The following is a 115,343-nucleotide window of genomic DNA, read 5'->3' as shown; positions in this document are numbered from 1 at the left end:
CTTAACACCGGAATTATCTGCGATATTTTTAAATATTTCTGCACCTTCATCATCCAATTGTCTTGGAAGAAGTCTAGGGAAGAATTCAACTACGGATATATTTAAGCCAGCGACCTTCATCTCCCAGGCTGCTTCAAGTCCAAGAAGACCGCCGCCTATTACCACGGCGTTCTTAGCTGATTTAATAGCAGCTTTTATTAAGTCTGCATCAGATTTAAATTTTAGAGTATATACACCTTTTAAATCTGATCCTTTTACATCTGGTATGAAGTTGTAGCTTCCGCATGCAAGAATTAATTTATCATAGGATAAGCTTTCACCATCCTCAAAAATTAATTTTTTGTTTTCGGCATCAGTTTTTATAGCTTTTTTTCCTAGCAAAAGTTCTATATTATTATCTTCATACCAAGATTTTGGAGATATATAAAATTTGTTGGTTTCCAAATCTTCAGAGATATATTCAGAAAGCTGAGGTCTGTAATAAGATAGATCATTTTCAGCAGATACTATCTTTATAATAGCAGCTTTGTTATTTTTTCTTATAGTAGCCGCTGAATAATAACCAGCTGCTCCATTACCAACAATCACATAAGTTTCGTCTTTAGAAATTTCTTTCACAGCTGTATCTTCAGTGACCTCTATAAATTCCTCTTTGCCTGCTCCACACACTGGACAAGGTACAGGAGGAAATTCACCTTCGAATATCTCTCCGCACACTACGCATTTCCACTTTCTTTTTTTACCAGTACTATTCTGAGTAGTTTCTACTTCGCTATTTAGCACTTTTTTTTTTCGTCGGTATAAACCTCAAGAGAATCTGGGGATAACTTTCCAAGTTTTACAAGAACTCTTTTTCCAAATTCTTCTCCGAACTCAAAAGTTTGCTTAAGATCCTCTTCAGAAGGCTTAAAACAGATTTTCAAACCTGGCTGAATTTTCATTCTAAGCTGCTTTAATCTTTGTTCTATATTTGGAACAGCTTCTCCGCTCCAACCATAGGAACCGAATCCAGCAGCTACTTTTCCGCCGTGAACTAGAGGGTTAAGTTTTGTAAGAATTTCGCTTATAGGCTCTAAAAGATCACTGTTTATTGTAGGTGATCCGAATAATACACCATCAGCGGCATCTATATCTTCAAGGATTTTTTTCATATCACTATGAATTACATTGTATAATGTAATATCGAAATCGCCGGTGGACTTTATGCCTTCAGCAATCTTATTTGCAAGTATTTCTGTGTATCCATAAGCAGATACATAAGGAATTACAACCTTAGCCTTATCTGTTTGTTTAGCAGCAGGAGTACTCCATTCTTTGTATAGATTTACTATCTTCCAAGGATCCTGTCTTAAAATTGGACCATGTCCGTTACAAATCATTTCTATATCTAAATCTTTAATTTTATCTACTGCCTTAAGCACATAGGGCTTAAATGGTCCCATTATGCAATCGAAATAGTATCTTAATGCTTCCATGTAATTCTCTTGATTTTCATTAAGATCATCGTATATCTTATCATTGCAGTAGTGGCATCCAAAGGAGTCGCAAGTAAATAATATTTTATCTTCTTCTAAATAAGTGTATATTGAATCTGGCCAATGAAGGAATGGAGCTTCAATAAATTTAAGAGTTTTATTTCCAAGATCTAAACTGCTTCCGCCCTTAGCAATTATAGAATCAAAATCACAATTTGCAATTTTTTTAACAAATCTTAAAGCAGCTGGAGATCCAACAACTTTTGCATTTGGAGATAATTTTAGAAGCTTTGCTACTGAACCAGCATGGTCAGGTTCTGTATGGTCTACTACTATATAATCAATTTTTGTGACATCAACATCTAGAGAATTAAGTCTTTCCAGATATTGATCAAAAAATTGTTCCTTTACAGTTTCTATTACAGCAACCTTTTCGCTGCCTCTCACAACATATGAATTATAAGTTGTACCATAAGGTGTATACATTATGATATCAAATATTCTTAAGCCCGGATCAAGAGCACCAACCCAATAAATATCTTTTTTGATTTCTAGTGATTTCATTTTCAATCCCATCCTTTCAAAGCAAATAATAAACTATAAATTTGTTAAACAATTAACTTTTAGCCGCATGTAGTAATATATATTAGTTATGTACTAAAAAAACAATAATATAACTGCAATTACATGCATATATGAGCTTTTAATCTCTGTCAATTACAAATCAATTTATATTATAACATTTTTTAAACATTTATTCACCTCTAGAGCATTAATTAGCTTTTAAATAGTATTTAAAAAAAGACGTGACCCCTGTTAGAAGTCACGTCCCATAGGGAGTTAGAGGCGGATAATGTCATGAATAGTAATATTCATGCTTCACACTATATGGAAGTATTGTAGATAATAATCATTATCTGTTAATAATTATAATCTAAAAATAAAAATAAATCAATAGGCAATTTAAAATAGATTTCGACAATATTATTTATGCAAAAGGTATATACTGGATATTTGGATTATTAAGGGTGGAATATTATGAAATCTCATATTGGAACATGTCAATATTTATATTAAAGTTTTTTTTTACATAACTATAAACTGACAATAATATGATTTTAGTAGTGATAGTATATATTTATAGTTTTATTCTGGGAACATAATTTATTGCCGGTATATGTAAATTTATATTTAAGGGGAGATTCGAAGGTGAAAATAGTTGAAAGTTTAAACAAAACTCTAACTCTAGGCGAAACTACGTATAATTACTATTATAGGCTGATAAGAAGTGATGCTGTAATTAGGAACGGTAAAAAATTAAATTTGCAAACATACGGGATAGAAGTAGAACGTCAGGATTACTCGGACAATAATATTATTAATATCGAGAGGGATAATATTTTATTTATAAGCCCTCAAAGGCATAAAGTACATAACTTGTTAAAGCTAGCTTATGAAAATGAGGTATCTCCTTTGCATTTAGTGGAGGTATTGGGAGAATATGTGGACGAATACATTGTAGATTTTGATGATGCTGCGTTGGACAAGGTTCAGTACAATTAATGTAATTACATTTCCGGAAATTTAAATATATAGTTTTATGTCACAAAATATAGTTGATAAAGTTTGATGCTTTATCAACTTTTTTTTGTGACTTAAAGGGTTCAATTGGGGATCGTTTGTATATTAATACGTTAAATGGGAAAATGTGTATCATCATATTTCATCAACCACGTTTTGTGACATTTAGCTATATTAAAAATTCTAAATTCCAATATGCAAATATATCTATTGTTGTGATAGAATTAACTTAAAAATTATTTTGAGGTGGAATAATGATTCTTGGAATAGGTTCGGATATTATTGAGGTTGAAAGGATAAAAAAAGCTATGGAGAGCAGCAGCTTTGTAAAAAAGGTTTTTTGTGAGTCAGAAATAGCTTATATGGGGGATAAGGAATCTAGATTTCAGCATGGGGCAGGAATGTATGCGGCAAAAGAAGCTGTTTCGAAAGCATTAGGAAGCGGCTTTAGGGGTTTTACCTTTACGGATATTGAAATCCAGCGAGATAAATTGGGGAAACCCTTTGCGATTTTAAAGAAGGGCGCCTTGGAAAAAGTTGAAGCATATAAAAATTGGAATATAAATATTACCATATCCCATGTTAAAGAAAATGCCATAGCTTTTGCCATAATTGAAGACAGCAAAGCTTCAGAGGATAAAATAATTGCTTCAGATATAGAGTTTCTAAAAAAGCATATACCGTTAAGAAAGCAAGAAGGGCATAAAGGTACTTTTGGCAGAACTATTATAGTTGGAGGCACTGATGGATATTATGGAGCTCCATTTTTAGCTGCCAGAGCAGCAGCTAGAAGCGGAAGTGGTCTTGTTACAATAGCGTCTAAGAATGAAGTGATAAAGATGCTCATTCCTTCACTAAGGGAAGTTATGGCTGTTTTCTATGAAGAGGATCGCTTTGATAATATTATAAGTAATGCGGATTCTATAGGAATAGGACCGGGAATGGGAACTGATGATACTGCTAAAAATATATTGCTTAAGGTGACTAAAGCAGCTAAATGTCCTATGGTGGTAGATGCAGATGCCTTGAATATATTATCTAAAGACAAAAATGCAGCAGCGCAGATATATTCTAAGAATGTAATAATTACTCCACACCCTGGTGAGATGGCAAGGCTTACGGGAGAAAGTGTTGAATTTATAAATAAAAACAGAGTGGAGACAGCTGAAAAATTTGCCCTTGAAAATGGAATAGTGGTGCTGCTTAAAGGGCATAACACTGTAATAACCAACGGTAAGGATACATATATAAACCCTACTGGCAGTAGTGCTATGGCCTCAGGTGGAATGGGAGACTGCCTTACTGGAATAATATCATCATTTATTGCTCAAGGGATGGATATATTTACAGCAGGAGTATGCGGAGCTTTTGTTCATGGATATGCCGGTGACGAGCTGTCTAAGAAGATGCACAGCGTTTTAGCCATGGATGTGGCAGAAGAAATCCCATTTATACTTAAAAAGTTGTTGTATTAGTGCAGATTTATATAGAATATTATAATGCCTGTCAGAATAATAGTATTATTGATAAGGATATTTTGGGAGGCTTTCATGAGTAAAATCAAAAATTTTTTGCCTTTGCTGCTAGGAATTGCTGTGGTATTAGCATTTATGTTTGGCTTTGTAATTGCAGGAGGCCAGAGGAATGGACAAAAGAGCGATGAAGATTTGCTATATTATTTTAAAAATTTAAGCAAATATAATTGTAAGGTAAGTATTACTACCATTAATGACAAACAAAAACTATCTTATGACTGCAAACTTTACTATCTTAAAGATAATGGGAGCAGATTAGAAATAGGAAAGGATAGAGTACTTATATATAAGGGTGATAAAATATACATATCTGATCTTGTAACAAAGAATAAATATACTGTGGATGAGGATCAGGGGGAACTATATGCCATGAGTTTTATTCAGCAGTATGTAAAGCTTATGTATGTAAGTGATGATACAAAATATTATGAAAAGCAAGATAAAAGTACAAAGCTTCAATTGGTTGATTTTTCGTTGCCTTTTGGAAATAGTGATATGACTAGGGCTGTTTTAAGTATTGATATAACTAGCCGAGCACCTCAAAAGATAACGATTTATGATAGTGAAGGTAAAGAAAAAGCTGAAATTAAATATAGTGATTTTGATACAAAAGGAAAAATAGACTCATCACTTTTTTCAGTTGCATAAAATGTGCCACCTTACTTTTAATATTTGCATTGCATGGTACTTTTTTTATTGACTGTATATTATAAAATTATAATTGTAATATGCACTTATTTATTTTATAAGGTGTACAATTATATAATTTACTAGTGAAGGTGATTTTTAATGGATGATAAATTGAGACCAGTATGGGCTGAAGTTAATTTAGACAATGCTGCACATAATATGAAAGAAATAAGAAGAATCAGTTCTTCAAAGGATATAATTGCTGTAATAAAAGCAGATGCTTACGGTCATGGTGCCATAGAAATGGCTCAAGTTTTTGTTGAAAATGGAGCTACAAGGCTAGCGGTAGCAGTTATAACTGAGGCTATAGAGCTAAGAAAAGCTGGTATAACTGCTCCTATTATGATTCTAGGCTTTACTCCAGCTTATTATGCAGAAGAATTAATAAAATATGACATAGAGGTCACTGCATTTTCATATGATTATGTAGAAGAACTTTCAAAAGAAGCTGAAAAGTTTAATGAAACAGTAAAAATTCATATAGCCTTAGACACTGGAATGGGAAGAATAGGATTTTTAATTGAAGATAAAAGCGTAGAGGATGTATATAAAATAACTCAATTGACCAATATAACTATTGAGGGAATATTTTCTCATTTTTCTACTGCGGATGAATTGGATAAAGAATACACTTACTTACAATTTAAAAAGTTTGATTTATTTCTGAATAAGTTGGAACAATTAGGCATAAAAATAAAGATAAAACATATTTCTAATAGCGGAGCAATAATTGATTTACAGGATTATAATTTAGATGCTGTAAGACCAGGAATAATACTCTATGGTTATTATCCTTCCGATGAAGTGAAAAGAGAAAATATTTCATTAAAACCAGTGATGACAGTGAAAGCAAAAATAATTAACATTAAAAAGCTTCCCGCACATGAATATATAAGTTACGGAAGAAAGTATATCACATCCAAAGAAACAATTGTGGCAACTTTACCTATAGGATATGCAGATGGATACACTAGACTTTTATTTGGTAAGGCAAAGGTTATAATCAACGGAAAATTTGCACCTGTTATAGGAAGAATATGCATGGATATGTGCATGATAGATGTTACTGATATACCAGGAGCTAAAGTTGGGGATGAAGTTATCATACTAGGAGAAGAAAATGGCATTAAGTATGATGCAGATGATATAGCTAAAGACTTAGGAACGATAAATTATGAAGTTATCTGCGCTGTGAGCAAGAGAGTGCCAAGAGTGTTCATTAAAGAAGGAAAAACTATTGAAGTAAGAAATTATATATAATTTCTTTGACATAACTTATGGCATTGGGATATAATTGTTGTGGATTATTCTTATTTGATTTACATAGTTAAACTAGAAATTGCGTAATTATTTTGAAGCTTTTTTTGTTTTTTCATAGTTATTTTCATTATGCATTTTCTTTAATAATATCTGCTCATGAAGAAATTAGGAGGTAATTTTATATTATGTCGATTTCAAAAAAGTTAGTGGTTAACCTCTCGGAAACACTTAATGGAGATTTGCAAGAAAAACTAGTTAAAAAAACCCCAAAAAGTAGTCAATTAATTGAGCGTCAATTAATATTATATATAGAGAAGCAAAGAAAAAGAGAATTCATAGAGAATATGAAAAAGGGTTACAAGGAAATGACAGCTATAAATGTTGAAATGGCTGAGATGGGATGTATAGACGATTTCAAGAGCTTGCAAGAATATGAGGCATGGCTTACGGAGAGTGATTTACCCGATGACTATGATAGTGAAAAGAGGAGATATATTTTATGCTGATTTAAGTCCTGTAGTGGGCTCAGAGCAAGGCGGAATAAGACCAGTCATAATAATTCAAAATGATGTGGGAAATAAATATAGTCCAACTATAATAGTGGCAGCTATAACTTCACAAATAAATAAAGCAAAACTTCCGACCCACGTTGAGATATCTTCAGAAGAATATGGTCTTAACAAGGACTCAGTAGTTTTGCTGGAGCAGATAAGGACTTTAGATAAACGTAGATTAAAAGAAAAAATAGGACATATGAAAGATGAAGACATGAAGCTTGTTAACGAAGCACTTTTAATCAGTTTAGGACTTGATTGATATAAAGATGATATTTATCTACCATATTACATTTTAGAACTATTCTAAATTATTAGAATAGTTCTATTTGCATGCATATAAATTTGATATGCATAATCAAAAATACAGATGTATAAGATTTATATAAGAGGAATAAATTTGTTTACATTAAAAAACTATGATAATATAATAATGTTATTATAGTTTCATCTGTAGGAGGTAATGATGAGTAAGAAAGGCGTAAAGGGGTTAGTTTTTGTTTCAATAATTTATTTATTAATATTGGCAGGGATGTCTGCTTTTTTTATAGTTTCGGGGAGAACTAATTATTTAGGATTTAAAAAAGAGGTTGATAAAGCCAGAAGCGAAGTAAAAACAAGCGGCAGTTTGGATACAACTGATTCTTCAAATTCAAGTAGTGCGGCAGCATCAACTACAGTAAATAATAATACTACAAATGCTAATACTAATACTAATACTGATAATAGTAATAGTTCAGGTAGTGCAACTGCTTCTAGCAATGAAAAAAGTTCTCCCGCATCTTCCAGCAGTACAGATAGTACGAATAATACATATGCAAATGTTAAATTCTCAAGAACTATCAGCATTAACGCTCAAGGTGATGATGTTAAGAGAGTTCAATATTTGTTAAAGAGTAAAAATCTTTACTTAGGAAATATAACAGGAACCTATGATGCGAATACACAAGAAGCTGTAAAAGCTTTTCAAAAGTCGATGAGCATTGGCCAGGACGGAGTTATTGGACCTTCCACTTGGGCTAAGCTTAATCAATAAAGATTTATAAATTTATCTATGGACGTGATCTTATGAAAAATTATAAAAAGGTGAAAGAATATTTACTTATAACATTAGGCGTATTACTTGTAAGCGTAAGCATTCAATTTTTCTTATCGCCTAATAATTTGGCAGCTGGAGGTACATCGGGTATAGCTATCATAATAAAGCATTTTTTACCTCAGATACCTTTATCTATAATGCTGTTTATGATGGATTTTATTTTATATATTATAGCATTTATTTTTCTAGGCAATAAATTTGGAGGAAAAACCATATATGCTAGTGCTTCTATGTATGTGATATTATGGATATTTGATTCAGTATTGAAGTTAAATATTGCTGCTACCAAAGATTTAATGCTCGCAGCTGTTTTTGGAACATTGATATCAGGACTTGGCATGGCTATAGTTTTTAATCAAAATGCATCCACAGGTGGAACTGACATAGTAGCTAAAATACTTAATAAATTTTTTCATGTTAATATAGGAAAATCTTTATTAGCTGTAGATTTTTTAGTTACTATTTCAGCTGCTATTACTTTTGGAATAAGCAAGGGTTTATATGCTCTGTTAGCTGTTATAATGAGTGGATTCATTATAGATTATGCTATTGATGGATTTAATGTTTGTAAGCAAGTGATAATCATAACAAGTAAATGCGATGAGATTTCAAAATTTATTATAAAAGATCTTGATAGGAGCTTTACTCTGCTTTATGGTAAAGGCGGATACCAAGATGTAGAAAGACAGATTATATATACTATTTTAAGCAGAAGTGAATATATAAATCTAAAAAAGTTTATCAGAGAAGTTGATAGGAAGGCATTTGTAGCTGTAAATGATTCTCACGAAGTTCTTGGAGAAGGCTTTAAAGATTTAGTTGAAGAGTAACAATTTTCATATAGGCTGCCGACTTTTGGCGGCCTTTTACGTATAATTAAATGTAATGTTACTAATTGTTTAAAATTAGAAATGAAATAACTTGTCATGTTATGATATAATAGGTTTATTAAAAGGCAATAAGTTGTTCATGCAAAAAGAAAGGGTTGAAAAAATGATTGAATTTATTAACGTTAGCAAAACATATGATAACAAACACTATGCCTTGAATAATGTCAATGTAAAAATTGATAACGGTGAGTTTGTTTTCTTGGTAGGTCCAAGCGGTGCGGGAAAATCTACTTTTATAAAAATGCTTTTAAAAGAGGTTGAGCCTTCTGAAGGGACTATACTGCTTGACGATATAGAAGTTAATAAGCTTAAAATGAAACATGTACCTGCTTACAGAAGAAAGATAGGTATGGTTTTTCAGGATTTTAGGTTAATACCTACTTTGAATGTTTATGAAAATGTTGCTTTTGCCATGAGAGTTATAGAGGCTTCACCTAGAGAAATAAGAAAAAAGGTTCCTATGGTGCTTGCTATGGTTGGATTATCAGATAAATTTAAGCATTTCCCTAATGAGTTGTCCGGTGGAGAACAGCAGAGAATATCTCTTGCTAGAGCTCTTGTAAATAGTCCATCTATTCTTATAGCTGACGAGCCTACAGGTAATCTTGATCCTGAGACGGCTAATGGGATAATGAGCACTTTAAATGATATAAATAAGGCTGGTACTACTGTACTTATGGCTACACATGCTAAGGAAATTGTGGACAACATGAAAAAGAGAGTTATAGCTGTTGAAAATGGCGTAATAGTAAGAGACGAAAAGAGGGGGAAATACGAATATGAAGATTAGCAGTATAAAGTACTTTTGCGTAGATGCCATTAGAAGCTTAAGAAGAAACTTTACTTTAAGTTTAGCTTCTGTAGCTACTGTTGCTGCTAGCTTATTTGTTTTAGGAATATTTCTTTTAACTATACAAAACGCAAATAAACTAGTGGGAAACCTTCAAAATAGTGTTGAAGTACAGGTGTATCTTAAAGACGATATAAATACTATGCAGCAAAAGAATATTGAAAACTCACTTAAGGAAGATAATCAGATACAGGATGTTAAATATGTAAGTAAGGATCAGGCACTTAGTGATTTTAAGAATCAGCTTAAGGATTCTGATGCGCTTAGCGGTTATGATAATAGTCACAATCCTCTTCCAGCATCTTTTACATTAAAGCTTAAAGCTCCAGAGTATGCAGATTCTGTTACCAGCAAAGCTGAAAAACTTGATGGAGTAGAATCAGTAAAAAATCAAAGACAAATTGTAAGCGGTATAATAGCAATTTCTAAAGCTGTTAGATATATGGGGATAGCAATGTTCATACTTTTAACTATAGTTTCATTTTTCTTGATAGGTAATACTATTAGACTTGCTGTTTATTCAAGAAGAAGAGAGATCGGTATCATGAAGTTTGTGGGAGCAACTGACTGGTTTATAAGATGGCCGTTTATTATAGAAGGATTAATTATAGGGGTTATAGGTTCTGTAATATCTAACACTTTGTTATACATAACTTATAAGGCTGTATTTAATGGACTTACTAGTTTCTCATTTAAGATAACTTTAATAAATCCATCTTATGCCATGGGATCTTTAGTTTGGGAGTTCTTATTTGGTGGGGCGATAATAGGAGCTTTAGCTAGTATAGTAGCTTTAAGAAGATTTCTTAAGGTGTAACATAGAGCAAAATCAAAATTATTTAAATGGCTAGATTATTTTAAACTATAGTGTTAAAATTGAATTAGTTTTCATAGTAAAAGGCTGACTGAATGTCTGCCTTTTATTTTAATAAAAATATTATGAATGTATTTATTTTCATAAAAATGGCATACAATATAAAGGCTATATGAAAGTTAAAATATTTTCAATGGAGATACTGTTTTAGGTAAGGGGAGAATAGCATAATGGATGAAAATAACAATAAAAAGACGGTGAATAAGAAAATTGTTGCTATAGTTGTTGTATTATTTTTGGCTACCAATATAATATCTTTATATTTAGGATCGTTTATAGCGCTTTATTCTGGTAATAAATATGCCATAAGCAAGAAAGATTATAATGATTATAAAGATATAAAGAATGTAGCTACCCGCGATGAAATTGTGGAGTTTGCAAAATTATTTGATATTAATAGGCAGCTCAATAAATATTATTATGAAAAAATAGACGAAAATGCTTTGGTGGATAGTGCAACAAAGGGCTTAGCTTCAGGGCTTAATGATCCGTATACTGTTTTTATGAATAAGGAGGACTTTACTAATTTTACTAATAGTATGAATTCGGCTTATGTAGGAATAGGTATAAGTTATGCTGCAGAAAATGGTAAGATTATAATAAAAACTGTGTTTGAAAATTCACCTGCTCAAAAAGCGGGATTACATAATGGAGATGCCATAACAAAAGTTAATGCAACTCCTGTAAGTGCTAGCAATCTGGATAATGCGGTATCCATGATGAAGGGCAAAGAAGGAGAAGAAGTAAATTTAACTATACTTAGAGATGACAAATCTTTTGATGTGAAAGTTAAGAGAGCAAAAGTCACAATGAATACTGTAAAGAGTGAAATGCTAAGTAATAACATAGGATATATACAGCTTTCTGCCTTTGATACTAATTCAGCTAATGAATTTGAGGCTGCTGCTAAAAGCTTGAAAAATAAAGGTATGAAAGGTCTTGTTGTGGATCTTAGAGAAAATGGAGGCGGAGAACTTGATGTATGCGTAGACATATGCTCACAGTTTGTTGATTCCAATAAAGTGATAGTAACTCAGAAGTATAAGGATGGCTCAAGCCAAGTTACAAAGTCCATAAGCAATAAGCAGTTATTAAAGAATATACCTTTGGTGGTTTTAGTAAATGGTGACACTGCAAGTGCTTCGGAAGTATTTTCTGGAGTAATAAAAGATTATAAACTGGGTACATTAGTTGGTAGCAAGACTTTTGGAAAAGGAATTGTTCAGCAAATTATACCAGATAAAAATGATGGAACTGCTCTTAAAGTCACAGTTTCTAAATATTATACTCCTAATGGAGAAAATATACATAAAACTGGCTTTACTCCTGATGTTACTGTTAACTACGATTATGAGAAGGCGTTAGAATCTAACACCTATAACAAAGCTTCAGATGCTCAATTAAACAAAGCATTGGAGCTAATTAACGATAGAATGAAATAAGATGATTAACGAGGGGGATTCTTTTCAATGGATTTAGCGATTTATACTCTTAGGGCATTGACTTATGCAATAGTTGATCCATCTTTAGCGAGTATTTTAATTATTTTGGCATTTGTATTATTTTTTCAAAATAGAAAAGTGTCTATGATGCAAAAAATGGTTATTGGTGAAACCATAAGTTCACCATTAGAACTTACATTGTCTCAGGTAGTAATGGGCATATTTGCAGGGATATTAGGAAGCATTATGCTAACTTATGCAGGAGTAATGTTTAATCAGAATTCTGGCATTGAAATAATTTTTATTATTTCAATAATTCTTATGCTTATAAAACCTAAATATATATGTTTTTCATATTCAGGAGCAGTACTTGCATTTGCCAGTATACTCACAAATGATGTGTATAAATATTTTACTGGTTCGCCTATGCACGGATTCAATATTAATATTGATGTTACAGCACTTATGACCTTAGTTGGAATATTGCATATAATAGAGGGTATACTTGTTGTTATTGATGGACGAAGAGGTGCAATTCCGGTTTTTACAAATAGTGATGGTAAAATCGCTGGCGGTTTTGCATATAAAAGATATTGGCCAATCCCTATTTTAATAATATTTTTAATATCTTCTTCAGCTACAAGTGCAAGTGATGTTGTAGAAGCTGTCAAGACTCCAAATTGGTGGCCTATTATTTCCAATAATTATTCAGCCTCTTTTCTTAAGAGTGCTGTTATGGCAGCATTGCCCTTATATGCGATTTTAGGATATAACACAGTAACTTTTACTAAAACTAAGGTACAAAAAACTTTAATTTCTGGTATATCTATTTTAATTTATGGTATATTACTAACTTTAGTTGCACAGTTGGCTCACATTAATTTTGCAACTAAGGTTTTCGTAATAATTTTTGCTCCGTTAGCTCACGAATTAATGTTAAAAATTCAAAGTAAATTTGAGAAGAGCAGCAAATATAAATTTGTAAGTGATGGAGACGGTATAATGGTTTTGGATGTAACTCCAAAATCTTCTGCACATTTTATGGGAATAAAGAGCGGCGACACTTTATTAGAAATAAATGATGTGCAAATTGAAAAAGAGACTGATGTAATTGAAGGTATAAAATGTTCTTACAACGGAATAATGAAAATTAAATTAAAAAGGTCGTATGGAAGAGAAGAAATTTTAAATAATGATAAATATGATTCAACTAGAAAATTGGGTGTTGTATTTGTTCCAAAGTCTGTTCCCAAAAAAAGTATGGTCATAGGATATGAAGATATGAAATTTTCGGATTTTTTAAGTAACATAGTTAATAAGAAAAACAAAGAAGATGATGATAAAGATGAAAATAATGATGAAGACAAAAAACAATAATATTTAAATACATAACCTGTATCAAGATTTATATAGATTCTTAAATTGATACAGGTTTTTTTGTCATTATTTTTTAGAAAAATAAATTATGGTAAAGGCTCATAATTTTACTATAATTGCACCCTAGTATTGCACCTTTAAATTACATGTAGTTAAGTCACAAAAAATAGTAGTTATAGCTTATGAGATATAATTAAGAACATACAAGATATTTCATAAATTAAATATTTGAAAGAATAATAATTGTAAGAACAAAAATATTATTTTTACGTTTAATAAAAACAATTCTGAATTAAAAAGTTTATTTGCAATCTAATAATTAGTTTATGCTGCATATGAATTTAAAATTGCGTATTTTAATATTGCTTCCATAGAGAATAATATCATACAATGTGCTTTTTATAATTTGTAACAGAGTTTTTCTAGAGTTTATAAAATTCCACTTATTCCATGTAATATAAAAATCCATGTATTTTGTAGCTACTCCTCTAAAACTGTAAATTAAATTATGAAGTGCGCTTTCAAAGCTTCTTACCTTGGATAAATTAAATTTTGAAAGTGGATTAAAGGATATTCTAGCGATTTTGTGTATTTCTAATTTATGTATTTTGGCAAAGCTTTCATATTTATAATGATTCTTGGTACAAAGTACAGAATTCTTAGGAATTTTATTTGAAAGCAATGAATTTATAATAGAATAATTTGGAGAGTTTAAACAAGCTGTTTTAGAAAATATAATACCATTCTCATCAACACAAGACAGAACACAAACTTTATTTCTTGGTTTGCCGCAATTTAATATATTATACAGATTATATTTGCTGCAATTAGATTTAAGATTTTCATCAAAATAAGTTTCATCTATTTCTATTAAACCATTTAATTTAACTGGAAGTAGTGATGAAAGAGAATGCAAAATCTTATGTCGCCAATAAAAAGAAGTATTTTTATGAATACCAACTTCTTTAGCACTTTTTCTAATAGTAAAACAATTATTCATGCAATTTAAATAATTAATCCAATAAGCTAAAGGTTTTTTGCTGTGGTATAAGGGAGAGCCTGTAGATGAGCAAAATATTTTCCCGCAATTCTTACACTTATATCGTTGCTTTAATAGTCTATTTTTACCGTTTTTAATAATAGAGTTTGAGTTACAATGAGGACAGCATGATAAAGCATTAGGAGTATTTTTAATAGAATTTATTATGGAAGCTACATCATGGTTTGTAAGAAATTCATTTTTCCAGTTAGCCGATTTTAATATAGGATTTTTATATGTACTTTCAATATTATCTAAGGGATTATTCATATCTAATTTATTCATTTTTAAACTCCAATCTTCAAAATTATATATTCTTTATTAATCGAACTGATGTTCTAATTTAATTATTGACGCAATAAATTTTTTTAATCATTTAAATCAAAATATTATATGAAATTTTGCGCGCTTAATTTTATAAATGATTAATAACTATTAATTAAGAGATAATAAATAGTAAAGGTTAGAATTAAGTTTATAAATTCATCTACTACATTTTGTGACTAAGAGCTATAAATCCTACAGTAGCAATTAAACATTTCTTATCTACTACATTTTGTGACATAAATAGATGGATAAATTTTAGCAACAAACATACCTCATTTGTATGTTGACATACAAATACCAAAAGTATAAAATATTAATATCGAACAAATATTCGTAAATGTTTTACATTTAATATAGACCTTAATATTAGCAATGGAGGCTGTACAATGGGAGAGTTTAAGATAAAATCTAAATATAAACCTACGGGAGACCAACCTAAAGCCATAGATAAAATTGTGGAATCACTTCAGCAAGGTCATAGAGGTCAGACACTTCTGGGAGTAACTGGGTCGGGAAAGACTTTCACCATGGCAAATGTAATTGAAAGGGTGCAAAAGCCGGCATTGGTGCTTGCCCACAATAAAACATTAGCAGCTCAGCTTTGTTCAGAGTTTAGAGAATTCTTCCCGGACAGTTCTGTAGAATACTTTGTTTCCTACTATGACTATTATCAGCCAGAAGCTTACGTTCCGCAGACAGATACATATATAGAAAAAGATGCTTCAATAAACGATGAGATAGAAAGGCTCAGACACTCAGCTACATCCGCACTATTTGAAAGAAGCGATGTTATAATTGTAGCCTCTGTATCATGTATATACGGACTTGGTAATCCAGAAGAGTATAAAAAACTTTCTTTATCTTTAAGAGAAGGTATGAACAAAGAAAGAGATGAAGTTATCAAAAAACTTGTAGAAATGCAGTATGAGAGAAACGAAATAGATTTCCACAGATCTACCTTTAGGGTAAAGGGAGATGTGCTTGACATAGTTCCTGCCTCAACAAACCAAAAAGGAATAAGAATTGAATTCTTTGGTGATGAAATAGAAAGAATTAGAGAATTTGATATCCTAACTGGTGAAATACTACATGATTTAAAACATACCCAGATTTTCCCGGCATCGCATTTTGCAACATCTCAGGAAAAATTAGAGGTAGCTATTAAAAAGATAGAAGACGAATTAGAAGATAGGCTTAAGGAACTTACCTCTCAGGATAAATTATTGGAAGCGCAAAGATTAAAGCAGAGAACAAACTTTGATATTGAAATGATGAGGGAAGTTGGATATTGTACCGGCATAGAAAACTATTCTAGAATTCTTGATGGAAGAGATTCAGGAACTCCTCCTCAAACATTAATAGATTATTTCCCTGATGATTTTCTATTGTTTATTGATGAGAGTCATGTAACTCTTCCGCAAGTTAGAGCCATGTTCGCAGGAGATAGATCTAGAAAAAATACACTTGTGGATTATGGTTTTAGACTTCCATCTGCATTTGATAATAGGCCACTTCAATTCAACGAATTTGAAGGAAAAATAAATCAGGTTATTTTCGTAAGTGCCACCCCAGCAGCTTATGAACTTAACAATTCTTCTATAGTGGCAGAGCAGATAATAAGACCTACAGGACTGCTGGATCCAGAGATAATTGTAAAACCTGTGACAGGACAGATAGATGATTTGTATACTCAGATTCAAGAAACTGTGGCTAAGGGCTTCAGAGTGTTGGTAACCACACTTACTAAAAGAATGTCTGAAGATCTTACAAGGTATTTAAAAGAACTCAATGTAAAAACTACCTATCTTCATTCTGGCATAGATACTATAGAGAGAATGAAGATAATAAGAGATTTAAGAAAAGGCGAATTTGATGTTCTAGTAGGTATCAATTTGTTAAGAGAAGGATTGGACATACCGGAAGTTGCATTGGTAGCAATATTAGACGCGGATAAGGAAGGATTTTTACGTTCAGAGACATCGCTGATCCAGACTATAGGAAGAGCAGCAAGAAATAGTGAGAGTAAGGTAATAATGTATGCGGATAGAATCACGGATTCGATGGGAAAGGCCATAGGAGAAACAAATAGAAGAAGAAAGCTTCAGATTGAATACAATGAAAAAAATGGAATAGTTCCAACCACTGTTATGAAGGATATTAGGGATGTTATAGAAGTATCCAAGGTATCCGAGGAAGGTGTGGAATATGGCTCTATGGAAGAAGCTTTAGAAGGAACTAAGGAAAACTTAGAGAAGACTATGGAAAAGGTTGAGGCTGAAATGAGAATAGCCGCAAAGGAATTGCAGTTTGAAAGAGCTGCACAGCTCAGAGATAAGCTTATGGAGTTAAAGAAAAAGTTGAATAAAATAAATAAAGGTTGAGGTGTGAGATGGGAAATACTATAAAGATAAAAGGTGCAAGGGTAAACAACTTGAAGAATGTAAGCTTGGAAATTCCGAGAGATAAGCTAGTAGTATTTACTGGTCTATCAGGTTCGGGAAAGTCATCCCTGGCATTTGACACATTGTATGCAGAAGGACAGAGAAGGTATGTAGAATCATTATCATCCTATGCAAGACAGTTTTTAGGACAAATGGATAAACCCGATGTAGATTACATAGAGGGATTGTCTCCAGCTATATCAATAGATCAGAAGACTACCAGCAGAAATCCACGTTCTACTGTAGGTACAGTTACGGAAATATATGATTATTTAAGACTTTTGTATGCTAGAATAGGAGTGCCTCATTGTCCTAAATGCGGTAAAGTAATAAGCCAGCAAACTGTGGATGTTATGGTAGATAAGGTGCTTTCTTTGGAAGAGAGAACCAAAATACAGGTTATAGCACCTATAATCAGAGGAAGAAAAGGCGAACATGAAAAAGTTCTTGAAAATATAAAGAAAAACGGCTTTGTAAGAGCAAGAATAGATGGAATTATGTATGACCTTACAGAAGATGATGTTAAGCTTGAAAAAAATATTAAACACACTGTAGAAGCAGTCATAGATAGATTGGTGGCAAAACCAGATATAAGAAGTCGTTTAGCAGATTCTATAGAAACAGCATTAAAAATAGCTGATGGGCTTGTAATAATAAACATTATAGATGGAGAAGACATTTTATTCAGTGAAAAATTTGCCTGCCCAGACTGCGGTATAAGCATTGATGACCTAGAACCAAGATTATTTTCCTTTAACTCACCTTTTGGAAAATGTGATAAATGCGATGGGCTTGGAACTTTAATGGAGATAGACCCAGATTTAATTATTCCTGATAAGAGCAAGAGTATCATGGAAGGAGCTATTGCAGCTTGGGGAGAAGGAAGATTGAAGGAAGATTCCTGGACTTTTGCTGTGCTCACGGCTTTAACCAAGAAATATAAATTTTCTTTAGATACACCTGTTGAAAAGCTTTCAGATAAAATTGTGGATATACTTCTTTATGGTACAAAAGGTGAAAAGCTTGTAGTTAAATATGATAAGGAATTTTCTCAGGGGGAATTCAATCATAATTATGAAGGCATAATAAACAGCATGAGAAGAAGGTATATGGAAACCAACTCAGACTACATAAAGAACGAAATAGAACAATTTATGAGTGATAATCCATGTCCTAAATGTAAAGGGGACAGATTAAAGCCAGAGGCTCTTTCTGTAAAAATAGCAGATAAGAATATAAGTCAATTCTGCAAGCTTCCAATAAGAGATGAGCTTGAATTTGTAAATGGGTTAGAGCTTTCTGAAAAGAATAAGATGATAAGTGCTCAGATAGTAAAAGAGATTAAAAGCAGACTGCAGTTTTTAATAGATGTAGGACTTGATTATTTAAATCTGGCAAGAAATGCAGGAACACTTTCAGGAGGAGAAGCTCAAAGAATACGACTTGCTACTCAGATTGGTTCCAGCCTTATGGGGGTATTATATATACTTGATGAACCAAGCATAGGCTTGCATCAGAGAGATAATGATAAGCTTATTGCAACTCTTAAGCACTTGAGAGATATAGGAAATACTCTAGTAGTGGTAGAGCATGATGAAGATACAATAAAAGAAGCAGATTTTATTGTAGATATAGGACCTGGAGCAGGAGAACACGGCGGAGAGGTAATAGTTGCCGGATCTCTTGAGGAAGTTAAAAAATGCAGTGAGTCCATAACAGGTCAATATCTTACAGGAGAAAAAAAGGTAGAAGTGCCTGTAGAAAGAAGAAAAGGCAATGGAAACTTTATAAAGATAAAGGGAGCAAAAGAAAATAACTTAAAGAATATAAATGTACAAATTCCTTTAGGAGTATTAACTGCTGTAACTGGAGTGTCAGGATCAGGGAAAAGTACTCTTGTAAATGAAATACTATATAAAGGACTAAATAAAATTATAAATAAATCAAAGGTATTTCCAGGAGCACATAAGGAAATAACAGGATATGAAAATATTGATAAAATAATAGATATAGATCAAAGCCCTATAGGCAGAACACCTAGGTCCAATCCAGCAACCTATACTGGTGTGTTCGATATAATAAGAGATGTATTTTCTAGCACCTCAGAATCAAAAATGAGAGGCTATAAGCCGGGAAGATTCAGTTTTAATGTAAAAGGCGGAAGATGTGAAGCTTGTTCTGGTGATGGAATAATTAAAATAGAGATGCAATTCTTATCTGATGTTTATGTTCCTTGTGAAGTCTGCAAGGGTAAGAGGTATAACAGAGAGACTCTTGAGGTAAAATATAAAGGCAAGAATATTGATGAAGTGCTCAATATGACAGTGGAGGAAGCACTGGATTTCTTTGAGAATATGCCTAGAATAAAAAATAAAATCCAGACCCTTTATGATGTAGGTCTGGGATATATAAGATTAGGTCAGCCTTCCACTCAGCTTTCCGGTGGAGAAGCTCAAAGAATAAAGCTAGCTTACGAGCTTTCTAAGAGAGGTACAGGAAAGACCTTGTATATTTTGGATGAGCCTACTACAGGTCTTCATATTGATGATGTAAATAGATTGGTAAAGATACTTCAAAGGCTAGTAGATGTAGGAAATACAGTAGTGGTAATTGAGCATAATTTAGATGTTATAAAATGCGCAGATCATATAATAGATTTAGGACCAGAAGGCGGAGATAAAGGAGGAACCGTAATTTGCAGCGGAACTCCTGAAGAAATATGCAAGAATAAAATCTCCTATACAGGACAATATCTCAAAAAAATGTTATAATAAATTTTAGACTAGCATAAAAATATGCTAGTCTTTAAATTAATTGAGGTGGTGTAGTTATGGTGGATTATGCTAAATTGCTTAGACCTATTTTTATAGCGGTATTTATATCCATAATATTCATAATAATTTTCATGTCCTTAAGGATAATGTACAAGGATGTAAACAATAGTGATAAAAAGAAAATATTAAGAAAATCTCTAGGACTTGAAGTGGAATACGTAAGTGAAAACTCCAATTTGAAAAGAGGAAGTATAGTTCCGGTAGGTGCTGGATTAACTATAGGAAGAAAAGAAGAGAATAACGTGATAATAAATGATCCTTATGCTTCGGGACATCACGCCAGAATCTATGTTAAAAATAATGATTTTATACTAGAGGATCTTGGAAGCACTAATGGCACCAAACTTAATGGTGGTAACATAACAGATAAAGTTACTGTAGAAGTAGGAGACGAAATAAAGATAGGGAATACTGTCTTTAGAGTGATTGGATAGGATTCGGGGTGATTGGATGAAAAGTAGAAGAGGTGAAATTGGGCTGCTATTTATGACATACCTGCTGACATTTGCTATATTTGGCAACCTTTTTATTCTTAAACAGCCTTTTGATAAAGGTGCACTGATAATTGCAGGAATAGTATGCTTATTAGTAACTTATGCGTATATAGTAATAAGAAAGTTTTTTCCTGATGGTGATAAGTACATATTACAGTTCACAGCTATACTGTCAGTTATAGGTATAGCCATGATATATAGAATAAGCTCTGGAGAAGCCATAAAGCAGATAGTATGGTTTGTGCTGGGAATGTCCATGTTTATACTTATTGTAGTAATACTTCCCGATATTAGGAATTACTCTAAGTATCAGATGATTTATTTGGTAGGAACTTTAATATTCATGGCAATGGCTGAGTTCATAGGTACTACTAAATACGGATCTAAAAACTGGGTATATGTAGGAGGCTTTGGGTTTCAGCCTTCTGAAATAGGAAAAATATTTCTTGTGCTTTACTTAGCTAGTGCTCTCAGCAAGTATAAAACTTTTTTGGATTTAATTCAGCCAGCTTTAGTAGTTATGGCTACCTTGGGATTTATGGTACTTCAAAAAGACTTGGGATCGGCATTGATATTCTTTTGTATTTCTGTAACTATGCTTTACATATCAACCTCTAAAGGCAAATACGTACTTGTAGGTTTTATATTATTTGCCATAGGAGCATATATAAGTTATAGATTATTTGCTCATGTAAGATTAAGAGTTGATATTTGGAGAAATCCATGGGCTGATCCTACAGATAAAGGGTATCAGCTTGTACAATCACTTATTGCTATAGCTTCTGGAGGATTTTTAGGCAGCGGCTTGGGCATGGGGTATCCAGGATACATACCTGTGGCAGATAGTGACTTTATATTTGCAGCTATCTGTGAGGAATTTGGGACATTCATAGGATTCGGCATAATACTCATATATTTTTTGCTATTCTATAGATGTCTTAGAGTTTCCTTTTATATAGAAGATAGATTTACTCAGTTAGTAGCAGCCGGATACAGTGTAATGATTGCAAGCCAAGTATTAGTCATAATAGGAGGAGTTGTAGGTGCAATACCTCTTACAGGTATAACATTGCCACTTTTAAGCTATGGAGGAACATCTATGCTGACAATTTTCTTTGCACTTGGCATATTACAGAAAATTTCAGAAGATGCTTAGAGAGGAGGCTAGAATATGGACGATATATCTAAAAATATAAAAAAGGTGCTTATAATATTCTTTTTACTGTTTTGTCTTTTAATATCTTATTTCTCTTATTTCATAGTAGTTAAAGGACCATCAGTAGCTAAAAACACGAATAATAAAAGACTTTGGGCAAAGAGAAATGAGGTGCTCAGAGGAACAATATATGATAGGAATATGACCGCACTCACTAAAAGCGAGAAGATAAATACATTAACACAGAAGAGGGAATATACAGGAGGTGCACTATTTGCTCATGCTCTTGGATATGTAAACCAGAAATATGGAATCACTGGTCTTGAAAGCACCTATGATGATGATCTTATGGCCGATAACGAACTTTCTTTCTGGGATCTTTGGAAGAATAAAGGCGTTGATAAGGAAAAAGTAGGTCATAGCATAGAAACTACTTTGGATTCTAATGTTCAAAAGGCTGCTTATGATTTATTAGGAGACAGAAAAGGTGCAGTTGTTGCATTAAATCCTAAAACAGGAGAAATATTGGCTATGGTATCTAAGCCTTCCTTTGATCCTAACAATTTAGATACTATATGGAGCAGCATAAATAGTGATAAAAACAGGCCTTTGCTGAATAGGGCAGTTTCTGGCTTATATCCCCCTGGATCTTCTTTTAAGGTAGTTACTACAACTTCTGCTCTTCAGAATTTGCCAGGGATAGATAATGAAATATTTCATGATACAGGAAAACTGTATTTTAACTCAAAATACTCTCTTAGCAATTTTGGAGGAGAAGTTAATGGAGATATTAATTTAAAACAGGCACTTCAAGTTTCAAGTAATTTTGTATTTGGAACTATAGCAGGAAGGCTTGGAAACAGTAAGCTTAAGGCTACGGCAGAATCCTATGGCTTTAATAAAAGTATTAAAGGTAATGGCATTATAGTGGATAACAGCAGATTTCCTACTATACCGAGTACGGAGCCTGGAAATATAGCTCAAAGTGGTATAGGACAAAGCAGCATATTAGCTACTCCTATGCAGATGGCATTAGTAGCTTCCACTGTTGCAAATGGGGGAGTAATGATGAAGCCAAACCTGGTAAAAAAAGTGATGACTTATGATGGAAAAACCATCAGTACAGTGCAGGCGGAAATTTTAAATACTGTCACCACCAAGGATATAGCTGCCGAGATAGGTTCCTATATGAGAGGAGTTGTAACCTCTGGAACAGGAAGAGCTGCCAGTGTAGCAGGTGTTGAAGTAGCTGGAAAGACAGGAACAGCGGACCACAGTGATGACGGAAATTCTACGCCACACGCTTGGTTTATAGGCTTTGCACCTTATAGTAATCCTACAGTTGCAGTAGCAGTAATTGTAGAGGATGGAGGACAGGGTGGTATAGCTGCTGCCCAAATAACTTCAGGAGTAATAAAAACAGCACTTGGAAAATAAATTTTGTTTCGCTATATTGACTAGAGGATGTGAGACTTATGTTTGACTTTGAGTATCAGCTTAAAATGCTGCCTGATAAGCCGGGCGTATATATAATGAAAAATTCACTAGGTGAAGTTATTTATGTAGGAAAGGCAAAAATACTTAAAAATCGAGTAAGACAATATTTTCAGAATTCTTCTAATCATACTTCCAAGGTTAAGGCCATGGTTAAGAATATAGCTGAATTTGAATATATAGTTACAGATTCTGAAAGAGAAGCTCTTATATTAGAATGTAACCTCATAAAGAAATACAGGCCTAGATATAATATTCTTTTAAAGGATGATAAACATTATCCTTTTATTAAAATTACTACTAATGAAGAGTTCCCAAGAGCTTTCGTTGTAAGAAATTATGTTAAGGACGGGAACAAGTATTTTGGACCCTATCCGGATGCTTCAGTGGTGTACGAGACTTTAGATATAGTAAAAAAGATTTTCCCCTTAAGAACCTGCAAAAGGAATATAACGGAAGCAGGAGAAAAAACAAGACCTTGTCTCAACTATCATATAGGGCTTTGCAAGGCACCCTGCGCTGGATATATAAATAGAGAAGAATACAGTGAAATTGTTCAAGATGTAATAGACCTTCTTTCAGGAAAAGACACTGATTTCGTAAGAAGGCTTAAGCAGCAAATGAACGAGGCTTCTGAAAATTTGGAGTTTGAAAGAGCTGCGGCTTTGAGAGATAAAATCAATGTGCTGATAAAAGTCCAGGAAAGACAGAAGATAATCATAGGAAACTTTGAAGATGAAGATTATATAGATATATATGGTGATGGAAAAGATACCTGCGCTCAAGTATTCTTCTTAAGGCAAGGAAAAATAGTTGGAAGAGAGCATTACATCCTTGAGAATACAGGAGATGAAGAAGAGAGCAGTATTATAGCTCAGGTCATAAAGCAATTTTATGGTGGAACACCTTTCATTCCAGCGCACATATTTGTACCTTCTGTGGAAGATGGAGAGCTTTTAGAGGAATGGCTCAGCACGAAAAAGGGAAGCAAGGTTTCTGTTAAGGTTCCTGTAAGAGGAGAAAAAAGGCAGCTTTTAGAGATGGTTAAAAAGAATGCCACTGCTATGCTGGAACAGTTTAAAATAAAGCTCATAAGGGATAAGCAGATAAATAGTGAAGCTATTGCAGGGCTCGGTGAGATTTTGGACTTGGAAGAGGCTCCTTTCAGAATAGAGTCCTATGATATATCAAATATACAGGGCTTTGATTCCGTAGGCAGCATGATAGTGTTTGAGGGGGGAAAACCTAAAAACAGTGATTATAGAAGGTTTAAAATAAAGACAGTTTTAGGTGCTAATGATTATGATAGCATGAGGGAAATATTAGAAAGAAGATTCGAACATGGATTAGAGGAAGTAAAAAAGATTCAGGAAAGAAATTTAGAGTTCAGCAAGGGTAAATTTTGCATTTTTCCTGATTTGATACTTATGGACGGTGGTAAAGGGCAAGTTAATGTAGCTTTAGAAGTGCTAAACAAATTTGGAATAGATATTCCTGTATGCGGTATGGTTAAGGATGACAATCATAATACTAGAGGACTAATATTTAACAATATAGAATTGCCTATAGAATCAAACTCTGGTGTGATGCAGCTTATAACTAGAATACAGGATGAGGTGCATAGATTTGCTATAACTTACCATAGAACTTTAAGAGATAAAAGGGTGCTTCATTCTGTGCTGGATGAGATACCTAATGTGGGTGAGAAGAGAAGAAAGGCTTTGTTGTCAAGCTTTGGCTCCATAGATAAGATAAAAAATGCAACTTTAGAAGAATTAGCAAAAGCGCCTTCCATGGATAAAAAATCTGCAGAAAGTGTGTTTAACTTTTTTCATCAGCACTTGAAGGATAAAAACAGTTAGGGTATACTATTAATGTTGTTATTTTAGGTTTAAATCAATTAAGATAGGGGAAAAAAGATGAATAGGTATAGTGGTCTTATTTCTGATTTCACTGCTATTGTGGGAGAAGAAAATATACTATTGAATGAGCCTATGAGCAGGCATATATCTTTTAAAGTGGGGGGACCAGCAGATATACTATTAACTCCTGAAAACAATGAGGCGGTTCAGCAGGTTATTAAGATTTGCAGCAGTAACAACATACCATATTTTATAATGGGAAATGGATCGAACCTTATAGTAAAGGATGGGGGATTTCGCGGAGTTGTAATTAAACTTGTGAAATTAGATAGTATTAAAGTTGAGGACAACAAGATTATATGCGGCAGCGGCGCACTTTTAAGTGATGTTTCAGATAAGGCGTTAAAAAGCAGTTTAACAGGCTTTGAATTTGCTTGCGGTATACCAGGATGCATTGGCGGTGCGGTTGCCATGAACGCCGGAGCTTACATTAGTGAAATTAAAAATGTATTAGAAAGTGCCTTAATTGTTGATAGACAAGGTGATATAAAAAGACTTTCTAATGAACAAATGGAGTTTGGCTATAGAAATAGCTATGTACTTAAGAATTCTTGTACTGTTCTAGAAGCGGTTTTTTCTTTTGAGCATGGGGAATACAGTAAGATAAAAGAATTGATAGATGATTTTCAAAACAGGCGCAGTAACAAGCAGCCTCTTGAATATCCTTCTGCAGGAAGTACTTTTAAAAGACCAGAAGGTTATTATACCGGGAAACTCATAGAAGATTGTAACTTAAAAGGTTACTGTGTAGGGGGCGCTCAGGTATCGGAGAAGCATTCAGGTTTTATTATTAATAAGAAAAATGCAACAGCAATGGATATATTAAGGCTCATAGAACATGTGCAGAAAATTGTTCATGAATGCTATGGAGTGGAATTGAAAACTGAAGTAAGAATAATAGGTGAAGATGCAGTATAGTGGATGCTGCATCTGCCTTATGTCACAAAAAATAGTAGATGAAATTTCATCTACTATTTTTTGTGACTAAATGTGATGGCAACTTGAGGTGCCCCTAATTAAGCTAAATACTTAAATTGAGATTGATATAAATTGTAATATTCGCCTTTTAATTCCATAAGCTCATCGTGGGAACCAGCTTCCACAATAGTACCTTTATCAATATACATGATTCTGGTTGAGTTCTTGATTGTAGATAGCCTGTGAGCTATTATAAAGGAAGTTCTATTCTTCAAAAGTTCTTGAAGACCCTGTTGAAGCAGAATTTCTGTATTTGTATCTATACTTGAGGTAGCTTCATCAAGTATTAATATAGCAGGATTAGCCAAAAGAGCTCTTGCAAAGGCTATCAATTGTCTCTGACCTGCTGAGAACATGGTACCTCTTTCATTAACTATGGTGTTATATCCATTATCAAGAGATTTTATGAAGTCATGAGCTCGGACTATTTTAGCCGCTGCAATAACTTCATCATCTGAAGCTGTAAGATTTCCATATCTTATATTGTCCATTACCGTACCTGAGAAAATAAAGGAATCCTGAAGCATAACACCCATTTGCTTTCTCAAGGAGTTTAGAGTAACCTTACTTATATCGGTTCCGTCAATCAAGACAGCTCCATCATCTATGTTATAGAACCTGCTGATAAGGTTTATTATAGTAGTTTTACCAGCTCCAGTAGGTCCAACCAATGCTATAGAGCTTCCAGCGGGAACCTTGAAAGATACATCCTTTAGTATTCTGTGACCTTCATCATAAGAAAAATTAACCTTCTTAAATTCTAGATCACCTTTTATCTCGGGCATTGTTGAAGCATTAGGTATATCCTTCACAGTCGGCTCCTCATCAAGAGTTTCAAATATTCTCTCTAAATAAGCCATACCATTAATTATGTCATTGTAGGTATTAGCTATATTTGAAATAGGAGTCCAGAATCTGCCTATATATCCTATGAAAGCAACAAGCACACCAACGGATATGCTGCCTCCAATCCATTTGATTCCTAGTATATAAATAGCTGCGGAAACCAAGGAAGATATATTATCAACAAAAGGTCCCATTAAAAATTGAATTTCTACGCATCTCATCCAAGATTTTCTATAGCTTTCATTCAAGTTATAAAAGATTTCAGAATTAGTTTTTTCTCTTGCAAAGCTTTGAGTTACCTTCATTCCACAGATAGATTCATGTATGTAGGCATTTAAATTGGAAGACTTGTTACTAAGTATTTGCCAGGCCTTTCTTTGAGCAGTTTTAATAAGAAAAGTGGCAAATATTAATACAGGAAGTCCTAGTAAAGTTATTATTGTAAGCCTAACATTTATAACCAGCATAAAGCCTATTATTACAAATAGAGAAAAAGTATCTGTAAAAAGGTTTATGATACCCGTAGATAGAAGGTCGCTAAGGCTGTTTACATAGTTAACCACCCTAACAAGAATCTTTCCATGAGGTCTGCTGTCGTAATAGGTAAAAGGTAATTTTTGAAGATGCTCAAATAAATCTTTTCTAAGATTAAAGATGACATTTTGACCAACATAATTCATCTTTTTTATCTTAATCTTCAAGCACACTAAATTAATAACTTGAGTTAATAGAAATATTACTGCAACAATAATTAATCCTTTAACATCTTTATTAGGTATTTGATTATCTAAAGCTATTTTAACCAAGTAAGGACCAGTTAGTCCAGCTACGGAGGATAAAAGCATTATAATCAGAGTGAAAATCATCTCTTTCTTATAAGGAACTAAATATTTAAAAACCCTTTTAAGATATTGGAAATTAAAACCACGTTCTAGTTCTTCATCCACATCATACTTATTTCTTGCCATTTATATCACCTCGCTCCCATATTGATTTTTAAATACCTCGTAGTAATAGCCTTTATTGGCAACCAACTCATCATGAGTTCCTTCTTCAACTATACGGCCATTATCCATAACTATAATTTTGTTGGCTTTCTTAACAGAAGATATTCTGTGAGCTATTATAAAGGTTGTTCTGTTATTTTTATATTTATTAAGCATAGTTTGTATTTCATGCTCAGTTTCCATATCTACGGCGGAAGTTGTATCATCCAAAATCAGAATTGAAGGATCCTTTATCAAGGCTCTGGCAAGAGAAATTCTCTGCTTCTGCCCACCGGAAAGACCAACTCCACGTTCACCTATGATGGTATCATATGCATCTTCCAGATCCTTTATAAAATCTGCAGCCTGAGCTTTTTCAGCGGAATCCTTTACAGTTTCAATAGAAGTTTCTGGAACTCCGTAAGCTATATTTCCTTCAATAGTATCTGAAAACAAGAATATGTCCTGCATTGCTGCACCGATATTTCTTCTAAGGCACTGAAGATTTATATTCTTTATGTTAGTTCCGCCTATATAAATACCTCCGCTGCTGCAATCATAGAATCTGCATAAAAGATTTATGATAGAAGTTTTACCAGAACCTGTGGCACCAACTATACCTATGGTTTCTCCAGCCTTTACCTTAAGATTTATATTCTCAAGAATTTTTTCACCATCATAACTGAAATTGACGTCCTTAAATTCTATATCACCAGTAAGCTTCTCCACATCTAAAGCATTAGGAGCATTCTTTATATCTGGGTTTACCAGAAGCAATTCAAGAATTTTCTCTGCAGAAGTGGTAAATCTTTGGCAGTCATTTATTAGCCAGCCGGACATTCTTAAGGGGTTATTAACAGAGAAAATAAGAGAGTTAAAAGTAACCAACTGCCCTACACTCATCATGTTTTTTATTACAAGAATTCCTCCAACTAAGATAGTAACAATGTTAAGCATACCTGATAGAAATTCCAAAGTAGGAAGATATTTTGACCATACAGCAGCAGACTCTAGATTTCTCTGCTTAAATTTTGCATTAGCCTTTTCAAACTTTTCCATCTCGAAGTCTTCTTTGGCAAAAGCTTTTACTACTCTATTACCGCTTATGTTTTCTTCTGCTACAGTATTAAGTCTTGAAAACTGAGCTCTGATTTTTTTGAAGGTAGGTTTTACTTCTACAGTCAATTTTCTAGCGAAATATGCAACAGGAATAGTGAACAAGAATACGGCAAAGGCAAATTTATAATTAATATAGAACATAATTCCAAGCCCGAATATAAAAATCAAGGAGTTTTCATATATCATGTATATTACCCAGGCTATGAAATGCCTCAAGGTATCCATATCGCCAGTAAGCTTGGTCATAATATCGCCGGTTCTATTTTTATCAAAATAGTCTACATCTAAAAATTGAAGTTTATTATACATCTCACTTCTTACTTTAAATATTGTTCTTTGAGATATGCTTTCAAAATCTATCTGGAAGCCATATCTTATTGCTGATCTTACCAGAGTAACAACTATCATAACAATTATATATGGAATGAGCTTTCCAGTTTGTCCCTTTACTATAACCTGATCTACAATTATTCCTGAGAGCCAAGGAACTACCATATTAAGTGCTGATGAAATAGTTACCAGAACTAGTCCGAGTATAAGCATCCATTTGTGCGGCTTCAAGTATTTCCACATGAATTTTTTTATCAAAGGATTCCCCTCCCTTTTATTAATTTATATGCTTTGCGTTACTAGACAATTATGAGTCAGCTGGATTGATAAGTAAATGTATTATTTTGAGTGATTTATAACCAATGATGTGCATATTGTTTATGAAAAGACATGGTCTATTTTGCTAGCCAAGATTTAATGAGATTGTATGTGATAAAGCATTTGTGTTATAATAAAAATAAATAGCTGTGTTAAAACAGAATGTATAACAGTGATATAATAGGTGCAGTAATATTAGTATTATTGAGTGCAGAATAAGGAATACGGGAGGGCATTATGAGATTTGTAATTGTAACTGGATTATCTGGAGCAGGTAAAACTCAAGCTATGAGAAGTTTAGAAGATATAGGATATTTCTGTGTTGATAATTTGCCGCCAACGCTCATACCTAAGTTTGGAGAAGTGTGTTATCAGACAGATGGAAAAATAGATAAGATAGCATTAGTGATGGATATAAGAGGGGGATTATTCTTTGATGCCCTGTTTGAAAGTCTCAAAGAATTGGAGAAACAAGAGTATCAGTATGAGATATTATATCTAGATGCTAATGATGAAGTACTGATAAAAAGATATAAGGAATCTAGAAGAAAGCATCCTTTAGCCCCAGATGGGAGAGTTTTGCAGGGGATATCCCTAGAGAGAAATAAACTAAGCGAGCTTAGAAACAGAGCTGATAATATAATAGATACCAGCAAGCTTTCTATTTGGGATTTAAGGCAGAAAATCACGGATATATATGGAGAGGAAGGGCAGTCAGAGGTTGAACTTATGATAACTGTGCTGTCTTTTGGATTTAAATATGGAATTCCGGTGGATTCAGATTTGGTTTTCGATGTTAGATTTGTTCCGAACCCATTCTATATTCCAGAACTCAAACCTTTTTCAGGTCTTGATAAGCCTGTTCAGGAATATGTACTTTCCAATGAAGTTACCAAAGCATTTGTTGGCAGGTTAGAAGATATGCTTAAGTTCTTAATTCCAAATTATATTAAGGAAGGAAAAAGACAGCTGATAATTTCTATAGGCTGTACAGGGGGAAGACATAGATCCGTGGCTATAGCCAATGAAATCTATGAAAAGCTTATAAAGCAGGGACATAAAGTCAACATAGAACATAGAGATATTAGTGAAGATGTAAATAGGGGTGTTAGAAAACTATGAAATTTAGGGATTGGCTAAGACCTGGTGTTAGACTTAAGAGGTGGATTTTTCTAGGAACTATGGGGGTGCTTTTTATAGTTTTTGGAATAATGGAGTATTCTAGGAATCCTACCTTTTACTTTTTGTATAAATTATTTTGGCTTTATTTAGTTTTCCTAGGTATATTCGTAATATATTTAGCGATTGGGCAAGGAATGAAGTCAATAATAGCATTAATAAACAAAGGATATATAAATATCCGATTAGATTCTAGAAACTTGGAAAGCTTAATATATGAAAAAAGACTTTTGGTAAAAGGACCTAAGATAGTTGTAATAGGCGGTGGTACAGGACTCTCCACCATGTTAAGAGGTCTTAAGTACTACACCTCTAATATAACAGCTATAGTTACTGTAGCAGATGATGGCGGAGGTTCAGGAGACCTTAGAGAAGATTTAGGAATATTGCCCCCAGGAGATATTAGAAACTGCATATTAGCACTTTCTGATACTGAACCGCTCATGGAAGAATTACTTCAGTATAGGTTCAAAGATGGAAGGCTTAAGAATCAAAGCTTTGGAAACTTATTCTTAGCTGCTATGGATGGAATATCTTCAAACTTTGAGGAAGCCGTACAAAAGGTTAGTTCCGTACTTGCGGTTACAGGAAAGGTTATGCCGGTTACTCTTGACAATGTGATACTTAAAGCAAAACTTAAAAATGGTAATGAGGTTTCTGGTGAATCTAATATTCCAGAAGAAGCAGTAGCACAAAATAGTCCTATTGAAAGACTATTTATAGAACCAGAAAATGCTAAGGCTTTGGAAGAGGCAATAAATGCAATAGAAGAGGCAGACGCCATAGTATTTGGGCCAGGAAGCTTATATACTAGCATAATTCCTAATCTATTGGTTAAGGATATATCCGCAGCAATAAAAAAATCTGATGCTTTTAAGATATATATATGCAATATTATGACTCAGCCTGGAGAAAGTGATAATTACGATGTGGCTGAGCATATAAACGCCATAAACAGGCATGTAAACGGTGAAATAGTAAACTGTGTTATAGCAAATGCAGGAAGGATAGATAAAAAGCTTTCTGAAATATATAAGAAGCAGGGTTCAAATCTGGTTAATATAGATAAGGAAAGATTAAGAAAACTTGGAGTCAACTTGGTAGAAGGAGACTTTGTGAAAGTTAATAAGGACCTTATAAGACATGATGCTGAAAAATTAGCATCTATATTAGTTGAAACCATAATGGAAAAGAAATTATTCTATGATAAGAGAAAGATAATAGAGTATTTCTATTTATCTGAGAGATTAAAGCAAAACAAAAATCAAGCTAATTAGGAGAATTAATATGTCATTTTCATCAAAAGTTAAAGAAGAAGTTTGCAGAAATATGGAAATGTCCTTAGAAGAGGCCACAGCAGTAATAGCAGGTATAATGAAGGTAAGCGGAACCTTATCTTTAGTGGGAAATAATAATATAAATTTCAGGATAACCACTGAAAATGCCACTATTGCAAGAATGATATTTAAGCTTTTAAAGAGCTATTTTAATATTCACAGCAGGCTGATGGTAAAAAGGAGCAATTCCCTTAAAAAAAATAATATATACATGGTTATGATAACTGAAGATATGCATGTTAAAGACTTTCTTAAAAAAGTAGGAATACTTAAGGATGAGAATGTGATAGCTTTTGACTATGGCATAAGGGAAAGCATAGTTTCAACGGAAGAAACTAAAAAGTATTATATAAGAGGTGCATTTTTGGGCGGCGGAAGCATAAGCAATCCAGAAAAGACCTATCATTTAGAATTCGTTACTCACGACTTTGATTATGCTAAGGCTCTTAGTGAAATGATAAATTCTTTTGGCTTGGCCTCAAAGGTAATACAGAGAAAGAGCAGCTTTATTATATATATAAAAGAAGGTGAGCAGATAGTAGATCTCCTTAACATAATAGGAGCCCACAGCTCACTTTTAGAAGTAGAGAATATAAGAATAATGAAAGAAATGAGAAACAATGTTAATAGGCTTGTAAACTGTGAAACAGCTAATCTTAGCAAGACTGTAAATGCAGCAGTCAGGCAGGTGGAAAGCATAAAGCTTATACAGAGTGAAATTGGTCTTGGAAGGCTGCCTAAAAATCTTAGAGAAATCGCAGAGCTTAGGCTGAATTATCCCGATGAATCCTTGAAGGAATTAGGAGAGATGCTTGATCCTCCAGTGGGAAAATCCGGAGTAAACCATAGGCTTAGAAGGATAGAAAAGATAGCGGATGAGCTTAGGAAGGAAGAAAGGTAGGGCACTTATATGTCAAAGCATGAAGAGATAATAAAACATATACTATCCTTAGAGGTGGGATATAAGATTTCTGTAAGAAGTATGGCGTCAGAGCTAGGAGTTAGTGAAGGTACAGCCTATAGAGCTATAAAGGATTGCGAAGCTTTAGGAATAGTATCAACCATTCCAAGGGTAGGAACTGTTAGAATTGAGAAGGTTGAAAAGAAGAGTATAGAGACGCTTACCTATGCAGAAGTAGTAAATATAGTAGATGGTACTATACTTGGAGGAAAAGAAGGAGTATACAAGACTTTAAATAAATTTGTCATAGGGGCAATGACTTTAGAAGCTATGGAAAAGTATATAAATCCTAATTGTATGCTTATAGTAGGTAACCGAGAAGAGGCACAGGAATTAGCTCTTAACAATGAATCCGCTGTGCTCATAAGCGGAGGCTTTACCTGCTCTGATAGAATAAGAAAATTAGCTAATGAAAAATGTCTTCCTATAATTTCTTCAAGCTATGATACCTTTACCATAGCTACAATGATCAATAAGGCTATATCAGAAAGCCTCATAAAAAAAGATATAATTTTAGTGGAAGATATTATGAAAAACAATCCAGTGACTCTATCAGTAAATGATACTGTAGCGGATTGGAAAGAAGTAATGGATAAAACCAAGCATGAAAGATATCCAGTAGTTGACAGCGAAAATAAAGTGGTAGGAATAATAACCCTTAAAGATCTGCCTATAGATTATTCTATAGAGGATCCTATTGGTAAGCTGATGAGCAAATCGGTCATCACGGTAAATGCAAAAACTACAGTGGCATATGCGGCTCACATAATGGGATGGGAATCTATAGAAATATGTCCAGTGGTAGAGGGCAAGAAATTGATAGGAATAATTACTCGGCATGATGTTATAAAAGCCCTGCAATATGCTTCGAGGCAGCCTCAGGTAAGCGATACCTTAGAGGATGTTATACTCAAGAATTTCGAGTATGAAATGCAAAATGGAGTGGTTCATTTTTATGGCAGAATAATTCCACAGATGCTGGATACTATCGGTACCGCATCCTGGAGTTCTCTTAACATGCTCTTGTCCACTATAGGCTTGGTGACTCTAAGACAAAAGAACAATATAAATATATCAGTGGACAGCATAAGTACTTATTTTATGAGACCTGTCCAAGTGGATAATGAGATTGACATATATGCTAAAATAATGGATACAGGAAGAAGTTTTTGCAAGGTGGAAATAGATATGGCTGATAAAAATGGAAGCCAGATTGGAAAGGCTTTATTATCTGCTAGGGTAATAAAAAAGTAATTTACCAATCATGAAAAGCACTGCACCTTTAATAAATAGGCTATGTTTTAAATCAGTGTAAAAATAAGCACTGATATAAAGCAAGGCCAATAAATATCATAAGAAAGGGGTGGTATGATGGATACAAAGGATTTTGTGCATCTTCATGTGCATACAGAATATAGCCTGCTAGATGGCTCAGGTAAGATAAAGCCCCTGATAGCTAAAGCAAAAGAGCTTGGAATGAGTTCCATAGCGATTACAGACCATGGTGTCATGTATGGCTGTGTTGATTTTTACAAAGCAGCTAAGGAAGCTGGAATAAAGCCTATAATAGGCTGCGAAATATATATTGTCCCTAAGGATATGCACTTAAAGCTACAGGATAAGGACAACCGTACTTACCACTTAGTTCTGCTGGTGAAAAACGAAACTGGCTATAACAATCTGATGAAGATAGTTTCTACAGCCTCCATAGAAGGGTTTTACTATAAGCCTAGAATAGACCATGAATTTTTGAAAAATAACAGTGAAGGACTTGTAGCCCTAAGCGCCTGCCTTGGAGGAGAAGTGCAGTCACATCTTCTCAATGAAGAATATGACAAAGCTAAGGAAGCTGCTCTTTTTTACAAGTCTGTATTTAAGGAAGATTTCTATTTAGAGCTGCAGGATCACAATGTAGAGGATCAGCTTAAGGTAAATGAGAAGCTCATAGAGCTTTCCAAGGAAATAGAAGCCCCCTTGGTGGCTACAAATGATGTTCACTATATAAACAGAGAAGATTACAAATCTCATGATATTCTTTTATGCATACAGACAGGGAAAACTGTAGATGAAGAGGACAGGATGAGATATCCTTCAGATCAGTTCTATTTAAAAGATGCTGAAGAAATGCATTATCTTTTTTCTTATATTCCAGAAGCTTTAGAGAATACAGTTAAAATAGCTGAAAAATGCAATTTTGACTATGAATTTCATAAATCTAAGCTGCCTAAATTCCCGCTGCCAGAGGGAGTAGAGCCCTACGAATATTTAGTGGAAAATTGCTTTAGAGGGCTCATAGGTTTATATGAGGTTTTCACCCCGCTAAGGCAAAAACAAATCAATATAGAGGAAATTATACAATTTAGCCAGGGTATAAAAGAGGCTAAAGATTTAGTTGATAGACTTCAATATGAGCTTGGAGTCATAAAGCAGATGGGCTATGTGGATTATTTTCTTATAGTTTGGGACTTTATAAGATTCTCAATGGAAAATAACATACCTACAGGACCAGGAAGAGGGTCTGCTGCGGGTTCCATAGTTGCCTATACCTTAGGAATCACAAAAATCGATCCTATAAAATACAGTTTGATATTTGAAAGATTCCTTAATCCAGAGCGTGTTTCCATGCCAGATATAGATTCTGATTTTTGTTATGAAGGAAGACAGAGGGTTATTGATTACGTTGTGGAAAAATACGGAGAAAACAATGTGTCTCAGATAATAACCTTCGGAACCATGGCCGCCAGAATGTGTATAAGAGATGTAGGAAGGGCTATGAATTATTCCTATTCTGAAACAGATAAGATAGCTAAGATGATTCCTACTATGCTGGGAATCACCATAGAAAAAGCCTTGGATATAAATCCTGATTTAAAAGCCGCATATGATGAAGATGAGAGAGTAAAGCAGCTTATAGATGTAAGCAAAGCTCTGGAAGGTCTTCCTAGGCACTCTTCTACTCATGCAGCAGGAGTAGTTATTGCCTCTCAGCCCTTAGTGGAGTATGTTCCGCTTCAGAGAAATGAAGAAATGATTGTAACTCAGTTCACCATGGGAACTTTAGAGGAGCTGGGACTTTTAAAAATGGACTTTCTAGGTCTTAGAACCCTTACTGTAATGAGAGATACCATAGATTTTATAAGAGAAAATCGTGGAATAGAAGTAAATCTTGACAAGCTTGGCTTTGAAGATAAAGAAGTATATAAAATGATAGGAGAAGGTAAGACCGTAGGAGTGTTCCAGCTGGAGTCTGCAGGAATGACCAACTTCATGAAGGAGCTTAAACCTGATTCCCTTGAGGATATAATAGCTGGAATAAGTCTTTACAGACCAGGCCCTATGGCAGAGATTCCTAAATATATAGAAAATAAAAGGTTTCCAGATAAAATAAAATATTTGACTCCAGAGCTGGAAGCTGTACTTGGTGTATCTAACGGAGTAATGATATATCAGGAGCAGGCTATGGAGATAGTTAGAGAGCTTGCTGGATATTCCATGGGAAGAAGTGATCTGGTAAGGCGTGCCATGTCTAAAAAGAAGCACAAGGTCATGGAAGAGGAAAGAAAGAATTTTATCCATGGAATCGTGGATAAAAATGGAAAGGTTGAAGTTCCAGGCTGCGTAAGAAATGGAATAAGCGAGGATATAGCAAACAAGATTTTTGATCAGATGATAGATTTTGCCTCCTACGCTTTTAATAAGTCTCATGCAGCTGCTTATGCGGTAATAGCATATCAAACCGCTTATCTTGCCAAATATTATCCTGCAGAATACATAGCAGCAATGTTAAATAGTGTTATGGGTATAAGTGAGAAGGTGTCCTATTATATAAGATTTGCAGAAAGCCTTGGAATTCAAGTGCTTCCTCCAGATATAAATGAAAGTCATGCAAAATTTACAGTAAAGAATGAAACTATCATAAGGTTTGGCTTGGCTGCTATAAAAAATACTGGAGTAGCTGTAATAAACAGCATAGTGAAATGCAGAGAAGAAAAGGGAAAGTTTACCTCCTTATATGATTTCTGCGATAAAATTGAACTTTCCACAGTTAGCAAAAGGGTGCTGGAAAGCCTCATAAAGGCTGGGGCTCTTGATGGATTTAAGGTGTTCAGATCGCAGCTATTGGCTGTTTATGAGAGAATACTTGATGGAATGACTAATGAGAAAAAGAGAAATATAGATGGGCAGTTAAGTATGTTTGGAAGCTTTGATTCCACTGCTTCTGGAAATAAACTATTTGAAGCTGATATAAAATATCCTGATATAAAGGAATTTGAAAAGAAGCATATGCTGGCAATGGAAAAAGAGATGACTGGGCTTTATATATCAGGTCATCCACTGGAGGAGTATGAGCAGGCCCTTAAACTTCAGACCAGCGCTAAAACCATAGATATATTAGAAGCTGCCAAAATAAGCACTACCCTAGAAGATGAGGATAATAATTTTATTTTGGAAGAACCCTCAAGAAGAGATGAAAAAGACATAGGTGATGGCAGCAGAGTCATATTAGGAGGAATAATAAGTGCCGTAAGCAGAAAGTTTACTAGAAACAATGACAGAATGGCATTTATAACCCTTGAAGATCTGTATGGAAGCATAGAGGTCATAGTGTTCCCTAAGACTATGGAAAGAGTATCTATGTTTATTGAGGAAGACGGCATGGTGCTCATAAATGGAAGAGTCAGCATAAAGGAAGATGAAGCTCCAAGAATAATTTGTGAAGGCATAAGGCCTCTTGAAAATTTGAAAATATCAAATTTATATATTGCTATCGAAGATGAAAAAACCTTGAGAAACATATATGGGGAGATAAAAAAATTATTGCTTAAATTTAAAGGTACTACACCCGTATTTTTGTGCACTAAAAGGGAAAGACTAAAAAATAGGATGAACAGAGAATATTGGGTGAATATTGACACGGATGTTTTGGAAATACTAAAGAGGGAATTCGGAGAGCAAAACATAAAATTAATTGATAATTAATATATAAATATCTGTATAAATGACCTGTTATGTGAAGCTATTATAATGCAGGAATTTATACAGAATTAAAAAAATGTGAAATATAAAAATTATTTTTTTAGAAACATCTATAAAAAAGTGCAGGAAAGAGCATTAAATATATTAATAAATTTATATTAGTGTTTTAGGGAGCATAAAGTCTAAAAAAATGTAAAAATTTTTTTAGACAATAAACCCTAAAAAAATGTTAAAAATACTGATACTTAAACATTTTCAATGAAAAATTCAGACATATAAATGCAATTTTTCTTGCATTAAAAATTGAGAGTTGTGAAAAACATAAAAAATAATAGATATTGTATCGATATTTATATTTTTGTATAAAAGCACAACAATACTATTGTTGCATATTTAATATTTTTATAGTAACATTATTTTGAAAGAAAAATTAATAGCAATTGAACTAATATGTATTACTAAAGTTACAATTTTGACCATGGTGGGACAACTTATGGCCCATGGGGTAACAGGAGGAATAATAATGAGAAAGATTGCAGTATTAACTAGTGGTGGAGACGCACCAGGAATGAACGCTGCCATTAGAGCAGTGGTTAGAATGGGGCTTGATAAAGGCTTAAATGTTATGGGTGTTCAAAGAGGATATAACGGCCTTATAAATGGAGAAATCTTTGAAATGACTCGTAGCTCAGTTTCTGACATAATTCAAAAGGGCGGAACAGTACTTAGAACCGCTAGATGTGAAGAATTTAAAAAAGAAGAAGTTAGAATGAAGGCTGCAGAAGTGCTTAGAGTTTTTGGAATCGATGGCTTAGTAGTAATAGGCGGAGACGGTTCTTTCACTGGTGCAAAACTTCTTTCAAAACTTGGGGTAAATACTATAGGACTACCAGGAACAATTGACAATGATCTTGCATACACAGATTACACAATAGGTTTCGATACTGCTTTAAATACTGTTCTAGATGCTATAAATAAATTAAGAGATACATCTGCTTCTCATGAAAGAGTAAGCATTGTTGAGGTAATGGGAAGAAATTGCGGAGACATAGCTTTATTCTCAGGAATCGCGGGTGGTGCAGAAACAATAATAGTTCCTGAAAAAGGCATGAATGTAGATGATATATGCAGAAGTGTATTAGAAGGAAAGAGAAATGGAAAGATGCATAATCTCATAATTCTTGCTGAAGGAGTAGGCGGATCTGAAAAGCTTGCAAAAGAAGTTGAGAAGGTTACTGGAGTTGAAACAAGAGCTACAAAGCTTGGACATATCCAAAGAGGAGGAAGCCCTTCCGCTTTCGATAGAATTTTAGCTTCAAGACTTGGAGCGAGAGCTGTAGAACTTCTTATTGAAGGAAAATCTTCAAGAGTTGTAGGAATGAGAGGCGGCAAAATTGTTGATGACGATATAGATGAAGCATTGGCAATGCCTAGAAAATTTGATGATAATCTTTATGAGATAGCCAATGCACTGTCATATTAAAAACCATATTGCTAACAAAAAAATTTACATAAATGATATTTTATAATAAGGAGAGCAAATTTATGAAAAAAACAAAGATTATTTGTACTATAGGACCATCCAGTGAGGATAGAGAAACATTATCTAAAATTATTGAAAGTGGAATGAATGCTTCCAGACATAACTTTTCTCATGGAGATCATGAAGAACATGGCGGAAGAATAAAGCTAGTTAAGGAATTAAGAGCAAAATACAATAAGAACATAGCTATAATTCTTGATACTAAGGGACCAGAAATAAGAACTGGAAACTTTGCAGCAGGAAAGGTTGAACTTAAGGAAGGAACTTCTTTCACTATTTACTGCGGAGAAGAAGTATCAGGAGATGAAACTAAGTGTTCAATTTCTTATACAGATTTATATAAGGATGTTAAAGCAGGAAATCAAATCCTTATAGACGATGGTCTTGTAGGACTTGAAGTTAAAGCTATTAAAGGAACTAACATTGAGTGTGTTGTTACAAACTCTGGTTTAGTAGGAAGCCACAAGGGAGTAAATGTTCCTGGAGTTTCAATTCAGTTGCCAGCTATAACTGAAAAAGATATATCAGACCTTATCTTCGGTGTTGAAATGGGAGTTGATGCTATAGCAGCATCTTTCATAAGAAAAGAAGCTGACGTTCTTGCTATAAGAAAAGTTCTTGATGATAATGGCGGACAGAATGTAAAGATCATATCTAAGATAGAAAATCAAGAAGGTGTTGATAACGTAGATTCAATACTTGCAGTTTCTGACTCTATAATGGTAGCTAGAGGAGACATGGGTGTTGAAATCCCAATGGAACAAGTTCCACTAGTTCAGAAGATGATAATAGAAAAATGTAACGCAGTTGGTAAGCCAGTTGTTACTGCAACTCAAATGCTTGACTCAATGATGAGAAATCCAAGACCAACAAGAGCAGAAGTTTCAGACGTTGCTAATGCAATATTTGATGGTACTGACTGTATCATGCTTAGCGGAGAAACTGCTAACGGAAAATATCCAGTAGAAGCTGTATCAGCTATGGCTAAGATTGCTGAATCTGCTGAATCAAAGCTTAACTATGAAGAAAACCTTAAGAAGAAGAGAAAATCTCATGTTGCAAATGTTCAGAATGCTATAAGCCTTGCAACTTGCAATACTGCAGCTGAATTAAATGCATCAGCTATAATAACTGCAACTCAGAGCGGACAGAGTGCTAAGAACATATCAAAATACAGACCAGAATGTCCAGTAATTGCAATCACTCCAAGTGAAGATGTAGCAAGAAAGCTTGCTTTCCATTGGGGAGTATATCCAATAGTATCTGAAAATGTTGCAACAACTGATGAATTAATAGAAAAATCAGTTAAGCTTGCTACTGAAGCTGGTTATGTTAAAGAAGGAGATCTAGTAGTTGTTTCTGCTGGAAAGCAAGTTAACAATATTGGAGCTACTAACATGATGAAGGTTCACGTTGTAGGAGAAAAATAATATAACCTTTGTTACGAACTAAAAATCAATGATATAAATTAGTAAAACTGCTGATTAATGGATAATTGTACAATTACATTTTAAAAATTTGTGAATTATGCAATTTATTCATATCTATTTCAGCAGTTTTTTGTTTTTTTTATTGTTAATAGAATTTTATTCAAGTATAATAAGAATAGTATTTTTGCTAATAATTTATTAGAATATTACAATATTGCTGTATATTCTAATAAATAATGGTAAGAATAATAACAAGAAAATAATGGCAACTGTTTCTATTTTTGCACCTTTAAGGTGCACTTTTTTTGCCTTTTTTAACAGGCTAGGTTTTAAAACATATACAACCATAATTAAGCAAATATATGCATAAAAATGCTGAAGATTGGCACAATATAGGCATAGAATTAAAATATATTGTCTTGGAGATGATGATATGAACGGTGTTTTATCTTGTAATGCGGCTAATTGCATTCACAATATGAATGGATTCTGTTCTGCCAAGAATATAGCTGTGAAAGGCTTCAGCGCTCAAAATTCAGCAGATACATTATGCAGTACTTTTGCAGAAAAAACATTTAAGAACGCTTTTTCAACTTTTACCAATACTAATTTATCTGGCGAAATGAAGCAGTTGTTTAGCATGGAAAATATAAATATGTATCCTAGCGTTCAATGCAATGCTACTAGGTGCATACATAATAGAGATATGTTGTGTGAAGCTAGAAGCTTAACAATAGCTGGTTCCCGTGCGACTAATTCAGAAGGTACCTATTGCAGCACCTTCAGGGGCTAATATATTTTAGGTTGAAGTGAAAATACAACCTGTGTTAATATGATTAATATAATAATTTTTGTAAAGATTTAATGAGGTAGTCTTATGATAAATTTTAAAAAAAATGATGAAATTACTGTGGATATAGTAGCTCAAGGATATGAGGGAGAAGGAGTTGCAAAACCAGAAGGTTTTCCTTTATTTATACCTGGAGCCTTAGAAGGGGAGAAAGTAAAGATAAAAATAATCAAGCTCTCAAAAAGCCATGGTTTTGGAAAGCTTATAGATATAATTGAGCCAAGCAGTTCCAGAAGAGAACCTACTTGTCCTATATATAAAAGATGCGGAGGCTGTCAGCTTCAGCATATGTCCTATGAAGCTCAGCTTAATTTTAAAAAGGAAAGAGTGAAAGAGTGCATAGAGCGCATAGGCGGAATTAAAGATGCAGTGATACACCATACTCTAGGAATGGAGAAGCCTTACAGATATAGAAATAAGGTAGCTCTTCCTGTTGGAGCTGGAGCAGACAATAATTTGATTGGCTTCTATGCAGCCCGCTCTCATGAAATCATAAATGTAGAAAGCTGCGGCATACAGCATGAAGAAGCGGATTCTGTAATTAAACTTATAAGAAATTGGATGAAAGAATTTGCTGTCACTGGCTATGATGAAAAGATTCATTCCGGAATTTTAAGGCATGTGATGGTAAGAAAAGGCTTTACCACTGGAGAAGTTATGGTGGTTTTAGTAACCAACGGTAAAAAACTTCCTCACAAAGAAAGCTTGGTGGAAAAGCTTAAGGAAAACATAGCAGGAATAAAGAGCATAATTCAGAACATAAATACTAAAAATAGCAATGTGATAATGGGTCTTGAGAATATAGTTCTCTGGGGAACTGAGAATATAACTGATTATATAGGTGAGTTTAAATTCAGCATATCACCCTTGTCCTTTTTTCAGGTTAATCCCCTTCAAACTAAGGTGCTTTATGATAAAGCACTTGAATATGCGGCTCTTACCGGGAATGAAGTGGTTTTTGATGCTTACTGCGGAGCTGGAACCATCTCTCTTTTCCTGACACAGAAGGCTAAGAAAGTATACGGAGTAGAGATAATACCTGAAGCCATAGAAAATGCTAAGGAAAATGCTAAAATGAACTTGGTGGATAATGCAGAATTCTTAGTAGGACAAGCAGAAGTAGTGATTCCAGATTTGATAAATAAAGGTATAAAAGCAGAGGTAGTGGTGATAGATCCCCCAAGAAAAGGCTGTGAAGAAAGCCTGCTTCAGGCTATTGCGAAAATGGCACCAGATAGGATAGTTTATGTTTCCTGCAATCCGGCCACTTTAGCCAGGGATTTAGCTATATTGGAACTCCTTGGCTATAAGACAGTGGAAGTGCAGCCGGTAGACATGTTTCCGCAGACGACACATGTGGAGTGCGTAGTAGGAATACGTCGCAAGGATTTGTTATAATTATTGAATTTACTCACTTTGCAAGCTTTTATAACTTCAACACAAATGGTGATGATTTTAGAAATAAAGAGGTTATTCAGGGTGTTAAGGTTAGAGTGGGGATTTAATAGGGCGAGAGGGGATATGTTAGTGTTAATTTAATATGAGATGGAAAAAGACTATGAAGGTGCCGATTTAGATTTGGAACTTTATAGTCTTATTTCAATTTCTACATTTATTATAATAAATAGTTTCAATAAAGAATTGATACAAAGTTTTTGAGAAAATTGTAAAAACTATTTAAAGTTTTACAAAGAAAAATATGATCATAATTTTGTGATATTACCTGCCGATAATTGACATAATGTATCATGATCTACAAAAACTTTAGCATATATAGTTGAAATACATGGAATTTCTGATTTTAGATAATAAACATTACTTTGAAATGAAAAATTTAATGAATTGAATGCTTATTTTGGAATTTTGATAAAGTTTATGTAAAAATAATAATATATATGTTGTTGATGAGAAATTTTGGTAGTATAATAAAATAAATTAGAGGAGCAAATTACCTCCTTCTAAAATCTCTTAACGCCTTGTAAAATATAGAAAAATTGCAGGTCATTGAGGAGCAAATTAGAGGAGGATTTTTAGTGCGAGAATGGTTATTGCCTTTGATTATATTGCAAAGGAGGTTTGATTATATGAAAAAAGAATTTAAGCCACAAATGGAAATTTTTGATCCTTTTAAGGAGCCTTTTTCAACAGAAACTGAAGTCGTTTTTGACCTCAGAGATATGGATGCATGCTGCGCATGTACAGCTTGCTCAGCATGTAGCGCGTGTAAATAGTTTTAAAAGAGTTGCTCCTCTAATGAAACTACAGTTAGTAAACTATTCTCGATTGGAAAGCATGAAGGAGATTATAAAATGATTAAAAATATAAATAGAGCAACTGCACCCTTTTATGTACAATTTGAATTAACAGAAAGATGCAATAATAAGTGCTATTTTTGTTACAACCCACTTGGACATTTGGACGGTAACGAACTTAGCTTAGAAAAAGTAAAAAATATCTTAGACCAATTAGCTGAAGCAGGTGTATTTCGAATTAACTTTAATGGTGGTGAACCGTTAATGAGAAAAGATTATCGTGACATTGTAAAATATGCGTATGAGTTGGGTTTTGAATTACATATGAACACTAATTCGACACTTATTACTGATGAATTAGCTGAATACTTATCACATTATATGAAAAGTGTCTGTACATCTATTCTTCATTCAGACAGAGAAATACACGATAGGATGACTGGACGAGTAGGAGCATATGATGATGTTATTAGGGGAATACAGATTTGGAGAAGAAATAATGTTAAAGTTGAAGTAAATGTTTGTACTTCAACAGAGAATTATAAAGATATTTACAATATCGGAAAAATGATTTCTGATTTAGACTGTTATGCACTATGTTCCACAAGATATATTTTAAATAAAAAAGAAAATAAAAATTTATTATTGAATTCAGAACAAACAATGGAACTTATTGATCTTTTATTTAAGGTAAAAGAAGATTTTCCGAATGTAAGTGATGTTAGCTTGCCAGGACCAGTTCCATATTGTGAAGTAGAAAAACAATATTATGAGAAGCTAAGAATATTAAATATTCCTTGTCAATATGGATATGGACTAGCAAGAATTAGTCCAGTAGGAAAAATTACACCTTGTACAATATCAGATGATACAATTGGCGATTTAAACAAAGATAATTTTGCAGATATTTGGAAAGCAAAGGGATGGGAAAAGTACGAAAATCTATGTCATATTCCTGTTGCTTGTAGAAGTTGTGAGGAATTAAAGCGTTGTAAGGGCGGTTGTGTAGTATATGATGAATCAATCAATGCTTGCGGAGAAAAAGTAACAACCAGAAAGTGGAGCGAAGTTAATGAATAATGAATCACTTTTAAGATATAACATTAATATGAGTCCTACCAGGGTAGAACTTGAATTAACGGAACAGTGTAATTTGTTTTGTCAGTTTTGCTATAATACTCAGAAACCTATTATATCAACGTCAGTATATCAGGTGCTAGATAAACTTTATGATGAAGGTGTACTTGAAATTATTCTTACTGGTGGAGAACCCATGCTTCATCCGGAGTTTTTGAATATTTTAGATAAATGTTCTAAATTATTTACTAAAGTTATGGTTCAAACAAATGGTACATACATAACAGAAGAAATTGCTGGATGTTTAGAGAAGGCAAATGTCTTCGGGGTAAATATTTCACTTCATGGTTCAAAAGAGGTACATGAACAATTAACTTGTGTTGCTGAAAGTTATGGACAGGCCATGTTAGGGATTAAAAGAGTTTTGAATAAGAATATTAAAGTTGCATCTAATTTTGTATTAACTTCACTTAATGTTTCTTATTTAGGTGATTTTATTGATGAACTTTATAGTATTGGACTTAAAGAAATGACATTGACTAGATTTACCCCCACAGGTGTAGGTGCTAGTAATGCTAATTTAACTATATCACATCAGCAGTTGATTGATGCATTGTATTGTGTAAAGAAGAAAATGGATTATTATAAAGATTTTAAAATTATATTGGCTAATTCTATTCCATACTGTGCATTGCCAAATGACCTGAAGTTTTTTTGTGAATATTGCCATTTTGGAAGTTCAAGATTCTACATAGATGTGAATGGAAATGTCTTAATGTGTGGAATGTCAAGAATAGTAATAGGTAGCATACTAGAAAAAACATTTAAAGAAATTAAGTCGGATTCAGATATATATAAGAGTCATGTGTGCGGAACTGATGTGCCAGAAAAGTGCATAAAATGTAGTCAGTTTAGTGTTTGTAGAGGTGGATGTAGAGCAGCAGCTTATGCGTGTTCAGGTGAAATATGTGGAAGTGACCCATATTCTAAATAATGGAGGAAAAAACGATGAATTGTATTGATAAAAATTTATTATTAAAAGTTGCAGATGGAGTTAGAGCAAGAGAAGAAGAATTTGGACTGCTGATAGTGTCAAAAACAACACCAGCCATGTCATTAAATATGGATAGTAAATTTGTTTGGAATTTGATTGATGGTATTAACACTGTAGGAAACATCATTGATAAGGTAAAGGTTGAATATGAAGCCGATGATGTTGAGGAAAATGTATATGCAATTCTTAACGGGTTTATGCAATTAAAACTTGTACATCAAGCTGAATAGGGTGTGTAGAGTTATGCTAAATAAAGGTATGAATTATATAATTCCACCTACCTGTGAACCTACTGTTCCATTATTAGGACCATATCAGATGGCTGGATATGCTGAGAGTATAGGATATGAAATTCATATATATGATTATAATAACGAATTTGTAAAGTATATTATTAATAATGCACAAAGTGTTGAATATAAAGAAAAGAAAGAGGAACTTATTGATATATTGGAATGGAAAGCCTGCAAGAAGTTTATAGATTCATTTGAAGATATAAAAAGCTATTCTGATTTATTAAATGCTCTTAAGAATTGTGACACTTCAGTACGTTATTGGCATTTAATAGACTATATTAGAGCTTGTTATGATTTGTATTCCCTAAACTATAAAGAGTTACGTTTTAGGCTTGATGGATTAGATTGTAAATATAAATGGAATATTTGGGGAGATATTGAAAAATTTATTGAAGAATATAAAAATTCTGATTTAATGAACTTAATACGAACTTGGATAAATAGATTTGATTTTAGGCAATTGGGCGTAATTGGAATTAATATTACATTTGAAAGCCAATTATTTATAGCTATTTTATTTTGTATAGCAATACGAGAAATTCAGCCTAATTTATTTATTGTAGTTGGTGGAGGTTTTGTTAATTCATTTATTGATTCCGATGAATCTATTGGGCCGTTAGAAAAATATTGTGATATGGTTTGTGCAGAAGAAGGTGAAGCTTTAATTTGGCGTTTAAATGAACAAAAACAAATAAATTTTGAGGAATTACGTTCTTTAGGTAAATCAAGTGGAAAGTATGCTAAATTTGTGAAATCAAGTGATTTATGTAATCAGAAGTTGCAGGTATATCCTCCTAGGATTACACAAGAGCAGATATCATCATATTTATCCCCAAGTAGAATATTGCCTCTAAGATTCACATATCAATGCTATTGGGGAAAATGTAAGTTCTGTACCGATAAAGAATATCATGATTGCTTAGAACCAAAATATAATTTTACAAGAATGATTCAATATTGTATATCAAAAAGTCAAGAGCAATTATTTGATAGTATTTATTTTTTAGACAGTGCGATACCTGCCAATGTGTTAAAATTATTTTGTAAAGCAATTAAAGAAAATGGAGCTAAATTCACATGGGGAACAAATTCAAGATTTGATAAGGTGTTTGCAGATGAAGAATTTATTAAAATGTTAGCTGAAGCAGGATGCACATTTATTAAATTTGGACTTGAGTCAGGTTCGCAGAGAGTATTGGAATTAATGAATAAAGGAACTAAACTGGAAGATGCAGCTAAAATAATATATTTATGTCGTAAGTATAAAATTTTAGTTCATACTTATGTAATGTTTGCTTATCCAGGTGAAACAGAGTTAGATAGGCAAGAAACTAAAGCGTTTCTTTTGAGTGATTACTCGCACCCTGACAATTATAATTGTTCGGAATTTATATTGTATGGTACTGCACCTGTTGCAAAAGAGTTAGGATACTCTTTTCAGAATATAGATAATTGTGAAGAAGGTTGGCATAGTTCATCGTATAGTTTTACTAATGATAGTATAAAAAAAGCTGTTTCAGATATGAGGACAGCTTTTGATAATAAGTATCAACCATCAAATATTTTAATATCAACTGGACATACTATATCTCTTTCAGGAAAATTAACAAACAACATAATAAATAGAATAGTATTGAAAAATTCTACTTTATTAAGCCTTTCAGATAGTGTTGTATATTCTCAAACGAATAATATAAGTATTTTATCAAGGTGGAGAAGACGTGATTGTTTTGTATATTTCACAGGTGATTTTGCGGAGTACATTTTTAATAATTTTAAGAAAATAACAGTAGAAGAAGCAATGCAGGTTGGTTATACAACAGATACATTATATGAATTGATAAACGAAGGATTTTTAGAGTTCATCAATTATGGAGAAGGGGTAGCATTGCCGTATAATGACGATAATCAAATTGAATTTGTGTATGGAAATAAATTCAATAAATTAAAGTGGTATGGCTATTATGATGCTAACTAAGGTGATAGAAAAATATGAAGGAAAATTATGAGGCTTGGAATGGATATGCAAAAGAATATAATACAATGGCTAGATTTAATACAAAGTTAATTCACCTAGGATTAGGTTTAAAAGGCATTGAGTCTAATTCAATAGTTAAAGAAAATGACAAAGTTTTAGATGTAGGTTGCGGAAATGGATTAAATACATATTTAATAGCTCAGAATACCAGTGGCTATGTTCTCGGAATTGATGTAGCAAAGTCAGCTATTGATGATGCTAATACAAAATATGGATTAAGTAATCTTTCATTTACAGTAAATGACTTTGAAAATTTTGCATCTAAATATAATGGTGAAGTGTTTAATTTAGTTACTTTTTTTGGTTCAATAGATTATATAAGATTGAATGATGAATTTTTTTATAAGTTGAATAGTATTACAACTAAGGGAACTAAGTGCTTTATATCAAAATTTCACCCGTTCTGGACAACACTATATGACAATGACATTGAAATAGAATGTAACAAATGTTATTTTGATGATGGTAGAGAAGATAAAATTCAATATGGGATTCAGCAGAAGCATTTCTTTTTGAGATATCATTATACATTATCTTTTTTGGTAAAAATATTTAAAAAACATGGGTGGAGATTGAGTTTACTAGATGAACCCAAACCAGACATTAAAAATGCAGATTTTGCATATAAGAATTATGATACAGATGATGTTTTGATGGATAGGATTCAAAGAATACCTATGACCATGATCATTGAATTTGAACGGGGTGAATAATTTTGTCAAATGAAATTATTGTCAGGGATGCTAGTAATAACAATCTAAAAAATATTTCTGTTTCAATACCATTAAATAGGTATGTGGCATTAATGGGAAAAAGTGGAAGTGGTAAATCAACTTTAGCAGTTGATGTTATTTTAGCTGGATATATTAAAAAATATTATAATGTGATAGTTCCAGTAAAACCGGAATTATTTAAACAGAGAACTTCAGGATATTCTAAAAAATGCAGTTTATTAAAATTTATGGAGTTGAACGTAATTAGCAAAAATAAAGAATTGACTGTTATTGAGTACTTAAGATTAATAAAAATAACATCAAAATTTACAGCAGAGAATTTATTAATAATTGCTGAAAAACTAGGAATTTTAGAAATAAGTATGAATAAGAACATTTCTGAAATGAGTCTAACAGAATATAATAAATGTCGTTTTCTCAAGTTGTTGATTTCAAGTGAAGCAGAACTTTTTATTATTGATGAATTGTGTGCTGGAATGATATATGAAGAGGCCTGTGCAGTTGCTGATATTTTTAAATATATAGTATCTTTAGGTTTTTCAATTATTGCAATCGAACATTCATTGCCAATTATATCTTCTGCAGAATATGTAGTTGTGATGGGACCTGAGGCAGGGATAAATGGAGGCAAGGTTGTATTTGCAGGTGAAATGAGTGAATACAAGAAAAGAGACACTTGGAAGCAAATGATATTGACATATAATACAAATATTAACATTAATCAAGGTTCAAAAAAATTACTTAAAATTAGTGATGTTAATTATCACTCATTTAGTAAGATGGAAATTAAAATACCACTTGAGGGAATTGTTGCAGTATGTGGAGGAATGTGTGCAGGTAAAAGTTCAATGCTTGAAATAATATATAGAGCTTGCGATAAGTCTGCTAATGCATGGAAAAATAGAAAAGGAATAGATGGAGAGATTACAGGTAAGAACTATATTAGAAGACCATATATAATTGACCAAACTCCAATAGGTAATAATTCAATGAGTACGCCAGCAACTTACGCGAGTATTATGGATAGTATTCGAAATTTTTATTATAATTCAAAAGATAATGAAATTGCTAAAATGGATAAGTCTGAGTTTTCTTACAATGGAACAGGAAAATGCCTTAAGTGTGGTGGAACTGGATGTTTTGAAACTGATGCAGGAACAGAAAAAATATATATAACTTGCTCTGATTGCGGGGGTAAGAGGTACAAAAAAAGTGTTGAAATTGTTAAGGAAAATGGTCTTATGATTGGAGAAGTATTAACAACTTCATGTAAGGAGTTATATGATATTTATAAGGAAGATAGAAGGAAAAAAAACCTAAATGATAAAATTGGGTTTATAAATGAAGTTGGCTTATCTTATTTAACTTTAGGACAACCATCTAGTACTTTAAGTGGTGGAGAAAGTCAAAGAATCAAAATAACTAAAGAATTAGCAAAAAAGTTAGGTGACAGATGTCTATTTATTCTTGATTCACCAGCAAAGGGATTACATGTTGAAGATTTACCTGATGTAATGAAGGTGCTAAAAAAATTAGTTTCCAAAAATAATAGTATTATTATATCTGAAAATAATCCATTTTTTATATATAATGCTGATTGGGTAATATATTTAGATCAAGGTAAAATCATTTATCAAGGTGAACCGATTAATTTGCCTACTAAATGTAAAAAGAGATTAGGAATAGGAGTGAATGTGTGATATGCAAGAAAACGTATTGAACTATCCAGAACGAGCTCATGTTGAACTTACTAGTAGGTGCAATTTTAAATGTTTAACATGTAAGCATGGTTATGAGAGCTATGGCGAAGATTTGGATGATGATGTATGTGATGTATTAGTAAATGAAATAATCCCTAATCTTAAAGAAATTGAATTACAAGGAACAGGAGAATCACTTTTAAGTCGTAATTTTTCTAAAGTATTTAATGCTGCGGTTGAAAGTAAAAATTGCAGATTAATATTGATTACTAATGCTTCATTATTATCAGATGAATACATTGAAAAGATGGTAAAAAGCAATATGCAGTTAGTAGTTTCTTTGGATGGTTCAGATATTGAAACATTTAAAATGCACCGTCCTGTAGGAAACTTTGAAAGTATTATAAAGAATTTGTATAAAGTACAAACATATAGAAAAAAAATAGGAAATAGTGATTTCTCATTTATAATTAATACTGTTGTTACAAGGAAAAATATTGAAAAGTTAAAAAATATGATAGATTTAGCTAGCAATATAGGGATTGATTATCTATTTGCTTCGGAAGTAAGAGAGTGCATGCCTAATAAAATGATGTGGAATGAGTTCCGCTTAGATAATTATGATAATAGAGAGAAATTGAATAAATTTATAATAGAATGTAAGGATTATGCAAATGGAAAAAATGTTGGATTCAATTTTAATCCTTATCTAGAAGAAAAAACGCAGAAGAAAAAAGTATGCATTTCTCCGTGGAAACATATTTTTATTTTTGCAAATGGCGATGTATCGGTTTGCTGTGAACTTAATAAAAAATTCGGAAACATAAAAGAGGATGCTTTTAAAGCTATTTGGAATAGTGAAAAATTAAATGATTTTCGAAATAATATGCTTTTTGAAGATTATGACAAACACTGTTTAGAATGTTGCTTACCATGGGGAATAACATATGAATAAACTATTTTTTTTACATACACATTTTATTCCAGAAGAGCTTATAAGTAATGATATTGGAAGTGTTTTAGTTCCTGAATTTTATCCAGATCTTGTTAATGAGTATTATAAAGATGTTTGTTATTTTCGTGATTTAAACTCATACTTTGAATATATGGAGAAAAAGAAGATTTATAATTGTGAATTATTTTATTCAATTGAAAATATTAATATGTTGAAATCAATAAAAGACATATATCAATATTTGAAAAATGGGCTGGCAATGATTCAGCTGTTCAATGGTAGAAGTAATAAATATTACACAATTGAAAATGGGTTAACAAATGATGGATATGAATTGTTAAGAGTTATAGAGGAACATAATTTGTTATTAGATTTAAGTCATTTAAGTGATGATCAAATACAAGATATATTTAATTTTTATAGCGGAAGAATGGTGGTATCTCATTGTTCATGCAGAGATATAATGATTGATAGTAAAAATCGTTCAAATTCTTTAAGTATAAAAATGATAAAAGAATTGGGAAAACAGGGTACTGTTTTTGGTATAGCATTTCTAAATGATATAGTTACTAGTGAATTGCATTCAGAAAAAGAAAATGATGATACAATTATAGAAGATTTAGTAGAACAAATTTGTTGTTTCGTTGATTTGGTTGGAGTAAGCAAAGTGGCGCTTGGACCAGACTTTATTTGTACTAATTACTTCTCTAAAGTTTTTAACACAAAACTTCATATTCCAAGTAGTCTTTACAGATGTAATGGATATGAAACTTTAAAAACTAAATTGATGAACAAAGGGATATCATCAGATAGTGTAGATAGTATATTTTATTCTAATGCGTATAATCTTATTAAAAATCGAATTTAGTGATGTTAAGAAAAAATTCAGTCTTTTGACAATAAAGATATTTAGATTTAGGTACTGTAATATGACTTATAAAATAGAAAAAGACTATGAAAAAAATCTTTATGTATATAGGATTTCATAGCCTTTTTGTGCTTTATAAATCACAAAAAGCATTATATTTTCTCCCCGTCCTCAAAAATAAAAAATCCTTCAAATTTACAGCCAAGAGCTGTAGCAATTTCAATTAATTCCTGCTCAGAAAAGTTGTCACGATTCAATTTATTAGTTAAATTTTGACGAGAAGTACCAACCATATCGGCTAAGTCTGATATGGTTATTTTTTTTCGCCTTAATAGAATTCTAATTTTCTCACCCATAGTTAATGCCATAAATATTCACACCTTTAAATATTATATATACAAATATACACTAAAAAATTTACAATAGCAACTTTGTTGAATTTATAGAAACTATTTAGTTTACAAAAATATAGACATAAGATATAATTGAGTTTATAAAGAAACTTAAAAGTGTACAAAAAATAATGAGGAGGCAAATCTTATGATTAGTAATAAGGTGATTTCAATAGTAAATCAAAAAGGAGGTGTAGCCAAAACCGTAACAACTTTAAACTTAGGATATGCATTAGCAGAAATGGGAAAGAGGGTATTACTTATAGACTTCGATCCGCAGAGCAGTTTAACAGTATGCTTTGGATATGACAATACGGATAGTATAAAAACGACAATATATAACTTGATGTCGCTAGCTATTGAAGAAAAAAGCTTACCTAAAAAGGAAGAATATATTATTTCGGCAGGAAATATTGATATTATTCCATGTAGCTTAGAGCTATCAGCAATCGAAATAGCCCTTGTTAATGTTATGAGCAGAGAACTTGTTTTAAAATCTATTGTTGACGAAATAAAAAATGATTATGACTATGTAATTATTGATTGTTCTCCATCACTAGGTATGCTTACTATAAATGCACTTGCTGCTTGTGATAGTGTGATTATTCCTGTTACTCCTCAATATCTTTCAGCCAAAGGCTTGGAGTTACTTCTTAGAAATATTATAAGAGTTAAGAAAAGAATAAATCCTAAGATTGAGGTTGATGGAATACTTTTAACCATGTATGCAGAAAGAATGAAGCTTTCAAAAGAAGTTTTATCAATAATTCAGGATGCTTATGGAAGCAGAATAAATATTTTTGAAAATAAGATACCAACTTCAGTTAAGGTTGGCGAGGCTAATATGAAAAGCAAGAGTACCATAGAATATGATTCTAAAAATAAAGTGTCTATTGCATATAGAGAATTTGCTAAGGAGGTGGCTGCAATATGAGTGAGAGAAAGTTGATGAGCTTAGATGATATGTTTGGAGACAGTGAAGTTAAAGGTGATACTAATTCTGGCGTTATAGAAGTTGAAATTGATAGACTGATACCTTTTTTAAATCATCCTTTCAAATTATATGAGGGTGAAAGATTTGATAATATGGTCAGAAGCATCAAAGAGTTAGGAATAATTGTGCCTGTTATAGTAAGAAAAAAGGGAGACAGTTATGAGATATTGTCTGGACATAATAGGGTTAATGCTGCAAAGGTTGCAGGACTTAACAAAGTTCCTGTATCTATAAAAGAAAACATAGACGATGAAGAAGCTATTCTTATAGTAACTGAAACCAATCTTATGCAGAGGTCCTTTACTGATATGCTGTTTTCAGAAAGAGCTGCTGCTTTATCAGAACATCATAAAGCACTAACATCTCAAGGCAAAAGAACAGACCTTTTAAAAGAAATTGAAACTATGCTAAAAGCTGATGAAATGAAGGTTGAAGAAACTTCTCGACTATTAGGCGAGAAGTTAACAAGTGCAGATGAAACAGGAAGAAGTTTTAATTTATCAGGAAGAACAGTATCAAGATATTTAAGGATTTGTCACCTTATAAAAGAATTAAAAGATAGACTTGATATAGAAGAAATACCATTCTTTGCAGCTGTTGAACTTTCATATTTAAAAGAAGATGAACAAAATATTATTGAAGCTATACTTATTGAAAATAAATTTAAAATTGATTTGAAGAAATCACAAGTCTTAAGGGATTATTCAGAAAAAAATAAACTTGATGAAGAAACAGCTCATTCAATTCTTTCAGGAGAAATTAATAAAAAGGCAAAGTTAAACAAACCTGCGACTATAAAATTGAAGCCTAAGCTAATAAGCAAATATTTCAAACCAGAAGTTAAGCAGCCAGAAATTGAAGAGATTATTGATAAAGCTCTAAAGTTATATTTTGATAGTCAGGGGAAGGAGGTATTAGATGAGTAGAATAACAGAGGTTAAAGAAGTATATGAGAAGATTACAAGCATAGTAACATCTAACAAGAAAGAATGGAAAGAATTCTTGGATTTTTCAGCAAGAATTTATAAGTATAACTTCGATAATGCAGTTTTGATTTATGCTCAAAGACCAGATGCTTCAATGGTTGCTACAATGGAGATATGGAACAGAAAAGTCGGAAGATATGTAAATAAAGGAACAAGAAGTATAGCAGTTTTTGATACCTCTATGCAAACACTCAAATTAACATACTTATTTGATATCAAAGACACTAATGGAGAACCACATACTGTTCCTAAGTTGTGGAGGCTTAATGATACTATAAACGCAAAGCTTTTAAAAAGTATAAATGAAAAGTATAATTTAAAAAGTAATTCTATAGAAGATTTAATATCAAAAGTTACAGATATTAAAATCAATGAAGAATTCGACAGTATTATTGATGGTTATGAAGAAGATATTGAAGAAACTTGGCTTAAAGATTTACCCAAAGAAGGCTTCATAAGTTATTTTATTCAGACCATCATGGAAAGTGTAAATTATATGGTAACAAAGAGATGTGGAATAAATACTTCAAGCTTTGATAATGAAAATACTTTTATGGTAATAAAACATTTTAATACGCTGCCATTAACATTTAGGCTTGGAAATTCAGTGTGTAATATATCTCAAGAGATTCTTAGAGAATTTGAAAATGAAATATATAAAATTATAAGAGAGCAAAGGAGCGAAAAAAATTATGAAAGAGAACCTGAACTTAAGCTACAAGGAAATGGACGGTATATTTTATCCAGAGATACAAATATTCAGGAACAAGGAAGCAGATCAGAAGCCACTAGGGAAGTACGGACAGATGGCACTAAATTATCTAAAGAACAATCATCAGAACAGATACAGCTTACTTCTAGCCAAAGGGGAATTGATGGAGAAAATGCATCAAGTAAACGAGGAGGCATATCAGAGGCTGGAAGTATTAATGGAGCAAATGCTAAAGACAGATCCGATAATAAATCCAGAAAACACAATGGAGAGCTTCAAGCACAGGAAGAAAATAAAGGAAACAGCAGAGGAGATAGTTCTTCACGAGATAGTATACAAAATGAGATAAAGCAAATTGATATTTTTGAGTCACAGCAAAGTGGCTCTTTTTTAATGCATGAAAATAAAAAAACAGAAGTTGTTAATACTGATGATGTCCAAGATAAAATTCAAGAACAGGCTATTTATAAACTTAAAGAGTTAAATACTGATTATTATAAAAGCTTAAAATTTGATGAACCTTTAGAAAAGCAGCTTTACTCAAAGACCTTGCAGAATATATCAAATTTTATTACAAGCCAAATAACATTAGAAGAAGTAAGCATAGGAAGTCAGTTAGAAAATATTCAAAATGCAATTAATAGTGTGATTAAGAATATTAGCCTTAATGATATGGATATTAGTGCTGCTGTAAATAAAATAAATTCCTTAATGGGCAATGAAGTCAATGGAAAAGTTGAAACTAAAGAAAAATCAGCTTCAAAAGAGAATATTGAAAAATTAAACTACCGCTATAGTCCAGAAGATGAAATTGGTGTGGGTGGCGTTAAAACTAAATTTAGAAATAACATAGAAGCTATTAAAACTTTAAAGGTTATTGAAGAAGAAAATAGATTAGCAACACCTGAGGAACAGAAAATACTCGCAAAATATGTAGGATGGGGAGGGATAGCTCAGGCATTTGATATTAATAGTACAGGATGGAATAGAGAGTATACAGAATTAAAGAATCTTTTATCTCCAGAAGAATATGTATCTGCTAGAGCCTCAACACCTAATGCTCACTATACTTCACCTACTGTAATTGAAGGGATATATAAAGCACTTGAAAGTTTTGGATTTAAAACAGGAAATATTTTAGAACCTTCCATGGGAGTTGGAAATTTCTTTTCAACAATTCCAGAAAGCATGAAAGATTCAAAATTATATGGAGTAGAACTTGATGATATTTCAGGAAGAATAGCAAAGCAGCTCTATCAAAAGGCAGATATTAAAATACAAGGCTTTGAAGAAAATAACTATCCAGATAATTTCTTTGATGTTGCCATAGGAAATGTTCCCTTTGGAGATTATAAGCTGCATGATCCTAAATATGATAAACATAATTTTTTAATACACGATTACTTTTTCGCAAAAACTTTAGACAAAGTAAGACCAGGCGGAATTATTGCTTTCATAACATCTAAAGGTACTATGGATAAAGAAAACAACAGTGTAAGAAAGTACATTGCAGAAAGAGCAGAATTAATTGGAGCGATAAGACTTCCCAATACTGCTTTTAAATCAAATGCCAATACAGATGTTACTGCAGATATTATATTTCTTCAAAAGAGAGAAAGGGTACAGGTTACAGAAGAAAATTGGCTTCATGTAGCAAAAACAGAAGATGGAGCGCCTATAAATGAATACTTTCTTGATAATCCAGAAATGCTTCTTGGAAAAATGGTTTTTGACCAGAGAATGTTTGGTGAAGGCAGTAAATATACAGCGTTAGTTAATGATGATGAAAATTTTGATTTAAAAGAAGCTTTAAATAAAGCAGTTCAAAATTTAGAAGCAAATATATCAAGCTTTGAAAGGGAAGAAGCTGCTACAGAAGACTTTATTCCTGCTGATCCCAATGTTAGAAACTATACTTACACCTTTATAGAGAATCAGTTATATTATAGAGAAAATGCAGTAATGAGAAAAATTGAAGCCTCAGGAAAGACTTTAGAAAGAATAAAGGGACTTCATGCTATAAGGGGAATTACTAGAGAGATAATAGACATTCAAACAAATGGCTGTACAAAGGAAGAGTTAAAAGAAAAGCAAGAAATATTGAATAAAAGGTATGATACTTTTGTTAAAAATCATGGATATATAACGGCAAGAACCAATAATACAGCTTTTAGAGATGACAATGATTATCCCTTATTATGTTCACTTGAGGTAGTAGATGAAAACAAAAATGTCACTAAAGCCGATATGTTCACTAAACAAACTATACGTCCTCTTGAAAAGATAACAGAAGTAGATACAGCCATTGAAGCTCTTACAGTAAGTTTAAATGAAAAAGGAACAGTAGATTTGTATCTAATGTTAGAAATTTATGATAGTACAAGAGAAAATATTATAAATGAACTTAAAGGTTTAATATTTTTAAATCCTGAAAAATATAACAAAGATGATTTAATTCAAGGCTTTGAAACTCAAGATGAATATTTAAGCGGCAATGTAAGGCAGAAATTAAAATTGGCAAAACTTTATGCTGAAACTAATCCAGAGCTTTTTACACAAAATGTAGAAGCCTTAGAAAAAGTTCAGCCAATAAATTTAGAAGCTAGTGAAATTGATATAAGGCTTGGAACAACATGGATTGAAGAAGGTGATATAGAAAAATTTATTTATGAAACCTTAGGCACTCCAAAGTATGCACAAAACTCAGGTTCTCGTTATAGCAGCAATGAAATAAAAGCTCATTATAATAATTTCAATGCATCTTGGGTAATTGAAAACAAAGGATTAGATGGCTATTCTGTAGCAGCAACAGAAACCTTTGGGACTAAAAGACTTAATGCATATTATATTATTGAGGAAACATTGAACCTTAGAACTGTTACTGTAAAAGACAGAATAGAAGAAGGCGATACTGTAAGGTATGTAATTAATCAAAAGGAAACTATGTTGGCAAGAGAAAAGCAAAATCAGATTAAGGAAGTATTTAAGAACTGGATATTTAGAGATCCTGACAGAAGAAAGAAATATGTGGATTTTTATAATGAAAATTTTAATAACATAAGGCTTAGAGAGTATGATGGCTCTCATTTAACTTTTCCAGGCATGAATCCAGATATTAACCTTAGGCAGCACCAAGTAAATGCTATAGCTAGAATTTTATATGGTGGAAGTACACTTCTTGCGCATTGTGTTGGCGCAGGGAAAAGTTTTGAAATGATAGCAAGCGGTATGGAACTCAAAAGATTAGGACTTTCTAAGAAAAGCATATATGTAGTTCCTAATCACTTAACAGAGCAGATGGGGGCAGAATTTTTAAGATTATATCCTTCAGCTAATATTTTAGTTACTACAAAGAAAGATTTTGAAAAACAAAATAGAAGAAGATTTGTAAGTAGAATTGCTACAGGGGCTTATGATGCAATAATTATAGGGCATACTCAGTATGAAAAAATACCAATTTCAAAGGAAAGACAAGAAAGAATGTTAAATTATCAAATTGAACAAATGACCTATGCAATAGAAGCTACTAAAAGAGAGCGAGGAGAAAACTGGTCAATAAAGCAGATGGAGAAGTTTAAAAAGAGTTTAGAAAGTGAACTTAAAAGACTTCTAGATGAATCAAGGAAGGATGATGTTATAAACTTTGAAGAGCTTGGCATTGATACTATGTTTGTAGATGAAGCGCATTACTATAAGAATTGCGCCACATTTTCTAAAATGAGAAATGTGGCTGGGATATCAAATACAAGAGCTAAAAAAGCCAGTGATATGCTTATGAAATGTCAGTATATTCATGAGATAAATGAAGGCAGGGGAGTAATATTTGCTACAGGAACTCCTCTTTCAAACTCGATGGTAGAAATGTATGTAATGCAAAGGTATCTTCAAAATCATGAACTTGAAAAGCGAGGTATACAGCATTTTGATGCTTGGGCAGCAAGTTTTGGTGAAGTAGTTTCATCACTAGAACTTGCTCCAGAAGGTACGGGCTATAGGTTTAGAAGTAGGTTTTCAAAGTTTACAAACCTTCCAGAGCTTATGACCTTATTTAAAAATATAGCAGATGTTCAAACCTCAGATATGTTAAAGCTTCCAGTGCCAAAACTTAAAGATGATAAGTATATTTTAGTAGCTTCAGAGCCAAGTGAGTTTATAAAACATGAAATGGGAAACTATGTCGAAAGAGCTGAAAGAATTAGAAACGGCATGGTTGATCCTTCTGTAGATAATATGCTTAAGATAACTAATGAAGCAAGATTATTAGGTACAGATCCAAGGCTTATTAATAAGGAAGCAATAAATGAGCTTAACTCAAAGGTTAATAGATGTATTGAAAATATTTATGAAGAATATAAAAAATCAGAAAGTGTAAAAGGAACTCAAATAGTATTTTGTGATGTTGGAACGCCTAATTCAGATGGGCGTTTTTCTATTTATGATTCAATTAAAGCAGAACTAATAAATAAAGGAATTGCTGAAAAAGAAATATGCTTTATACACGATGCTAAAAATGAAATACAACGGGAAGAATTATTTTCAGATATGAGATCAGGCAATAAAAGAATAATTATAGGAAGTACACCTAAAATGGGAACTGGTACAAATATTCAAGATAGGTTAATTGCACTTCATCATTTAGATTGTCCATATAGGCCAAGCGATATCGAACAGCGTGAAGGAAGAATTATAAGGCAAGGAAATATAAACCCTGAGGTAAATATTTATAGGTATGTTACTAAAGATACTTTTGACAGCTATTTGTGGCAGATTGTAGAGCAAAAGCAAAAGTTTATATCCCAGATAATGACTTCAAAATCTGTTGCAAGAAACTGTGAAGATGTAGATGAAACAGTACTATCCTATGCAGAAGTTAAAGCTTTAGCTACAGGAAATCCATTAATAAAAGAAAAGATGGACGTTGATAACGAGGTATCAAGGCTTAGAGTTTTAAAAGCTGCTTATGATAGTCAAAAATATAACATGCAGGATAATTTCACTTTTAAGTATCCAAAACTTATTACTGAAGCTGAAAGTCAGCTTGAATGTATCATCAAGGATATTGATAAAAGAAATATGGAAGATGCTAAGGATTTTTTAATAACTATAAATGGCAAGTTATTTGATGAAAGAGAAAAGGCAGGAACAATGCTTCAAAGTCTTTATGAGAAGATACCAAAAGGTGAAGAGCTTCATGTAGGAAGCTATAAAAGCTTTGATTTAAAACTAAGGAAAAATTTATTCTTTGAAAAGTATGAACTCTTAATCCATGGTAATTTAAAATACATTGTAGAGCTTGGAGATAGTGCTCATGGGAATATGCTAAGAATTGAGAATATGTTAAGTAATCTTGAAGGAAAGATGGAAGGCATAGAAGAAAAAATTGAGGAATGCAAAAGAAATCTGGAGCAGTCAAAAATAGGATATGATAAGCCTTTTCCTTATGAAGAAGCTTTAAAAGAAAAGCTGTCAAGACAATTTGAACTTAACTCTCTTCTTGATTTAAACAAAAAGGATGCTGAAGTTATTTTAGATGAGGATGCTTTAAATAATGCAGCGGAAGATATGGAAGTAGTTAATGATGAAAATTGTGATGAAATGGTAATTTAGAGAAATGTAATAGAGGTGAGGTAAGTGAATAAGGAAATTAATAGAGAAAGTTATAAATATTTATGTTCCTTAATGGCACAGCTTTTAGAGCTGGATGCAGATACGGAAGAAATGATAACGGAATATATTGAAAAACATGGAGTAGATAATTTCTTTAAGGATTACGAAAATATGGAGCTTCCTTATGAGGTATATGAAAAGCTTGAAGGATTGCAGATGGTATTAGAAACTTTAAATGATAAAGCTTTTGATGAAAGTATTGGAGGTGTAATCTAATGGAGAAGAATAAGCCCTATACTTATAGCTTTTTAAAAGGTTTAAATAATTTAACAGGAGTTTCTATAAAGAAAATAGAAGAATATGCAAAAGAAAACAATCCATTTAATATTTTAGAGCATCCAAAGGTTATTGAACCAAATGATAAGCAGCTAGAAAAAATATCAATGCTAAAAGAATTTATAGCATCGTATAATTTGTTGAAAGCCCATGAAAATGAAAGTAAAATTAAATTTTCTACACCAAAGGAGGCAGCAGAGTATTTTGTTCCATTGTTAAGTGGTGTAAAGGATAGGGAAAAGTTTATGGTAGCTTTTTTGGATAATGGAAATAACATAATTCAAACAAAAACTATGTCGGAAGGGAATGTATCTCAGGCAGTGGTTTATCCAAGAGAAATCTTAAAAGAAGCTTTAGCTTGCGATTGCAGAGCCATGCTTCTAGCTCACAATCATCCTGGAGGTTCTAATTTTCCATCAAATGATGACAAAGCTTTAACACAGAAGTTAGTTAATATTTTTAATCCATTAGAAATCAAAATATTAGATCATATAATAGTTGCAGGGATAAATCATTGTTCAATGGCTGAAAAAGGTTATATGTCACAAGCAGTAGATGGATTAGCTAGCTATGAACCCATAAAAATAGAAGATAAAAATTTATTAAAAGAAAATCAAAGCTTCAATTCTGAACTAGATGAGGAATTGGAGCTTTAAATTTTGGGAGGTAGAAGCTAATGGAAAAGCTAAAATTTACTGATGAAGAAATATATAAAGCTGACAACACAAATATAATAAGCTATGCCTTAAGTTCAGGATATCCAGTAAAGCAAGTTACTTCTCGTTCCTTTAAAATAGATGGTTATGGAGGTTTATATATTCATAGTAATGGTCATAAATGGAATTGGTTTTCTCAGAATAAAGGTGGAGGAGCTATTCAATTTGTAATGGAATTGGAAAATAAATCTTGGGTAGATGCAGTAAAAACTCTAATAGGAAAAACAGATGAGATTGTAAAATATAAGCCACCAGAAGTTATTGAAGAAGAAGCAAAAGGAGATTTCATTCTTCCAGAAAAAAATAATACTTTTAAACATATCTTTGCCTATCTTATTAATTCAAGGGGTATTGATAGTGAAATTGTAAAAGATTTTGTAAATGAACATAAGCTATATGAAAATACACATGGTAGCTGCGTATTTGTAGGATTTGATAAGGAAGACAATCCTAAATATGCAAGTGTAAGAAGTACTAATACTACAGGTAATTCTTTTAGATGTGATGTGAAAAACTCAGATAAAACTTACCCATTTTGTAAGACTGGAAGGAATAATACTGTATGCATATTTGAAGCACCTATTGATCTTATGAGTTATCTTACATTAATTAAGAAGCACAATATAGAAAATTTTGAAAATCACTGCATTTCTCTTGGAGGTGTTGCTGATAAAGCCCTTGAATATTACTTAAAAGAAAATCCTGGTATAAATAAAATAATGCTCTGCCTTGATAACGATGAGGCAGGGCATTTTGCCTGTAATCAGATATTCAATAAATATAAAGACAGTTATGAAATTGTAAGGCATAACCCTAAAGGGAAGGATTTTAATGAAGATTTAATAGCTTTAATTAAGGATTCAAAGGTAACAAAAATAAGTGAAAATGAAGTAATGTATGAGGTAAAGCAGGAAAACTATGAGGAAATTGAAATTTAGTTCTTTTTTCAATATCCAAAAGAACTGAACGAAAGCCATAGGCTTGAGGTGAGGGCAAGCTTCCTATTGGTATAGCCAATAGCTTGTTAAGAATGGGGAAATCCCCAAGCCCCTTTGAAAGTCACTTAGAAAGAAGGGATGGTATGAGAAAAAGAAATGTTCAAACTAATATTAGAATGACAGAAGATGAAATAGAGCAAATAAAAAAGAAAGCTAAGAAAGCTAATATGACATTTAGCAATTATGTTATAGCTTCTGCACTTAATAAAGATATTGTGGTTATTGATGGAATAAACGATTTTACTCATCAACTTTCTAAAGTAGGTACAAATATTAATCAATTAACTATGCTTTGCCACCAAGGAAAGATAACTTGTCCTGATATAAATTCTGTAAGTAAGATATTGAAAGAGATATGGGAGAAACTTATAGGAATTAGGAAATAAGATAAAGTTCTTGGAATTATTGAGAATTTAAAAGAAGAGGAATATAATTTAGTATAATGAATCAGTATTGTCGAAACAAAACAGATATTTTAGTGAGTTGCTTATAAATTATGAAGAATATCTATAAATAATAAAAATGTACAAATTGGAAATGGAAGAGGTGGAATATATGGAGTTTAATGTTAGATTATTAGAATGGAATATACATTTGATGGCTAAAAAAATTGACAGTATAGCATGTATTGTAATTGAGCAAATTAGGGAAATCAATGCTGATATCAATGTTATAATTGAATACAAGAAAAATGAGTCGTTTGAAAACGAAGTTAGATCACTAGGATATACCGTATGTACAAATGGTCTTATAGATGGACAAAACGAAATTCTTGTTGCAATAAAAACAAATATTATTATGGACAAAGCAGAACCTTTCATATTAACAAATATTCCAATAGAAAATGACGAAATATGTCCGAACTTTATCCATGTCTTTTTTTATGAAAAATGTGGTGTTCCAGTATCTATTATTGGAGTACGAAAGATAGACGAGATTACAATCGAAAAGCAAATAAGGCCGTTAAATAGATATTTAGTATCTATAAAAAATAATAATCCAAATCAAGTAATCATTGCTACAGGGGATTATAATGCAACTAATGATACATTAAGCCAATATATTGAAAAATCCTTTTGTGTAAAAACACCTAAACATAATAAATCTTTATACGGAACTGATGATTACATTAACAATTATAGCTATTTTTTTATAAACAAATATACAAAAATAATAGAAGGCATGAATTCTATTGATCATTTTATTTGTAGTAACAATATTAGGATTGATGATATGAAGTATTCATGGAGTTTTATTAAAAAATCAGAGGGGTATCCTTGCTATGACGACATTGAAAAAAATAAAACAGTGTGGAATATTTCTCGTGGGTTTCCAGATCATGCTATTTTAATAGGTACTATTAAGGGGTATTTATAAAATTCAATTTATCAAAATTAAATTCCCGTTTTATAATAAGATTAAAGTTATAAAAACACTTGCTATTCTAAAATAGCAGGTGTTTTCTATTTTTACCATAATTAAGTGAAAAAGTAAGGTGAAGATATGGCTGTAATTGAATTTATTAATGGTTCAAATAATACTTATAAAGGTATGAAAAGAGCTATAAATTATATAAAGAATCCTCTAAAAACAGCAGAATATTTAACTGGAGGAAAAAATTGCTCACCAGATATTGCTTATGAAGAGTTTGTTATGATTAAGCAGAATTTTAATAAAGAAAATGGGAGACAGTTTATACATTTTATTCAATCCTTTTCGCCTAATGATAAAGTTACACCGGAAATAATAAATGAAATTGGGAAAAAGCTTTTGGAACATGAAGTATTTAATGATTTTCAGGTAATATATGCAACTCATACAGATAAAGAACATCTTCATACTCATTTTATTGTAAATTCAGTTGGTTTTTCAAAAGGATGTAAGTGGCAGCTATCTAAGGAACAATTAGAAAGTCTTAAGGAACATTCAGATGAGTTATGCAAAGAATATGGTCTTATTGTTGTTGATGGAGAAAAAGGAAAGCACAAAAACAGGGGAGAATATAGAGCAACGGATAAAAAGCAAAGTTGGAAATATGAGCTGTATCTTGCCGTCAAGCATTGTAAATGGTGTAGCAGAAGTAAGGATGAGTTTATAAAAAATATGACTAAGCTTGGATATAAAGTTGATTGGGCAGATGAAAGAAAATATATAACTTTTACAACTCCTGAAGGTAAGAAGTGCAGGAATAGAAAACTATATCCTCTAGAGCAATTTACAAAAGAAGCACTTTTTAAGGCTTTTGAATTAAATAAACAGAAGGCAGATAAAAAGCAACTTGAAGCAAAGATGGAATTATTATTTACAGCAATTGAAATGATTGCTAAGGATAAAAGCAATAATTATAATTCTAAGTTGCCACTTACTGCTCTTGAAGGACAGGCAAAGAAGGAAAGAGCTATTGAAGAAAGTAAAGGAAGAGGGCTTGAGTGGGAAAGTGGAAAAGATATGTAAAAAAAATATGTATTTATAAGTTTTTTATGATAAAATATTTTTAGGTAGATCGATTAAAAATATGATATATGTAAGTGATAAGTATTGATATTAGGTATGATTGACTAATGATCTGAAAAAGGATTGATTAGCTATTATCATATTTACAAAGAAAGTTTTATCTAAATTATTTATATTGGAGGGAGTTCTATGATACGAGATAATTATGGGAATTGTGTATATGAACTAACTGGAGAAGAAAAAGAATTAATTACTGAGCATAAATTGTTTTATGATGACTTATTTAAGTATTTGAATGCTGTTTTAGATAATGGTTTTGATGAAACTATAAAGGATTTTGAATTGACAATATATTCGAATATATATAGGATAGTTGAATTATTAGATACGTTGAAGGTTATGACTGAAAATAGTTTAATTAATTCTGGGTTTATTATTTTACGTTCTTTAATTGAGTCTGCAGTTCAATTGTGTTATATTCTTTTGGATGATGCCAAAATTGAAAAAAGAGCAACTATCTTACAAATGCTTGATATTAAAAGAACAGCCGTAGATGAAGATGATTTTTATAAAAGGATGGATCAAATTGAATGCTATAAATCGTATGTTGAAGTAATTAAGAGAGATAAACCCTATCCTAATTGGTATAGTTATTGTGAAGATAAGAGAACTACTTTAGAAAATTTATTTAATTTGATAGGTTGGGAGAAAATATATTCAGATATTTATAGGCCATTATGCATAGAGACACATGAAATTAACCATATGGAAACCAATATTGCATTTGGTGGTGGAAAATTTAATTTTAAACCTCTTAGAATGTTTGAAAATCATGTATTGCTTTTAAATTCTGTACTTACAGTTATGGCACCTTTGCTAAATAGATTAGTATATATGTATGGTAATGACAAAATTAAAAATGATTGGAATGAATATGAGGTTAAAGTAAAGCAATATATCAAAAGTAACCATTCAATTACTGAGATTGAGAAAATTTTCAACCCATCAGTAAAATGGTTTTGATAGTTATAATTTTAAGAACAAAATTAGATGTAATAGTAGATTAGAATCAAATATTTTCGAAATATAATTAGAAATAGACTTACTGAGGTTTGGTAGGTCTTATTTTTATCCCCAAAATTCAATTAAGAAAGGAGAATTGCTTCATGAAATCTAAAACAAAAAAGATTAGTATAAGCCTGCTCATACTAATGAGTGGGCTTTTTCTCAACATTTATTTTTCAACAATAGTTCATCAGATATTTTCAAAGCAAATGACAACACTAAAAATCCCAAACTTAATAACTTGTATCCATAGTATAGCGTCAAGTAAACAGCACTTGATGCTATTTTTATGCATTAATGGATTCAATGTTCTATTTTCAATATTTTATTATTTTGCCAATGATAAGCCATATCAAAGTGAGTTAAGGGAAATAACTCCTAGAATTTCAACACCAGTGCCAGCAGGTCAAAAGCAATTTGGTTCTGCTGAGTGGCTTACAGAAAATGAGAAGGATTCAGCTTTTGATAGCTTTATTCTAAATACAAATGACAGCAGGGTAAAGGCATTAATAGAACAAGGATATGATGATTTAAAAGAAATTAATGAAAGGTGTGAAGTAAACAATGGAAATCAAAAAGAACAAGAAAAAGGTAAAGAAGCACAAGAAGAACTTGCAGTGGAAGAACAGAAAGGAGATATTAAAAGTAAAGATAAAACCGCAGCAGGTTCAGTACAATCAGACAAAATTCTTTTACCGCAGGGTGGGGTAGTCTTAGGCTATAAAAAGCAGAAAGGAAGTGAAAAAATATATTATATAGGAGATGATGTTCATACATTATGCATTGGAGCTACACGTTCAGGAAAAACAAGAACTATTGTACTACAAAGTATAGGTATTCTTGCACTATCAGGGGAAAGCATGGTTTTAAGTGATCCTAAGGGCGAACTTTACGAATACACTTATCCGTATTTAGAAAGATTAGGCTATGAGATTATAGCTATTGATTTTAAAAATCCACAGAAAAGTAGTAGATATAATTTTCTACAGCCTGTAATTGATGCAGTAGATAATAATGATATTGCAAGAGCTATTGATGCAACCTGGGACTTAACATCGCAGCTTGTAGGTGAGGCTAAAGGCGAGAGAATATGGACTGATGGAGAAGCTTCAATCATTGCAAGCAGCATAATGAGCGTAGTTTATGACAACAAGGAAGGCAACAATAGAAAATATCAAAATATGACTAATGTTTATTATTTTATAAGTGAGATGTGTAAAATGGTTGGGACAACTATGCCAATTATAGAATATGTTAAAAAGCTAAATGCATCTCATCCTGCAAAAGCACTCCTTGCCATATCTGAGGTAGCTCCAAGTAAAACAAGAGGAAGCTTTTACACAGCAGCGCTTACAACTCTAAGACTTTTTACAAATCCATTAATTAATTCAATGACAAATCTAAGTGAATATAATCCAAAAGAAACTGGAAGTAAAAAAAGAGCTATATTCATAATACTTCCAGATGAGAAAACTACTTATTACTCTTTAGCAAGCCTTTTTGTTTCACAACACTATGCAGAGCTAGTTAAAAGCGCAGATGAAAGAGGTGGTAGATTAAAAAATAGAGTTAACTTCTTACTTGATGAATTTGGAAACTTTGCTAAAATACCTGATTTCTCTAATAAGCTTACCGTTGGTGGTGGAAGAGGGATCAGGTTTAATTTATTTCTACAGAGTTTTGCTCAGCTTGATGAAAAGTATGGAAAGGAGGTGGCTAAAACCATTAAAGGAAACTGTGAAAATTGGATTTACCTACAGGCAGATGATATTGAAACTCTTGAGGAAATATCAAAAAAACTTGGGAATTATACAGTGTCTACTTATTCTTTAAGTTCATCTCATGCAAAATTTTCTACTCCATCTAGTTCACAAAGTATCAATTTAACTCATAGGGCCTTACTTGCAGCAGATGAAATAAGAAAAATTTCAAGACCTTACAGTTTAATTACTTCAAGAAATAATCCTGCAATTATGTATTCACCAGATTTAGCAGCTTGGAATTTCAATAAAATGTTTGGACTTGGAGATAAGGAACATAACAGAAAGGTTAGAGAATTAAGACAGGATAGAAGAATAGCGAGAAACATCACTATGCTTGATATGGACTTATGGGGTATATGGCTTTATTATGCAGCAAATGAAGAACTGAATTTAATAAAGAATACCCAAAGAGAAATGAAATCACAATTTTCAAAGGTTCAATCAGGATATTTCTATGAGGAAAGTAAGAATTCAGGAGGACTTTATAATGAGGAAAATTAAAAGTAAGATCAAAAATCTTAAAGAAAAGATTTGCTTAATTGCTACATCTATGTATTTTCTGCTTATGAATAGTACAACAGCTTATGCAGAAGGTATAGGAGATAGTAATTTAGCAAAAGGGACAGAAAAACTTATTAATGATGCAACTACTTGGCTGATGATTCTTTCACCAGTTGCGGCAGGAGTTCTAATTATATATTTTTTTATAAGAAGAAGTGCTGCTGATGAAATGGATCAAAAGAAATGGAACAACAGAATTGTTGTTGCTATAGTTTCATGTATTGGAGCGGTTATAGCTTCAGCTACTTTAAATTTGATAATTGGATATTATAAATAAATTAACGGAGGTATCAGTAATGAGAAAATTAGTATTAAGCACACAAAGGAATATGGTAAATAAGATGAATTCAGTAAAGGGAGCTTTAAAAAGTAAAAGTGGAGAAGGTTTTGTTGACACAGCAGTAAAAATACTTATGTCAGTAGTAATAGGAGCATTAGTACTTTCAGGGTTATACCTTTTATTTAAAGATACTGTATTACCAACTTTAGTACAAAGAATAACTGAAATGTTTAATTTTAAAGGTTAATAGTTCATGAATCTACAGAAAAATAAATTTCTATTAAGGCTTGCGATATTTTAACCGCAAGCCTTAAAAAATGGAGGTGAGTATTTTTGGAAGCCTTGTTTGTAATGCTTATAGCAGCTATTCTTAGTGGTTGTTTGGTATATGTAAACTCACTTTTAAATGATCTTGTACCAATAGCTCTTCATGCAGAAAGATATATGGATACTTTAATAGGAACTAATGGATTTACAGAGGTATTTAACATTTTCTTAGGATTTGGAATCTCGCTTATAGTTCTAAAGTTCTTAAAGAAAGGCTTTGAACAGTATATATTATGGACAGAAGGGGATGCAGATGCTGACCCTTTAGTTTTTCTTACAGGATTTTTTAAAGCTCTTGCAATAGCAGTAAGTTTCCCAACATTATATCTGTGGTTAACTACAGTAGTTGAGGATTTAACCAATAAGGTTATTAATTTAATAAGCAAAGGAATGCAAACAGATTTTTCAGCAGTAATTACAGGTATATCAAGTGCTGGTCTATTTACTGCTATCATATCTTTGATATTTTTCATATGCTTTTTCTTACTATATCTCCAATTTTTAATGATAGGTATGGAAATATTAATATTACGTATAGGACTTCCATTAGCTTGTGTTGGAATGTTAGATGCAGATAGAGGTGTTTTTAGAACTTATATACAGAAATTTTTTCAATCAACCATTGCTGTTATGGTTCAGATAGTACTAGCAAAAGCAGGAGTAGCATTAATGCTAAATACACATGTGTTTTGGGGAATAGCAGCTTTGATACTTGCAATTAAAACACCGAGGTTCCTTCAAGAATTTATTATCATATCTGGTGGTCAAGGTTCAGGAGTTATGGGAACTATATATCAATCCGTAAGATTGGTACAGATAGCGAAAGGAGCTTTTAAATAGTGGATTTAATTAAAGAAATGGCAGATGCTTTCATTATGCTAATAAGAGCTGGTGCGGTACTAAGAATTATTTATTGCTTTATAAAAATGGGAACTTCTGAGGAAGAGTTTTCTATGTATAAGAGAAGAGCTAAGAATACAGTTCTTTTCTACATTCTAGCTGAAAGCATATGGCAAATTAAAGAATTAATATTAGGATATTATTCTTGAATAGAAAGAAGTGAGTTTAATGGAACTAGAAGAAAAAGAAACTTTATATATCCCACTTGGATTAAAAACTAGAACAGAGATTTTTGATGGCTTTGGGAAGGAGGAACTTTTAAAATCTATAATTGCATCTTTAGTTTCAGCAATTATAGATGCAGTAATATATTTTATTTCAAAGAGTACAGCATTTTGTGTAGTATTTATTTTATCTTCAATAGCAGGTTCAGTGATGATGCTAACAAAAGATCAAACAAATATTTCGGTTGTAGATCAGATGAAATTTATGGTTAAGTTCTATAATTCTCAGAAGATTTATAGGTACAAATATTTAGATGAATGGGGGATAGATAAAAGATGAAGGACGCATTTAAAATAGCCTTTTGGAATTTGATTGTTCTGAGAGGCTTTTTTTATGCCTTAATTTTAACTTATGCAAGTATTGTAGATATTAGAAATAAGATAATTCCAGATAAGGTTCATGTACTTATAATACTTCTAAGTTTATGCAGTATAAATTTTTTCAACTCTATTTTAGGATTTTTAATTGTTCCACTACCATTTTTAATAACTGCATTTATAAAAGGTGATGGAATAGGAGGCGGTGATATTAAATTTATGGCTGCTAATGGACTTTTTCTGGGACTGAAAGGAGGTTTTATAGGATGTTTTATTGGACTTACAATTGCTGTATTAATCAATATAGCTTATTACAAAATTAAAAATAAGGATAAAGAAATATCCTTCCCACTTGCACCGTATCTATCAATAGGGTGCTTTTTAACTTATTTATTATTTTAAGGAGGCATTTCAAAATGAAAAATTTATTAAAAAATAGAACTATTGTAGGACTTTCATCAATTATACTATCACTTATCATATGCTTTGCTGTTACTCCATTATATAATAATGCGTTACAATCAAAGGTTAAGATTATAAGAATAGCAAAAGATATTTTAAAGGGAGATATCATAACTTCAGATAAGCTTGAAACTGTTGAAATAGGTGGATATAATCTGCCAAATGATGTATTAAGAGATAAAGAAAGTGTTGTAGGAAAATATGCTACAGCAGATTTAAGTAAAGGTGACTATATTTTAAACAGTAAAGTTTCCAGTAGTCCATTAGCAGAAAATAAATATCTTTATAGTCTTGATGGTAATAGTGAAGCTATTTCTATAACAATAAAGAGTTTTGCAGCTGGACTTTCTGGTAAGCTTCAGGCAGGAGATATTATTTCTATAATTGCTTCTGATTATGGTGATTTAAGAGAAACTATAGTACCAAATGAGCTTCAATATGTTAAGGTATTGGCAGTAACTACAAGCAAAGGTTCAGATAATGTTTACTCACAAAATAACAAGAATAACAAGGATAACAGTAATGATACAGAAAATCAACTGCCATCAACAGTTACACTTTTAGTAAATAAAGTTCAAGCTAAACTCCTTGCTAAATTAGAAAATCAAAGTAAAATTCATGTATCCTTAGTCTATAGAGGAACAGAAGAAAATGCCCAAAAGTTTTTAGATGCACAGAATAATATTTTTAATGAAAAAACAGACAATAAGACAAGTGGTAATACTCTAGATAAATCCTTAGGTCAGGGGGCAAATGTGAATGAAAAATAATCAAATTATTGCAGTATGGGGGAATCCATCCAGTGGTAAAACCACTGGAGCTATAAGAATAGCGAAAGAAATATCTTTAAAGAAGAAAAATGTAATAGTGGTATTTTGCGATATATTTTCTCCTATGATTATGACATTGCTGCCAAGTGTAAAAGGTGAAGAAAAATCCCTTGGAAGTATTCTTTCAGCACCAGAGATTAACCAAGAAACCATACTTTCAAAATGCATTACCTTAGATAAAAACAAGTATATAAGCTTATTAGGATATACACAAGGAGAAAACATATTTACTTATGCTGAATATTCAAAGGAAAGAGCAGTAGATTTTTTAATACTTTTAAGGCATTTAGCAGATTATGTTGTTATAGATTGTTCAAGTGTTTTTGCTTACGACATATTATCGGCAGTATCTCTTGAAATGGCAGATAGTGTAGTAAGATTTTGTAGCAGTAATTTAAAAGCAGTTTCTTATTTCAATTCCTATTTGCCACTTCTTGCAGACAGAAAATTTAACTTAGATAAGCATATAAAGGTTTTATCAAATATGAAAGTAAATGAGCCTGTAGAGCAGATAAAAGAGTTATATAAAGGTATAAGCTACGAATTTCCTTTTGTAGAAGAACTAGAAAATAAATTTTTAAGCAGAGAACTATTTAATGATTTGAATTCTAAGGATAGCCAAGAATATAAAGAGGCTATAAGAAGGTTAGCTTCATTTCTTATGGGAGAAACGTCTGAAAAAATCAGTAGAGAAAAAGCACCAATAGTTAGAAAAGCAAAAATGAATGAAGAGAAAAGCTCATTATTTAAAAAAGTAATTGCGTATGGGAAAGGAGGAGCTAAGTAGTGAACAATGCAGCATTATTTTTTAATACAGGAAAAAATAAAAAAGAGTTTCAAACAATATTACAAGAAGCTCAAGAATATATTTCTAGCAAATATTCTATGCTTATCTCAGATAATCCAGAAGAGCAAAAAGAACAGATAAAGTCTTATATTTCAAAGTATATTTTGGATAATTCTTTAGGGGTAGAAGGTTTATCCTTTGATGAATTGATAGAAAAGCTATATTCTGAAATGGCTGAGTTCTCATTTCTTACAAAATACTTATTTAGAAAAGATGTGGAAGAAATAAATATAAACCAATGGCAGGACATTAAAATAACCTATACTAACGGAGATATACTTCCCACAGAAGATAAATTTAATTCTCCTGAACATGCTATAGACGTATTAAGGAGATTGCTTCATAAGTCAGGAATGATTTTAGATAATTCACAACCAATAGTAAGAGGTCATTTATCAAATAAAATAAGAATAACTGTATTTGGAACTGGAGTAATAGATGATGATAAAGGAGTTTCTGCATCTATTCGTATAGTAAATCCACAGAAATTATCAAAAGAGGATTTTGTTAATAATGGCACAGCCACAGGAGAAATGCTTGATTTTTTAAGCATATGTTTAAGATATGGCATAAGTATGTGTGCTACAGGTGCTACATCTTCAGGAAAAACAACTTTAATGAGCTGGTTATTATCAACTATACCAGATGATAAGAGAATATTTACTATAGAAAATGGCACAAGAGAATTTGATCTTGTAAAGACTGATGAAAGTGGAAACGTTATAAATAATGTTGTTCATACAGTAACAAGATATAGTGAAGATAAAAGTCAAAATATAGATCAGGAAAAACTTTTAGAAAGTGCTTTGACCTTTAACCCTGACTATATATGTGTAGCGGAAATGAAGGGTGAAGAATCTTTTTCAGCTCAGGAAGCAGCAAGAACTGGACATGCTGTAATAACTACTACTCATGCAAATTCCTGTGAAGCTACTTATTTTCGTATGATGACCTTATGTAAAATGAAATATGATATAAATGACGATACATTATATTCTTTGGTTACAGAAGCTTTTCCAATTGTTCTATTTACAAAAAAGCTCGAAGATAATTCAAGAAAAATAATGGAAATAACAGAGTGTGAAATAATGCCTAATGGTAAAAGACAAATTCATACTCTTTTTCGTTATAACATTAAAGAAAATAAAGTGGTAAGTGGAAAGCTAAAAATAATAGGAGATTACGAAAAAGTAGGTAACATATCAAGCAGTTTACAAAAAAGACTTCTTGAAAATGGTATGCCATTAAATGTGCTTGAAAGTATTATTACTAAAACAAAAGTAGAAGAAGGTGAATCAAAATGACATTGCTAAAGATTATAGCTTTTTTAGGAATTATTGCAGGAAGTTTTGTATTATTAGAACTATCGCCATTTGAATTTCTAGAAACAATTGCAGGTAAGTTTAAGGGAAAGAAAAAATCAATGAAGGCAATGATTTCGGAAGCAAATAATAAGAAAAAGCCTAAGGGAATAAAACTTCTCATAATGGAAACAAAAGAAATACTAAAGATTACAGGAAAAACAGAAAAGTTTTCAAGTCTTTGTGTTATTTCTTTTTTCTTATTTGTAATGGGAATAATTATAGCAGTTTCTATGAATAACTTTTTCTTAGTTCCAGTACTTGGTATAGGATTCGCATTAATACCTTTTTGGTATATAAAGTTCACAGCAAACTTTTTTAAAAAGCAGCTTAATGCAGAACTTGAAACAGCTCTCTCAGTAATAACTACATCCTATATGCGAAGTGAAAGTATATTAACCGCAGTAGATGAAAATATAACTTATATAAATCCACCAGTTTCAGATGTTTTTAAAAGCTTTTTGACGCAAACAAAGCTTTTAAACTCAAACATTAAATTGGCACTGGAAAGTTTGAAAGTAAAAATAGATAATGATGTATTTAGAGAATGGATAGATGCAGTAATTGCCTGCCAGGAAGATAAAAATTTGAAAAATACTTTAACACCTATTGTATCTAAGCTTTCAGATATGAGAATAGTAGGAGCAGAGCTAGATTATCTTCTTTATGAGCCAATGAAAGAATTTATAACTATGACTATTCTTTTGATAGGAAATATACCATTAATGTATTTTTTAAATAAAGATTGGTATGGAACTTTGATGTTCACAAGCTTTGGTAAAGCAATACTTGCTATTTGTACTATTGTCATATTTGTATCATTAGCAGCTGTAATAAAGTTGACCAAGCCTGTAGAGTACAGGAGATAAAACATTGACTAAAGTTATCGTATATGATAACATATAATTAATAAATGCATATATTAAATAAGAGGGAGATATAAACGTGGATTGGAAGGTTGAATTCTACCAAAGAGAAAATGGTAACATCCCTGTAATGGAATTTTTATCGTCACTCTCACCTAAAATGAGAGCAAAAGCATATAGTGAAATAGAACTTTTACAAGAGCATGGCATTTATTTAAAAGAACCTTATGTAAAATCGATTAAAGGGGAACAATACAAGGGAATATATGAATTAAGAATAAAATTAGGATCAGATGCATCAAGAATATTTTACTTCACTTATCATAGAGATACTTTTGTATTGCTGAATGGATTTCTTAAAAAGACAGATAAAACGCCAAAGCTAGAACTTGAAAAAGCAAAAAGATATAAAGAAGATTTTGAAAAGAGGTGTGAAGATGAGTAAAGCAAGTGTTGATTTCTCTATTATTAAAGAAGAGCTTATGGAGGATAGCGAATTCAAAGAAGAATATAATAAGCTAAAGCCACGATATGAGCTGATTTCTGAAGTAATAAGAGCAAGAAGAGAATTAAATTTAACACAAGAAGAATTAGCTTCCAGAATGGGAACTCAAAAATCAAATATTAGCAGGCTTGAAAGTGGAAATTACAATCCTTCTTTAGATTTTTTAAGTAAGCTTGCAAAAGGGCTAGGAAAAGAAATTCATATAGAACTAAGATAATATTTAATAATTTTACACGCAGAGCAAAAGCACTGCGTGTTTTTTGCGAGGTGAAAAAATGTTAACTATATTTTTTATATTCTCCTGTCTATTTTCTTTTGGAATTTACATGATAATTGCAGATTTATTAAAGTTTCCAGAGATTAAAGCTTCAAAGGCAATATTAAGTGTTAGCAGGAGAGAAAAGAAACAAACTCATAATTTTGAAGTATACATTCTCAGGATGTCTGTAAAGCTTTCAAAAATGATAAAGCTTAATGATTACAAAAGAAGAAAGCTTATAGCAACACTAAAGTCAGCAGAAATAAATCTTACACCAGAAACATATATAGCAAAAGCTTATGTTAAAGCAGGTTTAGTACTTTTCAGTATTATTCCTGCTTTATTTATTTTTCCACTAATAGTGCCAGTAACAGTTTTCTTATCAGTAGCAGTATATTTTAAAGAAATAAAAACTGCTGAGGATAAGGTTAAAAATAAAAGAGAAGAAATAGAATACGAACTCCCAAGGTTTGCAGCTACTCTTACTCAAGAATTAAAGGCAAGTAGAGATATACTATCGATTCTTGAATCCTACAAACAAAATGCTGGAGCTTCAATGAAAAGAGAACTTGAAATAACTGTAGCAGATATGAAATCAGGAAGTTTTGAGGGAGCTTTGACAAGATTTGAAACAAGACTAGGAAGTTCAGCATTGTCTGAGGTTGTAAGGGGGCTTATAAGTGTGCTTCGTGGTGACGATGGGGTTGTATATTTTCAAATGCTAGCTCATGATTTAAAGCAATTAGAACTTCAAAGACTTAAAACCATAGCAGCAAAACAGCCAGCTAAAATAAGAAAATATTCCTTTGCAATGCTTATGTGTTTTGTTTTTATGTATTTAGCAGTAATGGGAATTCAGATAATGAATACAATGGGGAAATTGTTCTAGGGGGTGGTAGCAGTGAGATTATTAAAAGAGAAGAAAGGCGAAGGTTATGTGGATACGGTGGTAATTGTTTTAGCTGCTATGCTTGTAATTGCATTTGCAGTTAAATTATTTCCTATATTTGTAGCTAAAAATCAATTAAATACTTATGCCACGGAAATTATGAGAACAGCAGAAATAACAGGAAGAGTTGGAACAGAAGTTAGTGTAAAGGCAGAAAGTTTAAATGAACAAACAGGTATAAACCCTAAAATAACATGGCAAGCAGATTACATTAGTGGAACAAATAAAGTGCAGTTAAATGATGAAATGACTGTCAATGTATCAAGGACAGTTGATATAGGATTTTTTAGTTTTGGATCTTTTCCTATAGAGCTCAATTCAAAGGCTACAGGAAGGAGTGAAGTGTATTGGAAGTAAAAAGGATATTGAAAGAAAAAAGAGGAAATGCACTACCACTTGCTTGTGCATTGGTTTTAGCTCTTATGATAATCTTTAGTGCAGCATCAGAATATATGAGGCTACAGCTTATAGCTAAGGGAGTTCGTGATGCACTTCAAACTTCTATAATATCTGTAGCCTCTCAAAACTATGATGAAATTTACAATGGACTACGTGAAGGATATAGCGGAGATTATACTTTATCTTCTTCGGATTTATGGGAAAGTAAGATCGATACAGGAGATGTTTATGGATATCTTGATAAGCTTTTAGGATTAGAAAAGCAAGGAGATTACCATATAAAATATACTTCAAAGGAAGAGGAGTACAAGCTTTCGAATTTAAAGATAAGTTTTGTAAATGCTCCATTAGCACCATCAGATCCAGAGAATTCTAAAAAGTTTAAAGCTCAGGCTATAATAGATTTAGAGGTACCTTTATCTTTTGGATGGGATAAACTGCCTCCGTTGCAAATCACATTAAAAGTTGATGCAGGTTATACGGAAAAATTCTAAGTTATAAACATATCCACAAAAGAGTATGTGGATAAAATGTGGATAAAATTTTATAAAAAATATCTGGACAAATTACAAAAAATATGTTTATTTTTTAACAAGCGTAAAAAAACTGCTTATGTAAAAAAATTAAGGGAGGAAATGAGAATGAGAAAACTTAATTTTAATTTAAAGAAGAATATGACAGTATCAGTATTGCTTATTATTGCCTTAGGACTTGGAATAGGATTAATAGCTTATACTAATAAAGGCAGTGCAGCGAAAGATAATAAAGTTTTAACAGAGGAAAATAAAAAAGTTAATGTTAATGAGGTTACAAATGCTGATGATAAAAAAGAAGTAACTCCTGCTATTGATGATAGTGCAGAAAAGAAAACTCAAAATAATTCGGATGCTATAAGTCCACAGGTTGTAAGCAATGAATCAGCAAAAAAAGAAGAAACACCTAAAAAGCCAGATCCCCCAAAAGAAAAACCTAAAACGCAAGATAATATTACAGATAAAAATAAAGTACCAACTTACACAGAAAAGGAAGTAAAACCCAATGCTGATACAACACCAAAGGGTGGGGAGAAAAATAGCAGTGGTCAGGTATATGTCCCGGGTTTTGGATGGGTAAAGGATAGTGGTTCTAATAGTAGTGTTAAAGTAAACTCATCAGGAGATATAAATAAACAAGTAGGAAAAATGGATTAAATAAAACTGAATATTTTAATTTGTGAAGAGAGTATAGATAAAACTGTACTCTCTAATTTTTTGGAGGTGAAACTAAATGAAGAAAATAACAGCATTTCTAATTTGTTTGCTTATGGTGTTGTTTTCAATTCCTAGCAATGCTTATGCAGTAGGAGATGGAAATTTTGATAGTGGAGGAGGCGGAATGGGAAATGGATCTTCTCAAAATTTCTGGAATCCAGGTAATGATGGAGTTAGAGTAACTATAATAAGAACAAGTGATCAAATGCCAGTTACAGAACCAATTGATTTTTCTAATCAGAATCAGCCATCGTCTATTGTGCATTTTGGAAAGGTATCTAAAGTTCAATATAGAAATGGAGATAGTCTAAGTCCACAAGTAAATGGTTACGTTTCATATCAACCTTCAGAACCTTTGCCTAGAATAATTGCTTCAAGCAGTTATTCAATAAATATAGAAGCAACTAAAAAATATTTCTGTTCAGAATATGCATTAAAATTGATTTCTGATATAACAGGAATGAGCTATGAAAATCTTATAAATGGAGATTATAAAGTTTTACTTGAACCTATAGCTTATTTCACTTTTCAAGGTGCATATATGGCAATGACTGCACATGAAGCAGCTTTATACGATGAAACTCTAGGAGGACAGCTTAGAGCTTATATGGTAAGTTTAACTCATAAAAATTTACCTTTAGCTTTATATTTACAAACTTCTGATATGGGATTTCCAGCATGGTCAGGAGGAAGTGATCAAAAGGTATCTGATGAAGAAATAAAAAGTTATCTAGGAATTGGAATTGTAAGATTTTCTGATGCTGATAAAGGTGTAGATATTGATAGTAATACCTATGAATATAGATGCGATACAGATGTTATCAGTTCAATAACTGTAAAAACGGATAAGAGAAGAACACCTGATAATCCTATTTCAGTAACCTTTAGAGTAAGCGGACAAAACTATACAGTAAATAATATTTATATTCCTGAAGGAGAATCACAAAAAGTTTGGTTTAAATGGCATACTCCTAAAACACCACAAACATTAAGTATTGCAGTAAGTGTAAGCGGAGCAGCTGCAAAAAGTTCTTCTATTACTGCTAATATTGTGGAATTAAAAGAAAAAACGCCACCAAATCCAACAGCAAACGATAAAAATAATAATTTTACTCAATCAAATATTCCGAGTAAAGTAGAAAAAACATCTGCAACTTGGGGAGAATGGGATTGCTATTGGGAGCCAAAATGGGTGTGGGAATCTGATTGGGATTGGGTCAGCGATGATGATTCAGGGCATTGGGAAGATAATGGAGAGTGGGTTGACAGGGGAGATTGGAAATACAGGTGGATAGCATACTATGCTAATTTTTCAGCTACTATGAATGTTAAGCCAGATAGTAAAGCTCCTACAGCTTATTCAAAAACTATGAAGTCAGGATATGGGATAAATTTGAATGTAGCTACTAGTTTAAATTCAAATGCACCAGCTTCAGCAATAACTGGAGCTCAAAATGTAATATCTTATTATCCAGAGTTTAATTATCAAACTTATGATAGAGTGCTTGATATGATAAATAGCAGCTATTATTCAAGTTTTCAGCTTAGAAAAAATAAGTACTCTACTTACAACAATAGAACACATTTTACGCCAGTATGGTATCCAGATGGAACATATTCTGTATATGCAGAAGTTATAGATGTATGGACACCAGATGGAATGCTTTCAACAGATGTAAATGATTATGTAAATATAAAGGGAAGCTTATATGATGATTGGCATATAGGCCCACAATTTTAAAGAAACGGAGTTGGAAAAATATGAGAGTATTAATAGTACCACCTAAAGCAAGACCTTATGCGGCTGAAATAGAAAGTGGGTTGGAGCCCATGCAGGAATTAGTTGGCGGTTCAATAGAAATGGTAGATTTAGATGATAAGACAAGTCTTGTTTGTAATGAAGAAGGTAAAATACAAGGGCTTGAAGGAAATAGGCGTATCGGCAGAGATATAATTGCTGGTACGTTTTTTCTTTGCGGATTTAATGAGGAAGGGGAATCAGTGTCATTAAGTGATGAACAGATTTCAAAGTACTATGAAAGGTTTAGGGAGCCAGAGCATTATTCGCAGGAAGAAGTAGAGGATTCAGCTTTTATGGATGTCTATATACCAGACTATGAAGATGAAATGGAATTATAGGAGGGCTTTAAAATGCAGCGTATTATACCTATTCTAATAATATTATTTTGCTCATTAGTCGGTGGGATAATATTATTTTTCTTAAAGAAAAGCAGTAAGAAAGTTAAAAATATAGAAGGTGAGGAACAAAAAACTGCTAATGAGTTTGTAAATGTAAAAGATATTAAAGATCGTTATTTATATACAAGAGATGGGTACATTATCATGTATATAAAAATTAATCCTATAAGTATTGATTTGTTATCAGAAAGAGAAAAAAAGCTTTTATGCAAAACTCTTACAGCAGAACTTTCAAGTGAACAAAAGTCTTACAAGTTTTTAGCTGTATCAAGACCAGTAGATATTTCCCCACTTATAAACGAGTATACTGGCATTATTTCAAATAGTTCAGATCAAAAGCAAAAGGATTTGCTAAGAAATGAAATGCTTGTAATGAGTAATTATGCTCTATCTGGAGAAGTTGTTGAAAGGCAGTTTTATATAATGCTTTGGGAAAAGTATGAAGAAGATATTGAAAGAGAAATATCTAAAAGATGCTATGAATTTAAGTCAAAGCTTGAAAGTGGAAATATACAATGTGAAATATTAAAGCAACAGGACATAGTAAGGTTATGTAATCTTATTAATAATCCAGCTTACACAAATATTGAGGATAGTGAGTTTGAAGCCACTATCCCTATTTTTTAAGGGAAAAGGGTGAGTTATAAATGGCAAAGAAACAGTATTATGGGAAGATTGAATTTTACTCCATGACAGGTAAGGTTATGGAGACAATTTATTATGAAGCAGAAGAAGCTTATAGAAAAGAAATAATGGATAGCTATGAAATAGGAAGACCTATTAATCCTCAGAGATTACCTGAAAATCAGTTTATAGAGGATGAATTTGAAGATGAAATGGAGATGTGAAAATGAGAAAAAATAAAAATAACTTAAACCAAGAAATTTTGTTAAATAAATCCTTGCTAAATATAATAACTCCAATGGGACTTGAAATAAAAAGAAATAGCTTAGTTATAGGTGAAAATACGGGAAAGGTGTATGGAATAGTTAAATATTCTCAAAAAGTTGATTATGGATGGCTTTCTAAAATTACCAATATACCAAGTACTATTGTCAGTATAACCTTTAAGCCTATTGATAACAGTTCTTTTATCGAAAGTCTTTCAAGAAATGTAATACAAAGTCGTGGAGCAGCTGAAAGTGCTAAAGATCCACTAGCTCAGAAAAGGGCAGAAAGGTCAGCTTTAGATGGAGAAAAGATAATGGTGCAAATAGACCAAAATGGTGAAACAGTTGGACTTATGGGAATTACTATTATGCCAATATCAAGAGAAGATGAAAGTTTTAATAAGGTTTGTAGAAAAACTGAAAGTACCTGTGCCATGAGTAAATGTAAACCAAGAAACCTCTCAAACTTGCAGGAACAGGCATTTAAAAACTGTTCACCCTTTTATACTTCAGATGAAAATATAGAGCAGATAGTAAGTAGAATAGTTCCTTTATCCACCTTTGTAGGTGGATTTCCTTTTTCATCAAGTGGTTACAATGATGGAACTGGATATTATTTTGCAAGAGATTCTAGTGGTGGATTAATTATACTGGATACATGGAAAAGAGGAAATGATAGAACCAACACTAATATGGTTATAATGGGAGTAGCTGGTGTTGGAAAGTCTACAGCAGTTAAACATATAGCCTTATCTGAATATATGAAAGGTACTAAAATTATATTTGTAGATCCAGAAAGAGAATACAAAGAGCTATGCGAAGCTTTAAATGGAGATTGGATTAACGCAGGTGGAGGCAGCAATGGAAGAATAAATCCACTTCAAATAAGACCAACACCAGTAGATGATAATGATGAAATTTACAAAGATGAAGGTCAGGGAATGGGAGATATGGCTCTTTACATTAAGAATTTAGAAATATTCTTCAGCTTGTACATTCCATCCTTAACAGATAGGGAAAGAGCTATTCTTAAAGATTGCATAATTGAGCTATATAATAACTTTGGCATAACTTGGGATACAGATATAAACCAATTAAGTAATGATGATTTTCCTATATTTTTAGATCTTTACAATTTGATAGATAAAAAAGCGAAGGAAAAAGAAAAAAAAAGAAAAGAAAGTGAAGCTAATATTTATGATGACCTTGCTCTGCTTTTAAAAGATATAGCAATGGGAAGTGACTCTTTTCTTTGGAATGGATATAGCTCTATTAAGACCAATACAAGATGCATTTGTCTTGATACCCATGATTTACAAAATACTAATGACAATATTAAAAGAACTCAATATTTTAATATTCTTACCTGGTGTTGGCAGGAAATGAGCAAAGACAGAAATGAAAGAGTATTGTTAATTTGTGATGAAGCTTATCTTATGATTGATACCAATGTACCTCAAAGTCTAGTATTTTTAAGAAATGTTGAAAAGAGAGCAAGAAAATATGAAGCAGGAGTTGCTATAATAAGCCATTCAGTTGTAGATTTTCTTGATCCACAAATAAAAATGTATGGACAGGCACTTCTTGATATACCTTGCTTTAAAATCATAATGGGTACAGATGGCAGAAATCTACAAGAAACAAAGGAACTTTACAATTTAACAGACGCTGAGGAAGAACTGCTTGCTAGCAAGAAAAGAGGAAATGCATTATTAATGATAGGTTCTAAGAGACTTCATGTGGTGTTTGAGATACCTGAATATAAATTTGAGTATATGGGGAAGGCTGGGGGAAGGTAATTGGGAAAATACATGATGATATATGTTATATTGTAGAAAAAAGTAGTATAATTAACGGTAATTACAAAAATTACATTAATATTTGTATAACAAGTCGAGATTTTTAATAATTTTTTAAAATCCTAGCATTTACATTAAAGAACAAGGGCATAGTGTATTGAAGAATTATTAAGATAAATGAAGGGTGTGGGGTAAGTGGATGTGGAAAAGAAAAACATTAAAATTTTAAATTGTAATTGTATTAAAGAAGCAAATATTGAAATTGAAAGTAAAACTCTTAATATCAAATATGGTTGTAATGGCACGGGTAAATCAACGATAAGTAAGGCTATTTTTGCAAAAGCTAAAAATGACATAGAAAAGCTACAGTTGTTGAGACCATATTATGTTGATCCAAACGACACCGAACACGAGCCTAAAGTTGAAAATTTAACATTTTCAAAAGTCAGAGTGTTTGATGAATCTTATGTTAATTCATATCTATTTGAAGAAAAAAGCTTTTTGGAAAATTCGTTTCAAGTATTTTTGAAATCAGAAGAATGTGATATGTTAGCTGTTGAAATAGAAAGATTATTAGCTGACTTACAAGGTGTCTTTCAACAATCAGATACGATTCAAAAACTAAGAGCTTTCCTGCCAAGATATTTTGACGCAGTGAAATATAGTAATGGAGAAATTTCTAAAAAGGGAGGTGTCGGAGAATTTATCAAAGGAAACGGTGGAGGATTTGATAAATATGAAGAATTAAAATCATACAAGGCTTTTTATGAAAAGCGAGATATGGTAAGTGTCTCGAAATGGGCAAAGTGGAGAAATGATGGAATTAAACAAATGCATGGAAGTTCTTGCCCATTTTGCACAACTCAATTAGAAATTAAAGAAATAGAAAAGCAAAATGCTACAATTTCAAAGGTATTTAAAAATTCTGCACTTTCAACAGCAAATGCTGTTTTAGAGTATTTGCAACAGGCTGTTGAATTTGGATATATAAAAGATGATTCAATTAATGCATTAGAAAGTTATATAGGTAATAGTAGTAAAGAAGATTCACTTTTAGCTGAGTTACATCAATTAGCAATAGAAACTGAATATTTAGTTACAAAAATAGAAAGAATATTTGCATTTAGACCGATGAATGTATCAAAAGAAGAACTATCTAATATAGAAGCTAATTTAGATGAAATGATTGTTGATGAGAGACAACTATTAAGGTTCTATTCTACAGAATTTATATTGAAAATGATAGAAGAAATTCGAAGCAAAGTAAATGATTTGAAGAAAAATACTGGAAAACTTAAAGGATTGTTTGCACAACATGAAAAGAAAATGGAGACATTAGTTAAAAATAGAAAAGATGATATAAATCAATTCTTTTTGCTGGCCGGATTTCCATATAAATTTATTTTAAAAGCAAGTGGAGAAAAAAAAGCAGTATCATATTTAGTACCGATTGATTTAGAGGATGAAAATCGTATTACAGAACCAGACAAACATTTGAGCTGGGGTGAAAAAAATGCTTTTTCTTTAGTTATGTTTATGTTTGAAGCAATCAGTGATAATGCTGATTTAATTGTATTGGATGATCCAATTACATCTTTTGATAAAGATAAAAAATTTGCGGTTGTACGTAGATTATTTGATAATCAAAAGATTAGTTTTAGAGATAAAACAGTAATCATGCTAACGCATGATTTTCAACCAATAATTGATTATGTTTATGGAGGATTTTTTAATAGATTTGGATTAACCACACCAGTAAAAGCTAAATGGCTTCAAAATGAGGAAGGCATGGTAACAGAGTATGATATTAAAAATGATGATCTTGTTAATACAGTTGAATTAACAAAAAAAATTGCAATCGATAGAGAAAGAGAAATGGTTGTACGTGTGGTTAACTTAAGAAAGCATATTGAATTAGTTAGGCCAAATTTTTCAGAAACCGCTATTTATGAAGTGCTGTCAAATCTTATACATGGTAGAGAGATTGCATTAACAAATAATGAGGAAAAATTAGATGAAGATATATTTAAAGACGGATCTTTAGAGATGGCTGAATATCTTGATGGTATGTCATATGATGAAGTTTTATGTGAACTAAAAGTTGAGAGGCTATTAGAAATAATTAAAGCCCCTTATATTTATGATAAGATAATTGCTTTAAGATTATTATTTGAAAGATTTGATGGATTACTTTCAAAATTACGAAAGAAGTACCCAGCTGCATGCAAGTATGTAAATGAAACAAATCATGTGGAAAATGATTATATTTTTCAATTAGATCCATTTAAATATTTTAGCATACCACAACTATATAGAGATGAATTAGAAGAATTTATTAATACTGAAAAAAATGAGTTCAATTTAATTAGTTAGTTACTTGTAATTGATTGAGTAAAAAAATAAAATTATGCGTAGTGACATAAAAGTGTTGTTATATATTTCAATTTCTATTATGCATGTTACTTACTTATTTATAAACAATGAAGGTCTCTAATCGTATATTTGTATATGCACCTGAACATTGATCAGGTGCTATTTTTATTGCCAGAAATTAAATAAGGAGGCATGATACCATGGCACTAGATCCAAAATCAGCAGTCACCATTGCTAAAATAGCAATCCAAGCTGTAAAAGATGATGAAACTAGAAACAAAATAATATTTATATCAATGGCACCGATTATTTCTGTGCTTTTAATTTTGGCTTTTATTGTATATATTCTTACAAATCCACTTGAAATGTTAAGTAGCATTTTCTTTGGAAATGAGTTAAGTCAAATTAAGAATATAAGAAGTCAGTATGGATATGAACAATTAATAAATGCTAATGATAAGAGTTACTTAGAGAGCAGTGGATTAGATTTTTCAGGGTTATCTTTTAAAGATGGCTCTACTGAAGTTGTTTATTATAATCAAGCTGATTCGAGATGGAAAGATGAACCTTATGGAATGACTGGAACTATAGGAAGAAGTGGTTGTGGTCCGACTTCTCTTTCAATAGTAGTTTCAAGTCTAACAGATAAAAAAGTTGATCCAGTTCAAATGAGTAGATGGGCTTATGAAAATGGTTATTATTGTGAGGGAGTAGGTTCATATCACACTTTAATCCCAGAAGGAGCTAAACATTTTGGACTTTCGGTAGAAGGTTGTACTTCAAGTGAACCACAAAGAATTATAGATGCACTTTCGGAAGGAAAACTTATAATTGCAATTATGGCAAAAGGTCATTTTACTAGCTGTGGACATTTCATTGTTCTTAGAGGAGTAACAGCAGATAAAAAGATTTTAGTTGCTGATCCAGTAAGTAGGACAAGGAGTGAAGAAAAATGGGATTTATCAATTATTCTTGAAGAAGCTAATAAAGGTGCAGATGCAGGAGGCCCGTTTTGGATTATAAGCAAATCATAAACATTGGAGGTAGAGAGAATTGAAAAAGAAAATGTTGATAGAATTATTTATATATGTAGCTATTGTAATAGTAGCTTTCATATTTTTATTTACTTATAAACCTAAGCAAAAACCAATAGATGTGCCATTAGATTATAAAATATCAAGAGGTGAAGTTAATGCTATTATATCTAACGAGCAATGAAAACGTTGGAGTCTTTGACTTTTTATCAAAGGAAACTGGTATGGTTATCAAAAAGCTTTCAGGGGAATTTTATTTAAAAAAATTTGTTATTCATGACATGAGAAATTTGAACCATTATTCATATTTTGCAATAGACTTAAAAGCTATTAAAGATAATGAAAATGAAATAATTGAAGCGTTAATAGCATTAAAAACAATGTATGATTCAAGGATTATTATATTTGCAGAAGAGTTTAATAAAGAAGATGAAATTATAATTAAGCTGCTTGAAGAGAAGATTTATAACATTATATTGGTCACGGTAGTAGATGAAATAAAAGAAGAAATTAGAAAATGCATTAGTGAAGTAGGGAAAACAAAAGAAGATTGGAAGAGCCAAGAAGAGAAATATTTATCTTTAGAAAAAAGCTCTAAAGATAAATATTTATTTAACCATAACAATATAAAAATAGCAGTTGCAGGAGTATCGGAAAAAGCTGGTACAACTACAACTGCTTTTAATATGGCAAATTTTTTATCTAAAATAGGTTCAAAAGTAAGCTATACAGAAGCAAGTGTAAATGAACATCTAAAGCAAATAGCAGATTATTACAAATTTGATGAAGTAGAAAATTATTATAAACATAAAGGAGTAGAGTATTATCTCAATAAGCAATTTCAAGAGGGGTATAACTTTAATATTTTTGATTTAGGAATATTGAATACATCAACTATAGCTGCGTTTAGAAGCTGTGATATTAGAGTTTTATGCAGTGGAAGTAAGCCTTATGAGATAACTAATATGGGAAAAATTAAGGAATTAATAGAGGACATTAATTTAAGTTTGATATTTAATTGTGCAGCTAATGCAGATAAATTGGATATAAGAAAAAAATATGAGAGAGCTATTAACAGGATTTATTTTCAAAATTATTCACCTGATCTATTTGAAGGGGCAGCTAATGAAAAGGCTTATATAGGTATAGTAAAAGAATATATTATTGAAATCTGAAATTAGGGGGGCTTTTGGTAATGAAAAAAGGAGATTTATTGAATAAGGTATACAAATCAAATTTACCAAGTAGAGCAAAGCAGGTTATGTTTTATTTAATAAATAGATCAAATGCAGAAGGAACTTGTTTTCCTTCTGTAAAAACTATAGCAAGTGATTGTGGAGTATCTGAAAGAACTATTCAAAGAACGATGAAGATTCTTATGGAGGAAGGATTTGTTGCTAAAGAGGAAAGGTATAGAGATAATGGTGGACAAACATCTAATCTTTATAAGTTAACAATAGATTTTGTAAATAATAATGATGAAGATAGTGAGAATAAGGACATTAAAAAAGAAAATTCAATTGAGAACAAAGAAAGTAAAAGCAGCCATGAAAACATTAAAAGTATTAGTTTTGATGAATATAAAGAATCTGAAGAAGACACTTTAGATATTTCAGAGAAAGAAGATAACTGTTTTAATAATATTTCAAGAGCTAAATCTTTCAGATATAAAAGAAATGTAGGTAATCAAAAATGGCACCCTATACTGCACAATATAATTGATGAGGATAATATCACCAGTGAAACAATAACAATAAATTCACTATGTCATGGGGTGAGCGACAATTTACATCCTCCATGAACTATACAAACTAAGGGGTATATGGATATTGAAAGATAACTATATAAATGTCAAAATATAATGCAAATATAAAATTTACCAATTAATTTGTCAAAGTATATTGTAATTATTCGTTAAAAAGAATAAACTAATAATTGGTATAATGTGAAAATTTTTAATTAACGAGGTGCGAAATGAACGGATATATAACAGTTCAAGAAGCAGCTGAGAAGTGGAACTTAACAACAAGAAGAGTACAAGTTTTATGTTCTGAAGGTAGAATTCTTGGTGCTACTAAATACGCATCTATATGGATAATTCCTGAGGATGCTGAAAAGCCAAAAGACAAAAGATTAGAAAGAAAATAATATTAATAAATTATTTATGGGGTGAAGCAATGAGCTATTTCGATAACCACTTTTTGTTTTCTGAAACATATATTAAAGATTATATAAAAAATACTCGTGGAGGTAACGGGAAGTTAGAAGGCTTGAATAGTACATTTGAGGCTATTAAAGAGTGGCATGAACCATTTGTTGATGGAGATTATTCAGACGAAGATTGGATAGAAGAATTTATAGATTTAACAATTGATGTTCTTGGCTTTAAGAAAAGTAACGAGGGTGGAATTAGATTGTTATACACCAATTTGATAACATCAGATGAGAAAGCGGTAGCAGCTTGTTATGTTTTAGAAAAATATGAAGATTTGAATTGTAATGTAAAAGGTAAATATTATGCTTATAAAGCTGTAAAAGCAGCTAAAAATAAAGATTTAGATTGGGCTATACTTACCAATGGTTATAAGTGGAGAATATATAATACAAAGAACGTAAGTTGTTATGAAAATTATTTAGAAGTTGATATTGAATATTGCTTGAATAATTTAAAAGAACCTGATGAAGCTTTTAAATTATTTCATCTTTTCTTTTCCTCAAAAACTTATTATAAAAATGAAGATGGAGAAATGGTGATAGAGGGAATAAAAGATTTATCTGATAAAAAAGCGGAGACTATAGAAAATTTTTTAAGAGATAAGGTTGAAGAGATATTAAAAGATCTATGCTATGGACTCAAAGAAAACATGAAGTTAGATATATATGATGAGCAAGATAGAAAAAATATATACAATGATGCAGTTATACTGCTATTTAGATTGTTATTTATCGGTTATGCGGAATCTAGGAAATTATTGCCATGCAATGTTGAAGATAAAGAATACGTCAATAATAGCTTTTTTACGATATGCAATGAAGCTAAGGAGATTCTTAATTCAGGAAAAGCATCAGATATTAAGGACGGTTTCGATTTTTGGGATAGAATAGATGAATACCTTAGAATATATGTTGACAATACATATGACGGAGGTTTATTTGAAAATTTTGATAAGCCTATACTAAACAACTATAAGATTTCAAACGGATATTTAATTAAATGCCTTGCTGAAATGACTTATTATGTTGATAAAAAAACAGGTATGTATAAGGAAGCAATTGAATATAAGGATTTGTCTGTAAGAAATTTAGGGTCAATATATGAGGGATTACTAGAATATAATCTTTTTATTGCTAAAGAAAGAATGGTTATGAGGAAATCCAAAGGAAAAGTAGCATATATTGAAGCGTCAAAAACAACATTAAAAAAATCAGATGAACATAACATAATTGAAGCAGGAGGAATATATTTATCCCAAGATGCTTTAGTGTTGAACAGCACTTTGCTATCGGCATAAACAGCAGATTAAAATTCTGCCAAGCAGCATAAAAACATCACAATCGGGTTCCGTGCAGCAAGAATATGCCGGGTAAAATGCAAAATCTTTTCGATGAAAAAGATCAAGACAAATGCCTTGACCTTAAATTCATATAAGCTTAAGTTTTTTTAAAGCTCTGAGAGCTTCTGCAACAGTAGCGGCATCAACCTTGTTCATCACAGACGAAAGACGTTCGTTGTTCCAAAAGTAATCGCTGTAATCTACTAGATCGGTTCCGACATTGTAAGCAGGGATGCTAATAAATCCTCCGTAGGAGTATTTTCCAATGATAAAGAAAAATCCGCTACGGCTACTTACGTAGATTTCATAATGGCTACCATGATTAATTAGTCGTGTAACAAGACCATTCCATTGTTCTTTGCGCCTACCGATTTTTTCGTTGCATTGAAACTCTACTGGTAAAAAATTAGTTGATTCACTCATAAATAGCCTCCTATCCTAATGAAAGATTGTTACTTGCTGAAAGTATAATATCCGTATTAATAACGGAACATTTAGTCTGAGCACCAATAATAAATGCGTTTGTCATAACATTGTTGATTAGACGAGGAGTTCCTTGACAAAAGTTAGCGATAGCATGAACAGCAGCGTCATCGATGATTGTTCTTGAACCTCCGGCGACTTCTATCCTAGAGTAGATATAATCTTTAGATTCATCGGTAGAGAGTCCTTCGTAACTGTAGTGGACAACGATACGTTGCTTGAGAGCTTCATGTATAGGTTTCTCGAGAACTGATCCAAGATATGGCTGACCTATCATCACAAGGGCAAAGCAGTCAAGGCTATCAAAATTAGTATTCATAAGCATTTTAATATCACGAAGAATACCCGTACTTAGATATTGGCTCTCATCTATAGCGAGTATAAAGGTTTTTCGTTTCTCTTTGAGTAGATTGAGAAGTCTTTCCTGTATGTTTTTGAACATGACTGACTTTTTAGAATTGTAATCAATGCCAAGCTCCTGTCCAAATTGATAATAAAACTCGGAAACACTAACCGTAGAAAGACATATATAAGAGAGTTGAAAAAGATTGGGGTTAAGCGTTTTAGCGAAGCAGCGAAGCGCATAGGTTTTCCCACTTTTATGTGAAGCTTCACATAAAATGGGGTATGTAAAGTTTTTAGATATGTAAAGTTTTTAGCATATATCAAATAAATTCAATAGATATGATTTAAAAACTTTACATATTTTTTTGCAAATTAACTACCTAATGATTTTAGCCATACCATCAAATCTTGATTTTTCTGCCATTCTGGCAGATTCATATTTTGTATACCTGACAATCTTTCGAGTGCTTTTCTTTTCATATCACCATCAATTTTTGCATAAACTTCAGTTGTTTGCACAGATACATGCCCCAATAGATCTCTGATATAAATTAATTCAACTCCTGCCTGCAACCAGTGAACAGCCCTGCTATGTCTTAATGTATGTGGTGATATATCCTTTGGAATCAGATCAGGTCTTTTTTCTCTTGCCATATCAGCATACTTTTTGATGATAGAAGTAACACCTTGCCGTGACAACTTCTGATTGGAATGGTTTAAAAAGAGCAAGTTTTTTTCCGAAAAAAGTTTATTTTTCTTGCAGTTTTCAATATAATTATCCATTAATTTTACAACTGATTTTTCTAAGGGAACCAACCGACTTTTCTTCCCTTTACCAGTCAATTTCATCAGATTTGTTCCATTGAATTTGTAGTCTTCTATTACTGCATCAACTGCCTCCTGAACCCTGCAGGCTGATGCATACATAAAAGTAAGAAGCATCATATGTTTTTTTCCACTCTCAGATGAGCAATCTGGTTGTTGAAGTAATAATTCTATACCTTCAATAGACAAAAAACTAACAACCTTCTGATTGCATTTTTTCTTTGGAATTGCTATAATTTTCTGAAAGACTAACATATATTCTGGATGTTCAATCTGAAGGTATTTGCAAAACGCATGTACAGCAGTTAATCTTTGATTTCTTGTCTGGATTGAACAGCCACGTTCATCTTCAATCCAGTCCAAGAAATCTGAAATAAACTCTCTGTCCAAGTCTGCAAGAACCAGTTTTTCTGGTTTTTTTGATTTTTGCTTCGATGCATAAATCAACAGCAATTTGAAAGTATCCCTGTAGGAAATGATGGTATTTTTACTTGCTCCAACAGTTACAGAAAGATAGCTCGTTAGGTATTTAGTCAACGAATATGCAAAATCATTTGGCTTATTCATCATACACCTCCGGATATATTTTCCCTGTTAGGGATGATGTTTTTGTTTCTATATCTGGATATATCTCTTTAGAAAGTCTGATATATCTTTCTGTTGCTTGGATAGATGAGTGCCCAATATATGTGGATAGTACTGGAAGGGCACAGTACAAATCAATTCCTTGGTCAGACATGTGTTTTATGGAATGGCAGCAAAAGCAATGCCTGAGATCATGAAGCCTTGGCCCTTTTCCTTTTCCATAGTAAGGAATACCACTTTTCCATAAAATTTTTCGAAACATCTTAGATACAGCCTCACGGCTCTTTCTTCCGCCATATTTATTACGGAAGAAGAAATCTGTTTTATTAATGTTTGCCAGATATTTTTCAAAGTATTGCTGGCAGACCATTGTGAGACTTTCTGACATTGGAACAATTCGTTTCTTATCAAATTTTGCATTCTTTATAACCAGTATACCATTTTCAATATCTACATCTTCGATTTTTAATTCCAAAGCCTCTGTTATTCTAAGTCCACATCCATACAGTACACGGAATAGGACTGGATAGACGATATCGCTGTTACTTTGCCGTCCAGGCTGTAGATTATCAACTGTCTGAAATATCCTTTTCATTTCTTCATTACTGAATATATATGGCACAAATGTCTTATTGAATGCATTTTTTATCGTATCTGGAATATATACATCATAACCTCTATTTGAAAGATAAATCATGAATTGTCTTATCGTTGCAACTCTGTTTGATATAGATTTTCTTGATTCATTGAACCTTTGGCTACACCATTTGCTTATTAAAGCCTGAGACAATATTGGCTTTTCCAAGTTGTATTTATTAAGAAAGTTATTAAATGACCAAAGTGTTATTTCTTCACTCTTGTACTTATAATTTTCACACCTTTTAAAAGCTATAAAATCTTCAATCATTATACTAAAAGGAGTTATTGCCTTGTTCATATCCTACCTCCTTTATTTACAGGAAGTACTTCCAATGCACAGGAAAGAAGCTGATTTTCTGCAATCTTCAGATATATTTTTGTTGTCTCTGTGCTTTTATGTGCAAGTATATCTGAGATGACAGGAAGCGGTACATTATTTTCCAACAACCGACTGCTCAGCGAATGTCTAAGGGCATGTGGTCCATGCTTCTTGCCAACAGGGACATGAATTCCAGATACTTTAATACGTTCAGCAACTACAACATAAAGAGCACTAGTTGTTACATTTGTATACGGAGGACATTCTCTGAGAAATACGAATGAATTATCTGGAATGTCTGGGCGTCCATTTTTCAGATAATCTATAATAGCTAGACCAACTTCTTCTGTTAATGGCAGAAGGGCTGGTTCTCCTGTTTTCTGTTGAATGATACTTACTTGACTATTTTCCCAGTTCAATGACGAAAACTTTAATCCGCAGATATCTGATGATCGCAGACCCAGCCTTGCAGCCATCAAAATCATTGCATAATCACGTTTTCCTTTTGAATTATGACGGTCGATACTTCTTAAAAGAGTTTCAACATCTTCTGCTGAATAAGCAGATGGAATTTCACTGTCTTTTCTAATTTTGATATGCGGAAGTAATACAGAAAGATTTGTTTCAATAATTCTATTTTTGTATAGGTAATCAAGATAGCCTCTAATACAGCATATCGTAACAGCTACAGTTTTCTGGGTATATATACCACAGAATTCTATGAAGCCTTGTAGAATTCTGATATTAATCTCTTTTATATCCTTCAATTCCAATGAATCTGTATATTTACAGAATCGCTCTAAATATAATTTGATAGATTGCAACCTTGCTATAGATACATTTGTACTACGAAATTCTAGGTATTCTTTTACGGAATTTCCAATGTATCCGCAAAATTCGTATGTTTTTCTGCAGGAATAATGATTTGATGATAAAGTGTGGTATTTATAGCACTCACTCAGTTTGTTAATTGCCCTTACCTTATCTTTGTAAGCAGGTGCATGGTTTGGATTAGAAAATGCCTGAAGTACCTCTTCCATATATGCCATCAAAAGTTCTTCTGTATAATACATCAAATTTTTCTGATCGGCATATTCTTTAAAACTTTTCCATACACGGGTATAGGCTTTTGTTCCATATTCAGAGTACTTATATTTTGACAATTCCCTTTCAGCCATTGAAATAAGATCTGATATTTTCATGAGTTCCATGATTAATCCTCCTAAAATATATGATTCCGATGAAATCGGTAATTACAGCATATATTTAAAAAGGCAATATGGATATGTAAAGTTTATAATTTGTAAATCCCCTTTACTTGTAGTTTGTATTAAGAACTTTACATATTCATAATATTTACATACCCCATACCTGGAGAAGCTGTAAAAAGACCAACTCCACGGGTGTTTTTAAGATAATCAAGTCTTGAAAGCATCTGGTCGTGATCTTTAGATTTAAAAGCATGATTTTCGGGTAGAGATTTGTCAAATGGATTAAAGGAAAGGCCATAAAAAGCTTTAAACATGATTTGAGTCCTCCATTTTAGAATAATCGATAGTATGGGTATTATTGCGCTTGGTACGTCCGTTTTCAACACGATTGGTAATACGTAAGGGATAATGTTTGTCCTCAAAAAGAATATATGCGTCTTGCATATGATCAGGGAGATAACGTATTTCAACTTTAGAACGTATAAACTGCATAGGTACATCATAAGAAACAGAATCAATTGTGATAGTAGCATCGTTGTTAACCTTTCTAACGATGCGGTTCATAAAGCATTCATCAAGCCATTCCTTGCTTTTAGGAGGTTTTACATGATTGATTCCACGTTGGTAGCGGTCTATCGGAGTTTCACCAATGGTTCTGTTTATTGAGGTGTTTCGTTTTCTAACATAGTCTTGGAGGAGGCGATTTAACTCCTCAAGAGAAGAAATTTCAGAAGAATCAAGGCCATTAAGCCAAGTATCCTTGACTGTTCTGAAGCTTCTTTCTACCTTGGCTTTACTCGCCCCGTCCCTAATTGGGGTATGAAGCTTTACGATGCCGAGAGAGCCACAAATCAAAGAAATCTGGGTGTTTGCATAGGTCGAACCATTGTCGAGGTAAAGTTTTTTGCATAAACCATAGCAGGAGATAGCTTCTTTAAGTACTAATTGAAAATTGTAAGCATTATCGTTGTAGAAAAAACGAGCACCAACTATCAGGCGGCTGTGGTCATCAATAATATGGATAAGGTAAGTACGTCTTAGTTTCCCGTTTTCCTTAATATAAGTTGTGTAGCTGGTGTCAGCCTGATACATGCCGCAAGGATATTCCTCTTCAAAAGCTTTTCTATCCTTTTGATTGAGGTTAACGGCGGAGCGTAAGTTATTCTGTTTGATAAAACGTTGGACGCTTGAAACCGATACTTCGGATTGTTTGATGAAACCATCCTCGATAAGCTTATGGTAAATCAAGGTGGCATTGATTCTTGGGAATTTTTCTCTAAGGTGATAGATTTCGTTGATAGCAGAATCGTTAAGTACCCTAGTTGATCCAGCGTCGGAGCGAGATTTGGGCATTAACCCATCCATACCTTGTTTGCGATAGTACTCTTCCCACTTCTCAAGAGTTTTTGGGTTGTAAATCATGTTTTTACCATTTGGAAGAGTAAATTCTTTTTCAGTCACTCTTCTGTAATATGCTGTTTTTGTGGCATCAGGAAATACACCTTGGATTACAGGAGCAATCAAGGAGAAACGGAAATATGCCATTTCAATAATATCTTTGTTGTCTGATTGGTTATTCATAGCGAAAACACCTCCTAAAACAATAATAATATTGATAGGGTGTAGAGGCTATTTCGGATGTATGTGGAACATGAAAAAATATGAAATCAACTAATTAAGAGGAATTAAAGCGTGCAGTTTTAGAAGAACCTTGAAGAAAAGATTGACCATTGCTTGAAAAGAATTTGTGTAAATCTGATGATGTATTAATTGTAGGTATGAATGAAAGAAAAGTGTAAGAATCCATATAGGCATCCTCAAGCACACCAAGCCAGAGCTTTTTATGTGTAAGGAATAAGTGTTTCCAAGAATAAAGGGTTGACTGAGAAATCTGATATTTATTGCAAAGTTCCAGAACTGAAATATTAGATAGAAAGTAATCACGAAGGACGTTAAGGACAAATATAAGGCTATAGGAAGTATACGGAATCAAGATTTCTGGAAGGATAGCATGTGTGTGCCCACAAGACGAGCAAACTATCCTAGTGATTTGTATGGTATAAGTAGTAGGGGCACCTTTTTCATAGGAAATTAGGTAACGGTCATAAGAAGCATGAAAAGCCCATTGAGGATGTTTTGCACCACAAAATGAACAGGGTAAATTACGAGAAGGTATCTTATTCAAAGAAAAATCGAGCATTGCTTTTTCAAACAGCTCTAATGCGGATAATTTTATAAAATTTAGCTTGCAAAAAATCTTAAATACTCTTATCATAGCGTTGTAGTGTGAACTACTTCGAAGAGAGAAAGAGTGTTAAGCGGGCAAGCAAAACGGACTCTTTCTCTTTTTCTTTCCCCTTTTTGTACAATCATAAGGAATTTATATCGAAAGGTCAATATGGCTTGGTGATAATTTGCTGGAATCTACGTCATGATATGATCGGACTGGCAGGACTTAAAGTAAAAATAATTTGCAGTAAGTTGGTAGTATCGGGGAAATTCTGTGTGACGTACTACAATAGACAAATAAGGGAAAATAAAATACGAAAAAATGGAGTGAAAAATATAGGTTCGGGTAGTACGTTGATATATCAGGCAGCAATATGGCGGAGAACTTATTTTGAAGAAATTTTTGAAGAAAGAACTGACTATCTTTTTGAACAAAAAACGTTTGGGAATAGAAAAGCCAATAAAGCTTTTATGACATACATACAGAATAAAAGTGAGGAATGGGGACTAGGGGTAGGATATCTTTTAGATTCAATTCTAAGGGGGCACAAATTGGATGAGAGACTTATATCTGAAACTACTCAAATATATATAAAAAGAACGGTAGATAAAACCACAATAAGGATATTTACAGCAGGTATTTTTGGAGGAATTAAACACAAACTTTTAGAACTTGTATATGAAGAGTATGAAGATTTATCTTTAGATGAAAGAGCAGAGAGAGTTAAAAAATTGAAGATATTGCCTTCAGAAGTGGAATCTATGAATAAAGTTTTAGCGGAAAGAAGTTCACATGTTGGTAATCTCTTAGATACTTGTTTAAAGGTAAAATACACAGAATTTAAAAAAAGTAAGGGGTATAAAGTTTTGCAAGAACTATTATATGGAAAGGATTGCTATGGTAAGCATGAAGGGGTAAAATGCTTAATAAGGGCTGTTCGGAAAGTTGAAAATGATGACTTAAATATAACGCCTGTTTATGGAAATTATGAATGTATAAATAGTGAATGTAAAACATGTTTTGGTTGTGAGTATCTACTAGGTAAAAAGCTTTTTTTACATGAGGTTAGTAGCAGTTTTAATGAAACTAAGGAAAATCTGAAAAGATGTATATCACCAATAGATAAAATAATTCATATGAAAAGAATTGAAAAAATATATTTTCCTATAATTTTTGAGGCGATAGAAGCCTTCGGAGAAGATGAAGTTGTGGATATTATTCAAATTGGCAATATAACAGATATATTAAGGATTGAAAAAAATAAGATAATAAATCAAGGAGAACAAAAATGTTAGTGAAAAAATATATAGATGATTTAGGAATTGTAATTAAAGAAAATATTACTTTTGATATCAATGATGAATCTAAATATATTGATGAATTTAAATTTTTACAATCTAGGGGAATTATTAATAACACAGATGATTTTTATGATACTCAATGGAATATACGTGAACGAGGTACAATGAAAGTTCTTAAATTTCCATTTAATGAAGTATGGTTTGAAAAAATGAAAAAGAAAAATAAGTTACCTTTTACATATAAGGCATTTAATATGGCTATTAGAATATTTATTGTGGAATCAATGAAAACATATGTTTTTAAGACTTATTATATAGTGACGAAAGTGTTATATAGGAATCTTAATCTTACAAACTTTTTTTCTATAGATAAGTTTGATGACATGGAAAAATATTTTGATAAATTTAAAACTTTTCATAGTACGACTCATGTTTTGGGATTAGAGTTTTTCTCGTTTTTTAATGAATATGAGATAGCATATGAATATAGGGAACTTATCTACGATTTAACTCGGAGTAAAGCGGTAAGTGATGTAAGAACATTGCCGCCTTTTGAAGATATATTTGATTTCAATGATATTATAAATGATTTTGTCCATACTGCATCTGAGAAAGAACTGAAAAGATTTTACCCAATAGTTTTATGGTGGAAAATAACAAATATAATCCCTTTGAGAACGACAGAGTTTGTGGTGACTAAAAAAGATTGTATCAATGGGATTAAGGGAAAATGTTATTTAGATATTAGGCGCTCAATCCTTAAGGGAAGAGGAACAGCTCCGTTGCAAAAGAAAGAATTAAAAGATGTATATAAAGATGAAACCATTGAGATAACCGAGGAAATTTATAATTTAGTTGATTATTATCTTGATTGTGTAAAAAATGAAGTTTGTGATGAAGAGCGTGAATGTCTATTTTCTTACCATTTTTATTATAAGCATAGAGTATTTAAAAACTTTATAAATGCTGATACATCACAATTCACATATAGAAATTTATATGTCCTTTTAGAATTATTTTTCGTAGATATTGTTGAAAAAAAATACAACAGAGATGTTATTAGCAGATATGAGGAAGTTGATTTATTAGGAGGTAGTTCTAATAAGAGACTTATAAAGATGCAATTATATGACACAAGACATTTAGCTATTATAAATTTGATTTTCAGTGGGTGTGAAGCTGAAACAACTAAAGCATTAGCAGGGCATAAGAGGATGTCAACAACTGCTGGGTACTATGACCATTATGAGGAATATGTTAGAAGCTATGCAATAGCATATGCTAAAAGGCTTAAAAGTGAAAAGTATAAAGATACTGAATTGTTTATAGATACTGTAAAAAACAATACTGATGAACAAGAAAAAAGATTGATTGTGTGGGATGGAGTTATAAATAGAGATAAGAAGAGTAATATTAGATATAAAAAAGTTGATGGAGGGTACTGTACACATACTCTAAAATCATATGAACAGTGTCTTAAGATGGAAGGGGTTCATAAGGCGTGTCCATACTTTGAACCTGATAATGATGAAATGATAATAGAAGAAATCAAAAATGTAAATCATCAAATAAGAGCTGAATTAGATACGCTAAGAGAGCTCTTGGAATCTGAAAAAATGATATCTAATGTATCTGAAAAAAGAGCCGTGGTATTAGAAAAGATAAGAAGGCTATCAAATTCGAAAGCAGAAACGATGAGCAAGTTATCTAGTATGGAATTAATTGAAGCAAATGAGGGGCAGGTATGAGAAATAAAAAACAAGAGAATGAAAAAAAAGAAGGTAAAGTTGGTAGAAAAAGAACTTTTACAACAGAAGAATTAAACTATGTTATAAAAATGTACATATCTACCAAAAAGTATATAACAAAGTTATCTGGGAAACATATGGCAGAGTTTGCTCAAAGATATCTAGTTGAGCAAAATTCCAAATATGAAAATATACAAGGATATCATTTTAATAGAAATCAAGAAATAAAACAAGCTATTAAAGATTATGAAACTCAAACATCTACTATTAAACTCACAGGCAAAAAAGATACTCGTACAATGGTTAGATTTAATATTGATGCATTTTTTAAATTAACAAAAGGTGATGAGAATTCTCAGAGAAAGATATTGCAATCGTTCAATTCTAATTATGAAAAAACATATAGAGATTTAGCGAAGGTTGATAAAAAAGTTGAGGAATTGGAGATACAATATAGGAAAGATATAGCTGAAAAAGACGAAGAGATAGTAGCACTTAAAAAGCGTAACATAGAACTATCTACAGATAACAGAAAAATTAATATGAAAATAGCTAATCTAAATAGATTAGATAGATTTATTGAGCAATTGGATATATATGAATATTTACGTTCTAAAGGAATGGTGGGTGAGCTAGACCTAGAGAATCTAGAGCTATTATTAAGTAGAGCTGGTTTGATTAAAATCAAGGATGTGTATAATGATATTGAACCAGAGGTCTTAGAATTAAAGGAACTTTCTATAGCAGTAGATGATGATATAAATAACGATGTGGAAATGGAAGAAAAATATGAATACACTGACTTTGTGAATGAAGCTATTGATGTAATAGAGGAAGATGACATGGAAGCTAGGGCTTTTGCGTTTATGGATAAGTTTTCTAGTAAAAATAAATAAGTTGTACGTTAAACTATTATAAATGAAATATTATTATATATCATAATTAAAATAACTATGTTTTTAATAATGATTTACAAAGAATACAATGTTAGATTTTATTTTGGATATAACCATAGTAAAAAAATTTTAACTAGTGAGGTGATACTTATGCCAATAATTCTATATGTAGATATAAATAGTTTTTTTGTATCAGTAGAGATAGCTAATAACCCTAAGTTGAAAGTTCATACGTTTCTAGCTGTGGCAGGAAGTGAGTCTTCTAGAAAAGGTGTAATTATGACTGCAAATTATGCATCAAGAGATTATGGAGTTAAAGCTGGAATGTCAAATAGAGATGCTTTACAGTTATGTCCTAATCTAAAATTAATTCCACCTAATATGGATTTATATAAAGAATATTCCAATAAGGTAATGGATATTTTATTTAGTTACACACATAAAGTAGAGAAGCGAAGTATAGATGAAGCTTGTATGGATATAAGTGGGCTTGTATTTGATTATGATAATGGTAAATTTTTAGCTCTTAAAATAATAAATGAAATAAAAAAAACATTAGACATATCTGTAAGCGTAGGATTAAGCTTTAATAAGAGTATGGCTAAGCTAGGTAGCGACTTAGCAGGACCATTAGAAGTTTTTTTAATAGCTAAAGAATCTATTGAAACAATTGTATGGCCATTACCTGTAAAATATTTAATGGGAGCTGGACCTAAAACATGTAAAAAACTGAGAAATGTAGATATTAACACGATTGGTGATCTGGCGAACACTGACATACTGTTATTAAAAACTATACTTAAGAAACAAGGCGAAGCCTTATATAATTGTGCTAATGGTCTAGATGCATCTCCAGTAAATCATGTACAGACGCTACCTAAGAGTATAGGAAATTCGAAAACAGTTTCTTCAGACATGACAACAATAGAAGAATGCGAAGAACTTTTAAAGTCGATAGCAATTAGTATTGAGCAGAGATTACTTAAGTATCAAGCAACAGCTACTACAATATCTATAGTAATAAGAACAAATGACTTTAATACAATTACAAGACAGAAGACATTTGAGGGGCCTATTAGTTCAGGAGATACTATATATGAAGAAGCATGTTTATTATTTAAAGAAAATTGGAAAAAAGAAATTCCAGTTAGATTACTAGGCATATCTATGTCGGGTATAGAATACTTTAAAAGACAATTATCTTTTATGGATATGATTTAGGTATTACAGTAAGAGTTACCTCTATTGGTATATCAGCATATGTAGCACATAATGTAGCTGGAAATATCGAAGGATATTCATATATACCTGCCATGGAATTTGGCGTTGATACAGTGACTTTTGTTGGAATAAGCCTTGGAGAAAATGACATTAGGAAATCTAAAACATTAGTTTTTTATGTGAGTATATTACTACTATTTTTATGGTTTGCATTGGAATTGTCTTTTTTATTTTTGCGCCTGAGCTTGCGAGCCTTTTTACACAAACAAAAGAAGTGCAGGAGTTGGTTGTTAGAGTATTAAGATTAATTGCTTTATTTCAACCTTTTGCAGCCATGACTCAAATATTTACTAGTGCTCTGCAAGGCGCTGGCGATACAAAGTTTCCTATGTATGCAACTTTAATAGGAATTCGGGGTGGAAGAGTAGGTGTTGGGTATTTACTTGGAGTTATATTTGGATTTGGTCTATTTGGTGTATGGATTGGATATGCTCTTGATATTACAGTTAGAGGACTGCTTTTACTAGTACGTTTTTTTAATGGAAAATGGCAGAAAATCGTTATATAATCAATATATAATGTAAAAGTAGAATGGATATATGAGTGAAGAACATGAAAATCATACACATAAAATACTAAAGCTGTAGTGAACAGGCTTTCAAGAGCTATAGGACATTTAGAATCTGTAAAACGAATGGTTGAGGAAGGCAGAGATTGTAGTGAAGTTTTAATACAGATTTCAGCAGTAAAATCAGCAATAAATAACATAGGTAAAGTAATTTTGCAAGATCATATTGAAAATTGTGTTGTTGATGCAGTTGAGACAAATGATAGAAAGATACTTGAAGACTTAAATAATGCAATTGATAAATTTATGAAGTAATGTGCAGTATCATTCTAGAATTTCTGCAAAATGTTAAATTAAGAGTTTTATTATATCACATGTTTAATAATTATTATAAAAAGAAAGTAAGTTATCGGAAAGTATAATTTTTTTGATTATATAAATTAGAGAAGACTTTAAATACAAATCATAATTTTGATTATAGATTAAAAAGATAGCCAGCACAGAATTATTTTTAAAACATTCTGTGCTGGCTTTTTTCGCAATTCTAAATAAGTTTAAATAAAAGTGTATTATATTAACAGTTTATATTATTATTATTATTATTTTACTAAAAATATAGTGACGAATTATTAATTTTATTGACAAAATAGAGTAATGATATATATAATGAATATATGAACAAGTATTCATGTGTTCATGCGAGGAAGGTGGTAGTTATGGAAAATAATAAGATTGAAACTTGTAATTGTACAATAATTCATGAAGATATAGTAAATAAAGTTAAAGAATGTATACCAGAAGAAGAAACTCTATATGATTTAGCAGATTTATTTAAGGTACTCGGAGATTCAACAAGAATAAAAGTATTATGTGCACTATTTGAAGCTGAAATGTGCGTTTGCGATATAGCAGCATTACTTGGAATGACTCAATCTGCTATTTCACATCAATTAAGAGTTTTAAAACAAGCAAGGCTTGTAAAATATAAAAAAGAAGGTAAAGTAGTTTATTACTCATTAGATGATGAGCATGTTAAGAGTATTTTTGATCAGGGATTAATTCATATATCGGAAAAAAACTAAACTTGAAATGGAGGGAAAGATTGTGGCAAGTAATATAAAAATAGTTAAAGATAATGTTAATTTAAATAAAAACAATATTAAAGAATTGAAAAGAGAATTTATTTTAGAAGGACTTGATTGTGCAAATTGTGCAAATAAAATTGAACAAAAATTGAATGGGTTAGAAGGGATCAATTCTGCAAATGTAAATTTCTTGACTAAGACATTAGTGTTAGAGCTAAAAGAAAATAACAAAGTGGAGGAATTAATAGAAAAAGTAAAAAATACTGTAGTAAATATTGAATCACATGTTAAGGTTATAGAAAAAGGAATAGGCAAGGTGTTAAAAAAAGAGATTCTGCTTGAAGGATTATGTTGTGCTAATTGTGCAGCAAAAATTGAAAGAGCTTCAAATAACGTAGATGGTGTGAAATCAGCGGTTGTAGATTTTGTATCAACCAAGTTAATTATGGAAATAGACGATTCTGCAAAAGAAAATTCTATTATTGATAATATTAAAGGAATAGTTAAAAAGATAGAACCAGATGTTAATGTAATTGTACTTGAGGATAAAGATAAAACAGCACGATCTAAGAAAGAAGAAGTTGAAGAAGAAAGCAATAAGAGAGAAATTATTAGATTTGTCACAGGAGCAGCAATATTTGGAATTGCAACAGCTATGAAACTTCCTGAAACAGTAGAATTATTAATGTATTTAATAAGTTATTTATTGGTTGGAGGAGAAGTCGTATTAAGAGCTATAAAGAATATAATGAGAGGTCAAGTATTTGATGAAAACTTCTTAATGAGTATAGCAACCATTGGTGCATTTGCTATAGGACAATACCCAGAAGGCGTAGCCGTTATGCTTTTTTATCAGGTAGGAGAATTGTTCCAAGATTTAGCTGTTAATCGTTCAAGAAAATCTATCACAGCTCTTATGGACATAAGGCCTGATTTTGCTAACTTAAAGATAAATAATGACATCAAAAGGGTAGAACCAGAAGATGTTAGAATAGGTGATGTTATAGTAGTAAAGCCAGGTGAGAAAGTTCCGCTAGATGGTAAAATTATTGAAGGAAGTTCAATGGTTGATACTGCAGCTTTAACTGGCGAATCAGTTCCTAGAGAAGTTGGAGTTGGGGATAACATTTTAAGTGGAGTTATTAACAAGAACGGGCTTTTAACAATAGAAGTAGAAAAAGAATTTGGAGATTCGACTGTTTCTAAAATACTAGATTTAGTTCAAAATGCAAGTAGCAAAAAAGCTCCTACAGAAAATTTCATAACAAAGTTTGCTAGATACTATACTCCAGCTGTTGTTTTTGCAGCATTGGCACTCGCAGTAATTCCACCACTTGTTATAGAGGGTGCAACATTTTCACAATGGATTTATAGAGCGTTAGCATTTTTAGTAGTATCTTGTCCTTGTGCTTTAGTTGTATCAATTCCACTTGGTTTCTTTGGAGGAATAGGTGGAGCTTCAAAAAATGGAATACTTGTAAAAGGTGGAAACTATCTAGAAGCTTTAAATAACGCTGAAATTGTGGTATTTGACAAAACTGGAACTCTTACAAAAGGTGTGTTTAAAGTTACAGAGACAAAAGTAGAAAATGGTTTTTCAGAAAATGATCTTATATCTTATGCGGCATATGCTGAAAGTTATTCTAATCATCCGATAGCAACTTCTATCATTAATGCATATAACAAAAAAATAATTAAAGAATCAGTTCAAGGTTATGAAGAAATATCAGGATTTGGTGTAAAAGCTATAGTTGACAGTAGAGAAGTGTTAGCTGGTAATTATAAACTAATGGAGATAGATGATATATCCTATAAAAAAGTAGAAACTATAGGCACAGTAGTTCATGTGGCTATAGATAGACAATATGCAGGATATATAATAATATCTGATGAAGTTAAGGCAGATTCAGCACAAGCAATTATGGATCTAAAAGCTATTGGAGTTAAAAAAACAGTAATGTTAACAGGAGATAATAAAACAGTTGGTACTAAAGTTGCTAAACAGTTAGGTTTAGACGAAGTTCATGCTGAATTACTTCCAAATCAAAAAGTTGAAAAGTTAGAGGCACTTGATAGAGAGAAATCAGCAAAAGGAAAGTTAATATTTGTTGGTGATGGAATAAATGATGCACCTGTTTTAGCTAGGGCTGATATAGGTATAGCAATGGGTGGCGTTGGTTCTGATGCAGCTATTGAAGCTGCTGATGTAGTAATAATGACAGATGAACCTTCAAAGATTGCTTCAGCTATAAAAATTGCAAAGAAAACAAGAACTATAGTAATGCAAAATATAGTTTTTGCACTAGGTATTAAAGCCATTTTATTAGTTTTAGTAGCACTAGGACTAGGAACAATGTGGGAAGCAGTATTTGGTGATGTTGGAGTAACTTTACTTGCAGTATTAAATTCTATGAGAGCTATGAAAACTGAGAAAATATAATTAACAATAATTTGAAATATATAACGAAAATATGTTTGAAAGAGGTGTGTAAAATGGGATTAGATCATTTATTTAGAATTCTTAACGGAGGACACCATGGAGGGGGACACCACGGAGGGCATCATGGAGGACACCATGATAGAGGATACTATGATGATAGAAATTATAATTATCCTAAAGAACAGCAAGGCTATGAGTTAATGGATGAGAAATATTGTCCTAAGTGCTCAGCAAGGATTTCATCAAAAGATAAATTTTGTAATAACTGTGGTGCATCTATAAATTCAGTTCCACAATGTAAAGGCTGTGGTGCAAAATTACAACCTGGAGCATCGTTTTGTTCAGAATGTGGATTAAAGGTGAATAGTTAATTATAATCTAAAGTAAATTAGTATATTGTTAATCTCTGCTGACTACTAAGAAACTTGTAGTTAGATTTATTCTAAAATATTATAAGATTGAATTTGATGTTGAAAAACCAGCGAAGTTTAGATTAAACTTTGCTGGTTTTTATAGTGTGTCCAGCATGGATGCACCAGGCGGAACAACAATGAAATTTTTTTGATAAAATAATATTAAAGGTATATAATAATTTTCAATAAAGTTTTCTTTTTGGAAAATATAACGGAAATTTATAAAAACTAAAGCAATTTTTTAGCTTAATTGCTTTAGCTTTTCTATAATTACTCGAACTGTAAGAATATTTATTATTCGCTTTAAATTGTAGGCAACAAAATATGTATTAATTTATTTTAAATTTATTTTTCTTTTAGTTAGCTTTGATAATATAGGATAATATATTTACATGTTAAATTTAGAATATAATTTTAATTTTTATATATATTTACAATTTATGGCGGTAAATCAATTAAAATGTATATAGAATTATTTGTTCTTAAGTTCACTAATATAGACTGTTGTATAGTTATTTGAGTTAAGGGTCTTAATAATTTTTTGTAATGGAGAATTTTCATCATAAGTTATATTAAGTTGATTGTTATTGATATTAAAATCTATATAATTCAATTCAATAAAAGGATGATAATAAAAACTATTAAGTATATTAGGATTGTTTCTATTAAGCCCATCAATTATTGGCGTTGGATCTGAATTTATTACATAACCTAAAGGTGTTGGAACAAATAAGTTATTATTATTTAGGTTATATATATAGTTTTTTGTACTGTCAAATGGTTCGTATATATATTGAAAATAATCTTGGATTACCTTTTTCTGAAGATTAGTTTTTCCATAATGAGGACTTTCATAATATGAAATTGGAATATTTAAAGCGGTGGCAGTATCAAGAGCATTTTCTATTATAGAACGTACTTCAGGAACGGTATTATTTACATCTTTAGTCATTTCGTCACCTACTCCACTTTTTTCATTGCCATTTTGATGAGTGTATCCGTGAAGCCCTATTTCGCCACCTTTATTAATAAGATAATCTAAGGTATTAACAAATCCTATATTTATTAAAGTATTATTTGTTAATAGATTATTATCTATGTTATTAACTGGATATTTAAAGCGAGGAATCCAGCTAACATGAAACTTTGTACTCTGAGAATAAAGAAAATTGGCTATTAATTTTACCTTTGTTTGGTTTTTGTCTATAGAATAATTATCACCAGAAGCAAAATCTTCAAGCCTAATTAAAGCAATTTTTTCAGTATATGATACAGGAGAATTTTCAGATACTTTTATATTATTATTCAATAAAGTAATGCTATTATTTTTAAAATCAAAAATAGCAATTAGGTTAAATATTTCTTCTATATCTGAGATCGAAATATAGATAGTATTATCTTTAGATATTAAATTACCACGAAGAGTACCTATTTTAGAATTTTTGGTGTAAGAATTTTCAGTTAAATAAATATTATTATTAATATTATCGTATAATAATATTTTATTTATATCAAAAGTATCAAAGGTATAGTTAAGTTTGCTAGAAATAAAATCTAATGGTATATAATATCTTTGCGATTTGAGCAACACTGGAACATTGGTAATACCATATTCATTTAAAATATTTAAAGTTATTCCATTGACCGTATTTATAGGCGTATTTTCAAATTTAATTTTTGGAGTATAGTTGCTTTTAAAATTATTATTAGGAAGGGAACTAGAATATACGTTATTATTTAGTATAGCTAAATTTCTATGGAGAAATTTATAATAAAAAAGTGGATTAATTAATATAAATAATGACAAAATTAGAAATATGAATATAAATATTATTTTTTTCTTCTGCATAATTTTTTTGCCTCACTATGTTTGAAATAATTCTTTAAATATTTTACTGTAGATTTGTGACAAATGTTTGTCATATCTACTTAAAATAATAAAGTCGTGAAATAGATAATATCTTATAAAAGAATAAGATTTAATCAAAATTCTATGAGTCCAATTCTTTTAAATAAACTTATAGGGAAGGTTTGAATATATATGTTTTAGTTCTTATATAAAATTACTTGACATGAAAATGAGATTAATAAAATAAAGAATGCTTTGAAAAACGTAAACAATATAAGATTATATAAATGGTATTTCTTCTATATACATACAAACTAGAAAGTGACATTAAGGTGAAAAATGTCTAAATGATTCATATGAGATTCAAATTTATGATTAAATAATAAAAAATAATAGATTACTACTAATATAAATCAAATTTTTATAAATAATCATATATAAATCTGAAATATTTATGTATATAATATCTATTTCACATATATTTAAGGGTTCTGGAGATATTATTAATGATAAGGTGGTGGTATTATTGGAAAAAGGAAGAAGAAAAAAATTAAAGCTTGATGAATTAAAATATGTTAGTTATCCCTCTAAAACACAAGATAGAGTAAGCAGAATAGAGAGTAACAATAAAAGCGAGGAGAAACAAGGACATTCACATAGCCATGGTGAGGGAGAAAATAGAAAAGAAATGATTAGGCTTATAATAGGAGCTGTATTTTTCGCAGTTGCTATTATATTTAAGTTTACCAATATCATTGAATTTGTTTTGTATTTAATAAGTTATATATTAGTTGGAGGAGAAGTTGTTTTAAGAGCTGTTAAAAATATAGCTAGAGGAGAAGTATTTGATGAAAATTTTCTGATGACTATTGCAACTGTTGGCGCATTTTTTATTGGAGAATATCCAGAAGGTGTTGCAGTAATGTTGTTTTATCAAGTAGGGGAATTTTTTCAAGATGTTGCTGTCAACCGTTCAAGAAAATCTATTACAGCACTTATGGATATAAGACCTGATTTTGCAAACTTAAAAGCAGGAGACGAAATCAAAAAGGTTTCTCCTGAAGAAGTTAAAATTGGAGAAAATATTGTTATAAAACCTGGAGAAAAAGTTCCATTGGATGGAACCGTACTTGAAGGAAAATCAATGGTAGATACCTCGGCATTAACTGGAGAGTCAGTACCAAGATCAGTACAGAGTGGAGATGCAATACTCGGAGGATTCATTAATAAAAATGGATTACTAACAGTTGAAGTTACTAAGGAGTTTGGAGAATCTACAGTATCAAAAATATTAAGTTTAGTAGAAAATGCTAGTAGTAAAAAGGCTCCTACTGAAAATTTTATAACAAAGTTTGCAAAATATTATACCCCTGTAGTTGTGATGGTTGCTGTGCTTTTAGCAATTGTACCACCTTTTTTTATAAGTGGAGCTACATTTTCAGATTGGATATATAGAGCGCTGGTATTTTTGGTTATATCATGTCCATGCGCATTGGTTATATCAATACCACTTGGCTTTTTTGGAGGTATAGGTGGAGCATCTAAAAATGGAGTGTTAATAAAAGGAGGAAATTACCTGGAAGCATTAAATAACTTAGAAATAATTGTTTTTGATAAAACAGGTACACTTACAAAAGGAGTATTTAATGTAACAGAGATAAGAAACAATGGAAAGTATAGCAAAGACGAATTACTTGAGTACGCAGCCTATGCAGAAAGCTTTTCAAATCACCCAATTGCAGTTTCAATACTTAAGGCTTATGGAAAAGAAGTAAATAAGGAAGAAATTGAAGGTTATGATGAAATATCAGGTCATGGTATTAAAGTTAAAGTGAAAAATAAAGAAGTATTAGCTGGAAATACTAAATTAATGAATAAAGAGAATATAAAATTTGAAACCTCAGAAGCTGCTGGAACTATAGTGCATATAGCAATAGATAAAGAATATGCTGGTTACATAATAATTTCTGATGAAGTTAAAGAAGACTCAAAGGAAGCAATAAGGAACCTTAAGGAGATTGGAGTAAAAAAGACTGTAATGCTTACAGGAGATGCTAAAAGTGTCGGTGAGAAAATTGCGACATTCTTAGATTTAGATGAAGTTCACGCAGAACTTCTTCCAGATCAGAAGGTTGAGGAACTAGAAAAGCTTGATAAATTAAAATCGCCTAAAGGAAAACTTGCATTTGTAGGAGATGGTATAAATGATGCACCGGTTCTTGCAAGAGCAGATATAGGTATGGCTATGGGTGGACTTGGCTCTGATGCTGCAATAGAGGCGGCTGATGTTGTGATAATGACAGATGAACCATCAAAAATAGTTAGTGCTGTAAAGATAGCGAAAAGAACAAGAAAAATAGTGTGGCAGAATATAATACTGGCAATAGTAGTTAAAATAATAGTTCTTATTTTAGGAGCTGGAGGAATAGCAACTATGTGGGAAGCTGTCTTTGCAGATGTAGGAGTTTCTACACTTGCAATTATAAATGCAATGAGAATTATGAGAGTTAAAAATATATAAAGAGATTTATATGAAATACATATAGTCTGTATAATATTAAAAACCACATGTAAATAAAGGAAGGTTAGATTCCTTTAAATATGTGGTTTTTATTCATATTTTAGTCTAGCATCAAATTTATTTTGATACAGCTAATTTGAGTTTATAATATGATGTATTGACTATAGAGAATGTATTAAAAATAAGCAGAAATTTCTGTGGTGAAGTATTCTAATATAGGCCATTATGATAAATAAGAAACTTTAATATCTACATATAATATTCATAAGTTTATGCTAAATTATTAAATATGGAATAATATTATTATTGTTAGAAAATTATGTGGGGTGAAGTTATGAATAATATTTTAATAATTGAAGATGAAAAAAGCGTATCAGAAGTATTAAGAGCATACTTAGAAAAAGATATATATATAGTTTATTCCATGGAAAGTAGATTAGACGGAATTGAAGTTTTTAGAAAAGAAAAAATTGATTTTGTAATATTAGATTTAATGTTTCCAGATATTGAAGGTGAAGAAGTTTGTAAGATATTTAGAAAAATATTCGATGTATATATTCTTATGTTGACTGCTAAAAGTACTTTAAATTATAAGATAGAGGGATTAAATATCGAAACTGATGAATATTTAACAAAACCATTAAGTCCAAGAGAACTTACTGCACGTGTAAATACTTTGTTTAGAAGAGTAGTCGAGACTAAAGAAAATATTATTTCTATAGATAATGATAAATTAATAATTTATGGAGATAAGAGGTTAGTTAAATTAAATGGGGAAGAAGTGAGTCTAACTCCAAATGAATTTGATATATTATATGTTTGGGCATCTAATAAAGGAAGAGTATTTACAAGAGAATCTATAATAGAAAGGACTATTGGAATTGATTGTGATAGTTCAGACAAAATTATAGATATTCATATTAAAAATTTACGTAAAAAGATTGAAGAGGATGGTAAATTTCCAAGATATATTGTGACTGTTACCAAAATTGGTTATAAGTCTGGTGATGAAAAATGAAGCAGAGTATCAGAGGTCGTTTAAGTTTAATTATTATATTTTGTTCTCTTGTTACAGTTCTTTTATCTGCTCTAATTATAAACATAATTATAACGAATACTTTTAATAAATATATGGAAGATATACAAAGCAAAAGAAATTCAAGATTAGTAGGATACTTTCAACAAGTTTACAAGAGTGAAGGAAATTGGAATGCAACGTCAGGCGAGGAAATGATGCATGAAGCATATATGAGTAATTATTGTCTCACTCTCTTAGATGAAAACAAAAAGGTTGTATGGGAAATGAATCCGAATGACATAAAATATAAAAACCATATAATGATAAATGGTAAAGAGGAAAAGGGTGTTTATTCTACTAGCACTTTTGAGATAAATGTTAATGAAAAAACTGTAGGATATATTTTAGTAGGACAATATTCACCAGTTTTACTTTCAAAAGAAGATGTAAGTTTTAAGACAGAAATTAACAAGGGTATCATCTTTGGTGGTGTATTGACTTTAATAGTAGTAATAATTATAAGCTTAATTTTATCGAAGCAGTTTTCACAGCCTATCAAAGAAGTTTCAAAAACTTCAGTAAATCTATCAAAGGGAAATTATGATGCTAGATCAAATATAAAAAGTAATATTGAAGAAATTAGAAATTTGACTGAGAGCATAAATGATTTAGGTGAGAAACTAAATAGTCAGGATTTACTTAGAAAAAGACTTGTTTCAGATATATCGCATGAAATAAGAACTCCACTTAATGTGCTTCAGAATAATTTAGAAGCTATGATAGATGGCATTATACCTGTAACTGCTGATAAGCTTAATAACTTAAATGATGAAGTAATAAGATTTGGTAAGCTTTTAAACAATTTAAATGCACTAAAACAAATGGAATCAGATGAAATAATTCTTAAATTAGGACTAGTTAATATGGAAGAACTTCTTTCTACTATAGTTAATGACTTTTATATTGCTGCTGACGAAAAAAATATAGAATTAATTATGAATAAAGAAGAGAATAGGGATTGTGTAGTACGAGGTGATTATGATAAATTAAAGCAAGTATTTATAAATATAATATCTAATGGAATAAAATTTAACAACACCAATGGAATAGTATGGATTAATATTAGTAGTAATGAAGATTATGTTATAGTTAAAATTAAAGATAATGGCATGGGGATTAAAAAAGAAGATCTTCCATATATTTTTGAAAGAATGTATCGTGGAGATAAGAGCAGACATAAGATTGAAGGGAAGGGAATTGGTCTTACGCTCGTAAAGAAGATATTAACACTGCACTCTGGAAAGATAGATGTGGAAAGTAGAGAAAATAAAGGTACTTCATTTATAGTTAGATTAAACAAAAATATTGAAATTATATAAGTATTGTCATTAAATCTATATATATAATTCAAGAAATTATATATTATGAAGAAAATGGGGCAGACAGAATAAATTAAGTCTTGGAGTTCAAGAAAAAGTGAATTAATTGCAAAGCTAATAGATTATGTGAAAAATAAAGAGACTTATTATTTTAAGTCTCTTTGTTGTTGTATAAAAATTATTTGGTTAATTATAGAAGCTTATAATATTAATACAATACTAACATTGATTATATCTAAATTTTCCTATACCTTTAAAAACTTAAATAAGGACCATGAACTTCCAAGTCCCCCTATAATAATACCAGCTAAAATAAATTGCCATTGAAAAGCTTGAGTAATATAAGAAGGAGAAATTATGTTTACCAAAAGTAAATTTTCATTTATTTTTGAAAAAACTATTTTATAAATATAGTACAGCAAGATATTAGCACTAACTGCTCCAATCAAACCTATAATTGCACCTTCAATTATAAATGGCCATCGTATAAACCAATCAGTTGCTCCAACAAATTTCATTATTTCAATTTCTTTACGTCTTGAATATATGGCGAGTTTTATAGTATTACTAATTAAAAATACTGAAACTACCGTCATAAATATAAATAGAGAAATTCCAATCCATTTTATGCTCTTAGATATAGAAAGTATTTTATCAGTAAACTCCTTATCATTACCGATGGATTCTATACCATCAATATTCTCAATAGAACTTATTACTTGTTCAGAGATTTCTGGATTTTCTAATTTTACTCTATATAAATTAGGCAGTGGATTATTTAATGTGGAGCTAGAATATAAATAGTACAAGTCAAAATGAGAAAATCCTATAGATTAAAAGGTGGTACAATAAATGTATCAGATGAAGGAGGATCTCATTATGGCAAAACAATTTG

General features: G+C 31.6%; 104 protein-coding genes and 1 pseudogene (1 of these 105 running past the window's edge). 89 read left to right on the top strand and 16 right to left on the bottom strand.

Annotated features, from left to right (window positions below; all coding sequences use genetic code 11):
• Both IAI10_RS05585 and IAI10_RS05580 read right to left on the bottom strand, forming a co-directional pair.
• A protein-coding gene (locus IAI10_RS05585; RefSeq protein ID WP_315672300.1) for an FAD-dependent oxidoreductase crosses the window boundary here: on the bottom strand, nucleotides 1-783 show its 5' portion. Its footprint begins 588 nt before the window's first position; the window shows 783 of its 1,371 coding nt (coding positions 1-783); it begins with the start codon at nucleotides 781-783; its stop codon lies off the left edge, out of view.
• Nucleotides 777-2,039, bottom strand: coding sequence for an FprA family A-type flavoprotein (locus IAI10_RS05580; protein ID WP_315672299.1), 1,263 nt, complete (start codon nucleotides 2,037-2,039; stop codon nucleotides 777-779). The genes IAI10_RS05585 and IAI10_RS05580 overlap by 7 nt, the downstream gene beginning before the upstream one ends.
• Nucleotides 2,040-2,684: 645 nt before the next feature.
• Between IAI10_RS05580 and IAI10_RS05575 the strand changes: the two genes are divergently transcribed.
• The 12 genes from IAI10_RS05575 (at nucleotide 2,685) to IAI10_RS05520 (ending at nucleotide 13,627) form a co-directional block, all read left to right on the top strand.
• A complete protein-coding gene (locus tag IAI10_RS05575) occupies nucleotides 2,685-3,038 on the top strand; it encodes a DUF6514 family protein (RefSeq protein WP_315672298.1) in 354 nt (117 codons plus the stop codon).
• A 272-nt stretch (nucleotides 3,039-3,310) separates the two neighbouring features.
• Nucleotides 3,311-4,531, top strand: coding sequence for an NAD(P)H-hydrate dehydratase (locus tag IAI10_RS05570; protein ID WP_315672297.1), 1,221 nt, complete (start codon nucleotides 3,311-3,313; stop codon nucleotides 4,529-4,531).
• Nucleotides 4,532-4,606: 75 nt separating this feature from the next.
• Complete coding sequence (locus IAI10_RS05565; protein ID WP_315672296.1) at nucleotides 4,607-5,239, top strand: germination lipoprotein GerS-related protein; 633 nt, start codon at nucleotides 4,607-4,609, stop codon at nucleotides 5,237-5,239.
• Between the two features lie 141 nt (nucleotides 5,240-5,380).
• Entirely contained in the window at nucleotides 5,381-6,541 is a 1,161-nt protein-coding gene (gene alr, locus IAI10_RS05560) for an alanine racemase (RefSeq protein ID WP_315672295.1), read from the top strand.
• 185 nt (nucleotides 6,542-6,726) lie between these two features.
• A complete protein-coding gene (locus IAI10_RS05555) occupies nucleotides 6,727-7,047 on the top strand; it encodes a CopG family transcriptional regulator (protein WP_315672294.1) in 321 nt (106 codons plus the stop codon).
• The gene (locus IAI10_RS05550) at nucleotides 7,007-7,357 is read left to right on the top strand and encodes a type II toxin-antitoxin system PemK/MazF family toxin (RefSeq protein WP_315672293.1); all 351 of its coding nucleotides are present in this window, start codon (nucleotides 7,007-7,009) and stop codon (nucleotides 7,355-7,357) included. Before IAI10_RS05555 ends, IAI10_RS05550 begins: the two co-directional genes overlap by 41 nt.
• Before the next feature lie 204 nt (nucleotides 7,358-7,561).
• A complete protein-coding gene (locus IAI10_RS05545; RefSeq protein ID WP_315672292.1) occupies nucleotides 7,562-8,131 on the top strand; it encodes a peptidoglycan-binding domain-containing protein in 570 nt (189 codons plus the stop codon).
• Between the two features lie 32 nt (nucleotides 8,132-8,163).
• Nucleotides 8,164-9,024 (top strand): YitT family protein, encoded by an 861-nt coding sequence (locus IAI10_RS05540; protein WP_315672291.1) that lies wholly within the window; start codon nucleotides 8,164-8,166, stop codon nucleotides 9,022-9,024.
• A gap of 163 nt (nucleotides 9,025-9,187) precedes the next feature.
• Complete coding sequence (ftsE, locus tag IAI10_RS05535) at nucleotides 9,188-9,874, top strand: cell division ATP-binding protein FtsE (protein ID WP_315672290.1); 687 nt, start codon at nucleotides 9,188-9,190, stop codon at nucleotides 9,872-9,874.
• Nucleotides 9,864-10,751, top strand: coding sequence for a permease-like cell division protein FtsX (ftsX, locus tag IAI10_RS05530; protein WP_315672289.1), 888 nt, complete (start codon nucleotides 9,864-9,866; stop codon nucleotides 10,749-10,751). The genes ftsE and ftsX overlap by 11 nt, the downstream gene beginning before the upstream one ends.
• Before the next feature lie 227 nt (nucleotides 10,752-10,978).
• Nucleotides 10,979-12,250, top strand: coding sequence for a S41 family peptidase (locus IAI10_RS05525; RefSeq protein ID WP_315672288.1), 1,272 nt, complete (start codon nucleotides 10,979-10,981; stop codon nucleotides 12,248-12,250).
• A gap of 27 nt (nucleotides 12,251-12,277) precedes the next feature.
• Complete coding sequence (locus IAI10_RS05520) at nucleotides 12,278-13,627, top strand: site-2 protease family protein (protein ID WP_315672287.1); 1,350 nt, start codon at nucleotides 12,278-12,280, stop codon at nucleotides 13,625-13,627.
• A 319-nt stretch (nucleotides 13,628-13,946) separates the two neighbouring features.
• On the opposite strand, the gene IAI10_RS05515 is transcribed toward IAI10_RS05520, so the two are convergent.
• Complete coding sequence (locus IAI10_RS05515) at nucleotides 13,947-14,951, bottom strand: IS1595 family transposase (protein WP_315672286.1); 1,005 nt, start codon at nucleotides 14,949-14,951, stop codon at nucleotides 13,947-13,949.
• 428 nt (nucleotides 14,952-15,379) lie between these two features.
• On the opposite strand from IAI10_RS05515, the gene uvrB reads away from it, so the two are divergent.
• Genes uvrB through murB form a run of 7 tightly spaced genes read left to right on the top strand, consistent with a single transcriptional unit; the run spans nucleotide 15,380 to nucleotide 26,252 of the window.
• Nucleotides 15,380-17,374, top strand: coding sequence for an excinuclease ABC subunit UvrB (gene uvrB / locus IAI10_RS05510; protein ID WP_315672285.1), 1,995 nt, complete (start codon nucleotides 15,380-15,382; stop codon nucleotides 17,372-17,374).
• An 8-nt stretch (nucleotides 17,375-17,382) separates the two neighbouring features.
• On the top strand, nucleotides 17,383-20,205 hold the full coding sequence (uvrA, locus tag IAI10_RS05505; RefSeq protein ID WP_315672284.1) for an excinuclease ABC subunit UvrA: 2,823 nt from the start codon (nucleotides 17,383-17,385) through the stop codon (nucleotides 20,203-20,205).
• Nucleotides 20,206-20,264: 59 nt separating this feature from the next.
• Complete coding sequence (locus IAI10_RS05500) at nucleotides 20,265-20,702, top strand: FHA domain-containing protein (RefSeq protein WP_315672283.1); 438 nt, start codon at nucleotides 20,265-20,267, stop codon at nucleotides 20,700-20,702.
• Between the two features lie 16 nt (nucleotides 20,703-20,718).
• Nucleotides 20,719-21,918 (top strand): FtsW/RodA/SpoVE family cell cycle protein, encoded by a 1,200-nt coding sequence (locus tag IAI10_RS05495; protein WP_315672282.1) that lies wholly within the window; start codon nucleotides 20,719-20,721, stop codon nucleotides 21,916-21,918.
• A gap of 15 nt (nucleotides 21,919-21,933) precedes the next feature.
• A complete protein-coding gene (locus IAI10_RS05490; protein ID WP_315672281.1) occupies nucleotides 21,934-23,355 on the top strand; it encodes a penicillin-binding transpeptidase domain-containing protein in 1,422 nt (473 codons plus the stop codon).
• A gap of 38 nt (nucleotides 23,356-23,393) precedes the next feature.
• A complete protein-coding gene (uvrC, locus tag IAI10_RS05485) occupies nucleotides 23,394-25,274 on the top strand; it encodes an excinuclease ABC subunit UvrC (protein ID WP_315672280.1) in 1,881 nt (626 codons plus the stop codon).
• A 57-nt stretch (nucleotides 25,275-25,331) separates the two neighbouring features.
• Nucleotides 25,332-26,252 carry a UDP-N-acetylmuramate dehydrogenase gene (gene murB, locus IAI10_RS05480; protein WP_315672279.1) on the top strand — a complete coding sequence of 307 codons (921 nt, stop codon included), beginning with the start codon at nucleotides 25,332-25,334 and terminating at the stop codon, nucleotides 26,250-26,252.
• Between the two features lie 98 nt (nucleotides 26,253-26,350).
• On the opposite strand, the gene IAI10_RS05475 is transcribed toward murB, so the two are convergent.
• Nucleotides 26,351-28,126: an ABC transporter ATP-binding protein gene (locus tag IAI10_RS05475; RefSeq protein ID WP_315672278.1), complete on the bottom strand. Its 1,776-nt coding sequence runs from the start codon at nucleotides 28,124-28,126 to the stop codon at nucleotides 26,351-26,353.
• Nucleotides 28,127-29,836 carry an ABC transporter ATP-binding protein gene (locus IAI10_RS05470; protein ID WP_396334348.1) on the bottom strand — a complete coding sequence of 570 codons (1,710 nt, stop codon included), beginning with the start codon at nucleotides 29,834-29,836 and terminating at the stop codon, nucleotides 28,127-28,129.
• A gap of 312 nt (nucleotides 29,837-30,148) precedes the next feature.
• Between IAI10_RS05470 and rapZ the strand changes: the two genes are divergently transcribed.
• The 18 genes from rapZ (at nucleotide 30,149) to IAI10_RS05380 (ending at nucleotide 53,162) form a co-directional block, all read left to right on the top strand.
• Nucleotides 30,149-31,033 (top strand): RNase adapter RapZ, encoded by an 885-nt coding sequence (gene rapZ, locus IAI10_RS05465; RefSeq protein ID WP_315672276.1) that lies wholly within the window; start codon nucleotides 30,149-30,151, stop codon nucleotides 31,031-31,033.
• Entirely contained in the window at nucleotides 31,030-32,367 is a 1,338-nt protein-coding gene (locus tag IAI10_RS05460) for a YvcK family protein (RefSeq protein WP_315672275.1), read from the top strand. Before rapZ ends, IAI10_RS05460 begins: the two co-directional genes overlap by 4 nt.
• A 10-nt stretch (nucleotides 32,368-32,377) precedes the next feature.
• On the top strand, nucleotides 32,378-33,328 hold the full coding sequence (gene whiA / locus IAI10_RS05455) for a DNA-binding protein WhiA (RefSeq protein WP_315672274.1): 951 nt from the start codon (nucleotides 32,378-32,380) through the stop codon (nucleotides 33,326-33,328).
• Between the two features lie 9 nt (nucleotides 33,329-33,337).
• A complete protein-coding gene (locus IAI10_RS05450; protein ID WP_315672273.1) occupies nucleotides 33,338-34,642 on the top strand; it encodes a DRTGG domain-containing protein in 1,305 nt (434 codons plus the stop codon).
• A gap of 117 nt (nucleotides 34,643-34,759) precedes the next feature.
• Nucleotides 34,760-38,368, top strand: a complete 3,609-nt coding sequence (locus IAI10_RS05445; protein WP_315672272.1) for a DNA polymerase III subunit alpha — start codon at nucleotides 34,760-34,762, stop codon at nucleotides 38,366-38,368.
• 520 nt (nucleotides 38,369-38,888) lie between these two features.
• The gene (gene pfkA, locus IAI10_RS05440; RefSeq protein WP_315672271.1) at nucleotides 38,889-39,848 is read left to right on the top strand and encodes a 6-phosphofructokinase; all 960 of its coding nucleotides are present in this window, start codon (nucleotides 38,889-38,891) and stop codon (nucleotides 39,846-39,848) included.
• 62 nt (nucleotides 39,849-39,910) lie between these two features.
• A complete protein-coding gene (gene pyk, locus IAI10_RS05435; protein WP_315672270.1) occupies nucleotides 39,911-41,338 on the top strand; it encodes a pyruvate kinase in 1,428 nt (475 codons plus the stop codon).
• 433 nt (nucleotides 41,339-41,771) lie between these two features.
• Nucleotides 41,772-42,131: a DUF1540 domain-containing protein gene (locus tag IAI10_RS05430; RefSeq protein ID WP_315672269.1), complete on the top strand. Its 360-nt coding sequence runs from the start codon at nucleotides 41,772-41,774 to the stop codon at nucleotides 42,129-42,131.
• An 84-nt stretch (nucleotides 42,132-42,215) separates the two neighbouring features.
• Entirely contained in the window at nucleotides 42,216-43,586 is a 1,371-nt protein-coding gene (gene rlmD, locus IAI10_RS05425) for a 23S rRNA (uracil(1939)-C(5))-methyltransferase RlmD (protein ID WP_315672268.1), read from the top strand.
• 635 nt (nucleotides 43,587-44,221) lie between these two features.
• Nucleotides 44,222-44,419, top strand: coding sequence for a hypothetical protein (locus IAI10_RS05420; protein WP_315672267.1), 198 nt, complete (start codon nucleotides 44,222-44,224; stop codon nucleotides 44,417-44,419).
• A gap of 78 nt (nucleotides 44,420-44,497) precedes the next feature.
• Nucleotides 44,498-45,520 carry a radical SAM/SPASM domain-containing protein gene (locus IAI10_RS05415; protein WP_315672266.1) on the top strand — a complete coding sequence of 341 codons (1,023 nt, stop codon included), beginning with the start codon at nucleotides 44,498-44,500 and terminating at the stop codon, nucleotides 45,518-45,520.
• Nucleotides 45,513-46,511 carry a radical SAM/SPASM domain-containing protein gene (locus IAI10_RS05410; RefSeq protein WP_315672265.1) on the top strand — a complete coding sequence of 333 codons (999 nt, stop codon included), beginning with the start codon at nucleotides 45,513-45,515 and terminating at the stop codon, nucleotides 46,509-46,511. The genes IAI10_RS05415 and IAI10_RS05410 overlap by 8 nt, the downstream gene beginning before the upstream one ends.
• A gap of 14 nt (nucleotides 46,512-46,525) precedes the next feature.
• Nucleotides 46,526-46,801 carry a PqqD family peptide modification chaperone gene (locus IAI10_RS05405; RefSeq protein WP_315672264.1) on the top strand — a complete coding sequence of 92 codons (276 nt, stop codon included), beginning with the start codon at nucleotides 46,526-46,528 and terminating at the stop codon, nucleotides 46,799-46,801.
• A gap of 13 nt (nucleotides 46,802-46,814) precedes the next feature.
• Nucleotides 46,815-48,845, top strand: a complete 2,031-nt coding sequence (locus tag IAI10_RS05400; protein ID WP_315672263.1) for a radical SAM protein — start codon at nucleotides 46,815-46,817, stop codon at nucleotides 48,843-48,845.
• A gap of 14 nt (nucleotides 48,846-48,859) precedes the next feature.
• A complete protein-coding gene (locus IAI10_RS05395; RefSeq protein ID WP_315672262.1) occupies nucleotides 48,860-49,618 on the top strand; it encodes a methyltransferase domain-containing protein in 759 nt (252 codons plus the stop codon).
• Nucleotides 49,619-49,620: 2 nt separating this feature from the next.
• Nucleotides 49,621-51,339 carry an ATP-binding cassette domain-containing protein gene (locus tag IAI10_RS05390; RefSeq protein ID WP_315672261.1) on the top strand — a complete coding sequence of 573 codons (1,719 nt, stop codon included), beginning with the start codon at nucleotides 49,621-49,623 and terminating at the stop codon, nucleotides 51,337-51,339.
• Nucleotide 51,340: 1 nt separating this feature from the next.
• Entirely contained in the window at nucleotides 51,341-52,294 is a 954-nt protein-coding gene (locus tag IAI10_RS05385; RefSeq protein ID WP_315672260.1) for a radical SAM protein, read from the top strand.
• Nucleotides 52,287-53,162, top strand: a complete 876-nt coding sequence (locus IAI10_RS05380) for a membrane dipeptidase (protein ID WP_315672259.1) — start codon at nucleotides 52,287-52,289, stop codon at nucleotides 53,160-53,162. The genes IAI10_RS05385 and IAI10_RS05380 overlap by 8 nt, the downstream gene beginning before the upstream one ends.
• 152 nt (nucleotides 53,163-53,314) lie before the next feature.
• On the opposite strand, the gene IAI10_RS05375 is transcribed toward IAI10_RS05380, so the two are convergent.
• The gene (locus IAI10_RS05375; RefSeq protein WP_315672258.1) at nucleotides 53,315-53,530 is read right to left on the bottom strand and encodes a helix-turn-helix transcriptional regulator; all 216 of its coding nucleotides are present in this window, start codon (nucleotides 53,528-53,530) and stop codon (nucleotides 53,315-53,317) included.
• 172 nt (nucleotides 53,531-53,702) lie between these two features.
• On the opposite strand from IAI10_RS05375, the gene IAI10_RS05370 reads away from it, so the two are divergent.
• The 40 genes from IAI10_RS05370 (at nucleotide 53,703) to IAI10_RS05180 (ending at nucleotide 91,330) form a co-directional block, all read left to right on the top strand.
• Complete coding sequence (locus IAI10_RS05370) at nucleotides 53,703-54,488, top strand: AAA family ATPase (protein ID WP_315672257.1); 786 nt, start codon at nucleotides 53,703-53,705, stop codon at nucleotides 54,486-54,488.
• A complete protein-coding gene (locus IAI10_RS05365) occupies nucleotides 54,485-55,474 on the top strand; it encodes a ParB N-terminal domain-containing protein (RefSeq protein ID WP_315672256.1) in 990 nt (329 codons plus the stop codon). The genes IAI10_RS05370 and IAI10_RS05365 overlap by 4 nt, the downstream gene beginning before the upstream one ends.
• A 752-nt stretch (nucleotides 55,475-56,226) precedes the next feature.
• A complete protein-coding gene (locus IAI10_RS24645) occupies nucleotides 56,227-56,595 on the top strand; it encodes a TnpV protein (RefSeq protein WP_396334346.1) in 369 nt (122 codons plus the stop codon).
• A 44-nt stretch (nucleotides 56,596-56,639) separates the two neighbouring features.
• Nucleotides 56,640-61,853 carry a helicase-related protein gene (locus IAI10_RS05360; RefSeq protein WP_396334345.1) on the top strand — a complete coding sequence of 1,738 codons (5,214 nt, stop codon included), beginning with the start codon at nucleotides 56,640-56,642 and terminating at the stop codon, nucleotides 61,851-61,853.
• 24 nt (nucleotides 61,854-61,877) lie between these two features.
• Nucleotides 61,878-62,129: a hypothetical protein gene (locus IAI10_RS05355; protein WP_315672254.1), complete on the top strand. Its 252-nt coding sequence runs from the start codon at nucleotides 61,878-61,880 to the stop codon at nucleotides 62,127-62,129.
• Nucleotides 62,129-62,845, top strand: a complete 717-nt coding sequence (locus tag IAI10_RS05350) for a JAB domain-containing protein (RefSeq protein ID WP_315672253.1) — start codon at nucleotides 62,129-62,131, stop codon at nucleotides 62,843-62,845. Before IAI10_RS05355 ends, IAI10_RS05350 begins: the two co-directional genes overlap by 1 nt.
• A 20-nt stretch (nucleotides 62,846-62,865) precedes the next feature.
• Nucleotides 62,866-63,843: a DUF3991 domain-containing protein gene (locus IAI10_RS05345; protein WP_315672252.1), complete on the top strand. Its 978-nt coding sequence runs from the start codon at nucleotides 62,866-62,868 to the stop codon at nucleotides 63,841-63,843.
• A gap of 143 nt (nucleotides 63,844-63,986) precedes the next feature.
• On the top strand, nucleotides 63,987-64,289 hold the full coding sequence (locus IAI10_RS05340) for a plasmid mobilization protein (RefSeq protein ID WP_315672251.1): 303 nt from the start codon (nucleotides 63,987-63,989) through the stop codon (nucleotides 64,287-64,289).
• Between the two features lie 169 nt (nucleotides 64,290-64,458).
• Nucleotides 64,459-65,280, top strand: coding sequence for a hypothetical protein (locus tag IAI10_RS05335; protein WP_315672250.1), 822 nt, complete (start codon nucleotides 64,459-64,461; stop codon nucleotides 65,278-65,280).
• A gap of 126 nt (nucleotides 65,281-65,406) precedes the next feature.
• A complete protein-coding gene (locus IAI10_RS05330; RefSeq protein ID WP_315672249.1) occupies nucleotides 65,407-66,357 on the top strand; it encodes a relaxase/mobilization nuclease domain-containing protein in 951 nt (316 codons plus the stop codon).
• 189 nt (nucleotides 66,358-66,546) lie between these two features.
• Entirely contained in the window at nucleotides 66,547-67,380 is an 834-nt protein-coding gene (locus IAI10_RS05325) for a DUF5677 domain-containing protein (RefSeq protein WP_315672248.1), read from the top strand.
• Between the two features lie 143 nt (nucleotides 67,381-67,523).
• Nucleotides 67,524-69,686, top strand: a complete 2,163-nt coding sequence (locus IAI10_RS05320) for a VirD4-like conjugal transfer protein, CD1115 family (RefSeq protein ID WP_315672247.1) — start codon at nucleotides 67,524-67,526, stop codon at nucleotides 69,684-69,686.
• Entirely contained in the window at nucleotides 69,673-70,023 is a 351-nt protein-coding gene (locus IAI10_RS05315) for an Mbov_0395 family pilin-like conjugal transfer protein (RefSeq protein WP_016207432.1), read from the top strand. The genes IAI10_RS05320 and IAI10_RS05315 overlap by 14 nt, the downstream gene beginning before the upstream one ends.
• 19 nt (nucleotides 70,024-70,042) lie before the next feature.
• Nucleotides 70,043-70,273: a DUF6133 family protein gene (locus tag IAI10_RS05310; protein ID WP_016207431.1), complete on the top strand. Its 231-nt coding sequence runs from the start codon at nucleotides 70,043-70,045 to the stop codon at nucleotides 70,271-70,273.
• Nucleotides 70,274-70,359: 86 nt separating this feature from the next.
• Nucleotides 70,360-71,193, top strand: a complete 834-nt coding sequence (locus IAI10_RS05305) for a conjugal transfer protein TrbL family protein (RefSeq protein ID WP_315672246.1) — start codon at nucleotides 70,360-70,362, stop codon at nucleotides 71,191-71,193.
• Nucleotides 71,193-71,402 (top strand): hypothetical protein, encoded by a 210-nt coding sequence (locus IAI10_RS05300; RefSeq protein WP_016207428.1) that lies wholly within the window; start codon nucleotides 71,193-71,195, stop codon nucleotides 71,400-71,402. Before IAI10_RS05305 ends, IAI10_RS05300 begins: the two co-directional genes overlap by 1 nt.
• 19 nt (nucleotides 71,403-71,421) lie before the next feature.
• Nucleotides 71,422-71,757: a hypothetical protein gene (locus IAI10_RS05295; protein ID WP_078115912.1), complete on the top strand. Its 336-nt coding sequence runs from the start codon at nucleotides 71,422-71,424 to the stop codon at nucleotides 71,755-71,757.
• Complete coding sequence (locus IAI10_RS05290; RefSeq protein WP_315672245.1) at nucleotides 71,754-72,197, top strand: prepilin peptidase; 444 nt, start codon at nucleotides 71,754-71,756, stop codon at nucleotides 72,195-72,197. Before IAI10_RS05295 ends, IAI10_RS05290 begins: the two co-directional genes overlap by 4 nt.
• Before the next feature lie 14 nt (nucleotides 72,198-72,211).
• Nucleotides 72,212-73,027 (top strand): RcpC/CpaB family pilus assembly protein, encoded by an 816-nt coding sequence (locus IAI10_RS05285; protein ID WP_315672244.1) that lies wholly within the window; start codon nucleotides 72,212-72,214, stop codon nucleotides 73,025-73,027.
• Entirely contained in the window at nucleotides 73,017-73,874 is an 858-nt protein-coding gene (locus IAI10_RS05280; protein ID WP_315672243.1) for a ParA family protein, read from the top strand. Before IAI10_RS05285 ends, IAI10_RS05280 begins: the two co-directional genes overlap by 11 nt.
• Nucleotides 73,874-75,238: a CpaF/VirB11 family protein gene (locus tag IAI10_RS05275; RefSeq protein ID WP_315672242.1), complete on the top strand. Its 1,365-nt coding sequence runs from the start codon at nucleotides 73,874-73,876 to the stop codon at nucleotides 75,236-75,238. The genes IAI10_RS05280 and IAI10_RS05275 overlap by 1 nt, the downstream gene beginning before the upstream one ends.
• A complete protein-coding gene (locus IAI10_RS05270) occupies nucleotides 75,235-76,164 on the top strand; it encodes a hypothetical protein (RefSeq protein WP_315672241.1) in 930 nt (309 codons plus the stop codon). The genes IAI10_RS05275 and IAI10_RS05270 overlap by 4 nt, the downstream gene beginning before the upstream one ends.
• 76 nt (nucleotides 76,165-76,240) lie before the next feature.
• Nucleotides 76,241-76,606 carry a type II toxin-antitoxin system RelE/ParE family toxin gene (locus IAI10_RS05265; protein ID WP_078115918.1) on the top strand — a complete coding sequence of 122 codons (366 nt, stop codon included), beginning with the start codon at nucleotides 76,241-76,243 and terminating at the stop codon, nucleotides 76,604-76,606.
• Nucleotides 76,599-76,883, top strand: coding sequence for a helix-turn-helix domain-containing protein (locus IAI10_RS05260; RefSeq protein WP_016207420.1), 285 nt, complete (start codon nucleotides 76,599-76,601; stop codon nucleotides 76,881-76,883). The genes IAI10_RS05265 and IAI10_RS05260 overlap by 8 nt, the downstream gene beginning before the upstream one ends.
• A gap of 58 nt (nucleotides 76,884-76,941) precedes the next feature.
• Nucleotides 76,942-77,814, top strand: a complete 873-nt coding sequence (locus tag IAI10_RS05255; RefSeq protein ID WP_315672240.1) for a secretion protein F — start codon at nucleotides 76,942-76,944, stop codon at nucleotides 77,812-77,814.
• Between the two features lie 12 nt (nucleotides 77,815-77,826).
• Nucleotides 77,827-78,231 carry a DUF4320 family protein gene (locus IAI10_RS05250; protein ID WP_315672239.1) on the top strand — a complete coding sequence of 135 codons (405 nt, stop codon included), beginning with the start codon at nucleotides 77,827-77,829 and terminating at the stop codon, nucleotides 78,229-78,231.
• Nucleotides 78,222-78,767 carry a hypothetical protein gene (locus IAI10_RS05245; RefSeq protein ID WP_315672238.1) on the top strand — a complete coding sequence of 182 codons (546 nt, stop codon included), beginning with the start codon at nucleotides 78,222-78,224 and terminating at the stop codon, nucleotides 78,765-78,767. Before IAI10_RS05250 ends, IAI10_RS05245 begins: the two co-directional genes overlap by 10 nt.
• Nucleotides 78,768-78,914: 147 nt before the next feature.
• Nucleotides 78,915-79,463 carry a DUF6550 family protein gene (locus IAI10_RS05240; RefSeq protein WP_315672237.1) on the top strand — a complete coding sequence of 183 codons (549 nt, stop codon included), beginning with the start codon at nucleotides 78,915-78,917 and terminating at the stop codon, nucleotides 79,461-79,463.
• A gap of 76 nt (nucleotides 79,464-79,539) precedes the next feature.
• Nucleotides 79,540-81,264 (top strand): hypothetical protein, encoded by a 1,725-nt coding sequence (locus IAI10_RS05235; RefSeq protein ID WP_315672236.1) that lies wholly within the window; start codon nucleotides 79,540-79,542, stop codon nucleotides 81,262-81,264.
• Nucleotides 81,265-81,284: 20 nt separating this feature from the next.
• Nucleotides 81,285-81,662, top strand: a complete 378-nt coding sequence (locus tag IAI10_RS05230; protein ID WP_315672235.1) for a DUF3846 domain-containing protein — start codon at nucleotides 81,285-81,287, stop codon at nucleotides 81,660-81,662.
• A gap of 12 nt (nucleotides 81,663-81,674) precedes the next feature.
• A complete protein-coding gene (locus IAI10_RS05225) occupies nucleotides 81,675-82,349 on the top strand; it encodes a hypothetical protein (RefSeq protein WP_315672234.1) in 675 nt (224 codons plus the stop codon).
• A 20-nt stretch (nucleotides 82,350-82,369) separates the two neighbouring features.
• Complete coding sequence (locus tag IAI10_RS05220) at nucleotides 82,370-82,570, top strand: hypothetical protein (RefSeq protein ID WP_315672233.1); 201 nt, start codon at nucleotides 82,370-82,372, stop codon at nucleotides 82,568-82,570.
• Between the two features lie 2 nt (nucleotides 82,571-82,572).
• Nucleotides 82,573-84,411: a helicase HerA domain-containing protein gene (locus IAI10_RS05215; protein ID WP_315672232.1), complete on the top strand. Its 1,839-nt coding sequence runs from the start codon at nucleotides 82,573-82,575 to the stop codon at nucleotides 84,409-84,411.
• A 201-nt stretch (nucleotides 84,412-84,612) separates the two neighbouring features.
• On the top strand, nucleotides 84,613-86,784 hold the full coding sequence (locus IAI10_RS05210; RefSeq protein ID WP_315672231.1) for a hypothetical protein: 2,172 nt from the start codon (nucleotides 84,613-84,615) through the stop codon (nucleotides 86,782-86,784).
• Nucleotides 86,785-86,984: 200 nt separating this feature from the next.
• Nucleotides 86,985-87,818 (top strand): C39 family peptidase, encoded by an 834-nt coding sequence (locus IAI10_RS05205; protein ID WP_315672230.1) that lies wholly within the window; start codon nucleotides 86,985-86,987, stop codon nucleotides 87,816-87,818.
• Between the two features lie 19 nt (nucleotides 87,819-87,837).
• Nucleotides 87,838-88,002 carry a hypothetical protein gene (locus IAI10_RS05200; protein ID WP_315672229.1) on the top strand — a complete coding sequence of 55 codons (165 nt, stop codon included), beginning with the start codon at nucleotides 87,838-87,840 and terminating at the stop codon, nucleotides 88,000-88,002.
• Entirely contained in the window at nucleotides 87,977-88,993 is a 1,017-nt protein-coding gene (locus IAI10_RS05195) for a hypothetical protein (RefSeq protein ID WP_315672228.1), read from the top strand. The genes IAI10_RS05200 and IAI10_RS05195 overlap by 26 nt, the downstream gene beginning before the upstream one ends.
• A 20-nt stretch (nucleotides 88,994-89,013) precedes the next feature.
• Nucleotides 89,014-89,619 carry a helix-turn-helix domain-containing protein gene (locus IAI10_RS05190; RefSeq protein ID WP_315672227.1) on the top strand — a complete coding sequence of 202 codons (606 nt, stop codon included), beginning with the start codon at nucleotides 89,014-89,016 and terminating at the stop codon, nucleotides 89,617-89,619.
• Nucleotides 89,620-89,792: 173 nt separating this feature from the next.
• Nucleotides 89,793-89,966: a DNA-binding protein gene (locus IAI10_RS05185; protein ID WP_315672226.1), complete on the top strand. Its 174-nt coding sequence runs from the start codon at nucleotides 89,793-89,795 to the stop codon at nucleotides 89,964-89,966.
• Nucleotides 89,967-89,995: 29 nt separating this feature from the next.
• On the top strand, nucleotides 89,996-91,330 hold the full coding sequence (locus IAI10_RS05180; RefSeq protein ID WP_315672225.1) for a hypothetical protein: 1,335 nt from the start codon (nucleotides 89,996-89,998) through the stop codon (nucleotides 91,328-91,330).
• Between the two features lie 129 nt (nucleotides 91,331-91,459).
• On the opposite strand, the gene IAI10_RS05175 is transcribed toward IAI10_RS05180, so the two are convergent.
• The 8 genes from IAI10_RS05175 to IAI10_RS05140 all read right to left on the bottom strand — a co-directional run bounded on the left by IAI10_RS05175 (nucleotide 91,460) and on the right by IAI10_RS05140 (nucleotide 97,979).
• Nucleotides 91,460-91,795: a DUF6618 family protein gene (locus IAI10_RS05175; RefSeq protein WP_315672224.1), complete on the bottom strand. Its 336-nt coding sequence runs from the start codon at nucleotides 91,793-91,795 to the stop codon at nucleotides 91,460-91,462.
• A 10-nt stretch (nucleotides 91,796-91,805) separates the two neighbouring features.
• Entirely contained in the window at nucleotides 91,806-92,477 is a 672-nt protein-coding gene (locus IAI10_RS05170) for an AAA family ATPase (protein WP_315672428.1), read from the bottom strand.
• Nucleotides 92,478-92,572: 95 nt separating this feature from the next.
• Entirely contained in the window at nucleotides 92,573-93,592 is a 1,020-nt protein-coding gene (locus IAI10_RS05165; RefSeq protein WP_315672223.1) for a tyrosine-type recombinase/integrase, read from the bottom strand.
• Nucleotides 93,585-94,547, bottom strand: coding sequence for a tyrosine-type recombinase/integrase (locus IAI10_RS05160; RefSeq protein ID WP_315672222.1), 963 nt, complete (start codon nucleotides 94,545-94,547; stop codon nucleotides 93,585-93,587). Before IAI10_RS05160 ends, IAI10_RS05165 begins: the two co-directional genes overlap by 8 nt.
• Nucleotides 94,544-95,779: a tyrosine-type recombinase/integrase gene (locus tag IAI10_RS05155; protein WP_315672221.1), complete on the bottom strand. Its 1,236-nt coding sequence runs from the start codon at nucleotides 95,777-95,779 to the stop codon at nucleotides 94,544-94,546. Before IAI10_RS05155 ends, IAI10_RS05160 begins: the two co-directional genes overlap by 4 nt.
• A gap of 128 nt (nucleotides 95,780-95,907) precedes the next feature.
• Nucleotides 95,908-96,093, bottom strand: a complete 186-nt coding sequence (locus tag IAI10_RS05150; protein ID WP_315672220.1) for a hypothetical protein — start codon at nucleotides 96,091-96,093, stop codon at nucleotides 95,908-95,910.
• Nucleotides 96,086-97,360 (bottom strand): DDE-type integrase/transposase/recombinase, encoded by a 1,275-nt coding sequence (locus tag IAI10_RS05145; protein ID WP_315672219.1) that lies wholly within the window; start codon nucleotides 97,358-97,360, stop codon nucleotides 96,086-96,088. The genes IAI10_RS05150 and IAI10_RS05145 overlap by 8 nt, the downstream gene beginning before the upstream one ends.
• A 94-nt stretch (nucleotides 97,361-97,454) precedes the next feature.
• Nucleotides 97,455-97,979: a DUF6431 domain-containing protein gene (locus IAI10_RS05140; protein WP_315672427.1), complete on the bottom strand. Its 525-nt coding sequence runs from the start codon at nucleotides 97,977-97,979 to the stop codon at nucleotides 97,455-97,457.
• 305 nt (nucleotides 97,980-98,284) lie between these two features.
• Between IAI10_RS05140 and IAI10_RS05135 the strand changes: the two genes are divergently transcribed.
• The 9 genes and pseudogenes from IAI10_RS05135 (at nucleotide 98,285) to IAI10_RS05095 (ending at nucleotide 107,639) form a co-directional block, all read left to right on the top strand.
• Nucleotides 98,285-99,304, top strand: coding sequence for a hypothetical protein (locus tag IAI10_RS05135; protein WP_315672218.1), 1,020 nt, complete (start codon nucleotides 98,285-98,287; stop codon nucleotides 99,302-99,304).
• A complete protein-coding gene (locus IAI10_RS05130; protein WP_315672217.1) occupies nucleotides 99,298-101,058 on the top strand; it encodes a hypothetical protein in 1,761 nt (586 codons plus the stop codon). Before IAI10_RS05135 ends, IAI10_RS05130 begins: the two co-directional genes overlap by 7 nt.
• Nucleotides 101,055-101,954, top strand: coding sequence for a hypothetical protein (locus tag IAI10_RS05125; RefSeq protein ID WP_315672216.1), 900 nt, complete (start codon nucleotides 101,055-101,057; stop codon nucleotides 101,952-101,954). The genes IAI10_RS05130 and IAI10_RS05125 overlap by 4 nt, the downstream gene beginning before the upstream one ends.
• Before the next feature lie 150 nt (nucleotides 101,955-102,104).
• The gene (gene dinB / locus IAI10_RS05120) at nucleotides 102,105-103,175 is read left to right on the top strand and encodes a DNA polymerase IV (RefSeq protein ID WP_315672215.1); all 1,071 of its coding nucleotides are present in this window, start codon (nucleotides 102,105-102,107) and stop codon (nucleotides 103,173-103,175) included.
• Nucleotides 103,176-103,341: 166 nt separating this feature from the next.
• On the top strand, nucleotides 103,342-103,743 hold the full coding sequence (locus IAI10_RS05115; RefSeq protein ID WP_396334347.1) for an MATE family efflux transporter: 402 nt from the start codon (nucleotides 103,342-103,344) through the stop codon (nucleotides 103,741-103,743).
• A gap of 31 nt (nucleotides 103,744-103,774) precedes the next feature.
• Nucleotides 103,775-104,058: pseudogene (locus tag IAI10_RS05110) on the top strand (metal-sensing transcriptional repressor).
• Nucleotides 104,059-104,459: 401 nt separating this feature from the next.
• Nucleotides 104,460-104,825: a metalloregulator ArsR/SmtB family transcription factor gene (locus tag IAI10_RS05105; RefSeq protein WP_315672213.1), complete on the top strand. Its 366-nt coding sequence runs from the start codon at nucleotides 104,460-104,462 to the stop codon at nucleotides 104,823-104,825.
• Nucleotides 104,826-104,847: 22 nt separating this feature from the next.
• Nucleotides 104,848-107,268, top strand: a complete 2,421-nt coding sequence (locus IAI10_RS05100) for a heavy metal translocating P-type ATPase (RefSeq protein ID WP_315672212.1) — start codon at nucleotides 104,848-104,850, stop codon at nucleotides 107,266-107,268.
• Nucleotides 107,269-107,321: 53 nt separating this feature from the next.
• Nucleotides 107,322-107,639 (top strand): zinc ribbon domain-containing protein, encoded by a 318-nt coding sequence (locus IAI10_RS05095; RefSeq protein ID WP_315672211.1) that lies wholly within the window; start codon nucleotides 107,322-107,324, stop codon nucleotides 107,637-107,639.
• 514 nt (nucleotides 107,640-108,153) lie between these two features.
• Here IAI10_RS05095 and IAI10_RS05090 read toward each other — a convergent pair.
• Nucleotides 108,154-109,530, bottom strand: coding sequence for a DUF2334 domain-containing protein (locus IAI10_RS05090; protein ID WP_315672210.1), 1,377 nt, complete (start codon nucleotides 109,528-109,530; stop codon nucleotides 108,154-108,156).
• Nucleotides 109,531-110,056: 526 nt separating this feature from the next.
• On the opposite strand from IAI10_RS05090, the gene IAI10_RS05085 reads away from it, so the two are divergent.
• The 3 genes from IAI10_RS05085 (at nucleotide 110,057) to IAI10_RS05075 (ending at nucleotide 114,448) form a co-directional block, all read left to right on the top strand.
• Nucleotides 110,057-112,051, top strand: coding sequence for a heavy metal translocating P-type ATPase (locus IAI10_RS05085; protein ID WP_315672209.1), 1,995 nt, complete (start codon nucleotides 110,057-110,059; stop codon nucleotides 112,049-112,051).
• A gap of 334 nt (nucleotides 112,052-112,385) precedes the next feature.
• A complete protein-coding gene (locus tag IAI10_RS05080; protein ID WP_315672208.1) occupies nucleotides 112,386-113,069 on the top strand; it encodes a response regulator transcription factor in 684 nt (227 codons plus the stop codon).
• Nucleotides 113,066-114,448 carry a HAMP domain-containing sensor histidine kinase gene (locus tag IAI10_RS05075; RefSeq protein WP_315672207.1) on the top strand — a complete coding sequence of 461 codons (1,383 nt, stop codon included), beginning with the start codon at nucleotides 113,066-113,068 and terminating at the stop codon, nucleotides 114,446-114,448. Before IAI10_RS05080 ends, IAI10_RS05075 begins: the two co-directional genes overlap by 4 nt.
• A gap of 245 nt (nucleotides 114,449-114,693) precedes the next feature.
• On the opposite strand, the gene IAI10_RS05070 is transcribed toward IAI10_RS05075, so the two are convergent.
• Complete coding sequence (locus IAI10_RS05070; RefSeq protein WP_315672206.1) at nucleotides 114,694-115,257, bottom strand: permease-like cell division protein FtsX; 564 nt, start codon at nucleotides 115,255-115,257, stop codon at nucleotides 114,694-114,696.
• Nucleotides 115,258-115,343: the final 86 nt, after the last annotated feature.

Origin of the sequence: Clostridium sp. 19966 (assembly GCF_032335695.1) — a bacterium.
Lineage (GTDB): Bacteria > Bacillota > Clostridia > Clostridiales > Clostridiaceae > JACTOJ01.
This window is presented reverse-complemented; position numbering and strand designations above follow the sequence as displayed.

Excerpts from the sequence above, each read along its gene's own strand:
- IAI10_RS05205 (WP_315672230.1), top strand. The coding sequence starts at position 86,985 with ATGGCACTAGATCCAAAATCAGCAGTCACCATTGCTAAAATAGCAATC.
- IAI10_RS05430 (WP_315672269.1), top strand. The coding sequence starts at position 41,772 with ATGAACGGTGTTTTATCTTGTAATGCGGCTAATTGCATTCACAATATG.
- IAI10_RS05220 (WP_315672233.1), top strand. The coding sequence starts at position 82,370 with ATGGCAAAGAAACAGTATTATGGGAAGATTGAATTTTACTCCATGACA.
- IAI10_RS05565 (WP_315672296.1), top strand. The coding sequence starts at position 4,607 with ATGAGTAAAATCAAAAATTTTTTGCCTTTGCTGCTAGGAATTGCTGTG.
- IAI10_RS05190 (WP_315672227.1), top strand. The coding sequence starts at position 89,014 with ATGAAAAAAGGAGATTTATTGAATAAGGTATACAAATCAAATTTACCA.
- IAI10_RS05215 (WP_315672232.1), top strand. The coding sequence starts at position 82,573 with ATGAGAAAAAATAAAAATAACTTAAACCAAGAAATTTTGTTAAATAAA.
- IAI10_RS05105 (WP_315672213.1), top strand. The coding sequence starts at position 104,460 with ATGGAAAATAATAAGATTGAAACTTGTAATTGTACAATAATTCATGAA.
- IAI10_RS05400 (WP_315672263.1), top strand. The coding sequence starts at position 46,815 with ATGCTAAATAAAGGTATGAATTATATAATTCCACCTACCTGTGAACCT.
- IAI10_RS05445 (WP_315672272.1), top strand. The coding sequence starts at position 34,760 with ATGGATACAAAGGATTTTGTGCATCTTCATGTGCATACAGAATATAGC.
- IAI10_RS05380 (WP_315672259.1), top strand. The coding sequence starts at position 52,287 with ATGAATAAACTATTTTTTTTACATACACATTTTATTCCAGAAGAGCTT.
- IAI10_RS05260 (WP_016207420.1), top strand. The coding sequence starts at position 76,599 with ATGAGTAAAGCAAGTGTTGATTTCTCTATTATTAAAGAAGAGCTTATG.
- IAI10_RS05580 (WP_315672299.1), bottom strand. The coding sequence starts at position 2,039 with ATGAAATCACTAGAAATCAAAAAAGATATTTATTGGGTTGGTGCTCTT.
- IAI10_RS05295 (WP_078115912.1), top strand. The coding sequence starts at position 71,422 with ATGGAACTAGAAGAAAAAGAAACTTTATATATCCCACTTGGATTAAAA.
- IAI10_RS05310 (WP_016207431.1), top strand. The coding sequence starts at position 70,043 with ATGAGAAAATTAGTATTAAGCACACAAAGGAATATGGTAAATAAGATG.
- murB (WP_315672279.1), top strand. The coding sequence starts at position 25,332 with ATGAATAGGTATAGTGGTCTTATTTCTGATTTCACTGCTATTGTGGGA.
- IAI10_RS05240 (WP_315672237.1), top strand. The coding sequence starts at position 78,915 with ATGAGAAAACTTAATTTTAATTTAAAGAAGAATATGACAGTATCAGTA.
- IAI10_RS05185 (WP_315672226.1), top strand. The coding sequence starts at position 89,793 with ATGAACGGATATATAACAGTTCAAGAAGCAGCTGAGAAGTGGAACTTA.
- pfkA (WP_315672271.1), top strand. The coding sequence starts at position 38,889 with ATGAGAAAGATTGCAGTATTAACTAGTGGTGGAGACGCACCAGGAATG.
- IAI10_RS05270 (WP_315672241.1), top strand. The coding sequence starts at position 75,235 with ATGACATTGCTAAAGATTATAGCTTTTTTAGGAATTATTGCAGGAAGT.
- IAI10_RS05495 (WP_315672282.1), top strand. The coding sequence starts at position 20,719 with ATGAAAAGTAGAAGAGGTGAAATTGGGCTGCTATTTATGACATACCTG.
- IAI10_RS05525 (WP_315672288.1), top strand. The coding sequence starts at position 10,979 with ATGGATGAAAATAACAATAAAAAGACGGTGAATAAGAAAATTGTTGCT.
- IAI10_RS05500 (WP_315672283.1), top strand. The coding sequence starts at position 20,265 with ATGGTGGATTATGCTAAATTGCTTAGACCTATTTTTATAGCGGTATTT.
- IAI10_RS05375 (WP_315672258.1), bottom strand. The coding sequence starts at position 53,530 with ATGGCATTAACTATGGGTGAGAAAATTAGAATTCTATTAAGGCGAAAA.
- pyk (WP_315672270.1), top strand. The coding sequence starts at position 39,911 with ATGAAAAAAACAAAGATTATTTGTACTATAGGACCATCCAGTGAGGAT.
- IAI10_RS05360 (WP_396334345.1), top strand. The coding sequence starts at position 56,640 with ATGCATGAAAATAAAAAAACAGAAGTTGTTAATACTGATGATGTCCAA.
- IAI10_RS05195 (WP_315672228.1), top strand. The coding sequence starts at position 87,977 with ATGCTATTATATCTAACGAGCAATGAAAACGTTGGAGTCTTTGACTTT.
- IAI10_RS05520 (WP_315672287.1), top strand. The coding sequence starts at position 12,278 with ATGGATTTAGCGATTTATACTCTTAGGGCATTGACTTATGCAATAGTT.
- uvrA (WP_315672284.1), top strand. The coding sequence starts at position 17,383 with ATGGGAAATACTATAAAGATAAAAGGTGCAAGGGTAAACAACTTGAAG.
- IAI10_RS05280 (WP_315672243.1), top strand. The coding sequence starts at position 73,017 with ATGAAAAATAATCAAATTATTGCAGTATGGGGGAATCCATCCAGTGGT.
- IAI10_RS05150 (WP_315672220.1), bottom strand. The coding sequence starts at position 96,093 with ATGTTTAAAGCTTTTTATGGCCTTTCCTTTAATCCATTTGACAAATCT.
- IAI10_RS05555 (WP_315672294.1), top strand. The coding sequence starts at position 6,727 with ATGTCGATTTCAAAAAAGTTAGTGGTTAACCTCTCGGAAACACTTAAT.
- IAI10_RS05235 (WP_315672236.1), top strand. The coding sequence starts at position 79,540 with ATGAAGAAAATAACAGCATTTCTAATTTGTTTGCTTATGGTGTTGTTT.
- IAI10_RS05320 (WP_315672247.1), top strand. The coding sequence starts at position 67,524 with ATGAAATCTAAAACAAAAAAGATTAGTATAAGCCTGCTCATACTAATG.
- IAI10_RS05470 (WP_396334348.1), bottom strand. The coding sequence starts at position 29,836 with ATGTGGAAATACTTGAAGCCGCACAAATGGATGCTTATACTCGGACTA.
- IAI10_RS05080 (WP_315672208.1), top strand. The coding sequence starts at position 112,386 with ATGAATAATATTTTAATAATTGAAGATGAAAAAAGCGTATCAGAAGTA.
- IAI10_RS05230 (WP_315672235.1), top strand. The coding sequence starts at position 81,285 with ATGAGAGTATTAATAGTACCACCTAAAGCAAGACCTTATGCGGCTGAA.
- rlmD (WP_315672268.1), top strand. The coding sequence starts at position 42,216 with ATGATAAATTTTAAAAAAAATGATGAAATTACTGTGGATATAGTAGCT.
- IAI10_RS05405 (WP_315672264.1), top strand. The coding sequence starts at position 46,526 with ATGAATTGTATTGATAAAAATTTATTATTAAAAGTTGCAGATGGAGTT.
- IAI10_RS05340 (WP_315672251.1), top strand. The coding sequence starts at position 63,987 with ATGAGAAAAAGAAATGTTCAAACTAATATTAGAATGACAGAAGATGAA.
- IAI10_RS05180 (WP_315672225.1), top strand. The coding sequence starts at position 89,996 with ATGAGCTATTTCGATAACCACTTTTTGTTTTCTGAAACATATATTAAA.
- whiA (WP_315672274.1), top strand. The coding sequence starts at position 32,378 with ATGTCATTTTCATCAAAAGTTAAAGAAGAAGTTTGCAGAAATATGGAA.
- IAI10_RS05290 (WP_315672245.1), top strand. The coding sequence starts at position 71,754 with ATGAAGGACGCATTTAAAATAGCCTTTTGGAATTTGATTGTTCTGAGA.
- dinB (WP_315672215.1), top strand. The coding sequence starts at position 102,105 with ATGCCAATAATTCTATATGTAGATATAAATAGTTTTTTTGTATCAGTA.
- IAI10_RS05550 (WP_315672293.1), top strand. The coding sequence starts at position 7,007 with ATGACTATGATAGTGAAAAGAGGAGATATATTTTATGCTGATTTAAGT.
- IAI10_RS05255 (WP_315672240.1), top strand. The coding sequence starts at position 76,942 with ATGTTAACTATATTTTTTATATTCTCCTGTCTATTTTCTTTTGGAATT.
- IAI10_RS05285 (WP_315672244.1), top strand. The coding sequence starts at position 72,212 with ATGAAAAATTTATTAAAAAATAGAACTATTGTAGGACTTTCATCAATT.
- uvrB (WP_315672285.1), top strand. The coding sequence starts at position 15,380 with ATGGGAGAGTTTAAGATAAAATCTAAATATAAACCTACGGGAGACCAA.
- IAI10_RS05330 (WP_315672249.1), top strand. The coding sequence starts at position 65,407 with ATGGCTGTAATTGAATTTATTAATGGTTCAAATAATACTTATAAAGGT.
- IAI10_RS05415 (WP_315672266.1), top strand. The coding sequence starts at position 44,498 with ATGATTAAAAATATAAATAGAGCAACTGCACCCTTTTATGTACAATTT.
- IAI10_RS05540 (WP_315672291.1), top strand. The coding sequence starts at position 8,164 with ATGAAAAATTATAAAAAGGTGAAAGAATATTTACTTATAACATTAGGC.
- IAI10_RS05130 (WP_315672217.1), top strand. The coding sequence starts at position 99,298 with ATGTTAGTGAAAAAATATATAGATGATTTAGGAATTGTAATTAAAGAA.
- IAI10_RS05125 (WP_315672216.1), top strand. The coding sequence starts at position 101,055 with ATGAGAAATAAAAAACAAGAGAATGAAAAAAAAGAAGGTAAAGTTGGT.
- IAI10_RS05325 (WP_315672248.1), top strand. The coding sequence starts at position 66,547 with ATGATACGAGATAATTATGGGAATTGTGTATATGAACTAACTGGAGAA.
- IAI10_RS05095 (WP_315672211.1), top strand. The coding sequence starts at position 107,322 with ATGGGATTAGATCATTTATTTAGAATTCTTAACGGAGGACACCATGGA.
- IAI10_RS05475 (WP_315672278.1), bottom strand. The coding sequence starts at position 28,126 with ATGGCAAGAAATAAGTATGATGTGGATGAAGAACTAGAACGTGGTTTT.
- IAI10_RS05165 (WP_315672223.1), bottom strand. The coding sequence starts at position 93,592 with ATGAATAAGCCAAATGATTTTGCATATTCGTTGACTAAATACCTAACG.
- IAI10_RS05545 (WP_315672292.1), top strand. The coding sequence starts at position 7,562 with ATGAGTAAGAAAGGCGTAAAGGGGTTAGTTTTTGTTTCAATAATTTAT.
- IAI10_RS05315 (WP_016207432.1), top strand. The coding sequence starts at position 69,673 with ATGAGGAAAATTAAAAGTAAGATCAAAAATCTTAAAGAAAAGATTTGC.
- IAI10_RS05450 (WP_315672273.1), top strand. The coding sequence starts at position 33,338 with ATGTCAAAGCATGAAGAGATAATAAAACATATACTATCCTTAGAGGTG.
- IAI10_RS05395 (WP_315672262.1), top strand. The coding sequence starts at position 48,860 with ATGAAGGAAAATTATGAGGCTTGGAATGGATATGCAAAAGAATATAAT.
- IAI10_RS05225 (WP_315672234.1), top strand. The coding sequence starts at position 81,675 with ATGCAGCGTATTATACCTATTCTAATAATATTATTTTGCTCATTAGTC.
- IAI10_RS05335 (WP_315672250.1), top strand. The coding sequence starts at position 64,459 with ATGGAGTTTAATGTTAGATTATTAGAATGGAATATACATTTGATGGCT.
- ftsE (WP_315672290.1), top strand. The coding sequence starts at position 9,188 with ATGATTGAATTTATTAACGTTAGCAAAACATATGATAACAAACACTAT.
- IAI10_RS05515 (WP_315672286.1), bottom strand. The coding sequence starts at position 14,951 with ATGAATAAATTAGATATGAATAATCCCTTAGATAATATTGAAAGTACA.
- IAI10_RS05460 (WP_315672275.1), top strand. The coding sequence starts at position 31,030 with ATGAAATTTAGGGATTGGCTAAGACCTGGTGTTAGACTTAAGAGGTGG.
- IAI10_RS05370 (WP_315672257.1), top strand. The coding sequence starts at position 53,703 with ATGATTAGTAATAAGGTGATTTCAATAGTAAATCAAAAAGGAGGTGTA.
- IAI10_RS05385 (WP_315672260.1), top strand. The coding sequence starts at position 51,341 with ATGCAAGAAAACGTATTGAACTATCCAGAACGAGCTCATGTTGAACTT.
- IAI10_RS05410 (WP_315672265.1), top strand. The coding sequence starts at position 45,513 with ATGAATAATGAATCACTTTTAAGATATAACATTAATATGAGTCCTACC.
- ftsX (WP_315672289.1), top strand. The coding sequence starts at position 9,864 with ATGAAGATTAGCAGTATAAAGTACTTTTGCGTAGATGCCATTAGAAGC.
- IAI10_RS05075 (WP_315672207.1), top strand. The coding sequence starts at position 113,066 with ATGAAGCAGAGTATCAGAGGTCGTTTAAGTTTAATTATTATATTTTGT.
- IAI10_RS05350 (WP_315672253.1), top strand. The coding sequence starts at position 62,129 with ATGGAGAAGAATAAGCCCTATACTTATAGCTTTTTAAAAGGTTTAAAT.
- IAI10_RS05365 (WP_315672256.1), top strand. The coding sequence starts at position 54,485 with ATGAGTGAGAGAAAGTTGATGAGCTTAGATGATATGTTTGGAGACAGT.
- IAI10_RS05570 (WP_315672297.1), top strand. The coding sequence starts at position 3,311 with ATGATTCTTGGAATAGGTTCGGATATTATTGAGGTTGAAAGGATAAAA.
- IAI10_RS05490 (WP_315672281.1), top strand. The coding sequence starts at position 21,934 with ATGGACGATATATCTAAAAATATAAAAAAGGTGCTTATAATATTCTTT.
- rapZ (WP_315672276.1), top strand. The coding sequence starts at position 30,149 with ATGAGATTTGTAATTGTAACTGGATTATCTGGAGCAGGTAAAACTCAA.
- IAI10_RS05345 (WP_315672252.1), top strand. The coding sequence starts at position 62,866 with ATGGAAAAGCTAAAATTTACTGATGAAGAAATATATAAAGCTGACAAC.
- IAI10_RS05175 (WP_315672224.1), bottom strand. The coding sequence starts at position 91,795 with ATGAGTGAATCAACTAATTTTTTACCAGTAGAGTTTCAATGCAACGAA.
- IAI10_RS05090 (WP_315672210.1), bottom strand. The coding sequence starts at position 109,530 with ATGCAGAAGAAAAAAATAATATTTATATTCATATTTCTAATTTTGTCA.
- uvrC (WP_315672280.1), top strand. The coding sequence starts at position 23,394 with ATGTTTGACTTTGAGTATCAGCTTAAAATGCTGCCTGATAAGCCGGGC.
- IAI10_RS05145 (WP_315672219.1), bottom strand. The coding sequence starts at position 97,360 with ATGAATAACCAATCAGACAACAAAGATATTATTGAAATGGCATATTTC.
- IAI10_RS05140 (WP_315672427.1), bottom strand. The coding sequence starts at position 97,979 with ATGCTCGATTTTTCTTTGAATAAGATACCTTCTCGTAATTTACCCTGT.
- IAI10_RS05160 (WP_315672222.1), bottom strand. The coding sequence starts at position 94,547 with ATGAACAAGGCAATAACTCCTTTTAGTATAATGATTGAAGATTTTATA.
- IAI10_RS24645 (WP_396334346.1), top strand. The coding sequence starts at position 56,227 with ATGAAAGAGAACCTGAACTTAAGCTACAAGGAAATGGACGGTATATTT.
- IAI10_RS05155 (WP_315672221.1), bottom strand. The coding sequence starts at position 95,779 with ATGGAACTCATGAAAATATCAGATCTTATTTCAATGGCTGAAAGGGAA.
- alr (WP_315672295.1), top strand. The coding sequence starts at position 5,381 with ATGGATGATAAATTGAGACCAGTATGGGCTGAAGTTAATTTAGACAAT.